Raw genomic sequence first — 115,343 nt, 5'->3', positions numbered from 1 at the left:
GCGTGTTAGAACGATGCGTGATCAATTAGAGGAGAGCGAATATGAAGAAAATTGTTAAATAGGGCGCTACGAAAAGAAGAAATCTTTTTGTAGCGTTTTTTCATTTTTGTAGAAAATGTATGCGTTTCATATTGACAATGATAATCCTTATCAATTAAAGTAGAATAGTAGTTAATGATTATTATTATCAATTAGAGGTGAAAGAATGAACAAATCTATTACGCTGTTCACAGCGATCTTATCTATTTTTTTCTTATTAATAGGTTGCAGTGCAAAAGAAAACGAAAAAGCATCCGCAACAAAAACAGACAAAGGAACAGACAAAATCGAAATTACCGATCTCTCAGACAGAAAGATAACATTCAATAAAGTTCCTGAAAGTTTTGCTACGTTGAGTATGGGAGACATGGATATTATTCATGCTTTAGGTGGAAAAATAGTAGGTCGTCCTGATACAAAATTAACTCTCCCAGAGGAATTAAAGAAAGCACAAGTAATCGGGAATGCACATCAACCGAATTTTGAGCAAATTGCTAGTTTAAAACCGGATGTACTTGTTGCTAACAATGGATTCCAAAAGAACATTCCAACGGTCGAAGGACAAGGAACAAAAGTAATCATTTCTTCAGCAAACTCTGTAAAAGATATTCAAAAGGGTATTGAAATGTATGGAACAGTAATGAAGAAAGAAGATAAAGCAAAAGAGCTTAACCAAAAAATTAATGATCAAATGAAGAAATATGAGAAAAAGAGTGAAGTTAAAGCGTTGCTAGTTTATGGAGCACCAGGCACTTATTTAGCAGCATTACCAACATCTCTATCAGGGGATATTTTAGAAAAAACAGGCGGGAAAAATATCGCAGCTAGTTTTCCAGAAATGAAAGAGTATCCGCAATATGCACAGCTAAGTGTAGAACGTATTATTGAAGCAAATCCAGATGTGATTTATTTAATTACACATGGAGATCCCAATAGTGTGAAAAAAGCATTTGAAGGCGAAATGATGAAAAATGAAGCATGGAAAAATTTAGATGCAGTAAAACAAAATCGTGTAGTTATTTTACCACCAGATTTATTTGGATCAAATCCTGGGACAAAAGTTACAGAAGCGATGGACTTTATGTATAAAAGTATACAAGATGTAAGGAAATGATAAGTATGGAGAGTAGTGAAATAGTAAGAGAAAAGGAACATCCTTTTGCGAGAAAAAGGTGGATAATAACAGTTACTTTAGTCGTATTAACTGTTCTAGGTCTTTTTTATGGCCTTTTTGCAGGGAGCTTATCTTTTTCTTTACGAGACATTATAGAAGGTATACAAGATGAAGGTTCGACAGTTCATCGAATTGTATGGGATCTTCGTATACCGAGAGTGCTCGTTGGTTTTATAGTAGGAACGTGTTTAGCTGCATCAGGAGCATTATTGCAAGGGGTTATGAGAAATCCTCTTGCAGATCCTGGAATTATCGGAGTTTCATCAGGAGCAGGTCTTGTAGCAATTATAATCATGATTTTATTTCCTCAACATATGGCATTCTTACCACTAGGAGCGTTTTTAGGAGCTTTTATTACAGCAATGGTCATTTACGCACTATCATGGCAAAAGGGGGCGCCACCTTCACGAATTGTATTAGTAGGTGTTTCAATAAACGCCTTAATTGGTGCAGCGACTTCAGCGCTAATGTTATTACATAGCGACAAAGTACAATCAGTTTTACCGTGGTTAGCTGGTGGTATTGGTGGTGTTAGTTGGGCACATTTAAATATGATTATTTACTATGCGATATTCGCTATTATATTAGCTTTCTTCGGTATTAAACATATTCGAGTATTAATGCTTGGGGATGAAATGGCAAAATTATTAGGATATAACGTGGAAAGAAGTCGGTTTTATTTAATAGTAGTAAGTACAATGTTAGCTGGAATAGCAGTTAGTGTTTCTGGTCTTATTGGATTTGTCGGTCTTGTTGTACCGCATATGTTACGTTTATTAGTTGGAAATGACTATAAATATTTACTGCCATTATCATGCCTTGGCGGTGGGATATTACTTGTTTTTGCGGATGCGATAGCTCGAAGTTGGTTCGATCCAATCGAATTGCCTGTTGGTATTTTATTGTCCTTCTTAGGTGGTCCGTTCTTCTTATATTTAATCCATAGAGGAGGAAAACAACGTGATTTCCGTTAACAAAGTGTTTTACGCACATTCTGAAAGATTTCAAATGCAAAATATGAATGTACATATTAAAGCTGGAGAAATCGTTAGTTTAATCGGTCCGAATGGATCGGGGAAATCTACTTTGCTTCGTTTAATAGCACGGCTACTTAAACAAAGCGAAGGAGACATCATTTTAGATGGGGAAAATATTTATACGATGAAGAGTGCAGATGTAGCGAAGCAATTAGCGATGTTACCACAAATGCACGATCATCAATTAGATTTAACAGTGAAAGAACTAATAGAGTTCGGAAGAGGTCCTCATAAATCATGGAGTAGTCGCTTAAATAAAGAAGATGAAGAAATTGTTGATTGGGCATTGTCTGTTACAAAGCTTGAAGGGTATGAATATCGTCTTTTACAATCCTTATCAGGAGGAGAAAGGCAACGTGCTTGGATTGCAATGACGCTTGCACAACGCACAAATGTCTTACTATTAGATGAACCAACAACCTTTTTAGATATCGTCCATCAGTTAGAAGTAATGGAACTTGTTAAACGATTAAACGAAGAGTTTGGTATGACGATTGTAATGGTTTTACATGATATTAATCAAGCGGCTCAATATAGCGATCGTTTACTCGTATTAAAACAAGGGAAGATTCAGTATGATGGCGTACCAGAAGAAGTACTATGTCATCAAATGTTTCAGCGTGTATTTGGAATTGAAGTTGATATATTCCAAGGGAGTGACAAGCCATTTTTTACACCGAAACGAATTTGTGAAAAGGGAGAAGAGAGATGCAAACAGACGAGCGTATTACCACTGAGTTAGTAAGGGAATTTGTTATGGCAGCTCACGGAGATCTAGAAAGAGTACAGGAGCTTTTGGCCGAATCACCGAGCTTACTTCATGCTTCTTATAATTGGGGTGGCTCAGATTGGGAAAGTGCCTTAGGAGCAGCGGCCCATGTAGGCCGTAAAGATATTGCTCTTTATTTACTGGAAAAGGGAGCTCGGATGGATATTTTTGCAGCAGCTATGCTGGGTGAACTTGAAGTCGTACAAGCCATTTTAGTAGCACAACCAGAAGCATTACGTGCATCTGGCCCACATGGCATCTCTCTTCTTCAACATGCACGAATGGGTGGAGAAAAAGCTCAGCGTGTATTTGAGTACTTAACAGTGCTTTCTTAATGACCGCAAAGTTCTTATGTGCGGTAAACTTTCCACTCAAAGGATTGGAAGGTTTACCGCCCGTTAGAACGGGATAAGTATCTAGTATATTTGAAAATCCTACACCCCCTCAATTGTAGTTTTCTTTATACTAGTTATGATATAGATGCAGTAGACACTCTTTTGTCTACTGCTTTTTTTTGATATAATACACTTTTGTAAGATTGAATTTTCTTTCTTTTTGGTGAATTTCTTGATATGAATTATTCAACACTTACGTAGTTTGAAATATGTTGTTATGTAATGAGGCTCAAAATGATGGGAGTGAATAAAAGAGTGTTCCATACAGATCGCTTACAATTTCGCAAATATACAATGGATGATTTACCATTTTATGCTTCTTTATGGGGGGATGAGAAGGTAATGCGCTATATTGGAAATGGAACGTTAAAAACATTTATGCAATGTAAAAAAAGTTTGGAGGAGAGGGTACTTCCAAATTATAAAAATGGTCTCGGTTTATTTGTAATGATTGAAAAGGAAACAGGGATAAGAATTGGTCATGCAGGACTTGTCAAGCAGAAGGTAGATGGAAAAGAGGAAATTGAGATTGGCTATTGGCTACTTCCTAAGTATTGGGGGAAAGGGTATGCGAAAGAGGCTGCGGCGGCATTTCGAGACTATGGTTTTCAAGCATTACAAATGAATAAATTAATTTCACTTATTAATCCGAACCACCCAGCTTCAATATTTGTTGCTAGAAAAACAGGGCTTAGTTATGAGAAAACAACTTCATTTCATGAGATGGATGTTCTCGTTTATTCCATTAAGCGGGTTGGATGAAAAAAGGTGAATTGCATTTTTTGGAGAATGGTATATAAAAAATAAAGGGAGGGATTACATGTATATTTATCATAATGGACTAATTATTCGTGAAGGAACGAATGGAGTGCCAGCATATGCGATTAAGACATTATTTGAAGATGCTGGCTGGAGTAATGATAATATCCCTTCTTGGCAAATTGAAAAGTTTACGATTGCATTTGAAAATTCAACATGGGCTTTCACAATTTGGGATGAAGAAGAAATGGTCGCGATGGTTAGAGTGATTTCTGATCAAATCATGGTTGCTAACATAGTAAATTTAGTTGTGAAGTGTGAGTATAGGGGGAAAGGGTTAGGTAAGAAACTTGTAGCTCTTTGTTTACAAAAGCTTCCGCATGGCGATTGGTTTGCGCATACGTCCGCTAACAATTTTGATTTTTATAGAAGTTGTGATTTTGAAGTAAGAGAGTTATCAAGAAATGGAACATGTGCGTACTATGGGTATCAAGTGGCAAAAGAGGAAGGGCATCGATAACTTATAAGGTAATAAAGAAAAAGGATTGCTATTTTAATAATATAAACTGAACTGAGACTCATTTTGTGATAAAATAAAAGAAAATTCAGTTTATTAAACGGGGGATAAAAATGAATGTAAAAGTTGGGGATATATTTAAATACGAAAGAAGATTTACCGAGGAAGAAGTTTTTGAATTTGCAAATATTACAGGCGATAAAGGTAGACATCATATGGAATATGATGAGAATGGACGATTAATGGTCCATGGTTTATTGACTGCTAGCATTGGGACGAAAGTAGGCGAAGAGTTACATTACATAGCGAGGGAATTAGTAAGTGAGTTTATTAGACCAGTTTTTACAGGAGATACGGTTACTTGTGAATTAACTTTAACAAATATTGAGCAAATGGAAGGATATAAAAAAGTTTCAATTGAGTCAGTTTACCGCAATCAACATGAAAAGACCGTACTAGTTGGGACGAGTTATGGAATTATAAGGGAATAAAAAAGAAGCCTGTTACGAAACAGGCTTCTTTTTTATCGTTTAGTAAACACGTTTTCGATTTTCCGCATGACTGGAGATAAGTAATAATGCAGATTCTTCACCTATATTGCGAACAATATGAGGAACGCATGCATTCCAAGAGAAAGAATCACCTTCTTCTACAATCGCAATATCTTCTCCATGTTGAACTTCTAGTTTTCCGCGTAATACAAGATGACACTCTTCACCTTCATGAGCATTTGGTGAGTTTTCTTTCGGGAATCCGGCAGAAATTTCTACTAGAGATAGGCGGAGACCACCTTGCTCCGCAACATGCTCAATTCTTTGTTCATCTTTTCCATACACACTGTATTTACGCTCTTCTTTTTTTACAATTTTTAAACGATCTTTTTGTTCTAACAATAAATATGGAAGGGGAACATTTAAAAAATTAGCGATCATTTCTAAAGTTGAGATAGATGGTGATGTTTTATTGTTTTCAACCTGACTCATAAAGCCTTTAGAAAGACCTGTTCCTTCACAAATTTGGGCAATCGTAATTCCTCTACGTTGACGAATTTCACGAATCGCAGAACCGATATTCATAAAATCATGCTCCTTTTTGTAAACAACTATTTGTATCATAGCAAAAAAAAAATATTTTTTCTCATGAAAAATGAATTGACGAATAAAAATAATTAGTGTATGTTTTGTAATGTAAATAAAAGTTTTGTATAACAAAACTATAAAGGAGAGAAAGAAATGAATCAACATATTGGTAACTTAATTATTCGTATCGTGTTAGGGGTAACGTTCTTTATGCACGGTTTAACAAAATTCCAATCAGGAATTGACAATATTGCAGGGTGGTTTACAAGCATTGGTTTACCAGGAGGACTTGCATACGGTGTAGCAACAGTTGAATTAGTTGGAGGTCTATTGTTAATTCTAGGTTTAGGCGTAAGGTATATTGGCTTATTATTTGCACTTGTTATGGTTGGAGCGATTGTGAAAGTAAAATGGTCAGCTGGTTTGTTAGGAGACGGGAAAAATCCTGGATTTGAGTTAGAACTTGCATTATTAGCGATGGGTGCTTACTTATTTGTTGCGAAAGCTAATGGTTTTGTAGATAATTTCTTAAAAGAGAAAATGTTAAAGAAGAATTAATTAAAATGGGGGTATAACAAAATGGGCTTTCCACTTCATCCCGAAACAACACTTGGGGTTGTTCATTTATATGTATCAAATTTAAAGAAATCGCTAGAGTTTTATACAGAAGTATTGCGTATGAAGGTACTGGAAGAAAAAAGTACAATCGTTACGTTTGGTAATGAGGACAATGAGCCACTTCTCATAATAGAAGAAAAGGAAGACGCTCTTCCGAAGCAAAGAGGTCGAACTGGTTTATATCACTATGCAATTTTATTACCAAACAGACAAGACTTAGCAAATATTCTTCGTCACTTTGTTGAGAGAGTACACCCATTACATGGTGGGGCTGACCATTACTTTAGTGAAGCTCTTTATTTAGCTGATCCAGATGGAAACGGGATTGAAATTTATCATGATCGCCAAAAAGAAGTTTGGCATGATGAAAATGGAGAGTTACCATTTGTTAGTAACCCGTTAGACGGCGAAGGATTATTACAGCAAGGAAATACATGGAATGGGTTCCCGGCTGGTACTGTGATGGGGCACATTCATTTACATGTAGCTGACTTAGAAGAAGCGAAACGTTTCTATGTTGATGGCCTTGGTTTTGATGTAACGATTCCAGCTCGTAATGGAGCGTTGTTCGTATCAGCAGGTGGTTATCATCACCATATCGGTTTAAATACATGGCAGGGTGAAGGTATACCACCACAAATGCCAAATTCCGTTGGTTTGAAATATTTCACAATTGTACTAGCAGATGAAAAACAAAAAGAGCAAGTGTGTGAAAGTTTAAAATATATTGGCGTAGTTGCTACGTATAAAGATGGAATATTACAGGCCAAGGATCCGTTTGGACATTGTATACATTTTAAAGTGAAAGGAGAAGCCTAAAAAGGCTTCTCTTTTTTCACTTTCTTATAATAGCTTTTTCATTTTGTAAAAATAGGTCATCAAATTGCTTTGCAAGGTCAAAATCTAGTTTCGTTAAACCTTTTGCATTCCATGATGACAAAGTAATAATGACTGCTTTATACTGGATAAGGATAAATGGGTGGTGATTATGTTCTTCTGATAGTTTGGCGGCTTCAGAGACAAATTCGACTCCTTTTAAGTAGTCGGAAAACATATATTTTCTTTCAATCCATTTTTCATCTTTCACTGTCCATTTATCCAGCTTTGTTAATTCCTCTTGTACTTCTTCATTAGTTAATCGTAGCATCATTTTTCACATCCTTTACCTGCAGTAACGCAAGACCATTGTTAATAAGACGTGTTACAGATTCTTCAGTTGTGAAAGTAGAAAGTTGTTGTAATAATGCTGCTGATGCTTCGTGACCTTTGTTATGTTCTAAAAGCAATTCTAAAATTTCAAGACGAAGTAACCATTCTTTCGGATAAAATTTATTTAATACTTTTTGAATAGCTATTAATTGATCAGTATGAGTATCGTGTAAAATACTATCGTTACGTATATCTCGAACTGTTTGATACATACGTTCAAGCTTATTCAGTACAAGTGGATCAGGCGTTTCTTGTACTTCTTCATTCATCGGGAAAAATGCAGCCGCATCTGCCGCTCCTGGGAATACAGAAGTGATTTGTGAGCCGACAGCCATATCAAATGCTCCCCATGAAGGATCAAATAATAAGCGATCTTTATGAGTAACTGCACAATTTATAAAGGAGATAAGAGCAATTTTTTTATCATTCTTTACAATGTCTGTTACTGTTCCTTTTACATGAATGCCACTTGCAAAAGTAAACTCTGCACTGCTTCCAATTGTAATGCCTAATGATTGTAATTGTTCTTCTGTACAATTTTCTAATGCAATATCTCCATCTAGTAATCCGATTGGTGTCCCGAATCCATCGCTGTGCACAGATGTAGAATGATTTGCTAGTTGTTTATTATGAATTGCTAATGCAGTTGGTGAGCTTGTTCGTGTGTAAATAACTTCACCAGTATCATTTTTAATTGTCTCTGTAAATGTACCCGTAATTTGTAATCCACTACTTAGCTCAGTTGTAGCATGATTTTCGGAGCGGATTGCTTTTTCTAATCCTTCTGTTCCACCTGTTTTAAATGCCATCGTTGTAGAGAACTGCTCAAGGGCCTCAGTCAATTCTTCAAATGATTCACAAACAAATAGCTGTGGTTGCATTTTTGTTACATCATAAGTTGTCCCGGTGCAAGCTTCAATTGAGAATGGGACTTTCTTTACAGCGTTTGTTAAGCAATGCTTACTTTCACCGACAGAGGAAAGGAGACCAGCACCGTAAATTTTCGGATCATTTATATTGCCGATTAAGCCGTATTCCACTGTCCACCAGAATAAACGTGAAATTTGTTCTGCTTCTGATAAACCAGAAACTAAGTTTTGTTTTTCGATTACAGCATTTTCAGCAACTGTAACTTCTTCAGGTGTAGAAGTAGGGCTTTCTTTTACGATCGTTAATGTACGAACGGCTTCAAAAGCATCATGTTCTTCTTTTGTGGAGAAAGCTTTCGCTCCAATTTGTCCAAAGCGTTTCACATATTTTGCATATGTAGAATCAAGCAAAATCGGTGCGTGGCCTGCAGCTTCATGAACGATATCAGGAGCGGGTGTATACTCGATATTTTCTACTTTACGAATATCTGTTGCGATTGGTAGTAATCCATGCCCCTGAAAATCGAAGAATGCGACGCCGGGAATAAGTCCGTCAATCGTTACGGCACCCCAGCCGCTTGGTGCTAAACAGTCATTCATTTCTTCTACTTTTGGAATTGCATCTATATTAATACCAGATGATTGTAGTCCGTTAACATAGGATGGATGAGCAACATCTTTTAAGAAGCTATGGTTTTGTCTCATAATGTAACGCCAAACAGCGTGATTCACCGGTGTGTATTGATCATAATGCTGTGTGGATACGAATGGTTTTAAATGTGATGGAATTTCTTTTTTCTTTGTCATTTAGACGTCCTCCTTTTTCTCTATAAAAATGAATACCAGTTTTGTATAGCTTGTACCACCTCCTTTCAGAATTGTAAGCGCTTATAAAATTTTATCATAACATTCGAAATTCTTTAACAACTGTTTGCGTGAGAAATAGAAAAATCCCCTATCGGAAAATCCGATAGGGGCGAAAAAATCGCGGTACCACCCTATTTGTAAGTGAAAATATACTTACATCTCAACTAATGATAACGGAAAAATCCCGTCTTTTCCTTCATGCATAAAAGCACTACGAAAAAGAAGCTCCAGAATTGTAATTCGTACTTATATATGTGCTAATTCCCACCGACCATTAGCTCTCTGAAACAGGGATACAAGATACTACTGCGATTCTTTCAACGCGTATATATGAAGTTATTTAAAAGGGAAGGACGCAAAAAAGCCCCTATCGGAAAATCCGATAGGGACGATAAAAATCGCGGTACCACCCTATTTGTAAACAATTAATTGTTTACCACTTACTTTAAGATAACGGAAAGATCCGTCTTTCTCTTCATGCATAAAAAGCATTACGGGAAAGAAGCTCCAGAATTGTAATTCACGCTTGTATATGTACTGATTCGCACCAACCATCAGTTCTCTGAGACAGGGATATAAGTCGCTACTAGTATTCCTTCAAAGCCGATATATAATTCGTTCAACTAAACTATGTTTTGTATTATAAAACTATATTTAAAAGCTTGTCAACAATAATTTTATTATCTCACTTCTAAATCGACGTTTAAATTAGACTTATTTCCAGCTGCATCGGTTGCTACAATATGAATTGTATTCTTTCCTTGTTGTAATTGACTACGATCGAAATAAATTTCATAGTTTTTCTCCCAAGGATTTAGGTATGCACTTTCCCATGCTCCATTTCCGTTAATTTCATACTGTATCGTTACGGGATGTCCTGGAGCAACCCATCCGGATTCTGCCATCCAATCCAAAAGTATATCATCTACTTTACCTCTAATTACGAGGTTTTCTTGATCTACTTCAGACGATAATTTCGGTGCAGTACGATCGACAAACACAGCTCCTGTCTGTTTCGTTTCTCCACCAGAGTTAGAAGCAACAGCTTCGATTTGGTATAAGCCATCAGGTAGAGGAGATCCGTCAGTTTTCGTACCATTCCATTTGAAAGATTTATAACCAGGTGTTTCGTTTTTACCTTGATGTATCATGCCTTGATATGTTACACGGTCTTTCGTAATTAAATTAGCGTGAAATGTTACATCCTCAACTGGTGTAACTAAATAGTAATTGATCAGGTTGTCATCTAGTATTCCATCATTATTTGGACTAAAAGTAGAATTAACGATTTCAAGACCATCAATACGTTTGTATTCTTTCGGATCAATGCTAAACGTAAATGGAATACGCATTTCTTCAGTCTTACCTTGCTCTTTCACATATAGATTTCCTGTATATACACCTTGTGGTAAGGAGCTATCTACAGTAATAGTAAAAGGCTTTTCAATGTTACTATTAGGTTTCACACTAATAGAAGAAGAGAAAGAAGTCTGGACTTTTGTTTTTGTATCTAGTAATTCAATGCGAGTTGAAAAGTTTTTCTTTTTGTTAGAAAGATTTTGTAACGTAATATTTTGTGTTAACTTCACTTTGCCGCTATTAGGTTTAATAAGACCGAAACTTACATTGTTAGGTTTCACTAATGCATCTGTTTGGGCTGCTTTTGGAATGTTAATTAAACCAGATCCTTGTGCCATGACAGGATATGCATTTTCATTGACATCCTTTAATGTTTTTGCAGTGTTGGCAAGAGCTGCTTTCAATTGTTCTGTCGTCCAATCAGGATGCATTTGACGCAGCAGGGCAACGGCTCCCGCTACTTGTGGCGCAGCCATACTTGTTCCGTCGTGAGATTCACAGCCACCTCTCGGCACTGTACTAGTAATTTTCACTCCAGGTGCAACTATATCAGGTTTTATAAGCCAACTACCTTGTGATGGTCCTCTTGAACTAAAGTTACCAATAAGTTCTGTTTGCTTTGGTTGTCCAATTTTTATATTTTTCTTTCGTTTTGTAATTAAAGTTTTTAACTCTTCGCCATTTGTATTTGATAGTTGCATAACTGGAAGAGCTACATCTTCACGTGCAAAATATTCGGGCATAATATTAATTTCTTTTTCGTTAGAAATTAGTAGCACGCCAAGAGCGCCAGCTTGTTTCGCTTGTTCTGCTTTTACTAATGTGCTCGAAGTTCCTTGTAAAACAAGGGCGAACTTACCTTTTACATCTTGTTTAGCGTAATCGCTTGAATTACCGTAGCCAACATAGACAAGCTGAGCATCGTTTCCTACTTGGAAGTCTGCTTTTGATAACGGTAATCCTTGGTAAGATTTATTGGAACCAGCTACTTGGAATGTTGGAAATGGAATAGAAACTGTAGATGCTCCAACAGAGATGACACTACTTGCGTTACCAGGAGCGTCAACAGACCAAGGTTTTGGTCCATCATTTCCATTTGAGACGACCGCAGTAACACCAAGTTTTGCTGCGCGTTCTAACGTCATTGTTACAGGTGATCAGGTACATTCAAATCTTGACCAAGAGATAGATTTAAAACATCGGCACCATCTTGAATAGCGCGCTCAATACCTTGAATAATATCTTCGGTCGTACCAGTACCACCATCATTCATGACACGGTAAGCAAGTATAGAAGCATTCGGAGCAATCCCCTTTATTTTTCCGTTACCAGCAATAATTCCTGCAACATGGGTACCGTGAACGTTTCCATCCATCGGATCATTATCCTCATCGACTGTATCATAGCCACCGATATAATTTGCTTGTAAATCAGGATGGGTATAGTCGACACCTGAATCGATAATAGCGACTTTCATCCCTTTTCCATCAAGGGATTTGCCAGTCGGATCTTTTAAATTCCAAGCTTCAGGTGCACCAACTGTAGGGCCTCCAACGTTTGGTGTTTCTTGATCTGCTAGGCTTTTTGACGTTTCATGTAATTTATATGTTAAGTTCGGATAAATTGCTTTTACTTCAGGTAAAGAAGCTAGAGCGGCAATTTGATCCCCTGGGATAGAAATAGAAAATCCAGAAAATAACGTACTATACGTTTCTTTTATCGTTGCTTTCGGTGCTTTTTCTTTTATTTTCTTTGTTGTATCCTCTTGTGCTTTTTTTAGTTGTGCATGGTATGATTGCACATTGCTATTTTGTAGGTCCGGAGCATGTTGAATGTTACTTTGTGAAGCGAGTGGAGCATGCTGCAATTCTACAATAACTGAAATTTCTTTTGATGTTTTTGTTTCAACATTTTGCGCGATTTTGTTTTCTCCCCATTGTTCAATATTTGCTTTTAACTGTGGGCTAAATTGCTTTTCTTTTTGCAGTGATTCAGCATGGGCGCTTAATGCTCCAAAGCTCGAAAAGACGAGCGCCATACTTAATAGTGTTGATGTAGTTTTCTTCATTGAAACTCCCCCTAATAAAAAGTGTCAATTTTCCGAAAATAAATATTACATTTTTATCGTTAATTATAGGAACGGATGTTGGCTAAACTATACATTCGACATAATTCATACCAAACCTCTTTGAATTGAAAATTTCTTGGGGAATTTTTTGGGATTATGTCGAATGGCTAAAAATTGCATACAGTAAGCGAAATATGAGGAATGCTAAAGGGGAAAATGGGGGTGCTACATGAAAAGGTTTATAGTAAGTGGAATCGTGATTTTGTTCCTTTTTTTCTGTTCAAGTTCTATTACTAGCGCAGAAAACAATGGAGTAAAAGTTGCCTTTATTCGTAATCATAATCTATGGATTAAAGTCGGTGAAAAAGAAAAACAAATTACAAAAGGAGAGTACATAACAGGGCCGAAATGGTCACACAATGGAGAATGGCTTGCATATGCAAAAGGAAAGAAGCGAAATCACTTTGAACTGTATCGGCTGAAAGATGGAAAGAAAGTTACGCCATCTCAATCAGAAGCATCGAATTATCAATGGTCACCAACAGAGAATATAATTGCATTTGTATTTGCACGCACATTAAATACATTTGATGCTGAAAAAAAGAAAGCAGATTTTGAAAACGTAGCTAATGGTGTAGGTGACTATGCATGGTATCCTGATGGTAAGAAGTTTCTTGTATCATCAGAAGCGTACTTGCTTCCAACAGGATGGACAGGTGCTCAGTTATATGAAATACAAAAGGATGCAAATATGAATCCTCATAAGATGAAACATTTATATGCACTACCGAATGAGCATGATGACTTTTTAGCATTAGTTGGAAGTGGATTTAAGTGGTCGCCAGATCAAAAATGGATTTCGTTTTTGGCAGTACCAACAGCTTCTTTGTCAGCTGATGGTAATACCCTTTGCTTAATTCGAGCAGAGGGCAGTCGTTTTGAAACAGTAGATCAAATGTTATTAAACACACAATGGTTCAAATGGGCGCCATCAAAGAATATATTAGCCTATATTGAAGGAAGCGGGAGAGTGGCTTTAGAGAATAAGCATTTAAAAATAAAAGAATTGCCGGCTCTCCAGCAAAATACATTTACTCCAAAAGGCTATGTTGATTGGGATTTCACATGGAAGAATGATAATGTAATTATCGTTTCAAGGGCAAAGGAAGCAGAGCTATCGGTCCCTCTAGAAAAAAGACCACTACCATCTTTATATGAAATAAATAGTACAACAGATGAACAACATCAAATTACAAAGCCATCAAATAGCCAAGGCGATTATAACCCTATTTTTAGTAAGAAAAGCAACCAATTAATGTGGCTCCGTTCAAATCGTAAGAAAGCTGATGTATGGCTTGCTCATAACGATGGAAAACATGAAAAGAAGTGGATTGAAAATATAGATGTGCCAGAGTGGTATTATGAGAAATGGAATTGGGAAGATGTCGTTTCGGTTAAAGACGAGTAAAAAAAACCTGCCTAAAATATAATTTTTAGGCAGGTTTTTCAATGTTATTTATGTGTTTTATTTGGCTTTTTTTTCGCAGGGTTTCCGTTCCCTTGGCGCTTTCTATTTTGTTCATCTTTTGCTTGTTTTTCATGTAATGTATCTAAAAAGTCATTTGAGTTACTCATTTTTATATCTCTCCTTTTTTCATTGCGTCCTAGTTACTATAACCATTTAGGAGGATAATCATGAGATAAAAGTTAAGCGCTTAGTTTTCTTCGGTAGTATACGTAAAATATGCCATATGTAATGAATAACATAAGTAAAACTTGTAACTCTACATTTTTTTTAAAAATAGTTGCGACAGAAGATGGTAAGTAAGGTGATGTATCGCTCGTTCCTAAACTTAACCATTTGTTTAAGAGGTTCATGATACAAAATATGAAAACACCAGACCAGCTTGCGATAATTGCTTTTTGTTTAATTTTTGTTTCACGCTCATCATCTGTAATCCAAGGATTAGCAGTTTTATCACTATTAAAAAAGCCATTTATGTATCCCCATATGATCATTCCCATAAAGACGATAATCCATTTCATATTTGTAATCCTCCTCTTCTTGTAAAAAGTATTTTACATATATGATTGTAATATTTTTCAAACGTTGGTGTCGAACACTTTTTACATTCTGCTTTTTAAAATAGCAGGAGTAAAGAAAAAAATAGGGAAGAAATATGTGAGACCATTTTCTAGTGAGAGGAAGAGGAGAATGAAACTTATTTTTGTTCGGCATGGTGAAGGTGAACATACGAAAGATTTACCATTAAGTTTACAAGCAGTGAATCCGCCATTGACGGGCGTGGGAAATAAGCAGGCTGAATTGCTTCAGTGCGATGTACCATTACAAGAAAAGGATATATTAATCGCTAGTCCTACACTTCGAACTTTACAAACTGCGACAATATGGAGTGCGGAAGTTGCTTGTCAAAAAATTGTTCACCCATATATATCCCCACGTATTTTTCCTTATCGGGAATCCGCCAAAACATTACCGTGCGATCAATTGTTAGATCGAAAGATAATACAAAATTTATTTCCACATTTTTCATTAGAAGAAAGTAGAAATGAATTGTTATGGAATGAGGGAGTCAATATCATCTCGGAGATGGAATTTCAGCAAATAGTAGATGAATTTCTGCACTGGTGCTATCAGTTAAAAGCAGAAAAAATTTGTATCGTTGCACACGATGGAACAATTACAGCGTATAGGCAATATTTACAGAAAGTCGCTTTAACTAGAGCTGATTTTTTGAAAGAAACGGGTATATATGAAATGGACTTATAGGAGAAGAAATTTGTAATGGAAGAGTTAGGAGAAGATGTGTACGACTTAAATGAGCCGAGAGTATACTTTAGCGTAGCGGAAATTAAGTAATATGCAAAATTGCATATTACACATATTGTAAATGGTTGGTATAAGTTTGGGGAGTTGAAACTAGTAGAATCCTTTTTACATAATGGTGTAAAATCATATGTTGGATTGATAGATTATGTAGATGGAAATGTAGCACTTATGTTTACAATACGCCTATTTTACGGGTTTATTAACCATGACAAAACGTTAGAAGAAGTTGTTCGAGAAGCGAGATTAACCGATGAGGAGACATGTACATTTCGAGTATATAAACAATATGAAACGGATTTATTCTATATTCGAATGAATGCGTTTCACATTTAACTCACAGTTTTTTTACATTTTCTTCAATGAAAATGATTATCACCTGTGGTATGATATGTTCAAGTTTTTACAGGTAATAAAAGTTACTATATAAACGTTAGTATGTAATGTTTTTTATGTATGTCACAAATTATTCACGATTAACGTTTTAAAAGTAAGTAACTAATGTTATTATATTATCTGTAACTGACTTAATTACAACTTTAGGAGGAAGATATGATTATTCAATTTTTAAGAGAAAACAAAGCAGTTTCTTTTGTATTAGCGATAATTCGAGTGTATCTTGGTTACACATGGGTAATGGCTGGAATCGGTAAACTACAAGGGAAAGGCTTCGATGCAACTGGTTATTTACAAGGTGCAATTGAAAAATCTAAAGGAGCACAACCAGCTGTTCAATCTTGGTGGGCATCATTCTTACAAGATTTTGCAATTCCAAACGTTGATTTATTTAATACACTTGTGACATGGGGAGAAATTTTAGTCGGAATTGGTTTAATTGTAGGCTGTTTAACAAAAACAGCGGTCTTTTTCGGTCTTGTAATGAACTTTTCCTATATGTTTAGTGGGTCAATTGGTGTAAACCCTGAAATGGTTATCTTATCCATGTTTGTTCTTGTTTCTGGTATGAATGCTGGAAAACTTGGAGTTGATGGCTTAGTTATCCCAAAAGTACTAGGATCAAAAATTCAAAAACGCCAAAAGCAAGCTGCTTAATATATGAAAACGGGTATCTCAAAATGAGATACCCGTTTATTTTTCAGCACTTATAGGATTTTTCTCGAAGAAATCTTTTACATACCCTACAAATTCTTGTGGCTCTTGACGAAATGGAGCATGATAACCTTTTTCAATAATATGGAAAGTGCTATTTTTTAAGAATTGATGATAAGTTTCTCCTTCTTTCCAAGAAACGCTACTATCATTTCTTCCCCATATAATTAAAGTTGGTTGCTTGATTTCAGTTGCATTGATTTGAAGACGCCTAGGCCATAATTTCATTTTATTATAATGCTCTTCATCATTACGCTTGAATTTAACTTTGCTCTCATCATAATCTGCAATAGAAGAAACGGCACTTAAATCAGTCGACAACTTTGGTTTTGGTGAACCTTGTTTATTAACGAACGTATGAGGGCCGCCTGTAGCATCAGTTAAAATAAGGTGGGTAACCGCTTCGGGGTATAAATATGTTAAATTAAGAGAAATTTCTCCGCCCATAGAATGTCCCAGTATTGCGAATGAGTCATACCCTAATTTTTTCATTAACTTATAATACAAATTTGCATGAGTTGGGAAAGAATAATAAAAATCCATCGGTTTAGAGGAACGTCCGAATCCTAAAGCATCAACAGAAATAATCGTATGATCTTTTGCTAAATCTGAGTAAACCTTTTGAAAACCATTGGATGATCCTCCAAATCCATGGATCATAAGTAAAGGTGGTTTTTCATCACCAATCTTTTTAAAGTAAATCGTTTGACCATCTATCTCTACCATTTTTTCCTCGGTAGCTAGTTTCGCTGTAATTGTATTTTTAACTTGTTTTACTTGTTCTACTGGCTTTTCTGCTGCACTACATCCTACTAATAGTGTAAGAGTAAGACAACCTACCATAAAATAGCTAAATCGCTTCAATTAGGTGTCCCCTTTCTAACATAACGCTGCATCTATCATAGCAAATAGTATATTACGATTTCCAGGAAGTTGATTACCGTTCTTTATCATAAGAGGTGAAAGGAGCGTTTCCTGGAAATTTTCTGTTTGAAGAAATTGACGGAAAATGAATTGTGAGTGCGGAACATCAATGCGTATTGTCCCATTCCACGAGTTGCAAATTATTTCTAATAACTGAATAGCGTCTTTTTCTTTTTTTGAAATAAGCGGAGTGATACATAGTACATTTCCTTTTTGTATGCATAAAGCAAAAGCATCTATTTGATTATCCCGCTCTATTTTAAAGGAGTAAGTTGCTCTCGATAGTAGTGATAAATAAAGCTTAGAACGATCTGCACCAGTCGCAGTTTGATCAAGAAAAATGAGAGATTGAAGATCGGCTTGCTGAATTTGTTTTATGGGAAAAGAATTTGTACTTATATGAGCCGCTTGTTTTTCGAAACGATGAATTGTTGTTATTGATTGAAATCCATAAGATTCATATAAGGATTCACCAGCTTTTGTTGCAATGAGCGTAATAGGGAGCGATGGATAAGTTACTTTTAAGCTATTGTTTAACAAAATACGGCCAATTCCTTTTCTTTGAAAATCAGGATGCACGATTAACATACCGATAGAAGAAAATCCAGGGGCAAACGAAAAGACCCCGCCCGCTGCAATAAGTTTATTCTCATGTACATAGCCAAAAATTGTGCCAATGGAAAGGTACATATGGAATTGCTCTTTCATAAAACTCTCATACTGTAACCACCCAACTGATTCGCAAAGAGAGAGTAAATCTGGAATGGAAGATTCGTCTAGTTTTACTGTTTTCATAAAGTTCACCATATTTCTATTTAAATTAGAAAAAATAAGAATAATATTAAGAAATGTAAAATAATAGGTTCGTATTAAAAGAAATCCAACATGTTTATATTTATCTTTGTAAAGGGGAGTATGCTTGATATGAAAAGACAAACTTATACAAATTATAACTTAAATTTACATAAGTTAACAAAAAATTTACATATAACTCATTTTCTCTTAACAGTCTTCTATTAAATTTGATAGTGGGAAATGAATAACCTAATTAGGGGGACAAGACAGTGAAAAAGTTTGTAAAAAAAGCATGGCCATTTGCAGTTGTGGCGTCGTTAGCAGTTACTTCGGTAGCAACATGGAATTTTACGCGTTCTAGTGAGGTTAATGCAGATGAGAACGGAAACAATGCAAAAATTAAAAATGTCATTGTATTAATTGGGGACGGTATGGGGCCTTCATATATGACAGCTCATCGTTATATGAAAGATAATCCAAAAACATTTGAGATGGAATCTACAGAATTTGATAAGCATCTTGTAGGAACACAAAAAACATATCCAGAAGATGAACATGAAAATATTACAGACTCTGCATCGGCAGCTACTGCGATGTCAGCAGGTATAAAAACATATAACGCAGCTATTGCAGTAGATAATGATAAAGCTGAAGTGAAAACAGTATTGGAGCAAGCGAAAGAAAAAGGGAAGTCAACGGGACTCGTTGCAACTTCTGAAATTACGCATGCAACACCAGCTGCATTCGGTGCACATGATATTAGTCGTAAAAATATGGACGCAATTGCAAATGATTACTTTGATGAAAAAATTAAAGGTAAGCATAAAATAGATGTTATGCTTGGCGGGGGCGTAAAGAACTTTGTTAGAAAAGACCGCAATCTTACAGAAGAATTTAAGAAGTCTGGTTATAGTTATGTAACAGATCGTAATCAATTATTAAATGATAAAAGCGATCAAGTTCTTGGCTTATTTGCACCAGGTGGTTTAGACAAAATGATTGACCGTACTGACAAAACACCTTCATTAGAAGAGATGACAAATGCAGCGATTGAGCGCTTGAACAAAAATAAAGATGGTTTCTTCTTAATGGTCGAAGGTAGTCAAATTGATTGGGCTGGACATGATAATGATATTGTCGGTGCAATGAGTGAAATGGAAGACTTCGAAAAAGCGTTTAAAGCAGCAATTGAGTTTGCGAAAAAAGATAAGAACACATTAGTTGTTGCGACTGCAGATCATGCTACTGGCGGATTATCTTTAGGTGCGAATGGTGAGTATAATTTTAAAGTAGATCCGATTAAAGCTGCGAAACGTACGCCAGACTTTATGGCAAGTGAGATTGTAAAAGGTGCAAATGTAGAAGAAACATTGAAAAAGTATATTGATCTACAATTAACACCAGAAGAAATTAAAGCTGTAAATGATATAGCTCCATCAAAAGATGTAACAAAGATTGATAATGCAATTGAAGATATCTTCAATAAGCGTTCGGTTACAGGTTGGACAACGGGTGGACATACAGGTGAAGATGTGAACGTATATGCATTCGGACCAGGTAAATACTTATTCTCTGGCGTTCAAGAGAATACAAATATAGCTAAACGTGTCTTTGACATCGTTGGCGGCGGCGATCCGAATAAAGGAAGACGCTAATTATAAATGAAAGTGAGGCGAAATGCCTCACTTTTCTTTTTAGGAGATGGAAAGATGAGCGTTTTTTTAGGGAAATTAAGATTCCTTCTAGTATTCGTATTATTGCTAGTTGGATGTCAATCTCAAGAGAATAATATAGAACAAAAATCTGCTGGGAAAACTGAGGAAAAGGTACATATAACGAAAGAAGAAGAGAAATCCATTCAAGATGTTATTGAGGCATTTGTACGGACGACGAATGAAAAAAATCTTGCTGAGCATATGGAGTTATTTTCAAAGAAGATGCCTAGTGCTGAAGACTTAAAAACACAAAAGGAAGCGGCATTTCAAAAGGGAAATAAGAAAATAGAATTGGAACAAATGAATATGAAAGCTCTTAAAGGTGGGCTTGTTATTGTTGAAACGGAGGAAAAAGAAGTAGATGGAGGGGTTACTCTTCAAAAGAAAAGGCAGTATGCACTTGGAAAAGAAGACGAAGGGTGGAAGATTGAAGAGGTTCGTACGATAGAGAAGAAATAAAGTGAAACTTTAATCAGTGGGGGTTTTGTCCATCCCCCACTGATTATTAGTTGAACCAATCGGGCTTTTACGGGCAGTTGATCGCCCACCTAACTCCTTCGCATTCGCAGAATTTTGAGGTGGGAGTCTTACTGCCCGTTAATGCGGGGTAAAAAAGGTTCTCATAGGAGAGAACCTTTTTATAGTGGTAATAAAATTTGATTTGAACATGCTTCAATGTCATCAATATCTTGACGGATTGTTGCCATCTTATTATCGAGGTCTTCAGCTTTCATAGCAGCGTCATGTAGTTCATCTTTCAAATAGTCAGGTATATTTCCTTCATATTTGTAGTAAAGCTTATGTTCTAAACTTGCCCAAAAGTCCATGGCAAGTGTACGTAATTGAATTTCTGCAAAGACATCTTTCGTACCAGAATTTAGTGACAATGGATATTTAATAATCATATGCAAACTTTTATAGCCATTTCCTTTTGGATTAGCAATATAATCTTTTACTTCTACAATTTCCATGTCTCCACGATTTTCAATAACTTCTTTTAAATGATAAATATCTTCTACAAAGCAACATGTAATACGGATGCCAATAATATCTTGTAATTGTGTTTGAGCATTTTCAACTGTTGGTGATAAGTTTTTACGCTCAAGCTTCCTAATGATACTTTCGGGTTGTTTAAGTCTTGTTTTTATATGTTCAAACGGGTTGTAGTCTTCTAAAAATTGAGCTTCCCGGTTCATAATTTCAAATTTAGTTTTTAACTCTTCTAAAGCGAATGTATAAGGTAATACAAAAGCTTTCCAGTAGTTAACGTTTGATTGGTTATATTCCATTTCTATACACACCTTTTCTTATTTACAAGTGAAGTTGTTATTATACTAAACACCAAATCATGTAGGCGCAAGCAGCAAATGATGAGATCATAAAGCGATATTTAGTTTTCATCTTTTCAACCCCTTTCAAATGAAATTATATATGAATAAACGTCATTGTTAGTAATTTCACTATGTACAATTCTTATAGTAATAGATTCATGTGAAATTCGTATGAACTAATTGTTTCAGCTTTTTGTCTTTTTGATAATGGCTTTTGGTTTTGTTTGTTATAATTACCTTAAATTGTAATGAAGGAGAGGGTATCATGAATCCAAAAGATAAAAAAAGAAAAGAGCAAGTGGCCCATATTATTGAAATTCCAGATGAATATAGGCTTGTTGTAGATGATCAAGAAGGAGTGGATGATCCGTATCATCTATTATGGTGGGGGCATAAAGAGGATGAGGAGAAAAAGATACAAATTACATTAAATAGGCATACTGGTAATTTATTTGAATTCAGGATAGATGATGAAAATTATTTTTCGAGTGATAAAGAAGTGATAGAGGAGAATAAGGCAAGAGAGATTGCAAATGTATTTATAAAAAAATATGTGGAAGAAGAATTAGAATTTTATGCATATGTGTCAGTTAAGGATGACTGGCGTGGTTGGAAAGAAATAAATTATATGCAGGAAGTGAATGGATATCCATTGCCGAATACAGGATGTGTTGTGCGAATTCATCCTTCAGGTAATGTTGTGCATTTTCAATACAATGGACAAAAAGCTATAGAGAAAAAACCGTTATGGCCAATTGAAATTGTTGCGGAGAACGTCGTTTTAGAAACTTTGAGAGCTAGACAAGATATGAGACTTGTATTTGTGGATTTAACACATTCTTCATGTAAATATGAAAATGGTGAGGAAGTAAAAGGCTATCATCTTGTATATGAACCGGAACCTAGTCATGCGTTTATTGATGCAAGTACAGGTAAAGATTTGTTTGACCCAGATCATTATAAATTGCCTCCAACTGTAGCTGTTGAAAAACCGAAAAAAGGTAGTCAACAAGATGATATATTCGATTTATTTGACTGGGATAAAGAAAGTTTTACAAAAGTGGCTGAGACAGAAAATGAAGATGGAATAAGGATGAAATTTGTTTCGAAAGAGGAATTACAAAAACAGAAAGAAGAAAAGAATCCATATTTAATGAATGAATTCTTTAAAAAGCATTTACCGATGTTAAAATATAATAATTTAGTTGGCATTACGATTGATAAATCAACCAATGAATTAATTGGTTTTATAAAACTGGCAGACGATAAAGAAGTAAAACAAATACTGTCTAGAGAGGAATGTTTACAAAAAGCACTTCAATTTTTAGAACATGTTATTCCAGATGTTACACAATATCTTCGCCTTTGGGATGAACGTGACGAAGATGAAGGGATTGAAAGATTTGTCTTTTCAGTATATGTGAATGAAATTCCGGTAGAGTATAGGGAATTCATGGTCAACATTAATACAGAAAATGGTGCTGTGATGCATTACTCGGGAAAACCTAGCAATATAATAGAAGAGTTACTTGCACATGAAACAGCACCAAAAGTAACAAAAGAAAAAGCGTTAGAAATATATAAAGAGGTCATTCGAGTAAAATTAGAATGGTGTATAGATCATGATGCAGAGGAAATGAAATATAAACTGCTGTATAAACAAACGAGGAGTGAAAATCATAAAGAATCCGTCGATTGTAGTCGGAAAATTCGTTACATAGATGCGCATACTGGAGAGAAAATTTGGAGTGAATATTAGTAAAAGCCAATCGATACGTTTCGATTGGCTTTTACTATGTTTATAGAAAAATTTAATGATTAGCGTTGAGTGGTTTAAGAATGCCATTAAGTTAAGAGTTCCATATTTACATCGTACAGACACAAACAAACTCATGCCCACATACACATAGTAAAGACCACTATTTTGGCGGAGGTGAAAGGTTTGAGTCTATTCGCCGCAATTGGATATATGGTTCGAGAAGTGTTTGTATTTGTTTCTTATGTGAAGAACAATGCGTTCCCGCAGCCGTTATCATCAGATGATGAGAGAAAGTACTTAGAGTTAATGGAGCAAGGTGATGCTCAAGCGAGAAATCTTTTAATTGAACATAATTTACGGCTTGTAGCTCATATTGTTAAGAAATTCGAAAACACTGGTGAAGATGCAGAAGATTTAATTTCAATTGGTACTATTGGGCTTATTAAAGCGATTGAAAGCTATTCAGCAGGGAAAGGAACTAAGCTTGCAACATATGCAGCGCGCTGTATCGAAAATGAAATTTTGATGCATTTACGTGTGCTGAAGAAAACGAAAAAAGACGTTTCACTTCATGATCCGATTGGGCAAGATAAAGAGGGTAATGAAATATCGCTTATTGATATATTAAAATCAGAATCTGAAGATGTAATTGATATGATTCAGCTTAGTATGGAGTTAGAAAAAATTAAAGAGTATATCGATATTTTGGACGAACGAGAGAAAGAAGTAATTGTGAAGCGTTTTGGACTTGGGCTTGATAAAGAGAAAACACAGAGGGAGATTGCGAAGGCACTCGGTATTTCAAGAAGCTACGTATCGCGAATTGAAAAGCGTGCTTTAATGAAAATGTTCCATGAATTTGTGCGGGCTGAGAAAGAGAAAAAAGCAAAAGAATAATGTGTATTGTAAGCAGCTACACTTTAAAAGTGGCTGCTTTTCTTTCGGGAAAACGGAAAGAAAACGAGCTGTTCTAAGAAGAAATACATGTTCACTGTTGAAAATGGCGGGTTCTATCTGTAATATTAGAAGGTGCTAAACAATTTAAGAATAAAAGTTATACTTAGTTTTTCTTCGTGTATAACGAGACGGCTCCATTCTATATGTGGGAATAAGAACCAATTTTACATATGATATAGAGAGAAAAGAAGGGGAAACTAAAGTTATAGGCTGATTAGGAGGTTTCGTAATTTGCGACGGACATTATATCGACTTATGATCGAACTTACAAATGGTCGTTTTACTTCTTATATATTACGTAAATTTGCACAATCTCGTTTGAGCTCTATCATTATTCCATCGTATGTGAAAGTTTTTCAAATTAATCAAGATGAGATGGAAAAGGGTTTGAAGGAATATGGAACATTGCATGATTTATTTACACGTAGGCTAAAAGAAGGAAAGCGTAGTATTGATACTGATGCATCGAGTATCGTTAGTCCTGTTGATGGTGTTTTTGCTGATCAAGGTCCTATTGAGGATACAAAAACATTCGATATAAAAGGAAAGCGTTATTCAATTGTGGATATGCTAGGTAATGAAGAGCGTGCAAAGCGATATGCAGGCGGTACATATATGGTGATTTATTTGAGTCCAAGTCATTATCATCGCATTCATAGCCCGCTTTCTGGCTCTGTGACTGAAAGATTTGTACTCGGTAGAAAATCATATCCGGTAAATGCAGCGGGTATGGAGTATGGGAAAGAACCATTGTCAAAAAATTATCGCTCTGTTACAGAAGTAAATAGTGACGGCGAACATATGGCACTTGTAAAAGTAGGTGCTATGTTTGTTAATAGTATCGAGCTCCTTCATGAAAGAAGTACTGTTCAAAAAGGTGAAGAGATGGCATACTTTACATTTGGCTCAACAGTTGTTTTATTATTTGAAAAAGATATGATTAAAGCAGTGCAGGAATTGACAAGTGGGCAAGAGCTGCGTCTTGGTGAAAAAATTGCAACCCGAGTATCTCATAAGTAAAGAAAAGGTTTTATAATATACTTATGAAGCTCTAATTAAGAAATGTGGACAAAGATGCTTAATGAAGAAATCCCCTAGATGGGAGTACTTGTTTATTCGAGAGCCATCGCAGGATGGCTCTTTTTACAGGTCAATCAGCAATCTATATGTACTCAAGAAGATTTGACGAGCTTGTCCTCTAACGAGCGTCTAATAATTTCTTGTTTTATAAGTAAAATGAAGTCGGGATTTAATTTTAGTTCTTTTGCTTTATAATAAGACTCAGTGAGTAAATCAGTAGATAACTGTTCCATATGTTTTGTTTTCAAGGTGAGTCACCTCCTAATAATATAAGGATTGATTCGTTGTTGCATTTAATGTACCAAAAAAATATGACAGTCACAAACAAGAGGTTATCCACATAACTCAGTGGATAAAATGTGGATAGATTGTTAGTAAATTCCAAATTGACTGAAAAATTAACGTGGAAAGTGTGTACAAGTTTATCCACAGGTTATCTATCGAAAAATGTTGTCGAAAAATTTTATGAAAAATCCTCAAAGAGGTGAAAGAAATTGAAGTTATTTTTACCAAATGAATATGTGAAAAATATATATCATATTCAACCAGAAGATTTGAAAAAACGTGGAATTAAAGGAGTTATTACTGATTTAGATAACACTTTAATTGAATGGGATCGTCCAAACGCAACGCCACAGCTTGAAGAGTGGTTTTTGAAAATGAAAGAAAATGATATTCAAGTAACGGTCGTTTCAAATAACAACGAGCAACGCGTTAAAGACTTCGCTGACCCATTAGGTATTCCGTTTATTCATAGTGCGCGCAAACCGTTTGTTCGCGCATTTAAGCGTGCGATACATGAGATGCACCTGCAGCCAGATGAAGTTGTAGTAATTGGAGATCAGTTACTAACGGATGTGCTCGGCGGGAATCGTGTGGGACTTCATACAATTTTAGTTGTACCGGTAGCGCAAACGGACGGATTGGTGACACGATTTAATCGGAAAATTGAACGAAGAATTATGAGAAACATGAAGAAAAAAGGCTTAATTAACTGGGAGGAATAAAGTTTGACTGAAACAATTAAATGTATTGGTTGCGGTGTAGAAATTCAAACAGAAAATAAAAATGAAGTAGGATACGCTCCTGTATCATCTTTAGAAAAAGAACAAGTAATTTGCCAACGTTGTTTTCGTTTGAAACATTATAACGAAATTCAAGATGTATCTTTAACAGATGATGATTTCCTTCGTATTTTGAACGGAATTGGACAATCAGACGCACTAGTGGTTAAAATCGTAGATATTTTCGATTTCAATGGTAGCTGGTTACCGGGCTTACATCGTTTTGTAGGGAACAATAAAGTATTACTTGTAGGGAATAAGGCTGACTTAATTCCAAAGTCAGTTAAGCATGATAAAGTAAAACATTGGATGCGCTATAGTGCAAAGCAACTTGGTTTAAAACCAGAAGATGTCTTTTTAATTAGTGCAGCTAAAGGACAAGGAATCGCTGAACTTGCTGATGCAATTGAGCATTACCGCGAAGGTAAAGATGTTTATGTTGTTGGATGTACGAATGTTGGTAAATCAACATTTATTAATCGTATGATTAAAGAGTTTAGTGATGAGACTGAGAATGTAATTACAACATCACATTTCCCAGGAACAACGCTTGATTTAATTGATATCCCATTAGACGAAACGTCATCTTTATACGATACACCAGGTATTATTAATCATCATCAAATGGCGCATTATGTTGGGAAACAAAGCTTAAAGCTTATTACACCGACTACAGAAGTTAAGCCAATGGTATTCCAATTAAATGAAGAACAAACATTATTCTTTGGTGGATTAGCACGATTTGATTATGTAAGTGGGGGCCGTCGTGCATTCACTTGTCATTTCTCAAACCGTTTAACAATCCATCGTACAAAGCTTGAAAAGGCTGATGAATTGTACGAAAAACACGCTGGAGAATTATTGAATCCACCGACACCAGAAGAATTAGAAAATATGCCTAAGTTTGTGAAATATGAATTTAATATTCGTGAGCCGAAAACGGATGTTGTATTCTCTGGATTGGGCTGGGTTACTGTAAATGAATCAGGAGCGAAAATTGTTGCTCATGTACCAAAAGGAGTAAGTGTTTCATTACGTAAATCTTTAATTTAATATGGAGAGGGATTTATGAAACAATTATATGGTGTAATCGGAAATCCAATTGGACATTCATTATCACCCGTTATGCATAACGATGCATTTGAACACTTGAATATGGATGCCCATTACCATGCGTTTCTTGTAGAAGAAGAAGCGCTAGGGGAAGCAGTAAAAGGTTTGAAAGCATTAGGTATTTCAGGATTTAATGTAACGACTCCGCACAAAGTTGCAATTATGGAGTACTTGGATGAGATTGCCCCGTTAGCAAGGCAAATCGGTGCGGTAAATACAGTAGTTCATCGAGATGGAAAATTGATTGGGTATAATACAGATGGAATTGGTTTTGTTCGTGCCCTGCAGTCAATTAGTGAAGATCCACTTCAAGAGAAACGTATTTTATTAATCGGTGCAGGTGGTGCTAGCCGAGCTATTTACTTCTCGCTTGCCGATGTAGGTGTGAAAGAAATTGATATTGCTAATCGTACGAGAGATAAGGCGAAAAACCTTATCTCTGGGTGCATGGCAAATGTTAATTCGCATGCTCTATCGTTAGAATGTGCAGCAGAAAATCAAGGGGAATATGATATTATCATCCAAACAACAACGATAGGTATGCATCCACATGTTGAGTATACGCCGCTGGAAATTCGTTCATTGAAACAAGGAACGATTGTTTCTGATATTATTTATAATCCATTTGAGACGAAAATTTTAGGCGATGCGAAAGAACAAGGTGCAATAATTCAAAATGGAATCGATATGTTCGTTTATCAAGGTGCACTTGCGTTTGAAATGTGGACAGGGTGTGTGCCGAATATTGATAGAATGAAACAATTAGTAATGAGAGAGCTTGGAGGCTAATTATATGTTAACAGGAAAACAAAAAAGATTTTTACGTGCAAAGGCACATCATTTAACACCGATTTTTCAAGTTGGAAAAGGTGGCGTGAATGAAAATATGGTGAAACAAATTGGAGAAGCATTAGAAGTTCGTGAACTATTTAAAGTGAGCGTATTACAAAACTGTGAATTTGATCGTAGTGAAGTTGCAGAAGAGCTTGCACAAGGTGCACGAGCTGAAATCGTTCAAGTAATCGGAAGCACAATTGTTTTATACAAAGAATCAAGAGAAAATAAGCAGATTAAGCTTCCTCGATAAAAGATATACGTGAGTTATTTCGTAATGGACGCTTGATATGTAGAAAGCGAAACCAATTGAACTTTTATTAACAGTGGGCTCTCTTCGAATTTGTATGGGGAGAGTTGCTGTATGTAAAAGGAAGGAGCGTTTCTTTTGAGAAAAATTGGCATTATTGGTGGCACGTTTGATCCACCTCATAATGGGCATTTGTTAATTGCAAATGAAGTGTATCATGCTTTAGGGTTGGAAGAGGTATGGTTTTTGCCGAATCAAGTTCCACCGCACAAGCAAGGACGTAACATTACGAGTGTGAAAAGTCGATTAAACATGCTGCAAATAGCGATTGAGGAAGAAGCATACTTTTCAATTTGTTTAGAAGAGCTAGACAGAGAAGGCCCATCTTATACGTACGATACTATGGTACAATTAACGGAGAAGTATCCGGATGTGCAGTTTCACTTTATTATTGGCGGAGACATGGTTGAGTATTTGCCGAAGTGGTATAACATTGAAAAGTTACTTAAGCTTGTGACTTTCGTTGGAGTTGCAAGACCAGGTTATACATTACATACGCCTTATGATATCGTAAAAGTGGAAATTCCGGAGTTTGCAGTTTCTTCTTCTCTGTTACGTGAGAGATATATGACGAAGAAAACGTGCAAATATTTACTCCCCGAAAAAGTACAGGTATATATCGAGAGGAATGGGTTGTATGAATCGTGAGGAAGCACTTAGTATTGTCAAACAACAAATGCATGAAAAACGTTATATACACACGGTTGGTGTAATGGAAACAGCGATTGAACTTGCTAGGTTATATGGTGTAGATGAGAAAAAGGCAGAGACGGCTGCTATATTTCACGATTATGCAAAATGTAGAGCGATTCCAGAAATGGAAGAGATTATTAAGAGAGAAGCTTTGCCAAAGGATCTACTGCACTATAACAAAGAGTTATGGCATGCACCTGTTGGGGCATACTTAGTAGAAAAAGAAGTAGGCATTACTGATCCTGAAATTCTACAAGCTATTACATATCATACAAGTGGTCATGAAAAAATGACAATGTTAGATAAAGTTATTTATGTAGCAGATTACATTGAACCAGGACGTAAGTTTCCTGGTGTGGAAGAAGCGAGGAAACTCGCATATAAAGATATAAATCAAGCTTTACTGTTTGCTTTAAAGCGAACAATTCAATTTTTAATGGAAAAAGATCAAACGATTTATCCATTAACATTCCAAACATACAATGAAGTTATCAAGGAGGAAATTAATAAATGAAAGATAAAGAGTTATTAGTATTAGCGGCAAAAGCAGCTGATGATAAGAGAGCAGAAGATATGGTTGTACTAAATATGCAAGGTATTTCACCGATTGCAGACTATTTTATTATTTGTCACGGAAATTCAGACAAGCAAGTACAAGCAATTGCACGTGAAATTAAAGCGAAGGCACATGAGTTCGAAATTAACGTACAACGTATGGAAGGCTTTGATGAAGCACGTTGGGTTTTAGTAGACCTTGGTGATGTGGTTGCTCATGTATTCCATAAAGATGAGCGTAATCACTATAATTTAGAGCGTCTATGGGGCGATGTGCCGCGTGAAGATATTGCAGATGAGCTAGATCAATGAAATACGAACAATTTGCTTTGCTGTATGACGAACTGATGAATGATGTCCCTTATGATAAATGGGTGGAATTCACAGAGGAAAGTTTACAACAGGCATCTATGAAAGAGGCAAGAATCCTTGACGTAGCATGTGGAACTGGTAACGTAACACTTCCGCTTGTGCGAAAAGGTTATGACTTAATTGGTGTAGATCTTTCGGAAGAAATGTTAACTGTCGCGCAGCAAAAATTGGGGGGAGAAGGATATTTTATTCCTTTTTACCAACAAGACATGAGAGAGCTTGATGTTCCTGGTGAATTTGATTGTGTGACAATCTTTTGTGACTCATTAAATTATGTATTGCAAGAAGATGGAGTGCAAGAAACATTTAGAAGAGTTTTCCACCATTTACGTCAGGATGGCTTGTTTTTATTCGATGTACACTCTTTATATAAAATACATCACGTATTTCAAAATGAAACATATACAGTGAACGGCGAAGAAATATCACTTATTTGGAACTGCTTCCCTGGAGAAGAATCAGATAGTGTGGAACATGATTTGACATTCTTTGTACAAGATTCAGAAGAAGATGTGTATCATCGTTTTGACGAATGTCACGTGCAACGTGCGTATTCGGTTGAAGTGTTAACAAAATGGCTTGAAGAAGCTGGGTTTACAGTGCTTCGCGTCACAGGTGACTTTGAACGAATTGAAGTGACAGAACAAACAGAGCGCATCTTTTTTATGGCGAAGAAGAATGGATAAAAGAAAAGCAACCGATAAGGTTGCTTTTGTTTTATAGAAAAGATGTAGTTTTAGTTCTAGAAAAATAAAAAGATGATATGTGTAAAGTGTAAAAATGCTAGTTTTAGTGAAAATGTAGCATGAAAAAGATAAGTATTAATAAAAAGGGTTTGGGATTACGATGGCGTATTTATTATGTGTGTTTATTGAATTGCTGCTCAACGCATTTTAAATCTTCATCAAATTTCTCATGTGTCCGTTCGATTAATTTATGAAACATATCCCCAACGTGCTCTTCTAAAATACGAATACCTTCTCCTGTAACACCGCCTTTAACGCATACCTTTTCTTGTAAAGTAGGTAATGTGAAAATTTCTTTTTCGAGTAATTTCCCCATTCCAATGACCATTTCACTTACTAAAGTAGTGGCTTCTTCATGTGTAATATTTGTTTTATCTACAGCAGCGTTAATGAAACATTGTAATAAATAACTAAAAAAAGCAGGGCCGCAGCTTGCTATATCAGATGAAACGCGCGTTATATCTTCTTCTATAACAAGGGGAGTAGAAATGTTTTTGAATAGACGAAGTAGTTTTTGTTGCCATTCTAGAGAGCAGTTATTTCCAAATGTAAATAGTGATGCGCCGGATAAGGCGCGGTTTGTGATGCTTGGAATGATACGAGCGACGTGGCAAGGTATAAGTGTTTCTAATTGTGATGGAGATATGGGGCTTGTGATAGAAACTAAGCAATCTTCGTCTGAAAAATGGTCAGCGTATTTTTGTAGAATAGGGTATATGTCTATCGGTTTTACGCAAATGAAAATAAGCTGGGATTGTTCGATTATCTCTTGGATTGTTTTGGCTATATGAACAGAAGGGTATTTTTCTTTTATATGATATGCTTTGGCAGGCGTCCGATTAATAATAGTAAGGCACGAAGGTTTGACAGCACGGGTTTCTAAAAATGCATCGATTAGTATATTCCCCATGTTCCCTGTCCCTATAATTCCTATGTTCAATGTTTCATCCCTCCTTCGTAACAGCTTTCTCCTAAACAATATGAATGATGTTATAAATTTATGATTAGAGGTGTAAAATGATGTGGGATTTTCCGAAAAAATGGTTGGGATTAGTGGTTATTATTGGCACTTTGATTTTTCTTTTTTTCTGGAAAACGAATCAGCAAACAGAGCGATCGCTCGTTACAACGGAAGTTCAAGTGAAAGATGTGGAGAAAAAAAGTAAACCGAAAGTATTGGATACAAAGGAGCAGAAAAAAATAATTATAATTGATGTGAAAGGGGCGGTTTTTAAAGAGGGTGTGTATGAAATGAAGGAAGGGGACCGGGTGAAGGACGCGGTTGAAAAAGCTGGTGGTTTGTTGCCGGATGCAGATGTGAAGAAAGTGAATTTGGCGCAAATGGTCCAAGACCAAATGCTTCTTTATGTTCCTAACAAGAATGAGCCAGTGCAAGAAGGGGCTACTTTTTCAAAAAGCGAGGGTAAAGTGCAAATAAATACAGCTTCTAAAGAGCAACTTGAAAAAATAACAGGCATTGGTTCTCGGAAAGCGGAAAGTATTTTGAAATACCGAGAAGAACATGGTCCGTTTCAGAAAATAGAAGATTTATTAACAATTGATGGGATTGGTGCGAAGTCTTTAGAGAAAATAAAAGATCAAATTATTATTCCATAAAAGATTGACGAAGTTTTTCTTTTTTCGCTACACTACAAGTAGACAAAAAAGAAGGTGAAAAATATGGAACGAATTTCATGGGATCAATATTTTATGACGCAAAGCCATCTACTATCTTTACGTAGTACATGTACAAGGCTGGCGGTAGGAGCGACAATCGTTCGTGATAAACGAATTATTGCTGGTGGATATAACGGTTCAATTAAAGGTGGTGTGCATTGTATAGACGATGGTTGCTATGTCATTGATAATCATTGCGTTCGTACAATTCATGCTGAAATGAATGCTTTATTGCAATGTGCGAAATTTGGTGCAAAAACAGAGGAAGCGGAAATTTATGTCACACATTTTCCTTGTTTGCAGTGCTGTAAGGCGATTATTCAAAGTGGTGTTACAGCGGTTTATTATGCACAGGACTATAAAAATCATCCGTATGCCGTAGAGTTATTTGAACAAGCGAGTGTAACAGTAAAGCACGTTCCGCTAGAATACGATATTACATCGCTAGAGGAACAAGAGCGTCATTTACAGCTAAAGGAATTATTCGCAGCTTTAGAAAAAGATAATTTATCAATGGAAGAATTACAGCGTGTATTCACTAAAGCGAAAATGATGCTATAAGGAGTGAGTATGAGTTGAATGGGCAATGGGGCTATGTTGCAATCTCGTTTATAATTGGGATTGCAATTACCTTTTCCGCATCGCATTTGTTGGCTGCTTGTTGTTTCGTTTGTTATGTTTTATTTTGTTTATATCGTACTTCGCGTAAAACCTTCATATTTTGTATAATAGCGTGTTTTAGTGGCGCTATGTACACCACGTATGTTCAGAGTCTAAATAAGCCGCTAGGGGATTTCTATGAAGTTACACGAGGGGTCGTGCAAAATACACCTCTAATTAATGGGGATCGTCTCTCTTTTCAAATTGAAGATCAGAATAAAAACTTAGTGCAGTTAAATTATAAAATACAATCTGCTTCGGAAAAGAAGCAGTTGCAACAATTACATGCAGGTATATCGTGTACATTTAAAGGGGAGGTGAAAGAACCACAAACTGCCCGGAATTTTCATGTTTTTGATTATCGTAATTATTTATATCAGCAAAAAATACATTTTATATTTGATGTGACATACATTTCTGAATGTCAAAAAACATCGTTGTCACTCGTGCAATGGATTTTCCTTCTCAGGCAACAAACAATCTCGAAAGTTACAGAAATGTTCCCGGAACAATCAGGTGCATTTATGAACGCATTATTATTTGGAGATCGACAACAAATGACGTTTGAAGTAGAAGAGCAATATCAACAATTTGGTCTTATACATTTGTTAGCAATTTCAGGATCGCATATCGTATTATTAATGGTTATAATGTATTTTGTTTTGCTAAGAAGTGGTGTGACGAAAGAGACAGCAACAGTATGCCTTATAGTTTGCATTCCTCTGTATATGATTATAGCGGGGGCGTCGCCATCTGTTGTGAGGGCTTCTATAACAGGAGTTTTATTATTGGTAGCTTTCATGTGCTCTGTTCGCTTATCTAGTCTAGACGCCTTAAGTATAACGGCTATATGTATGCTTATATACGATCCGTATCTTATTTTCAACATTGGATTTCAATTCTCATTTGTAGGTAGTTTTTCTTTACTACTATCTGCGCCGATATTATTAGGGTGTAGTAATGGGATAGTTCGAAATTCTATTTACATTTCTATAATTTCACAGCTCGCTAGTACCCCCATCTTGTTATATCATTTTGGTTATTTTTCTCCTTATAGCATTTTCCTCAATCTTATATATGTTCCTTTTCTATCCATTATTGTATTGCCATGTAGCATCATTATTCTTATATGTATGCCGGTTATTCCATTTTTCGCAAAAGGAATTGCATATGTACTTTCACTATGTTTAACCATTTCTAATGATTTTCTAAGTTACTGTGAAAGTTTCCCTTTCATCCGACTTACTTTTGGTCAAACTCCTTTATTTCTTGTGGCTATATATTGTTTTAGTATCGTTAGTATATTTGTGATTTGGGAAAGGGTAATAACGAAAAAAATTTTGTGCATAGTTGTGGGTGTGTTTCTTTTTATTAGTACTTCTCATTATGTATATCCATATTTTCGCGAAAGTGGGAGTGTTACATTTCTTGATGTTGGACAGGGAGATGCGATATTAATTCGTCTTCCATACGATAAAGAGGTTTATCTTATTGATACAGGAGGAGCCCTTTCTGTCAAGAAGGAAGCGTGGCAACAGAAAAAGCATGAATTTTCTGTTGGGCATGATATTCTTGTTCCTTTTTTACAAAAAGAGGGTATAAAAACGATTGATAAATTAATTGTAACGCACGGAGATGCGGATCATATAGGTGCTGCGCTGGATTTGCTGTCATCTATTATTGTAAAAGAAGTTGTATTTGGGAGAAAGGAACAAGATGCTGTATTGGAAAAAGTGGTGAAGAAAAAGGCGTTAGAAAAGAGCGTGAAGATAAGTGTAGTAGGAGAAGGAGAAGGTTGGAGGGTAAATGAAGCGGAATTTTTCGTATTAGCTCCAAAGGGGAAAGAAAAGGGAGAAAATGACTCTTCGATTGTACTATGGGCCAGACTAGGGGGACTAACATGGCTATTTACGGGTGATCTAGAAGAAGAAGGAGAAAAGTTTATAGTATCAACATATCCTGATTTGCGGGCTAATATTTTAAAAGTTGCCCACCATGGGAGTAAAACATCGTCTACAGACCCATTTTTAAGCCTTGTACAGCCTGCTGTAGCGATTATTTCTGTGGGGGAGCGTAATAGGTATGGGCACCCGCATAAGGAAGTTATAGAGCGTTTTAAGAAGATGGGTATTGATATATGGCGTACGGATAAGCAAGGTGCTATTTCCTATGTTTTTAATGGAGAAAAGGGAACCTTTCAAAGTAAAATCACATATGATGAAACACATAGAAGATGAAAAAAAGAAGACTGCCGTTAAGCAGCAGCCTTTAAGAACCGATGAATTTAATAACAGTTGCAATAATGAAAAGTGTTGCGAAAAAACCAAATGAGACGATAAATCCTACCCCTGAATCAATAGCGTCATTGCGTTTACTTTGAACGTTTTGTTCAAAATCATTCATTTAGAATCCCTCCCCAACATTCCATTTTAGTATAAAATATTGTCAGAAAAAAATCTACAATTTCCATATGAAGTGAAATAGAGTATTTGTATACTTTTTCTAGTTAGTTAAGTAGCGTGAATTTTTCATTTCCAATCATGTTAACAGTTGGCACTTATACTAAGATTATTATTGTAAATAATAAAGGGAAGGTGATTACCGCACACCAATAAGAAATCCGGGGCTTATTGCGTGGCGTTTTATATAAATAAAGGGGCGAGTTATAAAGACCGTCCCTTTGTACTTGTAAAACAAAAGCTAGGGCATTAGTATAAATATATATTGCCAAGTTAGGGAGTAGGAAAAAATATGAGTGATATACATAAGAAGATTAAAAAGAAACAGTTCGCTCCGTTGTATGTACTGTATGGAACGGAAGCCTATTTTATAAATGAAACGATAAAGCTTATTACAACGTACGCGCTTGAAGAGGAAGATCGAGAGTTTAATGTTGTGACATACGATTTGGAAGAAGCGTATTTAGAAGATGTAGTTGAGGATGCGCATACGCTTCCTTTTTTTGGAGAGCGTAAAGTTATATTAATAAAATCACCACTATTTTTAACGGCACAAAAAGAAAAATTAGAACAAAATATAAAAATTTTAGAAGAATATATTGGGGAGCCCTCTCCTTTTTCTATTCTTGTTTTTGTTGCGCCTTATGAAAAATTAGACGAACGAAAAAAAATTACAAAACTATTAAAGAAAACAGCGGATGTAATAGAAGCAAATGCGATGCAAGTGCAGGATGTTCAGAAGTGGATTGTTTCTCGTGCGGATGAGGTGCATGTGCATATTGATAATGCAGCTGTTAGTTTATTGTTAGAGCTTGTGGGAAGTAATGTAACAATGTTGGCGAAGGAAATGGACAAGTTAACGTTATACGTCGGTATGGGCGGAGAAATTACGCCAAAACTTGTCACGGAACTTGTGCCGAAATCTGTTGAGCAAAACGTGTTTGCTTTAACAGAAAAAGTGGTAAAAAAAGATATCGCTGGTGCGATGCAAATTTTAGACGGATTATTTACACAGCAGGAAGAACCGATTAAACTGCTCGCTTTATTAGTAAGTCAGTTCCGCTTGCTACATCAAGTGAAAGAGTTGCAACAGCGTGGTTACGGACAAAATCAAATCGCGTCCCATATTGGTGTACATCCGTACCGGGTAAAGTTGGCGATGAATCAAACGAAGTTTTTCTCTTTTGAAGAATTAAAAAAAGTTATTATAGAATTGGCGGAAGCTGATTATAGTATGAAGACTGGAAAGATGGATAAGAAACTTGTGCTTGAGTTTTTCTTAATGCGGTTAAATCATATGTAGTGACACAAAAAAGTTCACGTACTAAGTACGTGAACTTTTTTGTGTATATAAAAAACGATCCGAATGGATCGTTTTTTAAACGCCTTACGCGTTTACTTGTTTCGCTAAGCGAGATTTTTGACGAGCTGCAGCGTTTTGGTGGATAAGACCTTTACGAGCTGCTTTGTCAAGTTTTTTAGAAGCAGTTTTGAAAGCTTCTTTAGCATTTTCAAGATCGTTATTAGTAACTAAAGTTTCTACAGTTTTAACAGCAGTACGCATGTCAGACTTGATAGAAGCGTTATGTGAACGACGCTCTTCGCTAAGTTTAGCGCGTTTGATAGCAGATTTGATGTTTGCCATACTTTTCACCTCCCTGGTGCAATCGAATGACTCGATTCTTACATAGAACAAGTGATATTTTATCAAACGGTGAAGAGAATTGCAATAGTATATCAATGAAATTTCACGTAAAGGAAAGAATGACCTAATATAACTTGGGGAAATCTAACGATATTTACTATGAATTACGGAGGAGATACGATGAAAGAACCATTAGATTTAAGTAAATATAGTGTTAGAACTGACCTTGCTGTAGAGGCGCACCAAATGCTACAAGAGCGCCAAGAAGAACAAAAAGGGATACAGGGAGTTATTGTAAAAGAGAGGGAAGAAGAGGGAGTTACAATTACAAAAGTAACTATTGATGAAATTGCATCTGAGTCGATGGGGAAAAAACCTGGAAGTTATTTAACTCTTGAGGTGCAAGGTATAAGGCAACAAGATACGGAACTTCAGCAAAAGGTAGAGCGTATTTTTGCAAAAGAATTTTCTTATTTCTTAGAAGAGGTTGGAGTTTCAAAAGAAGCGAGTTGTTTAATCGTAGGTCTTGGGAATTGGAATGTAACGCCGGATGCACTCGGACCGATAGTTGTAGAGAACGTATTGGTGACGAGACATTTGTTTAAATTGCAGCCTGAAAGTGTGGAAGAAGGGTTTAGACCTGTTAGTGCTATTCGTCCAGGGGTAATGGGAATTACAGGGATTGAAACGAGCGATGTCATTTACGGAATTATTGAGAAGACAAAACCAGACTTTGTCATCGCAATTGATGCATTAGCTGCGCGTTCTATTGAACGAGTAAATAGTACGATACAAATTTCTGATACAGGAATTCATCCAGGATCTGGTGTTGGGAATAAGCGTAAGGAACTAAGTAAAGAAACATTAGGTATTCCTGTTATCGCAATTGGTGTGCCAACTGTGGTAGATGCTGTTTCGATTACGAGTGATACAATTGATTTTATTTTGAAACATTTTGGCCGGGAACTGAAAGAAGGAAACAAACCGTCACGCTCTTTATTGCCAGCAGGTTTTACATTTGGAGAAAAGAAAAAATTAACAGAAGAAGATATGCCAGATGAAAAGAGTCGAAATATGTTTTTAGGAGCTATTGGTACGTTAGAAGAAGAAGAAAAGAGAAAGTTAATTTATGAAGTGTTATCTCCTCTTGGTCATAATTTAATGGTAACTCCAAAAGAAGTAGATGCGTTTATTGAGGATATGGCAAATGTAATAGCCAGCGGTTTAAATGCAGCGCTGCATCATCAGATTGATCAGGATAATACAGGGGCATATACACATTGATGGAAAGAGGCAGAAATAGCTTGAGTCAATTTACGCTGTTATGTATATGCGGTACAGTCGTATCTTTGCTTATGATGATAGCTGGAGTGGGACTCGCTAATCATGGTCTAAAAAGTATGAAGGGATATCGTCAGCTGTCATATGAACAAATTGCTCATATGACAGGAACAGAAGGCGATGGGGCTGAACCCGGAATTTCGGGAGAGACGTTTTCGGCTATTGAAAAACAAAAACAGTTAGAAAGCTTAAGAAGTTTTAATGTTGTAGAAGGTATCGGTATGGCGATAGCAAGTGCTGCTCGTGATATGACAAAGTTTGGAACAGATATAGTTGTTGGGGCAATAAAAGGAATTTTTAGTTAAGGGTAGCAGGAAGGATGGTTGTCTTATGTTTGTAAGAGAGCTGTCTTTTAATTTGAAAAAGGTTTGTCTCTTATGGTTTGTTCGCATAAGATATAGATAGAGTGATTTGTATTGTAAGCAGCACGAGTTTTCATTGAATCTTTGCTGCTCTATTGATATAATCAGTGCTAGTGTATATTGGCGAGACTATTAGGAGTTGAGAACATAGATGAATAAAGAAGAAAGAGCAAAAAGACAGTCCAAAATTCGTAACTTCTCCATCATTGCTCACATTGACCACGGGAAATCAACGTTGGCAGACCGTATTTTGGAGAAAACAAACGCGTTGGCACAGCGCGAAATGAAGGCGCAATTGCTTGACTCTATGGAGTTGGAGCGTGAGCGTGGTATTACAATTAAATTAAATGCAGTACAACTAACGTATAAAGCGAAAGACGGTGAAGAGTATATTCTTCACTTAATCGATACTCCAGGACACGTCGACTTTACGTACGAAGTATCTCGTAGTTTAGCGGCTTGTGAAGGTGCAATTCTTGTAGTGGATGCAGCGCAAGGAATTGAGGCGCAAACATTAGCGAACGTATATTTAGCGCTTGATAATAATTTAGAAATCTTACCAGTTATTAATAAAATCGACTTACCAAGTGCAGACCCAGAACGCGTACGTCAAGAGGTAGAAGATGTAATTGGTTTAGATGCATCGGAAGCTGTACTTGCTTCAGCGAAAGCTGGCATTGGTATTGAAGAAATTTTAGAACAAATCGTTGAAAAGGTACCAGCTCCAACAGGTGATTCAGAAGAGCCGTTACAATGTATGATTTTCGATTCTTTATATGATCCGTACCGTGGTGTAATTGCATATATCCGTGTTGTAAATGGAACGGTAAAAGTTGGCGATAAAGTACGTATGATGGCAACTGGAAAAGAATTTGAAGTAACAGAAGTAGGTGTGTTTACACCGAAAACGACGCAACGTGACGAGTTAACGGTAGGTGATGTAGGTTTCTTAGCGGCATCTATTAAAAACGTAGGTGATACACGCGTAGGTGATACGATCACACATGCGAAACGTCCGGCTGCAGAGCCGTTAAAAGGGTATCGAAAATTAAACCCAATGGTATTCTGTGGTTTATATCCAATCGATTCTGCACGTTATAACGACTTACGTGATGCTTTAGAAAAACTAGAATTGAATGATTCTGCTCTTGAATTTGAGCCTGAAACATCTCAAGCTTTAGGTTTTGGTTTCCGTTGTGGTTTCTTAGGGCTTCTTCACATGGAGATTATTCAAGAACGTATTGAACGTGAATTCAAGATTGACTTAATTACAACAGCGCCAAGTGTTATTTATAAAGTGTATTTAACAAACGGTGAAGATTTTATTGTTGATAATCCATCTAATATGCCAGATCCACAGACTATCGATCGTGTAGAAGAGCCGTTTGTGAAGGCTGCAATTATGGTTCCGAATGACTATGTTGGAGCTGTAATGGAAATTTGCCAAGGGAAACGTGGAACGTTTATTGATATGCAATATTTAGATGAAACACGTGTTACATTGACATATGAAATCCCGTTATCAGAAATCGTATATGATTTCTTCGATCAATTGAAATCAAATACGAAAGGATATGCATCATTTGACTACGAGTTAATTGGTTATAAACCATCTAAACTTGTGAAAATGGATATTCTTTTAAATAATGAACAAGTGGATGCTTTATCATTTATTGTACATCGTGATTCAGCGTATGACCGTGGTAAAGTAATTGTAGAGAAATTAAAGAAATTAATTCCAAGACAACAGTTTGAAGTGCCAATTCAGGCGACTATCGGAAATAAAGTTGTATCTCGTTCTACAATTAAGGCGATGCGTAAAAACGTACTTGCAAAATGTTACGGTGGTGACATTTCTCGTAAGCGTAAACTTCTTGATAAGCAAAAAGAAGGTAAAAAACGTATGAAGTCTGTTGGTTCTGTAGAAGTGCCGCAAGAAGCATTCATGGCTGTACTGAAAATGGATGATAACTAATGGAGTGAACTATAATTAGTGGAGATTTTTCTATTCTTCGCTAATTATTAGCCCGCACCAATCGTGATAAAAGTAGAAGCCGTTCGTTCGGCTTCTTTTTTATATGCTACTTTTTAGACATCTTATCATCTCTCATTTACAATAGTGAGAGAGCTTTTTAGTGATTGATATAGAGTTAGGAGACTATTAATGTCCGAAAATATTCGAAAAGATATTCGAGAGAAAATACAAAAAGGTAATTTTAATTGCGAAAAGGAACTGACGCTTTCTATAATTAGTGGGAAGTGGAAAGTTGTGATATTGTGGCACTTAGGTGTGGAAGGTCCGCATCGTTTTAGTGAATTGCAACGTCTGTTCCCGAGCATTTCTCATAAAGTTTTGTCAAATCAATTGAAAGAGTTAATGGAGGACGGGATTGTTGATCGGACGGTATACCCGGAAATTCCTCCGCGTGTTGAGTACTATATGACGGAATTAGGTATGTCGCTTTTACCGATCGTTGAAATGATGTATGATTGGGGAAAAATGCGAATGGAACAAATCCGTAATACAGTAGAGAAGTAAAGAATCCTCCGGAGTGCGGAGGTTTTCTTTTTAGAAAGGTAGGAGTTATATTTGGTACAAGCTGCATATATTCATATTCCATTTTGTCAGCATATTTGTCACTATTGTGATTTTAATAAAGTATTTATTGAACGCCAACCGGTTGATCAATACTTACAATATTTAGAGAAAGAAATAATAAATACGGTTCAAAAAGTACCGTTTGAAAGTATGAAAACGATTTTTGTTGGCGGAGGAACTCCGACAGCTTTAAATATGGAGCAAACAAAAAAACTACTCGACATCATTAACCGCCGTTTACGTCCATTTGCGCCGAATTGTGAATTAACATTTGAAGCGAATCCAGGTGATTTACCGAAAGAGAAGTTGAACGTATTGCTAGAAGGTGGAGTAAACCGAATTAGTTTTGGTGTGCAAACGTTTCGTGATGAGCTACTTGAGAAGATTGGACGCAGGCATACGAGAGAAGATGCATTCGTAGCAATTCGAGAAGCGCAGGAAGTTGGTTTTACAAATATTAATGTAGATTTAATTTATGCTCTGCCAGGACAGACGATAGAAGATGTAAAGGAAACATTAGACATTGCCTTTACGCTTGGTGTACAACATTTCTCGGCATATTCCTTAATTGTGGAACCGAAAACTGTATTTTATAACTTAATGAATAAAGGGAAATTAAGACTTCCAGGTGAAGACCATGAAGCGAAAATGTACGAAATGGTAATGGATGAAATGGATAAACATGGTTATAACCAGTATGAGATTAGTAACTTCTCAAAAGGTAGTAATGAAAGTAGACACAATCTCACATACTGGAATAATGAAGAGTATTATGGATTTGGAGCTGGAGCGCATAGCTATGTGAACGGGGAACGAATTCAAAATGTAGGTCCGCTCAAGCAATATTTCACTAAAATTGATGAGACAGGATTTCCATATTTAGATGTTCACCCAGTGACAGAGAAAGAAAAAATGGAAGAAGAGTTGTTCTTAGGACTTCGAAAAACAAAAGGTGTTTCTAAGTTAGAATTCCAAAAGAAATTTAATGTGGAGATGGACCATGTTTTTGCAAAGCAGTTACAAAGTAATCAAGAACAAGGATTACTTGAAAACAGAGATGGACATGTTTGTTTAACGAGGAAAGGGAAACTATTAGGGAATGAAGTATTCCAGTCATTTTTGATTGATTAATTAAATGTGCCGTAAGCGCGAAAATTTTTTGTTATTTCGTGACGTTTCCGTTGACAATTGAATGTCAATTTTGGTAAGTTATTAATAGATTTAGCACTCGAAGACAAAGAGTGCTAACAGAGGTGATGATGAGATGCTTACGGAACGTCAGCTCTTAATTTTACAAACAATTGTTGATGACTTTATTGGATCAGCGCAACCAGTTGGTTCGAGGACGTTGGCTAAGAAAGATGAAATTACGTTTAGTTCAGCTACTATTCGAAATGAAATGGCTGATTTAGAAGAACTAGGATTTATTGAAAAAACGCATAGTTCTTCTGGGCGTGTTCCTTCTGAAAAAGGATACCGATTTTATGTAGACCATCTTTTAGCGCCGCAAAACTTACCGACCGATGAAATTGTACAAATTAAAGATTTATTTGCTGAAAGAATTTTTGAAGCAGAAAAAATTGCACAACAATCAGCTCAAATTTTATCAGAGCTTACGAATTATACGGCCATTGTTCTTGGTCCCAAATTGAGCACAAATAAACTTAAAAATGTACAAATTGTACCGCTTGATCGTCAAACAGCAGTCGCTATTATTGTAACAGATACAGGGCATGTGCAAAGTAAAACGATTACCGTTCCGGAATCTGTTGATTTATCAGATTTAGAAAAAATGGTTAATATTTTAAATGAAAAGCTATCTGGTATACCTATGGCAGAACTTCATAATAAAATCTTTAAAGAGATTGTTACAGTCTTGCGTGGGTATGTTCATAATTACGATAGTGCAATAAAAATGTTAGATGGTACATTTCAAGTCCCTTTATCGGAAAAGATATACTTTGGAGGAAAAGCAAATATGCTTTCGCAACCAGAGTTCCATGACATTCACAAAGTAAGATCTTTGCTGACGATGATTGATAATGAGGCTGCGTTTTATGACATTTTGCGTCATAAACAAGTCGGAATTCAAGTGAAAATTGGTAGAGAAAATTCTTCTACGGCAATGGAGGATTGCAGTTTGATTTCTGCAACGTATTCGATTGGAGAAGAGCAACTTGGAACAATTGCAATTTTAGGTCCGACGAGAATGCAATACTCTCGTGTAATTAGTTTACTGCAGTTATTTACAAGACAATTTACAGACGGACTTAAAAAGTAAATGAGAGTAATACATTCGCTCAAGTGATGAAATTTTCATTGCTGTGTGTAATATATAATGCTTAGGTAATCATGCTAAGCATGATACCTAATACCTTTTAAGGAGGTGAAAATTGTGGAAGAGCGTAACGAACAAGTGGTAGAAGAAGTGAAAGAAGCGCAAGTTGAAGAAGCTGTCACGCCAGAAAACAGTGAAAAAACTGTAGAAGAAAAAAGTGAGGCTGCTCTTTTACAAGAAAAAGTAGATGAGTTACAAGCGAAACTAACGGAAACGGAAGGTCGCACATTACGTCTACAAGCTGATTTTGAAAATTATAAGCGCCGTGTCCAAATGGATAAACAGGCTGCTGATAAATATAGAGCACAAAGTCTAGTTTCAGATATTTTGCCAGCTCTTGATAATTTTGAAAGAGCGATGCAAGTGGAAGCGACTGACGAGCAAACGCAATCCTTGTTACAAGGTATGGAAATGGTGCATCGTCAATTGCTAGAAGCGTTGACTAAGGAAGGTGTTGAAGCGATTGAAGCTGTTGGTAAACAGTTTGATCCGAATGAACACCAAGCTATTATGCAAGTGGAAGACAGTGAATTTGAATCAAACGCGGTAGTTGAAGAATTCCAAAAAGGTTATAAACTAAAAGACCGTGTGATTCGCCCATCAATGGTAAAAGTAAATCAATAATTTACATAAAAGTAGGAGGATTCGCCATGAGTAAAATTATCGGTATTGACTTAGGTACAACAAACTCTTGTGTAGCTGTTATGGAAGGTGGAGAACCAAAGGTTATCCCAAATCCAGAAGGAAATCGTACAACACCTTCTGTTGTAGCTTTCAAAAATGAAGAGCGTCAAGTTGGGGAAGTTGCGAAGCGTCAAGCAATTACAAACCCAAATACAATCATGTCTGTTAAACGTCATATGGGTACAGACTACAAAGTAGAAGTTGAAGGTAAAGATTTTACACCTCAAGAAATTTCTGCAATCATTTTACAAAACTTAAAAGCTTCTGCTGAAGCATACTTAGGTGAAACAGTAACGAAAGCTGTTATTACAGTACCTGCATACTTCAACGATGCAGAGCGTCAAGCAACGAAAGATGCTGGTCGTATCGCTGGTTTAGAAGTTGAGCGTATTATTAACGAACCAACAGCCGCAGCACTTGCTTACGGTTTAGAAAAACAAGATGAAGAGCAAAAAATCTTAGTATATGACTTAGGTGGCGGTACATTTGACGTATCTATCCTTGAGTTAGCAGACGGCACATTCGAAGTTATTTCAACTGCTGGTGACAACCGTCTTGGTGGAGATGACTTTGACCAAGTTATCATCGATCATTTAGTAGCTGAATTCAAAAAAGAAAATAGCATTGATTTAAGCCAAGATAAAATGGCACTTCAACGTCTGAAAGATGCAGCTGAAAAAGCGAAGAAAGATCTTTCTGGTGTAACACAAACACAAATTTCATTACCATTCATTAGTGCTGGAGCTGCTGGCCCATTACACTTAGAATTAACGTTAACAAGAGCTAAATTCGAAGAAATTTCAGCTGGTCTTGTTGAAAGAACATTAGAGCCAACTCGTCGTGCATTAAAAGACGCTGGTTTTGCTCCAAGCGAATTAGATAAAGTTATCCTTGTTGGTGGATCTACTCGTATCCCAGCTGTACAAGAAGCAATTAAACGTGAAACTGGTAAAGAGCCATACAAAGGTGTAAACCCAGATGAAGTTGTAGCATTAGGTGCTGCAGTTCAAGGTGGCGTACTTACTGGTGATGTAGAGGGCGTTCTATTATTAGACGTAACTCCACTTTCTTTAGGTATCGAAACTATGGGCGGTGTGTTCACGAAACTAATCGAGCGTAACACTACAATTCCGACAAGTAAGTCACAAGTATTCTCAACAGCTGCTGATAACCAACCAGCGGTAGACATTCACGTACTACAAGGTGAGCGTCCAATGTCAGCTGACAACAAAACGTTAGGTCGTTTCCAATTAACAGACCTTCCGCCAGCACCACGTGGAATTCCACAAATCGAAGTAACATTCGATATTGATGCGAACGGTATCGTTAACGTACGTGCAAAAGACTTAGGTACAAGCAAAGAGCAAACTATTACAATCCAATCTTCTTCAGGTCTTTCTGATGAAGAAGTAGATCGTATGGTACAAGAAGCTGAATCAAATGCTGATGCTGACCAAAAACGTAAGGAAGAAGTTGAACTTCGTAACGAAGCTGACCAACTTGTATTCCAAACAGACAAAGTTGTAAAAGATTTAGAAGGTAAAGTAGATGCAGCTGAAGTAGCGAAAGCAACGGAAGCGAAAGAAGCATTACAAGCGGCAATCGAGAAAAACGAACTTGAAGAAATCCGTGTGAAAAAAGATGCTCTTCAAGAAATCGTACAACAATTAACTGTTAAATTATACGAGCAAGCTCAAGCGGCTGCAGGGCAAGCAGAAGGTGCACAAGGAGCACAAGACGCTGGCGCGAAAAAAGATAATGTAGTAGACGCTGAGTTTGAAGAAGTAAAAGAAGACAAGTAATACAGTGAAATAAAATAAGTAAGATGACAAAAAGTCAAAGTCAAGCGTGCCTTGGCTTTGGCTTTTTTCACGAATAAGAAGAAATGTGTGAGGATCTTAAGTTTTTCATTTTGCATACTGTAAGTGAGGAAACTTTGTTGCAAAGCACTTTCTTTCGGTGTTAAAATTACGTTTATGTGAAAGATTCGGGGGTTGCAAATTTATGAATAAACGAGACTATTATGAGGTCCTTGGACTTAGCCAGGGCGCTTCAAAAGATGAAATTAAAAAAGCGTATCGTCGTTTGGCTAAAAAATACCATCCAGACGTAAGTAAAGAAGAAAATGCAATTGAAAAGTTTAAAGAAGTACAGGAGGCATACGAAGTATTGAGCGATGATCAAAAGCGTGCGCAGTATGATCAATTTGGTCACGCTGGTCCGAATCAAGGTTTCGGTGGCGGAGGAGACTTCGGCGGTGGCTTCGGTTTCGAAGATATCTTTAGTTCATTCTTTGGCGGTGGCGGCGGAAGACGTCGTGATCCAAATGCTCCACGTCAAGGTGCTGATTTACAATATCAAGTTACTTTAGAGTTTGAAGAAGCTATTTTTGGTAAAGAATTGAACGTTGAGATTCCAGTGGAGGATCCATGTGATACTTGTAAGGGTAGTGGAGCAAAACCAGGGACTTCAAAAGAAACATGTAAACACTGTTCAGGATCAGGGCAAGTAAGTGTAGAACAAAATACACCATTTGGGCGTATTGTAAACCGTCAAGCTTGTGGACATTGTTCAGGAACAGGTCAAATGATTAAAGAGAAATGTACGACATGCCATGGTTCTGGTAAAGTTCGTAAACGTAAAAAAATCAATGTTAAAATTCCAGCGGGTATCGATAATGGTCAACAAATTCGTGTATCTGGAAAAGGTGAAGCAGGCGTAAATGGCGGACCAGCAGGTGACTTATATGTTGTTGTTCATGTGAGAAATCATGAATTCTTTGAACGCGAAGGGGATCACATTATTTGCGAAATGCCAATAACATTTGCGCAAATGGCACTTGGTGCAGAAGTAGAAGTTCCTACCGTTCATGGCAAAGTGAAGCTGAAAATTCCAGCAGGAACACAAACAGGAACAGAATTCCGCTTAAAAGGAAAAGGTGCTCCGAACGTACGTGGATATGGTCAAGGAGATCAATATGTAGTCGTTCGTGTTGTTGTGCCGACGAAATTAACTTCACATCAAAAAGATTTATTGCGTGAATTTGCAGGGCAAGAAGAGCAGGATGATAGCTTATTCAGAAAGCTTAAACGTGCTTTCAAAGGGGAATAATGGAAATAAAAAATGGAGTTGGTAAATTGTGAAATGGTCAGAAATTAGTATTCATACAACAGAAGAAGCAGTAGAAGCTGTCTCTCATATTTTGCATGAAGCAGGCGCTAGCGGGGTTGCGATTGAGGACCCAGCGGAGTTGACGAAAGAGCGCAAGCAACAATACGGTGAGATTTATGCACTTAACCCAGATGAATATCCAAGTGAGGGTGTTTTGGTAAAAGCATATTTCCCGCAAACGGATTCTTTACACGAAACGGTTGCAGGTGTAAAATCATCTATTGATGCACTACCATCTTTCGACATCGAAATTGGTAAAGGAACTATTACAATTAATGAAGTCGATGAGGAAGATTGGGCTACTGCTTGGAAGAAGTATTATCATCCAGTTCAAATTTCTGATACATTCACAATTGTGCCGACGTGGGAAGAGTATACACCGTCTTCTCCAGATGAAAAAATTATTGAATTAGATCCAGGTATGGCGTTTGGTACAGGGACACATCCAACAACGACGATGTGTATTCGTGCGTTAGAAAAAACGGTTCAGCCAGGTGATACTGTGATTGATGTAGGGACAGGTTCGGGGGTACTTAGTATTGCTGCGGCAAAATTAGGTGCGGCTTCTGTTCAAGCGTATGATTTAGACCCAGTTGCAGTTGAAAGTGCAGAAATGAATGTGCGCTTAAATAAAACAGATGACATTGTCAATGTTGGACAGAATAGTCTATTAGAAGGTATTGAAGGTCCGGTTGATTTAATCGTAGCAAATTTACTAGCGGAAATTATTCTTCTATTCCCTGAAGATGCAGCGAGAGTTGTGAAGCCAGGTGGATTATTTATTACATCTGGTATTATTGGGGCGAAAGAAAAAGTAATTTCTGAAGCGTTAGAAACAGCTGGATTTTCAATTGAAGAAGTACTTCGAATGGAAGATTGGGTAGCAATTATTGCACGAAATGCGTAATATAGATTTTAGTCTATAAAGAACAGGGGAGTCTCTCACCGTATAAGGTGAGGGACTTGCCGTTTGTTATATGAAAATGATAACGTTTCGTTCTTTTCGTAAGTGTTGACTTACGAAAGGAACGAAACTCTACTAAGGTGATTATATGCAACGTTATTTTGTAGAAGAGAAATATGTAAATGAGACAAGTATTCGCATAATGGGTGATGATGTCCATCACATCGCAAGAGTGATGCGTATGTCAGCTGGTGACCACATTTATTGCTGTGTAAATGGTAAAACAGCGGAGTGTTCAATTGCTGAAATTACCAGTGAATTTGTGGATACCACTATTGTAGAATGGGTAGAGGCGTCAAGCGAACTTCCTGTGTTCGTGACGATTGCAAGTGGACTGCCGAAAGGAGACAAGCTAGAGTTAATTTTTCAAAAAGGAACTGAGCTTGGGGCAGCTGCATTTTTACCATTTCAAGCATCTCGATCTATTGTAAAGTGGGATGCGAAAAAAGCAGATAAAAAAGTTGAGCGTTTGAAAAAAATTGTAAAAGAAGCTGCGGAACAATCGCATAGAAGTGAAATTCCAGAAGTACACGTTCCCTCATCATTTAAACAACTGCTGTCGATGAGTAGCGAGTATGATGTTTGTCTTGTTGCGTATGAAGAAGAAGCGAAACAAGGTGAGAAATCTAATTTTGCGAAAGCTTTAGCGACGATTAAACCAGGCCAAAAGCTGCTGATTGTATTTGGACCAGAAGGCGGTTTAGCGGAGGAAGAGATAACCGCACTTCGTGAACATAAATTTGTACCATGTAGTTTAGGACCAAGAATTTTAAGAACAGAAACGGCTCCGCTTTATGCGTTAAGTGCCGCTTCTTATCATTTTGAATTGATGGGGTGATAATCAATGGCAACTGTTGCGTTCCACACGTTAGGTTGTAAAGTAAACCACTATGAAACAGAAGCGATTTGGCAATTGTTTAAACAAGGTGGTTATGAAAGAACTGAATATGAAAAAAAATCTGATGTATACGTTATTAACACATGTACAGTAACGAATACTGGAGATAAAAAAAGCCGTCAAGTAATTAGACGTGCTGTACGTCAAAATCCAGATGCGGTAATTTGTGTAACTGGATGTTATGCACAAACATCTCCAGCGGAAATTATGGCGATTCCAGGTGTAGATATTGTTGTTGGTACGCAAGATCGTGAGAAGATGTTAGGATACATCGAAGAATTCCGTAAAGAGCGTCAACCGATTAATGCTGTCCGCAATATTATGAAAACACGTGTATATGAAGAGCTCGATGTACCATATTTCACGGACCGTACACGTGCATCTTTAAAAATACAAGAAGGTTGTAATAACTTCTGTACATTTTGCATCATTCCTTGGGCGCGCGGTTTAATGCGTTCTCGTGATGGAAAAGAAGTTATTAAACAAGCGCAGCAATTAGTAGATGCGGGCTATAAAGAAATCGTATTAACAGGTATTCATACAGGTGGATACGGTGAAGATATAAAAGAGTATAACTTAGCTGGATTACTGCGCGATATGGAAGCGGAAGTAGGCGGATTGAAACGCCTTCGTATTTCTTCTATTGAGGCGAGTCAAATTTCTGATGAAGTAATTGAAGTGTTAGATAAATCAGAAGTAGTTGTACGTCACTTGCATATTCCATTACAGTCAGGATCTAATACTGTATTGAAACGTATGCGCCGTAAGTATACGATGGAATTTTTCCAAGAGCGTTTAGATCGTTTGAAAGAAGCGTTACCAGGTCTTGCGATTACATCAGACGTAATTGTTGGATTCCCAGGCGAAACAGAAGAGGAATTCATGGAAACGTACAATTTCATTAAAGAGAATCGTTTCTCTGAATTACACGTTTTCCCTTATTCGAAACGTACAGGTACTCCAGCAGCACGTATGGAAGATCAAGTTCCTGAAGACGTGAAGAACGATCGTGTTCACCGTCTAATTGAGCTATCAAATCAATTAGCGAAAGAGTATGCTTCTAAATTTGAAGGTGAAGTACTTGAAATCATTCCGGAAGAGACATTTAAAGATGGTGACCGTGAAGGTTTATATGTAGGTTATACAGATAACTACTTAAAAATTGTGTTTGAAGGATCTGAAGAATTGATTGGTAAGCTAGTAAAAGTGAAAATTACAAAAGCTGGTTATCCATATAACGAAGCGCAGTTTGTTCGTGTTCTTGAAGATGATGTAAAAAAAGAATCAGCAAGCGCATAAAATGAAACTTTAATCAGTGGGGGGGTGTTCATCCCCGCTGATTATCAGCCTGACCCCCGCCTAAGTTCTTTGCTTTCGCTGAATTTTGAGGTGGGGGTCTTACTGTCCTGGCAAATAGCGGGATAAAAAAGCATGCAAACGGAAACGATTTGCATGCTTTCTTTTTTTTGTGTGGAGAAGTTAAGTACTGAAAAGGCAGGTACGTTGAATGAGTAGTTATTTAATGCTTTCTTGTATTAAAAAAGGTGTAATGATAAAAAATATAGTTGTCTTCAGGGGAAAAGGATAATAGCTATCTACATAGCTTTTGAACAGGTAAGGGCATCTATTCTTCTTTTATTCTGCCAAATAGTTGACCTGAAGTGATAAAATGTATTATAATCGTAAAAGACATGCTGAAGAAGGGTTTCTTTTTGCATGCTGAAATTAGTATGTAAGTGTGATGTTTCGGAGGGAGGGAAAGAGAATGTCAAAAACAGTCGTTCGTAAAAACGAGTCTTTGGAGGATGCACTTCGCCGTTTTAAAAGATCGGTTTCTAAAACTGGTACACTTGCTGAAGCAAGAAAGCGCGAGTTTTATGAAAAGCCAAGTGTAAAACGTAAGAAGAAATCTGAAGCGGCAAGAAAGCGTAAGTTCTAAGAGAGGGTGTAAGTTATGAGTCTTCTCGGTCGTTTAAACGATGATATGAAACAAGCGATGAAGAATAAACAAAAAGAAAAATTAACCGTTATTCGTATGGTTAAGGCTGCTTTACAAAATGAAGGTATTAAACTGCAACATACTCTTACTGAAGAAGAGGAATTAACAGTTTTAGCTCGTGAAGTAAAACAGTATAAGGACTCCCTCCTTGAATTTAAAAAAGCTGGTCGTGAAGACCTTGTTGATAAACTGCAAAGTGAAATTCAGATTTTAAGCGCATATTTGCCGGAGCAATTAACAGAAGAAGAACTAGCGGATATAATTAAGCAAGTTATTTCTGAAGTTGGTGCTACATCTAAAGCAGATATGGGTAAAGTGATGACTGCTGTTATGCCGAAAGTAAAAGGTAAAACAGACGGATCACTTGTGAATAAGCTGGTTATCCAGCTATTAGCATAAAAAAGCGTCTCATTTCGTATGAGACGTTTTTTTATGCTTTTTTCAGTTTGGACGTGATATTACAAGCTCTTTTTTCATACATATGGGATGAGAGGGGGTCTTTTGAGATGAAAAAAATAGAACAAATGAAGAATTGGTTAACGAAGCAAATAGACCTGCCAGTGGATGTGTTAATGGATCTACCTCGGATCACGCTTGTTGGGCAAGTACATATCTATATAGAAAATCATCGAGGATTATTAGTGTTTTCAGATAAAGAGGTAAGATTGCTATTGAAACATGGTCAATTATTAATTAAAGGTCAATCCTTTGTTATTAAAACAATCCTTCCAGAAGAACTGTTGCTTGAAGGGATTATTGAACAAGTGACGTTTTTGGAAAATGAAAAGAAAGAGGAGTGAGGAGAAACTTCCGTTTGTGAAGTTTTTCTTCGTTACCTTGTATTAACAGGCGGTAACGTTCTGGCCTCAATATTCGGTTCGTACAAAGAGGATAGGTGGGAATTGAGTTCCACGTAAAAAATTGGCTCGGGAAGGTTAATAATTAGTGAGGATCAAGGAATCTGCTAATTAAAATTTTAGTACGAGCTAGTTTGATAATCGAATTGAAAAGTAGTGTATCTACTTTTAGAAAGGTAGTGGAGATAGTCGATGAAAAATAAATGGTTTATAAAATGGCTTGGGTATGTAAAGGTGCGAATTGAAGGTAGAGGAGCGGAACGCTTTGTTAACGAGTGTGTGCGGAAGAAATTACTCGTTTGGGATGTAAAGAAGATAGCTGATGAAACGTTAGTTTTTTGTATGTTATTACGAGATGTAAAAAAGATAAAACCAATTTATAGAAAAAATGAATGTAAATTATATTTTATTGGACGTTACGGTTTTCCTTTTTGGAATAAGCGTGTAATTAAAAATAGTGGATTTTTAATTGGGTTTTTAATATTTTTTTTCGGAATGATCGCATTGTCAAATATGGTGTGGAAAATTGAAATTACAGGAGCAAAACCTGAAACAGAATATATATTGATGAAAGAATTGGACAAAATGGGTATAAAAAAAGGTAAATTACAATTCCAAATGCCGAGTGTAGAAGATGTTCAACGTCATTTGACAGACAATATTAATGCGATTACTTGGGCGGGATTAGAAATAAGAGGGACAACATATCATTTTAAGATTGTTGAAAAAAATGAGCCGAAAAAAGAAAGTGAACAACAGCCACAAAACTTAGTAGCAAAAAAAGAAGGGATTATTACAAAAACATTTGTGGAAGTTGGGAAGCCGGTTGTCATGAAAAATGACCATGTGGAAAAGGGGCAACTTCTCGTATCCGGGATGTATGGTAATGAGGAGAATCCGACAGTTGTTTCGGCTAAAGGGATTGTATATGGAGAAACGTGGTATAAATCTGAGGTGGATGTTCCGTTAAAGACACAATTTCAAGTGTATACTGGTAATTCATACAATGAACATTTCCTTAAATTTGGGAGTACTAAAATAAAAATATGGGGATTTCTACAGGATAAGTATAAGCGCTCTCGTACTGAAAGTGTAAAACATGATGTGAAATTATTTGGATTTACATTACCAATTGCATACGAGAAAGATATTGTACGAGAAGAGGAAGAAGCGAACCGAGAATATACCGAAAAACAAGCAATGAAAGTAGCGAAAGAAATGGCAGAAAAAGAACTGAAGAAAAAATTGGATGAACATGCTATGATTGTAAGTGATAACATTTTGAGTAAAGAGGTTGAGGCGGATCACCTAAAGGTCACATTACATTATACAGTGATTGAAAATATTGCAGAGCCACAACCAATATCTGAATCCGATATTCAAGGAGACTGAGTAATGGCAGAACAATTAGTAGAAATGAACCAACAATTGGAAAATCCCAACGAAGCAATCGCTCTTTTTGGGGTAAATGATGCTCATTTAAAAGTAATTGAACGAGAACTTAGTGTATCGATTGTGACTAGAGGAGAATCTGTTCGTGTATCTGGGGCAGATGAAACTGTGGTGCTCGTAGAAAAAATCTTACAACAGTTACTTGTTGTTATCCGTAAAGGTGTATCAATTTCGGAAAGAGATGTTGCGTATGCGATTCAGCTTGGGCAACAAGGGAAAATTGCTCAATTCGAAGAATTATATGAAGAGGAAATTTTTAAAACGGCAAAAGGTAAATCCATTCGTGTGAAAACGATGGGGCAAAGACGATATATTCATGCAATGAAAAAGAATGATATTGTATTTGGGATAGGACCTGCTGGGACCGGAAAAACATACTTAGCCGTAGTAATGGCTGTGAGAGCTTTAAAGCAAGGGTATGTAAAGAAAATTATTTTAACAAGACCTGCTGTAGAAGCTGGAGAGAGCTTAGGGTTTTTGCCAGGTGATTTGAAAGAAAAAGTAGATCCGTATTTACGTCCACTATATGATGCGTTACATGATATTCTTGGACAAGAATATACACAACGTATGATGGAACGTGGTGTAATTGAAATTGCACCTCTTGCTTATATGAGAGGGCGTACTCTGGATGATTCATTTGTTATATTAGATGAGGCGCAAAATACAACTGGTGTTCAAATAAAAATGTTTTTAACACGATTAGGTTTTAGTTCTAAAATGGTTATTACGGGGGATCCCTCACAGGTAGACTTGCCAAAAGGGGTAAAGTCAGGTCTTTCTATTGCTGCTAATATTTTATCTGGTGTATCAGGTCTTTCGTTCATAACATTGGAACAAACGGACGTTGTGAGACACCCATTAGTGCAACGTATTATTGAGGCATATGATAAAATGGAATGATCCTATTTGTCAGGATCATTTCTTTTTGTATGATAAGGTTGGCGAATGACATATTTTTTACTATCATTAAAGACGAGGGAAATAAACTATAGGTGATAGTGGATAAAAATGTTGTCCAAAAAGTATCGTTACCTAGAAGAAATGAAAGCTATAAATAGTTTCACTTTATTTCTGGAGAGGAGAAGGTATTGAAATCATGTCAAGATCTCAAGAAATTTCTAAGTGGTTTCGTAATTTACAACATTCGAAAAAACTAAGTTGGATTTCTTACGTTTTATTAGGGGCAGTGCTGTTTTTTGCACTTATGAATAATGTAAAACCAGAGCAATTAGATGTTACAACATATTCTATTGCGAAAAAAACAATCCATTCTCCTATTAAAATTGAAGATAAAGTTACAACGGACAAAAAGAAAAAAGAAGCCGCTACAAAAGTTGAAGATCAATATACATATAAAAGTGAGTATAAACAAAATAAAGTGGATATTGTGAATGACGTCTTTGCTAAAGTAGATGAAGTGATACAAGAGATTAAAGCGGTTGGACCGGATGAGCAAAAAAAGATTACTGATGCTGAAAAAGTGGACAAGTTGAAAAAAAAATTGCCTACTGATTTAACGAAAGAATTATCTGATTCAAACTTACTAAACTTAATTAATGCAGATTCGAACCAATTAGTATTAGCGAAAGATGCAACAGTTACAGCTATTAATAGTATCATGACTGAGCATGTTAAAATGGATGAATTGAAGGATGCGAAGGAACGATATGTAAGTGAGATGAATAGTGTTAATGTTGATAATGGTTTAAAGGAATCTATTAAGGCGTTAGGGAAATATGCGATTTCTGCAAACTATTTTTATGATCCGACCTTAACAAAAGAGAAGAGAAAAGCGGAAGAAGATTTAGTTCCACCTGTTTATATTCTTCAAGGGCAAGTCCTTGTTAGAGAAGGTGAAACGATTTCAAGTGATATGTACAATCAGTTGAAATTAGTTGGCCTGTTAGAAAAAGGGAACAGTTTTCAACCCTATGTTGGGTTAGCGGTACTCATTGGTGTGCTATTGTACTTTATGCATAAGCAGTTTGAAGTGTTTTTACAGCGGAAAAGAGAAGATAGGCCGTATGTCTTAGCGTATATTACAATTTTGTCTATCACGATTGTTTTAATGAAAATCATTAGTTTGTTTCAAAAGCTTGAGTATGCAGGAATCGCGTATGTTGTTCCAGTTGCAATGGGAACAATACTTGTAAAATTAATGATTGGTGATCGATTTGTATTTTTAACGAGTATGATCTTTTCTGTATGCGGAAGTATTATGTTTAATGAAGGTGTAACGAGTACACTGAATTATAGTGTGGGGATTTATGTTTTATTAAGTTCATTATCAGTTAGTATTTTCTTGAGAGAAAAAAATCGTCGTACGATGATTTTACAAGCTGGTATACTCGTTTCTGTATTAAATGTAGTCGTATTAGCGGCTTTGCTATTATTACGTAACGGGAATTTTTCGCCTCTTGAAATTGGGGTGCAATTATTAATGGCTGCTGTTTCGGGTATTATCTCTTCTGTTCTAGCTATGGGGATTTTACCGTATTTAGAAAGTGGTCTTGGGATTGTATCGAGTATGAAATTGATGGAACTTTCAAGTCCGAATCACCCGCTTTTGCGTAAAATTTTATTAGAAGCACCAGGTACATATCACCATAGTGTAATGGTAGCTAATCTCTCAGAAGCTGCTTGTGAAGCAGTTGGAGCAAATGGAGTATTAGCGCGTGTAGGGGCGTATTATCATGATGTAGGGAAAACGGTACAACCACAGTTTTTTATTGAAAACCAAATGGGTATTGAAAACCCGCATGATAGATTAGACCCTGTAACGAGCAAAGATATTATAATTGCTCATGTAACCGATGGGGTGAGAATGTTAGAAGAACACCATATACCTCAAGAAATTATCGATATTGCTGGACAGCATCATGGTACAACGTTACTTAAATATTTTTATTATAATGCGATTAAAGAAGATAAAGAGAAATATACGGAGGAAATGTTCCGCTATCCAGGATCAAAAGCAACTTCTAAAGAGTCGGCGATCGTTGGTATTGCTGATAGTGTGGAAGCGGCGGTACGTTCGATGAACCATCCAACACCAGATCAGATTAATAATTTAGTGCAAAATATTATTAAAGATCGCCTGCAAGATGGTCAATTTAGTGAATGTGATTTGACATTTAAGGAACTACAAATCGTTGGAAAAACGTTATGTGAAACGTTAAATGGTATTTTCCATTCCCGTATTACATATCCGGAACCGCCGGAAGAAAAGGAGAAAGAATGAGTTTATTAATTGATTTTATTGATGAAACAGAAGAAGTGAAAGACGAATATATAAGTTTGATTCGAGGTTTAGTAGAGAAAGCAGCCCAAATGGAGAGCATAGAAGAAGGCGCAGAATTATCGGTTACATTTGTAGATAATGAACGTATTCGTGAAATAAACCGTGATTACCGAGATAAGGATCAGCCTACGGACGTTATTTCTTTTGCTATGGAAGAAATGGGAGAAGGCGAAATGGAAATTGTCGGTGCAGAGATGCCGCGTATGTTAGGAGATCTTATTATTTCTATTCCAAGAGCAAAAGAACAAGCTGAAGAATATGGACATTCTTTTGATCGAGAACTTGGGTTTTTAGCACTACATGGCTTTTTGCATTTGCTTGGTTATGATCATATGACAGAAGAAGATGAGAAAGAAATGTTTGGAAGACAAAAAGAAATTTTAGAGGCCTTTGGATTAGGACGATGAAAACAGGAAAACTTTTAGATAGTTTTGGATATGCTATAGCTGGTATATACTTTTGTCTTCGTCATGAACGAAATATGAAAATTCATTATTTAGCCGCAGTCATCGTTATATGCTGCGGCTTTTATTTCCATATTACAACAATGGAATGGATTGTCGTACTTATTGTGATAGGGATTGTAATGAGTTTAGAGATGGTGAATACGGCTATTGAAAAAACAGTAGACTTAGCAACCGTCGATATTCATCCGGTTGCAAAAATTGCAAAGGATGTTGCAGCAGGGGCAGTTTTATTATTTGCAATTATAGCTGCTGTAATTGGTGCTATTATCTTTTTACCGTATATGGTATAGTTGCATTCCGAAGCTTTTATTAAGCTTTGGGAGCGCCGTGAAGGCCTTTAATGAAAGAGTGTATCTATTCACATCTATGAACGGAAAGGATGCGGGAATATGAATAGCAAACAATTAATTCAAGAAGCAACCGAAGCGCGTAAACGAGCGTACGTACCATATTCTAAATTTCAAGTAGGTGCAGCTTTACTAACTCAGGATGGAAAAATATATCGTGGATGTAATGTTGAAAATGCATCATATGGTTTATGTAACTGTGCAGAACGAACAGCGTTATTTAAGGCAATTTCTGAAGGGGATAACGAGTTTGTAGCTATTGCAGTCGTAGCGGATACAAAGCGTCCAGTACCTCCTTGTGGAGCATGTCGACAAGTTATGATAGAATTATGTAAACAGGATACGAAAGTATACCTATCAAACTTACATGGTGATGTTCAAGAGACAACAGTCGGAGAATTGTTACCAGGAGCATTTTTAGCGGAGGATTTACATGAATAGAAAAGGTTATAAATCAGGTTTTGTCTCTATTATTGGCAGACCGAATGTTGGGAAATCTACATTTTTAAATCGTATTATTGGCCAAAAAATTGCCATTATGAGCGATAAGCCACAAACAACTCGTAATAAAATTCAAGGTGTATATACAGAAAATGATTCACAAGTAGTTTTCATTGATACACCAGGAATACATAAACCTAAACATAAACTAGGCGATTTTATGGTGAAGATGGCTCAAACGACATTAAAAGAAGTTGATATTGTTTTGTTTATGGTCAATGCAACTGAAGGATATGGTCGTGGTGAGGAATTTATTATTGAGAAATTACAAGAAACGAAACAACCGGTATTTTTGGTAATTAATAAAATTGACCAACTTCATCCAGAGCAATTGCTGGAGTTGATTGATCAATATCGTAAATTATATGAGTTCGCGGAGATTGTGCCAATTTCTGCATTGGACGGTAATAACGTTGAAGCGTTAATCGGAGCAATTAAAAAGTATTTACCAGAAGGACCGCAATATTACCCGGATAATCAAGTAACGGATCATCCAGAGCGATTTATTATTTCAGAGCTTATTCGTGAAAAAGTATTACATTTAACACGTGAAGAAGTACCACATTCTGTAGCGGTTGTTATTGATGCAATTCAAAAGCGTGAGGGCGGAGCGGTTTATATAAACGCAACGATTGTTGTTGAACGTGCATCACAAAAAGGAATTATTATAGGTAAGCAAGGGAAGATGTTAAAAGAAGTCGGTAAGAGAGCTCGTTTTGACATTGAAGCACTTCTTGGTTCTAAAGTATTTTTAGAAGTATGGGTGAAAGTGCAAAAAGATTGGCGTAATAAGATGTCACAGCTTCGTGACCTTGGTTTCCGTGAAGACGAGTATTAATATGAAGTAAAGTTGTGATCAGTGGATGTTTTGTTCATCCGCTGATTATTGGTTTTTATGAACCTTGATAAATTAGGAAAAATTTTTCTCACATGAAAATGAACAAAATGGGTCAACTTAATAACAACAAAAGAAATTGGTTTATAGGCTACGCTTATTGAGAAAGGTGGATTCTTATGCTAGATTTTACCTGGAAGTTTTTCTCCAAAACAGGAAGCATTGAAACGTATTTGCTTTTGAAAGAAATGGAAAAAGACGTAAACGATGAGATGGATCAACATGAAGAGGAGTTAGCGCATCTAGACTCTCCAATTTCTTGACCCGTTTTGTTCAAACCTTGGATGGTGACGAACATGTTTCAAAAAGTTGAGGGCATTGTTATCCGTACGACAGATTACGGAGAAACAAATAAGATTGTTACAATATACTCACGGGAATTTGGTAAGGTAAGTGCAATGGCAAGAGGGGCGAAAAAGCCGAAGAGTCGGTTAGCAGCTATTTCGCAACTTATGACACATGGTCATTTTCTTATTCAAATGGGATCTGGACTTGGAACTTTGCAACAAGGCGAGATTATTTCATCTATGAAAGAAATTCGCGAGGATATATTTTTAACTGCTTATGCATCATTTATTATTGAATTAACCGATAAAGCAACAGAAGATAAGAAGCATAATCCATATTTATTTGAAATGTTATATCAAACGTTGCATTATATGTGTGAGGGTGTTGATCCAGAAGTATTATCATTAATTTATCAAACGAAAATGCTTCCGGTATTAGGGATGCGCCCGTACTTTGATACATGTGCTATTTGTCATCAAGAAACAGATTTTGTCGCCTTCTCTGTCCGGGAAGGCGGTTTTCTGTGCTCGCGTCATGCGGAGCAAGATCCGTATCGCATTCCGGTGGGAGAGGCTGTTCATAAATTATTACGTCTCTTTTTTCACTTTGATTTACACCGGCTCGGTAATGTATCGGTGAAGGATAGTACAAAAAAACAAATGCGCACAGTATTGAATACATATTATGACGAATATTGTGGGATTTATTTGAAAACAAGGCGTTTCTTGGAACAACTTGATAAGTTTCAAATATAAAAAGGGCCGTATACGGTCCTTTTTACATACTTTCTTTTTCGAATAGCATATTTAGTATATAATATTTAAGAGATAGTATAACTTTTTTCGTTGTGCATTAAAGGTGGTGATTATCATAGAGCTGAATAAACGGCAAGAGCATATCATTCAGATTGTAAAAGATCACGGTCCTATTACAGGGGAGTCAATTGCTGGGCAATTGGGTTTAACACGTGCAACGCTAAGACCAGACTTAGCAATTTTAACGATGGCTGGTTATTTAGAAGCGCGTCCACGTGTAGGTTATTTTTATACGGGTAAAACCGGGGGACAGCTATTATCTGAAGCTGTTAAGAAAATTAAAGTGCAAGATTATCAATCTAGACCGGCTGTAATTGATAAAAATGTATCAGTATACGATGCAATCTGTACTATGTTTCTAGAGGACGTTGGTACATTATTTGTTGTAGATCAAGCTACTTTATTAGTTGGCGTTGTATCTCGTAAAGATTTATTACGAGCTAGCTTAGGAAAGCAGGATTTAACCTCTCTTCCGGTTAATATTATCATGACAAGGATGCCAAACATTGCGATGTGTCGCAGGGAGGATTCTTTATATGATATTGCGATGGAATTAATAGAAAGACAGATTGATGCGATGCCGGTTGTGAAGGATACGAAACAAGGTTTAGAAGTGATTGGACGAATTACAAAAACAAATATTACACGTGCGTTTGTAAATTTAGTAAATAACGAATAAGTGTAATTTGTTTAAAGTGAGGTAATGTAATGGATAATAAAATCGTATATGTCGTATCTGACTCTGTAGGAGAAACGGCTGATTTGGTTGTTAGAGCGGCAATGGGACAGTTCCCATTCGCTCCTGATATTAGGCGTGTACCGTATGTAGAAGATACAGGGACATTAAAAGAAGTAATCTCGATTGCCAAGAGCAATCAAGCGCTTATTTGTTTTACGTTAGTAAAGCCTGATATGCGTCAATATTTATTGACAGAAGCGGCAAAAGAAGGAGTAGAGGCATACGATATTATCGGACCTCTTATCGATCAAATTGAAGAAATTACAGGGCAAGTACCAAGGTATGAGCCAGGTGTCGTTCGAAGATTAGATGAAGAGTACTTTAAAAAAATTGAAGCGATTGAATTTGCAGTTAAGTATGATGATGGTAGAGATGCACGTGGTATTTTAAAAGCTGATATCGTGTTGATTGGAATTTCACGTACATCAAAAACACCACTTTCACAATATTTAGCGCATAACAAACGTTTGAAAGTTGCTAATGTACCACTTGTACCGGAAGTGGATCCGCCTGAGGAATTATATCAAGTGGCAAAAGAGAAATGTTTCGGTTTGAAAATTATACCAGATAAGTTAAATCATATTCGAAAAGAACGATTGAAATCACTTGGATTAAGTGATGGAGCAACATATGCAAATATTAATCGTATTCAAGAAGAAATTGATCATTTTGAGGAAGTAATTAGTAAAATAAATTGTCAAGTGATTGATGTATCAAATAAGGCAATTGAAGAAACAGCAAATATTATTGTGAATGCAGTGCAAAACCAAAAAATGTTTTAGCACATTTACCAAAGGTGAATGTGCTTTTTTCGCTCGTGAGAAGGCGTTAGAGGAAGATGCGAAGTAGAGCATGAACTTTCGGCTTAGTAATAGAATATAGCGGAATGGTTATACTTATATTCTTCTGTTTTTTAATTATGCTAAAGGAACGATTTCGTTATCTTTAAGTGTAAGATGAAAATTAAAGGGATATGTAGCGTAGTTGAAGAAAATATATTATAATAAAAAATTGTGATAAAAACCTATATTTTACGTTTAGACTTTAATTTTTCAGAATAAACTAGGGATAGGATTTTCGAAAAAGACATGTATTTACGTTAAATCGACAAAATCTAGACAAGAAAACGCACATTATGGAAGGATTCACAGAAGGGATGTAGAATACAGAAATATGCAAAACATCAGATAAGATATTATTTGATGCAGATGCGTATCCCGTGAAGAATGCAATTGTGCAAGTTGGAACAAAATTTTATGTCGAAATTTTGTTTGTCGTATCCTATGCTCATCGTTCAAGAAAACAGCAAGGTAATTGGGTCTATGTAGATTCTGAGCAAGATGAAGTTGATTGTTATATTTATTAACATGCAAAAGCTACAGATCTCATGATCATACAGGCTATAGTGCTTCTTGCTAGTCTTCTTGTGAAAAAGGAGTATATGTATTGTCTCCAGGAGATACATTTGTAACAGATGAGCAAATGTATACAATTTTATATAGTAGTATGTATCTGCGAATTTACGCAGACTGGGGACTTATACGAAAGGTCCAAAATCGTTTACACAATGTGATCTACAGTACTTTCTAATAAATTTAGAAAAATATTGTCGAATTATAAAGGAATCTTTTAATTTATATCGAATACAAAATACGACACGGAGATGGAGTTATGGGGAACAGAATTCCTGAAGAAGTTGTTGAACAGATTCGGACATCATCCGATATTGTAGAAGTGATTGGTGAGTATGTTCAACTTAGAAAGCAGGGGCGTAACTATTTCGGCCTTTGTCCATTTCATGGTGAGAATTCTCCTTCATTCTCTGTTTCATCTGATAAGCAAATTTTTCATTGTTTCGGATGTGGAGAAGGTGGAAATGTCTTTTCTTTTCTTATGAAAATGGAAGGACTTGCTTTCACAGAGGCTGTTCAAAAGCTTGGCGAAAGAAATGGAATTGCAGTTGCAGAATATACATCAGGGCAAGGACAACAACAAAAAGAAGACATATCTGATGACACTGTCATCATGCAACAGGCTCATGAACTTTTGAAAAAGTATTATCATCATTTATTAGTAAATACAGAAGAAGGAAATGAAGCACTTTCATATTTATTAAAACGTGGTATTACAAAAGAGATGATTGAGAAATTTGAAATTGGTTATGCATCACAAGCTTGGGATGCAGCAACGAAAATTTTACAAAAAAGAGGTTTGTCGCTATCTAGTATGGAACAGGCTGGCCTTCTTGTAAGAAGTGAGAAGGATGGCAGTCATTATGACCGCTTCCGCGGAAGAGTTATGTTTCCGATTTATACTTTACAAGGTAAGGTGATAGCGTTTAGTGGAAGGGCATTAGGAGATGACACTCCGAAATATTTGAATAGTCCTGAAACACCGATTTTTTACAAAAGTAAGCTGTTGTATAATTTCCACCAAGCAAGGCCGTTTATTAGAAAACGTGGGCAGGTTGTCCTTTTTGAAGGTTATGCCGATGTACTAGCCGCGGTGAAAAGTGGTGTGGAAGAAGCTGTTGCGACAATGGGAACAGCTTTAACTGAAGAACAAGCGAAACTTCTGCGACGTAACGTTGAAACTGTTGTTCTTTGCTATGATGGTGATAAAGCAGGGCGAGAAGCGACGATGAAAGCAGGGCAATTACTATTGCAAGTTGGTTGCCAAGTGAAAGTTACATCCTTGCCAGATAAGCTTGACCCTGATGAATATGTGCAACAATATGGGACAACCGCTTTTGAAAATCTTGTGAAATCAAGTATAAGTTTTGTTGGTTTCAAAATAAATTATTTGCGTTTAGGGAAAAATTTGCAAGATGAGTCTGGCAAAGAAGAATATGTAAAAAGTGTTTTAAAAGAGTTATCATTGCTACAGGATGCGATGCAGGCGGAATCCTATTTAAAATCATTATCGCAAGAATTTTCGTATTCAATGGAAACACTTTTGAATCAATTGCACCAATATCGCAAAGAACAAAAGGTACAGCAAAAACAAATAAAGCAGGTTTCTAAGCCATCTCAAATTGTTCAAACGAAACCGAAATTAACAGGTTTTGAAAGGGCAGAAAGAGAAATTATTTACCATATGTTGCAAAGTGCAGAAGTGACAGTGCGTATGGAACCTCATATAGAAGATTTTTATACAGAAGAACATAAAGGGATTTTATATGAACTATACGCATATTATGAAAAGGGAAATGAACCTTCAGTCGGAACATTTTTAAGTTGGCTCTCTGATGAAAAGTTGAAAAATATTATTACTGATATTTCGACGGATGAATTTATTAATCCAGAGTACACAGAAGAAGCGTTACAAGGTCATTTGGAGGCGCTAAGACGCCATAAAGAAAAACTTGAAAAGATGGAAATTATCTTTAAAGTAAAACAAATGGAAAAAACAGATCCTGTAGAGGCTGCTAAATATTATGTGGCATATTTACAAAGTCAAAAAGCAAGAAAATAGCTTTTTCGATAAAGTTTTAGTATAATGAATGTTTGTATCTCGCGTAAGGAGGGGAACAGATGGCTGATAAACCAGCTCGTTCTAAACAAATTGAAACTGAAATGACCCTTGAGCAAGTGAAAGAACAACTCACTGAGCTCGGAAAAAAACGTGGCGTTCTTACATATGAAGAGATTGCAGAACGCATGAATGGATTTGAAATTGAATCCGATCAAATGGATGAATACTATGAATATTTAGGTGAACAAGGGATTGACTTAGTTGGTGACAATGACAACGACGAAGGTCCTAATAATCGTCAAATTACAAAAACGGAAGAAGAATTTGACCTTAATGATTTAAGTGTGCCGCCAGGTGTGAAAATCAATGACCCTGTTCGTATGTACTTAAAAGAAATTGGTCGTGTAGACTTACTATCTGCTGAAGAAGAAATTCGACTTGCGACACGTATTGAAGAAGGCGATGAAGAAGCAAAACGCCGTCTTGCGGAAGCAAACTTACGTCTTGTAGTAAGTATTGCAAAGCGCTACGTGGGCCGTGGTATGCTTTTCTTAGACTTAATCCAAGAAGGAAATATGGGTCTAATTAAGGCAGTTGAAAAGTTCGACTACCGTAAAGGTTTTAAATTTAGTACGTATGCAACTTGGTGGATTCGCCAAGCTATTACACGTGCGATTGCAGACCAAGCGCGAACAATTCGTATTCCAGTTCATATGGTTGAAACAATTAATAAGTTAATCCGTGTACAACGTCAATTATTACAAGATTTAGGACGCGAACCATCTCCTGAAGAGATTGGTGAAGAAATGGATCTTGCTCCAGAAAAAGTACGCGAAATCTTAAAGATTGCACAGGAGCCAGTTTCTCTTGAAACACCAATTGGTGAAGAAGACGACTCCCATTTAGGTGACTTTATCGAAGACCAAGAAGCAACATCGCCTGCGGACCATGCAGCGTATGAATTGCTAAAAGAACAATTAGAAGATGTGTTAGATACACTAACAGATCGTGAAGAAAATGTTCTGCGTCTTCGTTTTGGTTTAGATGATGGACGAACTCGTACGCTTGAAGAAGTCGGGAAAGTATTCGGCGTAACGAGAGAACGTATTCGTCAAATTGAAGCGAAAGCACTTCGCAAATTAAGACATCCAAGCCGTAGTAAGCGTCTTAAGGATTTCTTAGAATAGGCTACCTTTAAGTTTACTTCACTTTTGTGAAGTAAACTTTTTTATTTTGTTAATTTTTGTTAAAATTTTTCTATCGGCAATGATTACAATTTCTTGTAATTTATTTTACAGAATTGTCTTTTGATTTGCAAATGCTCATTTTTCGATTTTTCGATTTATTTTGTTTATTATATACAAAATAATATGTAGAAAAGTAAAAAATATGATGAGAAACGTTAGTAATTATCGAAATAATATGCGATATAATATTGAAAATCAATAAAATGAATTTACGGAATATTTTTAACAAGTAGTAGTTTACTCTTTTCTGATAGGGCGTTTTCAAGTACAATATAAATGACTGAATCATCTAACTATTTAGCGGTATAGAGGGGGGAGAAGAGATATGAAACGTAATCCGTTGATTCCGTTCGCTCTTATTGCAGCATTAGGTATTATCGTTATGTTTGTATTTTCATTTCAGGGGCTAAATAAATCTAAAGAGTTAGCTGATGCAAAAAATGGTGGGAAACCAGCACAAACAGCATCAAAGCCAGAGGATATTGTAAAGCAAAGCTGTACGAGCTGTCATGGTGATCAGTTACAAGGAGCGGTAGGCCCTAATTTACAAAAAATTGGTGGGAAACTTTCAAAAGATGAAATTAAAGAAGTTCTGTCAAAAGGAAAAGGAAATATGCCAGCTAATTTAATTCCAGCTGATCAAGCAACGAAAGTAGCTGATTGGTTATCGAAGAAAAAATAAAGTATAGAAAAACAAGTCTTTTGCTTTTTGCAAAAGGCTTGTTTTTCTATACTATCTAAAATACGATTAGTAATAGAGAATTGAAGTATTGTTATGGACTTGCAACAACTACTATAAATTCATTATCATGGAGACAGACTGAGAAGAGAAGGAGTAATGGAAATACATGAATGAAGTAAAGCTTTCGAAACGATTAGAAGAAGTTGTGAGGGAGATTCCGGTAGGCTCTACAGTAGCTGATATTGGATCGGATCATGCGTATTTACCGTGTTATACAATTATAAATAATATTGCTACAAAAGCAGTTGCAGGAGAGGTTGTAGATGGGCCGTTTCGCTCTGCACAAGCAACTGTAGCTGAAAGTGGCTTACAAGATAAAGTAGACGTTCGTAAAGGGAATGGATTAGCTGTTATAGTGCCAGGAGAAGTAGATGTTATTACGATTGCTGGTATGGGTGGAGCGTTAATTCGTGACATTTTAGAAAGTGGTAAAGAAAAATTAGAAGGTGTAACACGTTTAATCTTACAGCCGAATATTGCAGCACACCATATCCGTGAATGGTTTATTGAAAATGGATGGGAGCTTATCCGTGAGAAAATTGTAATAGAAGACGGAAAGATTTACGAGATTTTAGTCGGAGAGCGAGGAGATACAGCAGTACCTTACTCTGAAAATAAACAAGCTGAATTGTTTATGGGTCCATTTTTAATAAAAGAAAAAAGTGAAGCTTTTATTGAAAAGTGGGAAGGGGAATTGAAAAACTTCCAAAATATTTTAAAACAGTTAGAACGTGCAGCAGAGTCTGAAGAGACAAAAGCGAAGCGTGCAGAAGTAGAAGCGAAAATGAAAATGATAGGAGAGGTTTTATCATGAGTAAAATTCCGAATGGTCATGAAATTATTTCTTTGTTTGAAGGTATGTATCCGAAGCATTTAGCGATGGAAGGGGATAAGATTGGCTTACAGATTGGAGCGCTTAATAAACCTGTCCAGCACGTATTAATCGCGTTAGATGTAACTGAGGAAGTTGTGGACGAGGCGATCCAATTAGGAGCGAATATCATTATAGCGCACCATCCTTTAATCTTTAATCCATTAAAAGCGATTCATACAGATAAGGCGTACGGAAGAATTATTGAAATGTGTATTAAAAATGATATTGCGGTTTATGCCGCACATACAAATGTAGATATTGCTAAGGGCGGGGTAAATGATTTACTTGCTGATGCGTTAGGGTTACAAAATACAGAAGTATTAGCTCCTACATATGCAGAAGAAATGAAAAAAATTGTTGTATTTGTTCCAGTAACCCATGCAGAAGAAGTGCGCAAAGCTCTTGGAGATGCGGATGCAGGTCATATCGGTAATTATAGCCACTGTACGTTCGGTAGCGAAGGGGTAGGTACGTTTATCCCTCAAGAAGGTGCAAATCCTTATATCGGAGAAACTGGGCAGTTAGAACGTGTGGAAGAGATACGTGTCGAAACGATTATTCCAGCTTCATTACAAAGAAAAGTTATTAAAGCGATGTTGGCAGCCCATCCATATGAAGAAGTGGCATATGATGTATATCCGCTTGATAATAAAGGTGAAACATTAGGTCTTGGTAAAATAGGGTATTTACAAGAAGAAATGACGCTTGAGCAGTTTGCTTTACATGTGAAACAATCATTACATGTAAAGGGTGCAAGAGTTGTTGGAAAGTTAGATGATAAGGTGCGTAAAGTAGCTGTACTTGGTGGTGACGGTAATAAATATATAAACCAAGCGAAATTTAAAGGAGCAGATGTATATGTAACAGGTGATATGTATTATCATGTTGCTCACGATGCGATGATGATTGGTTTAAATATAGTCGATCCAGGACATAACGTTGAAAAAGTAATGAAGCAAGGTGTACAAAAACAATTGCAAGAAAAAGTAGATGTGAAGAAATTCAATGTACACATTCACGCTTCGCAGTTACATACAGATCCATTCACATTTGTATAAGAAAAATAAAAACCGTTGCTCATGTAGGCAACGGTTTTTATTATTGTTCTTTTTTCACTTTTACACGAGGTAGTATCTTTTGAAGTGGTACTTTTCGAATTCTGTCCCATGTAGCTGGATTCATTGGGTCATATTGATCTAAGAAAGCAATAACTTCTTTTGTAATTGGCGTTGGAGTAGAAGCACCTGCTGTAACAGCTACGTTTTCTACACCTTGTAGCCATTCTAATTGGATTTCACTTACGTCTGCAACGCGGTATGCTGTCGTACCAGCGATTTCTTGTGATACTTGTGCTAAACGGTTTGAGTTGTTACTTTTCGGATCACCGACAACAATTGTTAAATCTGCAACATCAGCTTGTTTAGCGACAGCTTCTTGGCGAACTTGAGTTGCTAAACAAATTTCCTTGTGGAATTCTGCTGTTGGGAATTTTTTCTGAATGTCCTCCATTAAATGTTGAACATCCCATTGACTCATTGTTGTTTGATTCGTAACTAAAATTTTATCCGTTGGAATTTCTAGTGTTTTTAAATCATCAGCTTTTTCGATAAGATGAACGATATCAGGTGCGATACCAACTGCGCCTTCTGGTTCTGGATGATTTTTTTTGCCGATATAAATGACATGGTATCCTTCAGCTTTCTTTGCTTCGATAAGGTCATGTGTTTTTGTAACATCTGGACAAGTTGCATCAATTGTCGTTAAACCTTTTTCTTTTGCACGTTGTTTAACTTCTGGAGAAACACCGTGTGCAGTGAAAATAACAGTACCAGAATCGATTTTATCTAAAATTTCTAATCGACTTGGACCGTCTAATGTAATGATGCCATCCTCTTCGAAAGCATCTGTGACATGCTTATTGTGAACAATCATACCTAAAATATAAATGGGTCTCGGTAATGATTTATCTAATGCGGCGTTACGTGCAATAACCATTGCGTCAACAACACCATAGCAATAACCACGAGGGGAAATTTTAACAATCTTCATGTGAGTAATCCTCTCCTTCTAAACAAGGGATACTTTTGTGCATAGTCCATTACATTATAAAGGAGGAGTGGATAGAAAACAAAGGATTGTTACACATATAGTTTTGGTTTTGTTGCTGATTGTTGAACGGGTTCTTTCGGAACCTCTTTTTCTATTACCGGTTCAAGCACTATTTTTTTTCGTTTCCTTTTTGGAGGTGGAGGAGGTGGAGTTGCTACCTCAACCTGTTCTGTTGCATCTTCAGTTTGATTTTCTTCCGTACTTTTTCCAGAGGTGAGGATTTTAACAATGCTTGGTAGACTACGCATAATGGGACCGTACTGTTCGACAACAGGACCGACAGATTGCACGACTTGAGATACTTTTTCGATATTATTTATCATATTAGTTGGGTTCGAAATTAAATTTGAAAAAAAACTACCGATGCCGCTGCTAGATGCCGCTGCAGTTGTAGCTGACGCAGCACCACGTGTATCGTTTGATTCATACATTTGAGGTGGTATCATCTGCTCTGGATATTGCTGCATGTATGGCTGATATTGTTGTGTATATTGTTGTTGGTAGGGCTGTTGGTATGACTGTTGCTGTTGATATTGGGGCGGCGGTTGTTGGTGCATCATCGGTGGCCCTTCCATTTGTCGATAAGGAGGGACCATTTGCATGAAAGGTTCGGTTGGATCGTGTTTTTTAAAGAGTTTAGCAAGGAAACCTTTCTTTTTTTGAGCCATCGGTGGTAGTTGTGGAATCGGATATGGTGTGTAAGATTGTTGTCCTCGATTCGGATACATTTGTCTTATAGGGGATTTCGGAAACATGTGGGAAATCCTCCTTTCTTCAGTTAGGTATATACACATACAATATGCAATGGAAGGAAAGAAGGTTAGTTTTTGAGATAAAAACCTAAACTAAAGATGGATTTTACTTGTAGATTTCGATATAATGTAGACTTGACTGATTTGTGCGCAGTAGAAATTTTAGAAAGAAGGTGTAACTTATGACACTACAAACTTTTACACAGTATGATTTTAAACCATTTTTAATAGATGCAGTTCGTGAACTACGCTTTACAGAGCCAACAGGAATTCAAAAGAAAATTTTCCCGGTCGTGAAAAAAGGTGTGAGTATAATTGGACAATCCCAAACTGGTTCTGGGAAAACACATGCATACTTACTTCCTACATTAAACAGAATTGATGCAAGTCGTGAAGAGGTACAACTTGTTATTACAGCGCCTACTCGTGAGTTAGCACAACAAATTTACGAAGAAATTGTGAAACTAACAAAGTTCTGTGCAGAAGATCAAATGATTACAGCACGCTGTTTAATTGGTGGAACTGATAAACAACGATCAATTGAAAAGTTGAAAAAACAACCTCATATTGTAGTTGGAACGCCAGGACGTATTAAAGATTTAGTAGAAGAAAAGGCGCTATTTGTTTATAAAGCGGATACTATTATTGTCGATGAAGCGGACTTAATGCTTGATATGGGATTCATTCAAGATGTAGATAAAATTGCGGCACGTATGCCTAAAAATCTGCAAATGTTAGTTTTCTCTGCAACAATTCCTCAAAAATTAAAACCATTTTTGAAGAAATATATGGAGAATCCAGAACATATTCATATTAATCCGAAGCAAGTTGCAGCAGGAAATATTGATCATTACCTTGTGCCTTCAAGACACCGTAATAAAACTGAATTAGTGAAAAATATGCTACTTCAATTTAAACCATATTTAGCAATTGTCTTTACAAACACAAAGAAGAAGGCTGACGAAGTAGCCGATGGATTAGCAGAACGTGGATTAAAAGTAGGGCGTATACACGGTGATTTATCACCACGTGATCGTAGAAAAATGATGAAACAAGTTCGTGATTTAGAGTTCCAATACATTGTCGCAACAGATTTGGCGGCACGCGGTATTGATATTGAAGGAATTAGCCATGTTATTAACTATGAACTTCCACCAGATTTAGATTTCTTCGTTCACCGTGTTGGAAGAACTGCACGTGCGGGTCATTCAGGTATTGCAGTGACGATTTATGATCCAGCAAATGAAGAAGCGTTAGATAGTTTGGAAAAACAACGTCATATCGAGTTTAAACATGTAGATTTACGCGGAGATGAATGGGCGGATTTAGGTGACCGTCGTCGTCGTAAGAGCCGTAAAAAACCAAGTGATGGACTAGATGTTATGGCGACAAAAGTTGTTAAGAAGCCGAAAAAAGTAAAACCAAACTATAAACGAAAACTTGCAACAGAACGTGACAAAGTGAAGAAAAAATATAGCAATAAAAAAAGATAAGGGATTTCCCTTATTTTTTTTTATCTCACTGCTTGAGAGAAAGTCGATTAATGTAGACTAATAATTAGTGAGGGGTAGAAAAAACGTTGACTAAAGTTTCGCTTTATTGGGTTAATTTTAGTATAGAGTTCAGATTGTTTGAATAGTCCGTTTAATTTATGTAGTGCCTTTTGTGTGAACAAACAATTCGCTACATATTTCTACAAATTATGCTATCATTATATCTATTGTATATTGAAGAGGTGATTGTATGTTAAAGATTGGATCTCATGTTTCTATGAGTGGTAAGAAAATGTTATTAGCAGCAAGTGAAGAGGCTGTTTCATACGGTGCAACGACGTTTATGATTTATACAGGTGCACCGCAAAATACACGAAGAAAACCAATTGAAGAATTGAACATAGAAGCAGGAAGAAAACATATGGAACTAAACGGTATTGAAGAAATTATCGTACATGCGCCATACATTATTAATCTTGGGAATACGACGAAGCCAGAAACATTCCAATTAGGTGTAGACTTCCTTCGCATGGAAATTGAAAGAACATCGGCATTAGGTGTAGCGAAACAAATCGTTCTTCACCCAGGTGCGCACGTTGGTGCAGGAGCGGATGCTGGTATTCAACAAATTATTAAAGGGCTTAATGAAGTATTAACGCCAGAGCAGACGGTTAACATTGCGTTAGAAACGATGGCAGGAAAGGGAACGGAATGCGGTCGTAGCTTTGAAGAAATTGCGAAAATTATTGATGGTGTGAAATATAATGAAAAACTATCTGTATGTTTTGATACGTGTCATACGCATGATGCAGGTTATGACCTTGTAAATGATTTTGACGGTGTGTTAAACGAATTTGATAAAATTGTTGGGATAAATCGTTTACAAGTACTTCATATTAACGATAGCAAAAATGTACGCGGAGCTGGAAAAGACCGTCATGAAAATATTGGTTTTGGTCATATTGGCTATAAGGCATTGCATCACATTGTGCATCACCCACAACTTACGCACGTACCAAAAATTCTTGAAACGCCGTATGTAGGTGAAGATAAAAAAGATAAGAAGCCACCATATAAATTAGAAATCGAAATGCTGAAAAATGGTACTTTTGATGAAGGGATTCTTGAAAAAATTAAAGCGCAATAAGGAGGGGATTTTCCCCTCCTTATTTTAATAGCTGCTGAAATAAAATATTTACTTGTTGGGCAGTGGCAGGAGTAGTTACTTTAGCGATTTGTTTTAACAAATCTAGTCGCTCGGTATTATCGTAAATGTTAATGTTTTTCCCTTTCATAAGTAAAACGATTTTATCAGCTTGTGCAGTTGTGATTGGAACTTCGTATTCTTTACTATATTTCAATAGTTCTTTTGTAGAAATATGATTTAATTTTTTGTTCACAATTTGTTTAATGAGGTTCATCGTGTTGTCCTCCTTCACACGTTCTTCTATCGAAATATATGTACGCATAGCTTGTACATATTCGTATCAAGGTGCATTTTTTCAATGGGGAAAAGAAGCTTATGTTATAATATAAGAACAAAACTATAGATAAAGAGTATAAGGAGGACTTATGGAAAAAAAGCAACATCGAAAAGAAAGTGTTATTCATCTTGTATATCGTTTAGTTATGATTGTCTTTGGGGCAGCGTGTGCGGCGGTAGCGATTGAACTGTTTTTAATGCCAAATAAAATTATTGATGGTGGAATTATTGGTATTTCTCTTATATTAGATTATCTTACTCCTAATATTTGGTGGTTAAGCTTTTCTACTTTAGTTGTTATCCTCAACATTCCTTTTATGTACTCCGGGTATAAGCAAATTGGAAAAACATTCATGTTATCTTCAGCATTTGGAATTGTAGCTTTAGCATTTATTGAATCAACGTTGCATGCTATTCCGCCATTTACAACAGAGCCGATTTTAGCAACAGTTTTCGGCGGTCTTATTTTAGGAATTGGTGTAGGACTTGTTATTCGTCATGGTGGATCGTTAGACGGGACCGAGATTATGGGGATTCTATTAACGAAGAAATTACCGTTTTCTGTTGGTGAATTCGTAATGTTTGTGAACTTATTCATTTTTGCATGGGCAGCATTTGTTTTTGGTGTTGAACAAGCGATGTATTCTGTTATGACGTACTATATCGCATTCAAAACAATTGATACGGTAATTCAAGGATTAGACGAAACGAAAGCAGTTTTAATAGTATCGGATCAATATGAGGAAGTATCAAATGCGATTTTACACCGCCTTGGTCGTGGAACAACAAAACTTGTTGCTAAAGGTGGCTATACAGATAAAGAAAAAGAAGTTATTTATGCAGTTGTAACACGTCTGGAAGTGACGAAGTTAAAATCAATTGTGCATGAAATTGATGAAAACGCATTTGTTACGATTATGAATACACAAGAGACAAATGGTGGTAAGTTTAAATCAGCAATTCACTAAAAAATTAATTGTAATATCTTTTGAAAGCAGAGAATTCTTCTCTGCTTTTTGTTATAATAATAAGGTTTCTTGAAATAAAGAATATATTTTAGGCAGATTGGTTTACAACTATAATAAGCTGTACTATAATTCAAATAGAGATAAATCGGAATCATTCTGAATTAAAATAGGTGAGATGCTATGAATAATATATTGGAAATAGAAGGATTAACGTTTCGGTATGAAGATCGCAACGTGTTAGAAGATATTAATTTGCAAGTTCCGAAGGGAGCTTTTTTAGGTTTAGTTGGACCGAATGGTTCAGGGAAATCGACTTTACTTAAATGCTTATTGGGTGTTTTAAAACCAAAGCAAGGAAGTATTAGATTGTTTGGCATTGATAGTAAGAAATTTAAAGAGTGGAATAAAGTTGGTTATGTATCCCAAAAGGCAAGTAGCTTTAACTCAGGTTTCCCGGCAACTGTTTTCGAGGTTGTTTCAATGGGGCTCGTTTCGAAAAAAGGGCTTTTTCGCTTTTTTACGAAAGACGATAATGCGAAAGTAGAAAAAGCGATTGCTGATGTAGGTATGAGCGAGTTTCGAGGTCGCAACATTGGAGAACTTTCTGGTGGACAACAACAGCGTGTATTTATTGCTCGTGCACTTGTAAGTGATCCGGAATTGCTTATTTTGGACGAGCCTACTGTTGGGATTGATGTGAAAAATGTGGCAAGTTTTTATGAGATACTAGAGGATTTAAACAAAAGATTGGGAATTACGTTAATTCTTGTTACGCACGATATGGGTGCTGTAACAGAGAAGGTGACGCATGTTGCATGTTTGAATCAGCATTTACATTTCCATGGGAATGTAGAGAAATTCCGAGAGTTAGAAGATGCAGAAATGTCGATTTTATATGGACATCATGTTCATCGCTTAGAACATGAACATGGGCATCACGGGAGGATATAATGATACAGGATTTTTTACAATATGATTTTTTACGTAATTCCTTATACGCTGGTATTTTAATAGGGCTTGTCGCACCACTTATCGGCGTGTTCGTTGTAATTCGCCGCATGTCGCTTATTGCGGATGCATTAAGTCATGTGACGTTATCAGGAATTGCAGCAAGTTTATTACTTGAAAAGACAATCTTTACCGGTGGGTTTTTAAACCCTTTATATATGGGGATGTTTTTTTCAATCGGTGGAGCATTGCTAATTGAAAAATTACGTACTGTATATAAACATTATCAAGAGTTAGCAATCCCGATTATACTTTCAGCAGGGATGGGGATTGGAGTTATCTTCATCTCACTTGCTAATGGATTCAATACGGATTTATTTAGTTATTTATTTGGTAGTGTAAGTGCTGTAACAAGTGCGGATTTAATTATTATTGGTATAGTAGCAATTGTTGTTATTGCGACGATTGTTTTATTATACAAAGAGTTGTTTTTACTATCATTTGATGAGGAATACGCTGTATCAACCGGTTTAAGTGCAAAGTGGATTCACTTTATCTTCATTATATTAGTTGCTCTTGTAATTGCGGTATCAATGCGTGTTGTAGGTGTTCTTCTCGTATCATCTTTAATGACGTTACCAGTTGCAGCAAGTATTCGTATTGCAAAAGGATTTAAACAAACAATTTTCTTTTCCATTTTATTTGGTGAAATTGCAGTAATTGGTGGAATGTTTGCTTCGTATCAACTTGATTTAGCTCCAGGTGGTACAATTGTTATGATAGCGGTTCTTATTTTAATTGGTGCAATTTTATGGAAAAAGAAAAAAACTGCATAAAGTAGGGATAGGTATGAATCTAACAGAAGCTTTACGCCTAATGAAGGAAAAGGGATACAAACATACGGGGAAAAGGGAAGAGATGCTGAGATTATTCGCAGCTCATAATCGTTATTTAACTGCGAAAGATGTTTTAGAGCATATGAAGGGTGATTATCCAGGACTTAGTTTTGATACGATTTATCGTAATTTAACGGTTTTTGCTGAAGTCGGTGTTTTAGAGCAAACGGAATTAAATGGTGAAAAGCATTTCCGTTTTACATGCTCCATTATGGAACATCATCATCATTTCATTTGTTTAGATTGTGGTGGTACGAAAGAGATTAATTCCTGCCCGATGGATTTTATGAATAAAGATTTTAAAGGTTATGAGGTAACGGGGCATAAGTTTGAAATATATGGTCGTTGCCCAAAATGTGCAAAATGAGAGGGCTCGTCAGTTATATAACTGACGAGTTTTTAATTTGAATGTAAAAAAAGGTTGCTCACAAAAATTGTGGCAACCTTCTTTTTATTGTTCTTGTTTTTCTTTTTCTTTTTCTCGTTCGGCAGCCATTTCAGCAGCGATTACATCAATTTCTTTTTTCAGTTCTTCTACCATTGTTTCTTCTGGTACTTTACGAACGACTTGCCCTTTACGGAATAATAAACCTTCTCCGCGTGCACCGGCAATACCGATGTCAGCTTCACGAGCTTCACCAGGACCGTTTACGGCACAGCCGAGTACTGCAACCTTAATTGGAACTTTAAGTGTGGAGATGTATTCTTCAACTTCATTAGCAATGCTAATTAGGTCGATTTCAATACGACCACAAGTTGGACAAGAAATAAGTGTTGCGGCATTAGATGCAAGACCGAATGATTTTAATAGTTCACGTGCAACTTTTACTTCTTCAACTGGATCAGCGCTTAAAGAGATACGAAGTGTATTTCCGATGCCTTTACTTAAAATTGCTCCAAGACCGGCGGCGCTTTTTACAGTCCCAGCAAACAATGTTCCTGATTCTGTAATACCTAAATGTAATGGATAATCAAAAGCGCGAGCAGCTTTTTCGTATGCTTCAATTGCTAAGTTAACATCAGAGGCTTTCATTGATACGATAATATCGTGGAAATCTAAGTCCTCTAAAATTTTAATATGGTGCAGTGCGCTCTCGACCATACCATCAGCAGTTGGATATCCATACTTTTCTAAAATATGACGTTCTAATGAGCCGGCATTTACACCGATACGGATTGGAATGCCACGCTCTTTCGCTGCATTTACAACAGCTTCTACTTTATGGCGACGTCCAATGTTACCTGGATTGATACGTACTTTATCAATGCCGCCTTCGATTGCTTTTAAAGCAAGGCGGTAATCAAAATGAATATCAGCAACAAGTGGAATGTTGATTTGTTTTTTAATATCAGCAATAGCATTTGCTGCGCGTTCGTCTGGAACAGCAACACGAACAACTTGACAGCCAGCTTCTTCTAAACGTTTAATTTCAGCAACTGTAGCCTCAACATCATGCGTTTTTGTTGTCGTCATACTTTGTATAATTAATTCATTGTTACCGCCAATTGTTAAATTACCGACTTTAACTGGACGTGTTTTTGTGCGTTGAGTCATTTCATTCACGAATTGATCGCTCTCCTTATAAAAGAAGTTTCTTATTTTAGTCCCTTACATCAATGATAGTATGTGTGAGAAAGGGCTATAGAAACCAAAGTACTCGGTTTCACTTTTACTATTGTATCAGCGCCTTTATGTAATTGACAAGGATTAAGTGATTGCTTATTGATATAAGGGGAATTTATAAGACTTTCCAACTTGGATTTTTGTAGCAGATGTATTTTTATTTAATTGCTTAAAATCATCAATTACTTTTTCAATAGAAGGAATTTTTTTCTTATTAATCGCTTCTGTAATAGAAAGAACTGTATCACCAGTTTTTACTTCGATTGCTTTATAAGCTGTATCCGTTTCTTTTTCTTTTTCTGTTTCTTTCTCTTTATTTTGTTTTGTATCTGTATTTTCTTTTTTTATCGTTTGGGCAGCAGATGTTTTTTTGTATGAACTTAACATCGGTAAAGTACCGATTTTTATGTCGTAATAAAATATATAACCGAGGACAAGCACGAATAAGAGTACACCTAATCTCTTCATATCCTTCACTCCTTTGCTAGGAATATATGCTTGTCCAAAAAAAAAATGCCTATTTAGGCATTTTTTTATAGTTCTTGTTTTTCTTTCGGCTTTGGAACTTCTTTAATTGTTAAGTATAGAACGATTAAAACAACTGCAATGTAAATGAATGTTGCGCCAGGTACGTTTATTTTGAATAAATCCATAATCATAAAGAAGATTGTTGGAATTGTGTAGCTGTAAGCAGTTAATGTCCAAACTTGTTTATAAGATAATTTGCGTTGACCGCTCATCGCAGAACCGATGAAGGCAAGCAATGTAACTCCTACAAAGGTAATAAATAATTGGAACAAGTACAGTAAGAACCCAATAACGAATAATAAGATTGGATAAATACTGTCAAATAACGAAATGAAATCTTGTAAATCTTTTTTCTCAAGAGATGCGCCTAATAAGTCATTATAGGAGTATGTTTGTGTTTGACCATTCCCCATGGAGACTACTTTATCTTTTAAAACAAATAAACCTGTTTTATTTTGATATTTTTCTAAGTCTGTTGAATTTGGATCAAATACGAAAAGGGCATTTCCATCTTCTTTTTCGATAGGTTGATCAATATCAGCTGTTAGCTCGCCATTTTCAATTTTAAAATCAGGTAAATCTTTTTCGATTACTTTATTTACCATGTTAACACCATCTTGAATAACGCTACCGTACAAGAAAGTTCTTGGAATAGTAGTGATTAGGCAAAGAAGCATAATATACAAAATGGTTTTACCGATTTTTTGAAAACGGAAAAGCGCCATATCTTTAGGCGAATATACGCTTTTTGCTAGCTGTGTAAAAATGGACATAGATTCACTTCCTTTATATATGTATAAAATCATTGTAACGTACGAATCTAGAGAAGCTCAAGATATATTATATTTACATATAGTAGAGAGGACTAAATTCCTTCTTATTAATTTACTTCTTTTAGTAGAGAAAAATACAATTGACACTTTTCTTTCGTATATGGTAAATTTATCTTACATTTTTCAAACGATATACCTGATTGGAATTTAGTTGTTTTTAATGGTACATACATAATCGTGGACCCTTAGCTCAGTTGGTTAGAGCAGACGGCTCATAACCGTCCGGTCGTAGGTTCGAGTCCTACAGGGTCCATATCCATTTCATATGTTTATTATGTCAGCAGGAAGCTTCCTTGTAGAAGGAAGCTTTTTTTCGGAATATATGAGCATTTTAATTGAAAAGAAGTGGGAATTTTGCTACTTTAATGATAGCAAGACAAAGCGATTTATTTGTTTGCACCCTATGGCAATTAGGGTAGAATGAAGTTGTATGTCACTTAAGTGGCAATACATAAACCGGGAGGAATATAACAATGGCAAAACACGAATTACCAAATTTACCTTATGCGTATGATGCTTTAGAACCTCACTTTGATAAAGAAACAATGAACATCCATCATACAAAACATCACAACACGTATATTACAAACTTAAACGCTGCTTTAGAAGGTCATGCAGAATTAGCTGACAAAAGCGTTGAAGAATTAGTTGCAAACTTAAACGAAGTACCTGAAGCAATCCGTACAGCAGTACGTAACAATGGTGGCGGACATGCTAACCACACATTCTTCTGGACAATCCTATCTCCAAACGGCGGGGGACAACCAGTAGGCGAACTTGCAACTGCGATTGAAGCGAAATTCGGTAGCTTCGATGCATTCAAAGCAGAATTCGCAAAAGCTGGCGCAACTCGCTTCGGTTCTGGTTGGGCTTGGTTAGTAGTAAACAATGGTGAGTTAGAAGTAACAAGCACTCCAAACCAAGATTCTCCTCTAACTGAAGGTAAAACTCCAGTTATCGGTTTAGATGTTTGGGAGCATGCTTACTACTTAAATTACCAAAACCGTCGTCCTGACTACATCGGTGCATTCTGGAACGTTGTAGATTGGAACGTTGCTGAAAAACTTTACCAAGAAGCAAAATAATTAAAGTTAATACAGCTAGAAAAAAGCTAGGGGTTTTCTCCTAGCTTTTTTCTATGTTCTCCTTTTACATAATTGAGCTTGTCTTTGGAAGACTAGAACATGAAGTAAAGGAGAGTTGTGTATGAAGTGGAAACATGTAATCGGTGATGTTGAAGTGAATCGGGATTTAGTATTATTGCTCGTTATAGGAGGTTTATACACGCTCGCAATTTCTTTATCGAATACGTTTGTAAACATTTATTTATGGAAGCAAACACAAAATTATGTGAATCTGGGCTTGTATAATTTGGCCAGCGTTGTATTGCAGCCTCTAACATTTCTTGTGGGCGGGAAATTAGCGAAACGTATTGATCGCTCGATTTTATTGAGAATCGGTGTAGGCACGTTAGCTGTTTTTTTTATCGTCGTTTTAGTAGCGGGAAAAAGTGCATCTCACTATATTTTATTAATGGGAGCCCTTTTAGGAGTTGGTTATGGTTTTTATTGGCTCGCTTTTAACTTGTTGACATTTGAGATTACAGAACCAGAAACAAGAGATTTTTTTAACGGTTTTCTAGGACTTCTTACATCGTTCTCTGGAATGATTGGACCGATAGCAGCAGGATATACAATTTCACGTATGGAAAAATGGAGTGGTTATACTGTCGTTTTCTTCCTCTCGTTAATGCTATTTGCGGTTGCAGTCGTTCTAAGCTTTTTTTTATCGAAGAGGGAATGTGAAGGACGCTATGAAATTGTGCAAGTATTGAAAGAGCGGCAAGTTGATGAAAACTGGGGAAGAATTACGCGTGCTCATTTCTTCCAAGGTTTGAGAGAGGGAACGTTTATTTTCGTTATTTCGGTATACGTCTATTTAGCATCTGGTAGCGAGTTAGCACTAGGGAAGTATAGTTTAGTGAATTCTGCAGTATCATTTGTATGCTATTATTTAGTTACTCGTCTGTTAAAGAAAGAATGGCGAAAAAAAGCAATTTTACTTGGTGGCATTATTTTATATGCGGTCGTATTTTTAGTTATTTTCAATGTTACATATACGAAATTACTTATTTATGCAGCATGTATTGCGGTTGCATATCCCATTTTACTCGTTCCGTACGGATCCATGACATACGATGTAATTGGTAGAGCAAAACAGGCGAGAGAATGGCGTGTAGAATATATAGTGGTCAGGGAATTATGGTTAAATGCCGGAAGAATTTGTTCCATTTTAAGTTTTTTATGTGCTGTCATATTTTTTCCGCCTGAAAAAAGTTTACCTTTCTTACTATGTATTTTAGGAGCTGGACATTTTCTTATTTATTTTGCAGTTAAAAATGTCAAATATGATGAGGGAAATGTGAACAAAACCAGCGCTGTAGCGCAAGGAACCCCACAGAATCAAACTGAACCAGAAGGTTAACTTATCGTTTGTTTTATGCTAGAATAGAAAAAGATGTAAGACAGCAGTGAGGGCACCTGTATGAAGGTGTCCCTTTCACATTACATAGCTGTTGGTAGAGGGGGTTTGTATGAGCAAGAAGCAGAAAAAGAACCAGACAAAGACAAAAACCCACGTTCCCTTTCGGTTAAACGTGTTGTTTTTTTGCGTGTTTTTAATGTTCTCCGCGGTTATTGTAAGGCTTGGATACGTACAAATTGTTCGTGGTGAGGAATATAAAAATGAAGTTGAGAAAAAAGAAAATTCAACGATAAGTAATCCTGTACCACGCGGGAAAATATTTGATCGTAATGGAGAAGCGGTCGTAGATAATGAGCCTATTCGTACAATTACATTTACAAAAATGAAGGGATCAACTGCAGCAGATCGCTTAGAAACGGCGAAAAAGTTAGCAGATTTAATTGAGGTCCCAACAGATAAGTTAACAGATCGCGATAAAAAAGATTATTGGCTTGCTTTACATAAAGAAGAAGCAAAAGCAAAAATCACAAAAAAAGATCGTGAAGAGCTTAAAATGAATAAAATTGACGATAAAGAACTAGATGAACGTCAACGAAATCGTGTAACAGAAGAAGAGATTAATCAACTGTCAGCAAAAGATTTAGAAATATTGGCGATCAAAAGTAAGATGGAAAGCGGATATGCAATGACGCCGCAAATCGTTAAAAAAGGTGCAACAGAAGAAGAATACGCGATTATTAGTGAAAATTTAGCGAAATTACCAGGTGTAGATACAAATGTTGACTGGGAGCGAAAATATAAGTATGATGATATGTTCCGAAGTGTACTTGGTGGTGTAACTTCTTCTGATGAAGGGTTACCGAAAGAGAGATTAGATTACTATCTTGTTCGCGATTATAATCGAAATGATAGAGTAGGAAAAAGTTATCTTGAACAGCAATATGAAGATAGTCTGCACGGTACGAAAGAAGAAGTGAAAAATATTACAGATAAAAACGGTAATATTTTAGAAACGATTAATGTATCGCAAGGACAACGAGGTAACGACCTGAACTTAACAATTGATATGGAATTACAGAAGCGTGTGGAAGATATTATTACCAAAAATTTAATGAAATTTAAAGGGGGAGAACCTCTTTTAGATCGGGCATTCGTTGTAATGATGAATCCGAAAAATGGTGAAGTTTTATCTATGGCTGGGAAACAATTAGTGAATGAAAATGGCGAAACGAAAGTGCAAGATTTCGCATTAGGAACGATGACAAGTGCTTATCCGATGGGATCGACTGTAAAAGGGGCGACAGTACTTACGGGATATCAAACAGGTGCGATTCAACCGGGTTCAGTTCAAGTCGATGAACCAATCGTATTAAAAGGAACGAAGAAAAAATCTTCTTGGAAGACGATGGGACCTATTAATGATTTGACAGCGTTAAAAATGTCTTCTAACGTATATATGTTTAAAACAGCGATGAATATCGCTGATGTTCCATATGTTAGAGGTGGTACGTTAGATATACCACAAAAAGCATTTGATACGATGCGATACTATTACGGTCAGTTTGGACTTGGTGTAAAAACAGGTATTGATTTACCGAATGAATCTGCTGGACAAAGAGGTAGAACAGACAATATCCCAGGTTTCTTATTAGATTTATCAATTGGACAGTATGATACGTATACACCACTTCAATTAGCACAATATGTTTCAACAATTGCCAATGGTGGTTACCGTATGCAGCCGCAAGTTGTAAAGGAAATTCGTCAGCCATCGGCGAAGCCAGAGGAAGTTGGAAAAGTTGTTCAATCTATGGAACCGAAAGTATTAAATCGTATTGATATGCCTGAATCACAAATTAAACGTGTTCAAGAAGGATTTAGACAAGTATTTAACGATTCAGGTGGTACCGCTACGAAATACTTTACAGGTGCACCATATAAGGCAGCTGGGAAAACGGGTACAGCTCAAACTGTATATGGCGGAGATAAAGAGATTGGTAAAAAAGCAGATGGTCAGCGTGTGGAGACTTATAACTTAACATTAGTAGGTTATGCCCCGCTCGAAGATCCAGAAGTAGCATTCTCTGTTGTTGTTCCGTGGGTACATGATGATAAGACTGGTATTAATGGATATATTAGTCGTGAAATTATGGATGCTTACTTTGATTTGAAAAACCAAGAAATAAATGGTGAAGCTCCAAAAGATAATAAAAATCAAAAAGAAGATCAAGATGATGAATAAAAAAGTTGTAAAAAAAGCACACTATCTGAAAAGATAGTGTGCTTTTTTTTATGCCTTACGCATATGGTTTAGTAAATGTGGACAAGCATAAAATATTGAAAAAACATGTAGTTTCAAAAACGATGAACACAACAAGATTAGTGCATACGCTCTAAGTTTGTTGTGTGTGATAGGCGATAGCAGTTTTATCCCGCGTTTGAGGGCGGTAAAACTCCCACCTCAAAATTCAGCTGGAGCAAAGAAGTTAGGTGGGAGCCCTGCTGCCCGTAAACGCCCGATTGGTGAGGGCTAATAATCAGTGGGGGATGAACAAAACCCCCACTGATTAAAGTTTCGCTTTATGGATGATTAGAAAATTTCCTGCATCTAAAGTACAAAAGTGAAAATAAAGTTTGTGTATACAGTTGTTTTTGTGGGACTTTACAAAACTTTTACAAATAATTAAAACCGAATTAATAGTTTAGCAGTATTCTTATATCTGTAATCCTGTTATTTCCGGTTACTTCTAGGAGGAAGAACACGTGAAATGGATGAGCGCATCGATTAAAGTTTTGACATTATCGACATGTTTCCTTTGTTTTAATATGTCTACTGCATTCGCTACAAATGAAATGGGAGAAGTGAGAGTTGATGGATCCTCAACGGTTTTCCCCATTATAGAGGCAGTAGCAGAGGAATATACAAAGGCCCATCCAAACGTGAAAATTTCTATTAGTATTTCTGGGACAGGGGGAGGATTTAATCGTTTCAGTAAAGGAGAAGTAGATATAAACAATGCTTCGAGATTGATGAAACCGGTAGAAGAAAATGCAATGCAGAAAAAATTCATTCAATTTACACCATTTGAGGTTGCTTATGACGGTCTAACGATTGTTGTGAATCGTCAAAATACGTGGGTAAACAATATGACGATAGACGAGTTACGTCTATTATGGAGTGAAAATGGAAGATTGAAACGATGGTCACAAATTCATTCATCATGGCCTCGTGAACAAGTTAAATTTTATGCGCCAGGCGTAGACTCTGGTACTTATGATTATTTCCAAAATGTTGTCTTACAAAATAATCGCCTTGTAAAAACGGTTTCTTTGTCTGAAGACGATCAAGTTATTATGCAAGGGGTAATGAATGATAAAAATGCCATTGCTTTTGTAGGATATGCTTATTATATGGCCAATCGAGATAAGGTAAAAGCAATACAGGTGGATGGTGTATTTCCAACGAAAGAGACCATTCAGTCGGGTACGTATAAGCCATTATCTAGGCCGCTATTTACGTATGTGAATCATGCATCTATCAGAAATAAAATTAATGTAGCAAATTATGTTGAGTTTATGATTAAGCATGTTGGAGGCCTTGCTGAAGAGGTCGGATATGTAAAATTACCAAAAGAAAAATATAATGAACAGCTGCGAATGTTAACAGAAATAAAAAGGTAATGTCAGGGTGGAAAGGGGTTTTCATCTTTGGCTCATAATGACAAAAGTCAAATTACATTTTCTGTACAACATTTGATTGAGAGAAATACAAATAGAAGAAAAAAAACGCAGCGAATCAATCGAATTGTTCCGTTAATACTAAAAGCCATTGCTAGCGTGTCCATTGTAACGACACTTGGAATTATTATTACGTTGGCAAATGAAACAATCATGTTTTTTCAAAAGATATCATTGTATTCTTTTTTGACAGAGAAGGAATGGTTACCTTTTTTTGAAGATCCCAAATTCGGTATATTGCCACTTATATGTGGAACAATCCTTGTAACAGCAATTGCCATGTTCGTAGCAATTCCTATTGGTTTAGGTTGTGCCGTGTTTTTAAGCGAATACGCTTCGAATGGCGCTCGGAAAATATTAAAACCGTTGTTAGAGCTACTAGCAGGCATCCCGACAATTGTATATGGTTTTTTCGCGTTAACAGTTGTCACACCACTTTTACAACGGGTTATACCAGATTTGCAGTTTTTTAATGCTATTAGTCCAGGTATTGTTATAGGGTTTATGATGATACCGACGATTGCGTCCCTCTCTGAAGATGCGATGAGAGCTGTAGCGAAAGGAATTAAAGAAGCCTCATTAGCGCTAGGAGCAACTCGTTTTGAGATGGTAAAACAAGTGGTGTTTCCATCGGCTTTTACGGGCATAATGGCAGCGATTATATTAGCAGCTTCCAGGGCAATTGGTGAAACGATGATTGTTGTTATTGCAGCTGGATCAACACCTAATGTATCGATAGATCCGACTCATTCTATTCAAACATTAACAGCCTATATTGTACAAGTGAGTTTAGGTGATGCTCCGCACGGAACGATTACTTATTACAGCATGTATGCTGTAGGTGCAACGTTATTTATGTTTACTTTTATTATGAATATCATTTCGCAATATATTATGCGCCGTTTTAGGAGGTTGGCATAATATGCGAATGTTAAACCATAAGAACATACAAGAAAATATGGCATCGCGTTTTTTAAAGGATCGGATTTACAAGTGTTTGTTTTATATAGCAATTTTGTTTTCAGTAGTAATACTTTTTATATTGCTTTTTCAAATTTTTGAAAAAGGTATAAGTTATCTTTCAATAGATTTCTTTACAAACTTCGCCTCACGTAATCCGAGAGAAGCTGGGATTGTCGCTGCTTTGTCAGGAACAATACTATTTATGAGCATTGTTATACCAGTCTCTTTTATATTTGGAGTCGGAACAGCTCTTTATTTAGAGCATTATGCGAAGGAGTCCGTTTTTAAAAAGTTAATTGAATTAAATAATCAAACATTAGCAGGGGTACCTTCCGTTGTGTTTGGTTTACTCGGGTTAACTATTTTCGTATACGCTCTCCATTTGGGAGAGAGCATAATGGCAGCGGCACTGACGATGAGCTTACTCGTCTTACCAACTGTTGTTGTAGCTAGTCAAGAAGCGATTAGAACTGTGCCGAGCTCATTACTAGAGGCTTCTTACGGATTAGGTGCTACGAAATGGCAAACGATGTATCAAATTGTATTGCCAGTCGCTTTGCCAGGGATTGTAACGGGATGTACGTTAGCGGTATCGAGAGCAATTGGTGAGGCAGCACCATTATTAGTTATTGGGGCCCTTGCCTTTGCAAATTATGTTCCGTTCAGTATGTTTGATAGATTTACGGTTTTACCAATTCAAATTTTTAATTGGATGAGTAGACCACAAGAAGAATTTCAGTATGTAGCAGCAGCTGGGATGATTGTTTTGCTAGGATTGTTGCTCTTTATAAATATATTTGTCTTATGGTTACGAAATCGAAAATAAGTTGGAAGTGGATGAAAGGGGAATTCAAATGGTAGCAACAGTAGTAAATGTACAGGTGAAAAATGAGAAAAAGATTGAGACAGCACCAAAAAAAATAGTATTTGATACGAAAAATTTAAATTTATGGTACGGAGAAGACCATGCTTTAAAAGATATCAACTTAAGTATTCATGAGAATGAAGTAACAGCGATTATCGGTCCGAGTGGTTGTGGGAAATCAACATACTTAAAAACGCTAAATCGTATGGTAGAGTTAGTGCCTATCGTTCGAACTACGGGCGTTATCGAATATAGAGAACGAAACATATTTGATAAATCATATCCGGTTGAAGAATTACGTACGCATGTGGGTATGGTGTTCCAAAAGCCAAATCCATTCCCAAAATCTATTTATGAAAATGTAGCATATGGTCCGAAAATCCATGGTGTTCGTGACAAAAAAACACTTGATGAAATTGTTGAAAATAGCTTGCGCGGCGCAGCTATTTGGGATGAGTTAAAAGATCGTTTGCATGATAATGCATACGGTTTATCTGGTGGTCAGCAACAACGTCTATGCATTGCACGCTGCTTAGCGATTGAGCCAGACGTAATTTTAATGGATGAGCCAACATCGGCGCTAGATCCAATTTCAACATCAAAAGTAGAAGAATTAATTCAGGAGTTAAAGAAAGATTTTAGTATTGTTATCGTAACGCACAACATGCAACAAGCAGCACGAATTTCAGATAAAACTGCTTTCTTCTTAAGTGGAGAAGTTGTGGAATATACAGATACGAACAAATTATTTACAACACCTGCAGATAAGCGTACAGAAGACTACATTACAGGACGATTTGGTTGATATCGCTAGCAAGGCTAAGAGTAAATGCCCTCTTAACAGAGGGCATTTCTCACTTTCACTTCATTTTAAATAGGGGAGTAATATTTCTCTTTTCTCAAGGCTTAATAAACGTACAAGAGGCTGGGTAGGGGATTTATCCCGCTATTTGCCGGGCAGTAAAACTCCCACCTCAAAATTCGGATGGAGCAAAGAAGTTAGGTGGGAGTCGGGCTGCCCGTAAACGCCCGATTGGTGAAGGCTGATAATCAGTGGGGGATGAAAAACCCCCACACTGATTAAAGTTTCACTTTATATAAAATGGCACATAATATTGAGGGGGAAGAAATGATGGTAAGAGAACAGTTTCAATGTGATTTAAAAACGTTACAGCAAAAGGTGATCGAGCTTGGTGAGTTAGCAAGTGGAGCTTTATTGATTGCTATGGAAGGTCTTCACAACAGGGATGTAGAGAAAGCGTTAGAAGTCATTGATGGGGATTATCGCATGGATAATTTAGAAGAGGAAATAAATGACCTTGCGCTTATGCTTATTACAAAGCAGCAGCCTGTAGCAAGTGATTTAAGAAGAATTTTCATTTCAATTAAAACAGCGACAGATTTAGAACGTATTGCAGACCATGCTGTTAATATTGCGAAATCAACAATTCGTCTTGGTGAAAAAGAAGTGGTTGTTAGTTTACATAATCTTGAGGAAATGTTTGAGATTGCTCATAAGATGTTAAATTTAGCATTAGAAGCATATGAGCAAGAAAATTTAACTTTTGCTAAACAAATTGCTGAAATGGATGATTCAGTTGATGAAATTTATGGGAAGGCGATTCGTGAATTTATTTCATCTATCCCTGGACAACCAGAAGCGATTACACAAATTACACAACTATCCTTTGTTGCAAGATATATTGAGCGTGTAGCAGACCATGTTACAAATATTGCTGAGAATGTATTTTATGTAGTAAAAGGAAAGCATTATTTATTGAATGAGTAGGGGGAAAAGTAGGTGATGAGAAATCACCTGCTTTTTTTAGTCAAAACATGACAAAAAAAGCTCGTTGTTTCCTTTAGTCTATGATGATAAGATGTATCATAATTAATGGAAAAATAAGTACATATATGTTAGTTACGTCTTATTAATTATTTTACCAAGTTAATGGTAAGCGCTTTCTTTTTGGTGGGAGTTAAAAGGTACATTTATTTATAAAGTGAGGCTTTAATTAGTGGGGCTGTCTCTCACTGATTGTTAGATCATACCAAACCGGACTTTTACTGCAGTTAATGTGGGGTAAATGATATACGGAGTTCTTGAACATTATATAAGTGGAGGCTGAAGTATATGAAGGGGGTTATTTTAGCTGGAGGAAAAGGGAGACGCCTTAGACCATTAACATGTAATACTCCAAAACCGATGTTACCATTGTTAGAAAAACCAGTTCTTGAATATAATATTGAATTATTACGTCAGCATGGTATTCGTGAAATTGCAATTACAGTTCAATATATGAGTACCGCTATTAAGCAATACTTTGGTGATGGTAGTAAGTGGGGAGTTAACTTGTATTATTTTGAAGATTCTCCTCCGCTTGGAACAGCAGGGAGTATTAAGCAAGCCGAAAGTTTTTTAGATGAAACATTTGTTGTTATTAGTGGGGATGCACTAACTGACTTTCAATTATCAGAAGGAATTGCATTTCATGAACAGAAGAAGAGAATGGTAACGATGTTTGTGAAAGAAGTAGAAAACCCACTCTCATTTGGCTTAGTTGTAATGAATAAAGAACAAGAAATTATACGATATATAGAAAAGCCGAGTTGGAATGAGGTAGTTTCTAATATTGTGAATACAGGTATTTATATAATGGAGCCAGAAATCTTTTCTTACATACCATCCATGGAATTTTCGGATTTCAGTCATGATGTGTTTCCTTTATTGGCAAATAAAAATGCTTTATTTGCATATTTATCAGAAGACTATTGGCTAGATATTGGTACATTTGATCAATATCGGCAAGCTCAATTCGATTTGTTGACGAAAAAATTGAAGGTGCCTATTCCATATACAGAAGTATTACCGATGGTGTGGATGGGAGAAGGTGTAACGATAGGAAAAGGGACGAAAATTCATGGCCCTTCTTTTATTGGAGAAGGAGCAATGATTGGTGCAGGGGCTGTAATTGAACCGTACTCTATTATCGGGAAAAATAGTATCGTTTCAAGTTATTCTCATCTTCAAAAAAGCATCATTTTTGCAAATTCTCATATAGGAAAAAATTGTGAGTTGTTAGAAACAACAATAGGAGATCATACAATGGTCGAAGATGATGTTACACTTTTTCAAAAAAGTATTGTAGCGGATCATTGTCATATAGGGAAAAGTACAGTAATTAAGCAAAAAGGAAAAATATGGCCATATAAGGAGATAGATAGTCATTCGATAGTAGGTTCTGCCGGTGTTAAAGAGAGTGAAAAGAGTGCAGGATGGTTACAAAAAAGCCGAATTGTAGGAAGGGGTAATGTTGAAATTACTCCTCAATTTATTGTGAAAGTTGCAATGGCTTATGGATCTCTTTTTGCCAAAGGGGAGAGTATATTGATTGGAAGTCAGGAAAATATAGAAACAACTTCCTTTAAAAATTTATTCCTCCATGCCATTCATGGCAGCGGGATTCATACGATGGAATGTAAAGAAATGAATGAGTCGCTTTTTCAGTATGCCATTCATAATTTGCAATGTGCAGGTGGAGTTTTCGTTCAAGTGGAAAGCGAAAGAGGGATTGTTATACAACTGTATGGCAAGGAGGGCTCGTTTTTAACGTATAAGCAGCAAAAAGAGATAGAACAAGTATATATGTCTGAGTCGTTTTATTACGCTTCTGAGAAAGAACTGGGGCGAAATAAGCTAGTTCACGTTTCTGCAAATAATTATGTAGAAGCTGTGTTAGAGCGTATTGATATTGAAACGATACAAAAACAGAAGTTTCATCTTCTTATTAATAAGAGAAATGATATGTTACAACATTTACTTATGATTTTTTTGCAAAGGCTCGGGTGCACAGTTACATGGATTTATGCGGGCGAACAAAAGCATCATGTGAAAGCCTTGATGAAATCAAGTAAAGCAAATATGGCACTTATGTTTTCAGAGCAAGGAAATTATTTCGAGTTATATGATAATTATAGTAATATTTACCAGGGGACAGATTTTGAAGAGGTAGATATTCCAGATTTATTACTTGAATCGGCAGGAAATATTTACCCGATGTCTTTGAAGTTAGGAGAATGTTACCTTCTATTTTATACGCAGGATGAAAAAAAGTCGTTTCAAGCGAGATGGAAGCGAGATATTTTATATCGAATTGGAAAATTATTCGAGCTAATAGCATTGCAGGGAAAAACATTTCTCAGCATAGTAGAGCAATCACCTCCGCTCTATCTACTTTGTGATGAAGTTGTATGTTCATGGAATGAAAAAGGGAAAGTAATGAGGAAATTATTGGCTGATATGGAAAGAAAGGAAGAAGGTATATTTGAAGGAGTACAGTTCAAATATACCGAAAAAGAGTGGTCTTATATCGTTTCTGACACAAAACAACCGAAATTTTTAGTGTATTCGCATGCTAGAAACCCAGTAATAGCAAGGGAAAACATGAAAAATCTTATAGAAAAAATTAGACAATATCAAAAGGTGTAGAATTTTTATTTTAAAAGTGGTATTATAGTATAGTCTGATTTAAGTTATTAGTACTGGAGGGAAATAAGAATGCGTGTGAATATTACTCTAGCATGTACAGAATGCGGAGATCGTAACTATATCTCAAAGAAAAACAAACGTAACAACGCTGAGCGTATCGAGCTTAAAAAGTATTGCAAGCGTGACAAGAAGTCTACGTTACACCGTGAAACAAAGTAAGCAGTAGGAATATTTTCCTACTGTTTCTTTTTTTATTCGGTTCCTCTGTTAAAAGTGATACACTATCATCGTAGAGCAAAGTGTCACTGTGAGGGGGAAAATGTGTGAGAGAAGAGAAACTACGTTTACGTAAACAAATAATAGAACACATGAATTCTTTATCAGAAGAACGGTATACAACTTTATCAGAGCAAATTGCAGCTTCGTTGTATGCGCAAAAAGAGTGGGTTGAAGCTAAAACAATTGGAATCACCCTCTCAATGGAAAATGAAGTGAATACATATCCTATTATCGAAAAAGCTTGGGAAGAAGGAAAGAAAGTTGTTGTTCCGAAGTGTAATAAAGGAACACGAACGATGTCTTTCCGGAAAATTAGTAATTTTGATCAATTAGAAACAGTGTATATGAATTTACGTGAACCAATTCCAGCGCTTACGGAAGAAGTGAATGCAGATGAAATTGATCTTCAAATCGTGCCAGGCGTAGCTTATACAGAGCGAGGAGAACGGATTGGATATGGCGGTGGCTATTATGATCGTTATCTCGTGCATTATAAAGGGAAAGCGCTATCATTAGCTTATAGTTTTCAAATGGTAGAACATATTCCAGTAGAGCCATTTGATAAAAATGTAGAAAAAATTATTACAGAAAAAGGAACAATGGTTAAAAATGGGCTTGTATAGACAAATAAAAATTGACGAGACTTTTTCTTCGTGATTATAATAAAATATGTGAACGTTTTCTTATTATAATTTTTTATAGTAAGTGAGCATAGAGGGTGATGAAATGGTATCTATTTATGATATTCAGCAATTGCTAAAGAAATTTGGTACGATTATTTATACGGGTGATCGAATTGCAGATTTACAATTAATGCAAGATGAATTGCGTGAATTAAATCAATCACAGCTAATCGACCCACAAGACTATCAAACAGCTTTATTTTTATTGAAGCAAGAAATTCAAAAAGAGCTAAATAAGAATTAGATAAAGGTAGGTAAGTAACATGGAAGAGAAATGGTTAGTTGGTGTTGACCTTGGTGGTACAACGATTAAATTAGCATTTATTAATGTGTATGGTGAAATTTTACATAAGTGGGAAATCCCTACGAATACAAATGAACAAGGAAAACATATTACACTTGATGTAGCGAAAGCTATTGATAAAAAGTTAGAAGAATTAGGTGAATTAAAAAGCAAGCTAATTGGTATTGGTATGGGAGCTCCTGGTCCTGTACATGTGGCATCTGGAATGATTTATGAAGCGGTTAATTTAGGATGGAAAAACTATCCGTTAAAAGATTTACTAGAAGTAGAAACGGGATTACCTGTTGTTATTGATAATGATGCAAACTTAGCGGCGCTTGGTGAAATGTGGAAAGGTGCTGGTGAAGGAGCAAAAGATTTAATTTGTATGACACTTGGCACTGGTGTTGGTGGTGGTGTTATCGCCAATGGTGAGATTGTACATGGTATAAGCGGTGCTGCTGGTGAGATTGGACATATTACAGTTGTTACAGAGAACGCTTTTCCATGTAATTGCGGGAAGTCGGGTTGTTTAGAAACGGTAGCCTCTGCAACAGGTATTGTACGTGTTGCTATGCAACAAATACAAGAGACAGATAAAGAAAGTGTTTTACGTTCTATGTTAGCAGAAGAAGGGCTTATTACATCAAAAGATGTATTTGAAGCACTTGGACAAGGTGACGAACTAGCAGGTGAAGTAGTGGAAAAAGTAGCTTCTTATTTAGGATTAGCTGTAGCGAACCTTGCTAGTACGTTGAACCCAGAGAAAATCGTAATTGGTGGTGGCGTATCTAAAGCTGGAGACGCACTATTAGAGCCAATTCAACGTTATTTCGAGCAATATGCTTTCTCTCGTGCTGTAAAGAGCACAAAGTTAGCAATTGCAATACTTGGTAATGATGCAGGTGTAATTGGAGGAGCGTGGCTTGTAAAAAAGCACAAATACGAGGCGAAGATGATATAAGTTGTGAATAATGAAAAGAGGAAGGGGCCCCCTTCCTCTTTTTATGCAAGATCTTGTTGGAGAATAAAAATGTAAATGGATTAAGCTGGTGGGTACCCATTATATAGAACAGTCATGATTGTAAACCATCCGAAAACAAGTACGGTTGCAATAGCGAAGCCGCCCGCGAATAAGTTTTTTTCGCGAAGTGTTCTAAGCGTAGCAAATACAGCTAACAGAGTGACTAGCGTAAAAATAATAACAAGGCCCATACAATATCCTCCTCTGTCTACTCATTCCTTAGAATGAGTTTTTAGAATATTTACTCTTTTATATTGTACATGTTTTAAAAATGATTGTCGAGATAACACGCCTTCTTTTCCTAAGAGAAAGAAATGTTGTATCATTAAAAGTAAATTAAATAACTGGAGGAGATTTTCATATGAAATGGATACAAATGCCTTTAGGCCCATTACAAACAAATGCTTATATTTTAACGAATGATCAAAATGAGTGTATTATTTTTGATCCTGGTCATGAAGGAGAGAAACTTGTTACATATTTACAGGAAGCACAGTTAAAGCCACTTGCGGTTTTATTAACACATGCTCATTTCGATCATATTGGTGCTGTTGATGCCGTGAGAGACGCTTTTCATATTCCGGTATACGTACATAAAGAAGAAGCGAATTGGTTAGGTGATGCAACTGTGAATGGCTCGCAAATTTTTATGATGAACCGCAGTATTACAGCAAAACCAGCAGATCATATTATTGACGAAGAGGGTACATTAACGATCGGTTCTTTTAGTTTTGAAATTTTTGAGACACCAGGACATTCTCCAGGAAGTATCTCTTATTATAGTAAAGAAGCGAATGCTGTATTTTCTGGAGATGTATTGTTCCAAATGAGTATTGGAAGAACGGATTTACCTGGTGGAAGTTTTGCTGAATTAATTGGAAGTATTGAAGAGAAGCTATTTGTATTACCAGATGAAACAGCGGTGCTATGTGGACACGGTCCAGAAACAAGTATTGGATTTGAAAAAGAAAATAATCCATTTTTACAATAAGGAGTCATTATGGGGATGGAGCTCAATTTAAGAGAATGGATGGGAAAAGAAAAGGATCATTCGATTTCATATAGTACGTATATGAACCTCGTATTATATGCAGAGGAACATGGGTATTATATGAGAGAACGTGAAAAAATTGGAAGACAGGGAGATTTTTTTACGAGTAGCAATGTATCTTCTGTATTTGCGAAGACTTTTGCTAAGTTTTTTATTCGGCTTGTTGAAAAGGGAGAAGTTTTTCCAAATATTTGTGAGATTGGTGGGGGAACAGGAAAGTTTGCCTATGATGTTTTACAAGAATGGAAACAATTATCTCCGGAAACCTTTATCAATTTAAACTATTCAATTATTGAAGTGAGCCCTTTTCATAGAAGGCTACAACAGGAGAGGCTTTGCTTATTTGATAATGTGTCGTATTATACATCTTATATTGAAATGGGAGAGTCTTTCGAAGGAATTATTTTTTCGAATGAATTATTTGATGCGTTTCCTGTTGAGATAGTTGAGAAAAGAAATGGAATTTTGTATGAAGTACGTATCACGTATACAGATGAGGGAAACCTTACAGAAGTATTTAGACCGATAGAGAAAAGAGTCGGTCGTTACTTATTGAAATATAACATTCATATTGCTGAGGGACAGCGCTTTGAAGTGCCTATTGCAATGGAAGAGTATATAGAAGAGATTGCGAAATGGTTTCAGAAAGGTATATGTATTACAGTTGATTATGGATATACAAAAGAAGAATGGATGCATCCTGCACATCGTGAAGGAAGTTTAAGAGGATATTATAAGCACAAGCTAATTCGTAATCCTCTTGCATATCCAGGAGAAATGGACCTTACTACGCATGTTCATTGGGATGAGTTGAAGATGAATTTTGAGCTACAAGGAATTAATACGATATGGCATAGGAAGCAATCAGAGTTTTTGTTAGCAGCAGGAATATTAGATCAGCTTGCTAGCCATCAAGATACCAACCCTTTTTCTGAAACTCAAAAACTAAATAGAGCTATTCGCTCTATGATTTTGAACGGAGGATTAGGTAATGCTTTCGATGTTGTTATACACACAAAAGATATGAAGAATTTACTTTTGAATCAATATTTAACAATATAAAAAACAAGACACAGTATTTTCTGTGTCTTGTTTTTTAATACGACTTTTAATTATGTAGCATTATATATTTTCTCTCATGATATATATTTATATTAAAGATATGAGATGAAAAATATAGAATACACTCTTTTTCTCTGTCTATAGGTCCCTAACCTAATAATACGCGAACGAGTTGAATGATTGTTTCGTTTTCTACTTTGTAGTAAATTTCCAATCCTTTTCTTTCACTAGAAACGATTTTAGCACTTTTTAACTTTGCTAAATGCTGTGAAATTGTAGATTGTGGCATGTTTAAGCCTGTGTACATTGTAGAAACGTTGCTTGGGCCACGTTCAATTAATCCCTTTACAATACATAAGCGAACAGGATGAGCAAGCACTTTCAATAATTCTGCATTGCTTTCATATAGTTCTATTTCTTTTTGAAAGGTTTCTAACATGTTCTTTTCCACCTCCGTGTGAGCTGTTATACCATACTATACATACCAAAAAATCAAAGAAAAGAAAACAGTTGTTGCAGAAAAAAAGTCCTAAAGTAAAGAAATTGTAAGAAAAGAGACCCTGATGTAAATAAAATAGATAAATTTGCACAGTTTTGTAAAATGACATTTTTGAGTGAAAATTTTGATGCGTTTCAAAAATTGAAAGATATAGATATATTCGTAACACAATTTTATCATGATTTTCTTATTCTTTCAAATGAATATACAAAATTTTTAAAATAATATGACAAAGGAATTGTAATGTTATATATAGAATATATAACAGGTTAAAAGAAAAGAAGCTGATTATGATCAGCTTCATTATGATGATAATGAAATGTTTGGATGTAACTGATACATCTTAGAATAATCAAGTCATCAGTCATTTATTCTAGAGTTCATCTTTTTAAACAACTATTTTATTTCTTGAAGAGTTTTATTATTCGTACACAGCTTCGTTTCTTCCCTTTATGCATTTACAGGTTCTTCTACATAAGAAAGGGCATTTTCAAAATCGGATATTAAATCGTCAACATTTTCAAGGCCAACGGATAACCGAAGTAATGAATTAGAAATACCTCTTTCATCACGAGCTTCTTGCGACAATGCTGCATGTGACATTTTAGCTGGGTAGGAAAGAATCGATTCGACAGCTCCTAAACTAACTGCGAAGACAGGTAATTTTACTTTTGATAAAAATTGGCGGAGTGCGTCTTCTGATTGTAAAGTGAAAGATAGGACAGCTCCGGCTGATGTAGCTTGAGATTGTTGAATGTCAAATCCAAGATGTGTTTGTAAGCCAGGATAATAGACATTTTGAACTTTAGTGTGCTCTTGTAAAAAATGTGCGATTTTGTTGGCACCTGCAGCTGAATGTTCGAGGCGTACATGCAATGTTTTAATGCCGCGAAGCACGAGAGAACAATCTTGCGGTCCTAAAATAGCACCAAAAGCGTTTTGTAGAAAGCCGAGCTTTTGAGCGAGTTCTTCATCTTTTACGACAGCTAATCCGGCGGTGACATCGCTATGACCAGCAATAAACTTTGTAGCGCTATGAAGAACGACATCAGCGCCAAGATCAAGCGGTTTTTGAAATAGTGGTGTCAAAAATGTATTATCAACAAAAGTAAGAGCACCAATAGATTTTGCAAGATTAGAAACGGCACGAATATCTGTCACTTTTAAAAGTGGGTTAGAAGGTGTTTCTACATAAAAGAGCTTCGTATTTGGTTTAATGTTTTCTTTTACTTCTTCCACATTGGTCATATCAACAAATGTATGTGAAACACCATAACGGGAGAGAACTTCAGTAACAATTCGATAAGTACCTCCATATACATCTTCTGAAATAAGAACATGGTCACCTTGTGAAAGAAGGAGAAATGCAGTAGAAATGGCTGCAATGCCTGATGCAAAGGCAAATCCTTTTGTCCCGCCTTCTAATAAAGCAATGATATCTTCAAGAGCTTCACGTGTTGGATTTCCAGATCTACTATAGTCATACTTTCCGAAAGCATCTACATCAAACTGATGGAATGTTGATGTGTTATAGATGGGAACGTTAACAGCTCCTGTGTGTGAGTCATGCTTGTATTGATTATGCAGTAAAAGCGTATCTATGGAATAACTCATATTCTTACACCTTCTTTTACAAGTTTAATTGCTTGCTTTAAGTCTCGAATTAAGTCGTTGCTATTTTCGATGCCGACTGAAAAACGGAGAAGACGATTACACACACCACGTGCTGTTCGAACATCTTCTGGAATATCGGCATGAGTTTGCGTTGCTGGATAAGTCATTAAACTTTCGACACCGCCAAGACTTTCAGCAAATGTAATTAAGGATAAAGATTGTAAGAAAGGATTAATCCAAGTTTCATCTTGAAGGCGAAATGAAATCATACCACCTCTTCCTGGATAAAATACATCTGTCACACCATCTTCATCATTTAAATAAGCAACAATTGCATGAGCGTTTTCTTCATGCTGTTTCATGCGAAGTGCTAAAGTCTTCATGCCTCGAATTAATAGCCATGAATCAAACGGGCTTAAGACAGCACCAGAGGCATTATGATAATGAGCAAGCTCCTCGCAAAGAGATTTCCCTTTCGCAACGACAAGTCCGCTTAGTACATCGTTATGACCGCCTAAATATTTAGTTGCGCTATGAAGGACGATGTTTGCACCTTCTGTTAATGGTTGCTGTATATAAGGTGTATAGAACGTGTTATCTACAATAAGAAGTAGTCCGTGCCTTTTCGCTACACTTGCTACACTTACGATATCAGTTACTTGCATTAATGGATTAGTCGGTGTTTCTATGAAAATAGCCTTCGTTTGAGATGTGATTGCTTGCTCAATTTGTTTAATAGATTGTGTATCTACGTATCTACATCGAATATTCCACTTGTCTTCATGTTCGGAAAATAGACGATATGTTCCCCCGTATAAGTCTTCAGATACGATAAGCTCATCTCCGGAACGGAATAGTGAAAGGACAAGGAGAACAGCCGCCATTCCTGAACTACAGGCATACCCTTGCTCACCGCTTTCTAAGTCTGCAATCGCCTGTTCTAAAAGGCCGCGAGTCGGATTTCCAGTTCTTGAATAGTCAAATCCAGTAGATTTACCAATTCCTTCGTGACGATAAGCAGTTGAGAAATAAACAGGTGGATTAACCGTTCCTGTTGTAGCTTCGCTACGGTTCCCGATTTGTGCTAGTTTTGTTTCGATTGTTGACATGTAAAAATTCCCCCTTTTTAAAGTGAACGACTAAGTGAAAATAAAAAAAGCCTTCTAAGAAGAAGGCTTTCGGATTGAATAGAGTCTTCTTCTCATCTGTCAAATCTTTCACAATTTGCTGGAATTAGCACCTTATTAACGAATGAATGTTAATGGTTGCTGAGGCGTCAAAGGGCCAGTCCCTCTACCTCTCTAGATAAGAATGTTCGTATGAAATTTTATTATGGTTTTAACTTTACAACAAAAGATAATTGAATTGCAACTTTATTTTAAATAATTTTTATTTTTCCGCAAGTGTCATTGACTTTTATTTTAGTGCGTGCTAAATTTATAAAAAATTAACAAACATTGTTAAAAGGGGAACGTATTTCCTTTTAGCTACATAAATAAAATAATAAAGACAAACTCTTATTGAGAGCGGTGGAGGGAAAGGCCCTGTGAAACCCGGCAACCTTCAAACTAAATGTTTGAAACGGTGCTAAAACCTGCAAAACGTGTGTTTTGCATAATAAGAGGAGGAACAATTATGTCCCCCTCTTCAAAGTGAAGAGGGGGTTTTTATATTGATAGAAATGAGGGAGATTCGTGAAATTACTAGATTTATTATCAAAAGGAATTGTAATAGGTGATGGTGCGGTTGGAACGTTATTACATTCGCATGGTTTACAAAGTAGTTTTGAAGAATTGAATTTGTCTGATCCGGACTTAATTATATCGATCCATAAACAATATGTAGCTGCTGGAGCGGATGTTATTCAAACGAATACGTATGGTGCGAATGAAGCGAAACTCCGCATGTATGGTCTAGAAAATCAAGTTGTCCAAATTAATAAAGCGGCAGTGAATATTGCGAAAGCATCAGTAACAGATCGGAATGCAATTTTAGGGACAATTGGAGGTATGAAACATATTGGTGCTGTTACAACGACTGATATAGAGCGAGAATTTATGTTACTTGAGCAGGCAGGTGCTTTACTAGAAGAACAGGTTGATGGATTACTATTAGAAACTTTTTATGATGAATTTGAATTATTGCATGCGGTTAAAGTATTGCGTAAACAAACGAATATTCCGATTGTTGCTCAGTTAGCGTTACATGAGGCAGGTACGACTCAAAATGGGAATGATGTCAATGAAATATTAAAACAGCTTTTAGATTACGGTGCCAATGTTGTTGGGTTGAACTGTCAACTAGGCCCGCTTCACATGACGGAAGCTTTCAAAATGATATCGATTCCTCAAAATGGCTATTTATCAGCATATCCGAATGCAGGTCTCCCGAATTATGTGGAAGGGCGTTACGTATATGAGGGAAGTCCAGCGTATTTTGAAGAAATGACACCGAAATTTATTGAACAAGGTATTCGTTTATTAGGTGGTTGTTGTGGTACTACCCCGGAACATATTGAAGGAATGAAACGTGCTACTCTAAATGTTGCACCTGTAATAGCAAAGGAGACGATTCAAAGGCCTAAAGTGGTCCATACACATGAGAAGCGTTCGAGAGCTCATGTTACTCTAGCAGAAAAGGCAAAGAAACAAACGACAGTTGTAGTGGAATTAGATCCACCGAAAACGTTAGACACGCAGCGTTTTTTTGAAGGGGCAAGAGCACTGAAAAGGGCTGGAGCGGATGCTATTACTCTAGCAGATAATTCATTAGCATCTCCTCGTGTTTCGAATATGGCTATGGGTGCATTATTAACGAAGCATGATATTCCAGTATTGACGCATTTAACGTGTAGAGACCATAACGTCATTGGACTACAGTCTCACTTACTTGGATTATCAGCATTAGGTATGGAGGAAGTGCTAGCTTTAACTGGTGATCCAGCGCGCGTTGGTGATTTCCCAGGTGCAACTTCTGTATATGATTTGTCATCGATAGAGCTCATTAAAATGATTAAAGAGATGAACGACGGACGCTCTATTTTAGGGAAATCAATTGGTCCGGCAACAAGATTTTCTGTCGGAGGTGCATTCAATCCTCATGTAAGGCATTTAAAAGCAGCGGTCAAGCGAATGGAACGAAAAATTGATGCAGGTGCTGAATATTTCTTAACGCAGCCGATATATGATGTTGCTTTAATAGAAGAAGTATATGAAGCGACAAAGCATTTGGAACAACCTATCTTTATTGGAATTATGCCGTTGGTAAGTAAGCGGAACGCAGATTTTCTTCATTTTGAAGTGCCGGGTATTACTCTCCCTGAAGAGATAAGACAAAGAATGGATGGACATGAAACGAAAGATGCAGCCATAGAGGAAGGGATTCGTATTTCACAAGAGTTGATCGATGCGGCGATGAAATACTTTAACGGTATTTATCTTATTACACCGTTTTTAAAATATGAAATTACAGAACATCTCGTGAAATATGTGAGAGAAAAGCAAGAAGTGAAAGAAGGTATTAATTGATGAAACGAATAGAAGAGAGATTACAACATGAAATTTTAATATTAGATGGTGCAATGGGAACGATGATCCAGCAAGAAGACTTAACAGCGGAAGATTTTGGAGGAGAAGAATACGAAGGTTGTAATGAATATTTAGTAAAAACAAGACCGGATGTTATTTTAAATATTCATAAAGTCTACATTGAAGCTGGAGCAGATATTATTGAAACGAATACGTTTGGTGCAACAAATATTGTATTAAGTGATTATGCATTGTCTCATTTAGATGAAGAGTTAAACGAAAGGGCAGCGCTTTTGGCGAAGCAAGCGGTTAAAGAAAGTGGGAAAGAAGTGTATGTTGCGGGAGCGATGGGACCAACGACGAAAGCGATTAGTGTTACAGGTGGTGTGACTTTTGAAGAGTTAATTGAAGCCTATACAAGGCAAGCGAGAGGACTATTAAGAGGAGAAGTTGATGTATTACTCGTTGAAACGAGTCAAGATATGCGTAATGTGAAAGCTGCGTACATTGGAATTCAATCGGCGTTTGAAGAACTAAACAAAATAGTACCTATTATGATTTCTGGAACAATTGAACCGATGGGAACGACTTTAGCGGGTCAAACGATCGAAGCCTTTTATTTATCGGTAGAGCATATGAAGCCATTATCGGTTGGATTAAACTGTGCTACTGGTCCAGAATTTATGAGGGAACATATACGTTCCCTATCTGATTTATCGGAGTGTTATATTTCGTGTTATCCAAACGCTGGTCTTCCTGATGAAGATGGGCATTATCACGAATCTCCAGCGTCACTTGCTGAAAAAGTAAAACGTTTTGCTGAAGAAGGATGGATTAATATTATTGGTGGTTGTTGTGGCACAACACCAGAACATATACGTGTAATGAAATCGGCGCTTGCCTCGATTAATCCTCGTGAGCATCATGAAAGGGTTGGACATGGAATTAGTGGACTAGAAGCGTTGCAATATGATGATTCTATGAGGCCTTTATTTGTTGGAGAAAGGACGAATGTAATTGGATCGCGTAAGTTTAAAAGATTAGTAGCAGAAGGGAAATTTGAAGAGGCTGCTGAAGTGGCAAGAGCGCAAGTGAAGAAAAATGCTCATATTATTGATATTTGTATGGCAGACCCTGATCGTGATGAAATAGAAGATATGGAAAGATTCTTGGCAGAAGTTACGAAAGTGTTAAAAGTACCGATTATGATTGATTCAACAGATGAAAATGTTATGGCGAAAGCTCTTACTTATATTCAAGGAAAAGGTGTTATCAATTCTATTAATTTAGAGGATGGAGAAGAACGTTTTGAAAAAGTGACACCCCTTCTTCGGAAATACGGTGCTGCGATAGTTGTAGGGACAATTGATGAAGATGGTATGGCAGTTAGTGCAGAAAGAAAGATAGAGATTGCTAAAAGAAGCTATGAATTACTAACGAAAAAGTATGGTATACGCCCATCTGATATTATTTTTGATGCGCTTGTGTTTCCTGTAGGAACAGGTGATGAAGAATATATAGGTTCAGCGGCAGCGACTATAGAAGGAATTCGTCTTATTAAAGAAGCGTTACCAGAATGTTTAACGATTCTAGGTGTGAGTAATATATCTTTTGGTTTACCACCAGCTGGACGTGAAGTATTAAACTCTGTCTTTCTATATCATGCAACGAAAGCAGGATTAGATTATGCGATTGTTAATACGGAAAAATTAGAACGCTATGCGTTAATTCCAGAGGAAGAAAAACGTCTTGCGGATGCATTATTATTTGAAACGACGAAAGAGACGTTAGAAAAATTTACAAACTTTTATCGTGTTGCCAAAAAGAAAGATGTCGTTATACAAGAAACGCTAACACTTGATGAACGACTGGCAAATTATATTGTAGAAGGTACGAAGCAAGGACTACAAGAAGATCTAAGTCTCGCGCTTACAGAAGGACGAAAACCTCTGGATATTATTAACGGGCCGCTTATGACAGGAATGGATGAGGTGGGGCGATTATTTAATGGTAATGAGCTTATCGTTGCTGAAGTATTGCAAAGTGCTGAAAGTATGAAAGCTGCCGTAAGTTATTTAGAGCCACATATGGAATCTAGTGAGAGTGCAAAAAAAGGGAAAGTATTATTAGCGACTGTTAAAGGAGACGTACATGATATTGGGAAAAACCTTGTTGAAATTATTTTATCAAATAACGGATATGAAATTATTAATTTAGGAATTAATGTTCGTTCGGATCGAATTGTTCAAGAAGTACAAGAAAAGAAACCTGATATTATTGGCCTTTCTGGTTTGTTAGTAAAATCAGCGCAACAAATGGTAACGACTGCTGAAGATTTAAAAGCAGCGAATATTGATATTCCAATTGTTGTAGGTGGTGCAGCACTAACGAGGAAATTTACAGATAATCGTATTTCTCCATCTTATAAAGGGCTCGTATGTTATGCAAGTGATGCAATGACAGGTCTTGATATTATTAACAAATTACAAAAAGAAGAAGAACGTGAAAAGATGAAGCGAGATAAAAAGGAACGCCATCTTCATATTGTGAAACAAGAGGAGAAAAAAATAGAAATTCCCGCAGTTATTGAGCCGTTGCCAAAAGCAACTGTTATAGTGCCAGATTCGACGAAACGAGTTGTATTACGGGATATTCCTGCCCTTCATCTTGCACCGTTTTTAAATAGACAAATGTTAATTGGACACCATCTTGGGTTAAAAGGAAACGTAAAAAAACTCTTGCAAGAAGGGGATAAAAGAGCACATGAGCTAAATGATTTAATTGATGAATTATTACAAGAAGGACAATCTTGGTTACGCCCAAAAGCGGTGTATCAATTTTTCCCGGCGCAAAGTGATGGACAAAATATAATTATATACGATCCGGAAGATCACACACGTATTATAGAGCGATTTGAATTTCCGAGACAAGGGAAAGCACCATACCGTACTTTAGGAGATTATATACGCCCGATTGGAGATGAGATGGATTATGTCGCTTTCTTATCTGTTACCGTTGGAGAAGGGGTTCGAGATATTGCAGAGGAGTGGAAGGCGAAGGGAGATTATTTACGCAGTCATGCGATTCAGTCGTTAGCACTTGAATTAGCAGAAGGACTTGCTGAAAAAACACATATGCTCATTCGTGATCGTTGGGGAATTCCAGATTCACCTGAACTGACGATGGAAGAGAGATTCCGTACAAAATATAGAGGAATACGCGTATCATTTGGTTATCCAGCATGCCCAGAACTTGCTGATCAAGAAAAATTATTTCGCTTAATTCATCCAGAAGAAATAGGTATTTCATTAACAGAAGGATTTATGATGGAGCCAGAAGCGTCTGTAACGGCTATGGTATTTTCTCACCCTGAGGCAAGGTATTTTAGTGTACTATAGTGTAGAAGGGGGAGACGTATGAAAAAAATAGTCTTTACAGGTGGCGGTTCGGCCGGGCATGTAACACCTAATTTAGCAATTATTCCACATTTACAAAAGCAGAACTGGGATATCTCTTATATTGGTTCTCATCAAGGGATTGAGAAAACGATTATAGAAAAAGAAGGAATCCCATACCATAGTATTGCAAGCGGGAAGCTACGTCGTTATTTTGATTTGAAAAATATAAAAGATCCTTTTCTCGTGATGAAGGGTGTTATGGATGCGTACGTAACAATTCGTAAACTAAAACCGGATGTTATTTTTTCAAAAGGTGGTTTCGTATCCGTACCAGTCGTAATAGGAGGGTGGCTAAATAGAGTGCCAGTTTTATTACATGAATCTGATATGACACCTGGACTAGCAAATAAAATTGCGCTCCGTTTTGCCTCGAAAATATTTGTTACATTTGAAGAAGCAGCGAAACATTTACCGAAAGAAAAAGTAATATATACAGGATCGCCTGTACGTGAAGACGTACTAAGAGGAAATCTTGAAAAAGGTTTAAAGTTTCTAGGGTTTTCCCGGAAGAAATCAGTTATTACTGTTATGGGAGGAAGTTTAGGCGCAAAGAAAATTAATGAAACGGTTCGATCGGCACTTCCAGATCTTCTGAAAAATTATCAAATTGTGCATCTTTGCGGAAAAGGAAATCTTGATGAATCCTTACAAAATAAAGAAGGATATAGACAATTTGAATATGTACATGAAGAGTTGCCGGATATATTAGCAGCAACAGATTTTGTTATTTCACGTGCGGGATCCAACGCGATTTTTGAATTTTTAACAATGCAAAAGCCGATGGTTTTAATTCCGTTATCGAAATTTGCAAGCCGTGGAGATCAAATTTTAAATGCTGAATCCTTTAAAAGACAAGGGTATGCATCGGTATTATATGAAGAGGATGTAACGGTGAACTCACTTATAAAGCATATAGAAGAGCTATCTCATAATAATGAGACGTATAAAACAGCATTAAAAAAATATAATGGAAAAGAAGCGATTAAAACTCTCATTCAACATATTTCAGAGGCATGATTAAACAATCATGTCTTTTTTAGTAGGATGAAAGATTCCAAGAATTGATATTTTTATGTTACAATAAAGTGAAACTTTAATCAGTGGGGGGTTCATCCCCACTGATTATTAGCCCTCACCAATCGGGCTTTTACGGGCAGTTAATCCCACACCTAACTTCTTTGTTTTCGTTGAATTTTGAGGTGGGGGTCTTACTGCCCTCAAATAGCGGGGTAACAAATGGTTAATAGGGAAATTCCAATTGATTAAGCGTGAAAATACGAATGGATTAGGAGTGACTGTGTTGGAGCTAAGTCTCTATGAAAATACTGCACTTATTATATGCTTTGTGTTGTACGTTGGTAGTGTTATTGTTTATATTTCACGGAAATTTTCACAAGAACGAGAGCTTGAAAAATCAGAAATAACAGCTGAACTAGAAATGTTAGCTGATGAAAGTTATAAAAAACAAAAAATAAAAGAAGATCATGAGGCACCCCATCATTGAAACGCAAATAAGTTCTAAGGATGGGGATTTTTTTTGAAAAAATCCCATTAACGCTAAAAAAGGAGTTTCCCCATACATATTTAAGGAGTGAATATAAATGAAATTTTATATTGCTTCAGGATTTCAAAATAAACATCTTGTTCGTTTCGTATCAAGCCAGTTGAAAGAAGTGGGATGGCAGCATACATATGATTGGACGAAAAATGAAAGAGCAACCAATAGAGAACAATTGCAAAAGATTGGTGAAGAAGAACAAGAAGCGATACGAGAAGCTGATGTTTTCTTACTCATACTAGAGGGTGGGAATGGAAGTCATACAGAATTAGGGATGGCAATTGCTTTAGAAAAGAAAATTTATATATATCACAAGGGCAATGAGTTGCAAACGACATTCTACCATTTACGAGAAGTTGATATTTTCGAAGGAGAAATTGAGGGGCTTGTCTCATATATATTGAATAAAGTGGAATGTTAGACGTGGGAATGCAGTGAGAAATATTTCTTGCAAAAAAAGAGTGAAGGTTACCATTAGGCTATTTTGGGCACAGTTATTATAAGTAAAGCATATAAAGGAGTTATAAATATGAAATTAGAAAATGGATGGGAAACAAGTTTTTTAGAGGTTGTACAAAACAGTGAATTTAAGAAAGATGCAATTCTTAGTCAATTGCTTTTTGCGGATAGTGAAGAAGTAGAAGAGCTTGTTGATGATTACGGTTATGAAGAGATTATTGAACGCGAACATGATGATGAGTTAGCAGGAATTTTAGGAGAAGAACTTTTCAGTGAGCTGGAGCGAAACGTATTCTTATCTCCACAGCCAGAAGAAAAACTTATTTCATTCGTAAATGGATTAGGCTTTCATGTGTTAGATTGGATTGTGCTTCTTGAAACAGAATTTGGCATTGATAGCGCAAACTTCACATCGGATGCAGTGAAAATGTTAGAAAAGCGCTTTAGACAGTTTCCCTATATAGAAGAGAAGACAATTTTTGATATGACGTTTGAAGAAGCGATGGATGTATTAGAATCTGTTACAGGATTACAGCTGAAGGGGAAAATGAACGTATAATGAAAAAGAACGTGATAGCTTCACGTTCTTTTTTTTTTACATAATAATAATTTTATCATCTAGCTTTGTTTGTCCAGTAAGAAGTGCATTTAAATACTCTACTTTTCGTATGCAAGCTTGTATATGTCTTTCAACCTCTTGTAACTCTGCTTGGTGATGCGTTTCAATTGGATGAATTTGTACGTTAAATTTTTCGAATTGACTACTATATGTTATTTCTGCATAGCCGCTCATAATATCGGTTTCGTTATGAAATAAAAATTGCTTCGTTTCTTCACAGAATGATACATCCTGAAAGCCATATACTTTTAATGCTTCAATTACTTTGTTAATCATGTTTATATTCATTTTTTAACCCTCTTTACGAAGTTCTACTTTTATATTATAACATAAAAAATTACGTAGAAAGCGCTTCCAAGTGTATTTTATTATAAACTTTACGTTTCAATCATAAAAATGAAACAAAGAAAAAATAATTGTAAAGAAGGAAGGACTCTTTTATTGTTTCGTCATATATATAGAGAAATAGTGCAATGAAAGGAAATTTTCCGAGGTGGAGATTGTATTTCCAATTTGAGCGCAGTAAAAGAGGTGAGAATCTTGAACTTTGATATTGTAGGACAAAAAGCATATATAAAAGATGGGCCGCATCGGAACCGAATTGGAACTGTAAAGAAAAATGAAAAACAATTAGAATCCCATTTTGCTATTGTAATTGGAGAACAAAGTATTGATGTAGAGCTAAAGGATATCGTGTTAGTTGGAGTAGATGTAGGACAATTTCATACATGGTGCGAGCAAAATGGTTATTTGTGAAAGGGACGGGCTGTGAGATAATGAAATATATTTGAGAAAAGAGAATATGTTATTGTATTCTCTTTTTCTATGTGTGTGGAGACGGAAATGAAGTATAAAGAACAAGAGTTTACATTGGAGTTGAAAGAGAACATTAAATGTATGGAAAAGGAAATAGAGCGAATATCACTTGGATTTTTTAAAGCGTATTCGCATTTATACATAGGGGAAAATATGAAATTAGATATGGGATTTGAAAGAGAAAAAGAGAATCCCTTTGAAATAGGATATTATTCATCAGTTTCTATAGCGGTATTAGATGAAGAAGGGGAGATGATTGAATTTTACATTATTCCAATTTGGAGATGCGAAAATGCTTTTTTAGGGATGCCAACTCAGTCGAGAGTTTGGGGGAGTAAGAAAGTAGGGGAACTTGTTGATGAATCTTGTTATGAGATTGAGGAAGAGTTAAAAGAGCAACTAGAAGAATACTTGGAGTGATAACTTTCAAGAGAAGATGTATAGAGATGGAACATAATAAAAAAGACGCTAACAGTATAAATTGTTAGCGTCTTTTTTTATTATGAAGCAATCTCACCAGTTTTTACATCATCTTGATTGTACGTATCCTGATCTAATTCACCAAGCCATTTACTAGAAATAAGACCAGCTGTCATAGAACCACTTACGTTAAGAGCTGTACGACCCATATCGATTAATGGTTCAACTGAGATAACAAGAGCGACAATGCCGATTGGTAAGTTCATTGTAGATAGTACGATTAACGCTGCGAATGTTGCACCGCCACCAACACCGGCAACACCGAATGAGCTAATAGCAACGACAGCGATTAAAGTTAAAATGAATTGTGGTTGTAATGGATCAATTCCTACAGTTGGAGCGACCATCATAGCAAGCATTGCTGGATAAATACCTGCGCAACCGTTTTGACCGATAGATACCCCAAAGGATGCAGCGAAGTTAGCGATTCCTTCAGAAATACCAAGTTTTTCTTTTTGTGCTTCAATATTTAATGGCATTGCACCAGCACTAGAGCGAGATGTGAATGCAAATGTTAGTACAGGGAATACTTTTTTCAAATATTGAATTGGATTTAAACCAGATAGTGCGATTAATAATAAGTGAATGATAAACATTACGATAAGAGCTACATAAGACGCTAACACGAAGTTACCAAGTTTTAAAATAGCGTTAATATCGCTACCAGCAACTGTCTTTGCCATAAGAGCTAATACGCCGTATGGAGTAAGACGTAAAATTAATGTTACCATACGCATTACAATTGCATATACAGCATCAAGCATCTTCTTAAATAGCTCTGCTTGTTCTGGATATTTTCGTTTTACACCTATAAAGGCGATCCCGATAAAGGCTGCAAATATTACAACAGAAATTGTTGATGTTGGACGAGCACCTGTTAAATCAAGAAACGGATTTGTAGGCAACAATTCTAATAATTTATCTGGAATTGTTGTCTTTTCAATAGAAGTAAATCTTTCTTCTACTAATTTCAGACGAGCAGATTCTGCATCACCTTGTTGTAATCCTGTTGCTGATACATCAAATCCTGCGCTTGCAGCGATACCGACAGCTGCGGCAATTCCTGTAGTAAGAATTAAAATTCCGATAATAAGACCACTGATTTTACCAAGGTTTTTCGTTAATTGTAATTTTGTAAATGCTGAAATAATAGATACTAAAATAAGTGGCATAACGATCATTTGAAGTAATTTCACATAACCGTTACCGATTAAGCCAAACCAAGTATTTGATTCGATAATTACTTTAGAAGTAGGTTCATAAATAAATTGTAATATAAGACCAAAGATAATTCCGACTCCTAAAGCAGTAAATACACGTTTATTAAAAGATACATGCTTACGTTGCATATAATACAATACGCCAACTAAAATGAGCATGACTGTGATGTTAATCCCGACAAGCAGTGTATTCATGTTGATTCCCCCTAATTCCAATGTGTTATATAGAATATAAGGTAATAAAACCTATAAGTCAACTAGGGAATTACGGAATTAAAAAAAAGATGGCAATTTGCCATCTCTTAATGCCCAGCTCCAGGGACAAGTAAAAATGTTGTGTACCATGTAAATCCGATGAAGAAAACGGTTAAATATGCCCCGAATACGTATATATACATACGCTCTGTTAATTTTAAATAACTTAAAAGTACGAAGAATCCTGTTTGTCCTAAAAATAGTAGTGCGGTCGAATGCATATCCCCTACGTAAAACATAACCGAGAAAATTCCAGTCCAAAAGCCGAGAACGCGAAACATGCGCTCCATGCCATCTCCCTCCTTTTCTAAAAAAAGTAAAACCTCTTTTCATTATAGTTCATTTTTCTAACTATTGTAAATATTCATTCGTATAAAAAGAAGCCAATTATAATATTGACTTCTTCTTAGTTGAAAAATTAAATTTGAACTTTATCCCGCTATTTGTGGGCAGTAAAACTCCCACCTCAAAATTCGGCTTGAGCAAAGAAGTTAGGTGGGAGTCGGGCTGCCCGTAAACCCCCACTGATTAAAGTTTCACTTTATAGTTACAAGATTTGCAGCCATCTAGTAGACTATCGTTTCGTGTTAATTCCACGTTCGGGAATAGGATTTCAAAAATCCCCTTCATCATATCTCCGTGCATATTACAAATTTCAGTCGGATGATGCGCAGCAACTTCTTTAAATGGGCAATTGTGTACATCATAGAAAATTTTTGTGCCATCTGTACTTAATTCAAAAGCAGGGGATAAGCCAGCTGTTGAGAATGCTTCTTTTGCGATTAGCATTTTTTGTTCTATCGTCAATGCTTCTGCACTTACATTTAAGCGATGCATATGTTGTTGCATTAATTCTTTGCCGAATTGTTTCCCTGTTTCATATAGCGCTTTTTCACCAGCACTACCTAAGCTTAGCAGTGAATTAAATGCTATCTGCGCTAATAATTGATAATCGCGAAATGGGAATTGTAACTGGATGACATCTTGAGACAAGACGTATAGTCTGCTTGGTCTGCCGCCTTTCCCAGTTTTTTTTGTTTCTGATTTGAGCATATTAACATCTTCTAATTTTGATAAATGTAAACGCGCCACGTTTGGATGAATGTTAAACTCATCTGCAATTTCTTGTACAGTTACGTAATTATGTTTTTGCGAAATATATTTATAAATGTAATAACGAGTAGGGTCAGATAACACACCTGTAATTTTTAAAGCTTGTTCCATGAGGATCTCCACCTTTATCACTTTATCCAAGATATTAACATTATAATACAGATAAACTTCTATATAGGTAATTTCAGACAATAGTTCAGAAATTGTTCATAATTTCACAAACATATTTTTCCTTTTTCTCTTAGTGAAAATACAAAATCTCTAATTTTTCTTGTGCATTTTTTTATGATATATACATAGTGAGGAGGGAAACTTGATGAATAGTGTCGAGCTTTTTGCAAATATGATTATGAAAGAAGCTTGTAGGGTGCAAGCATCGGACTTACATATTGTGCCCAGGCAGAAGGATGTGGCGATTCAATTACGTATTGGAAAAGATTTAATTACGAAACGGTGTATTGAGAAAGAATTTGGAGAAAAGCTTGTTTCACACTTTAAATTTTTAGCATCAATGGATATAGGAGAGAGGAGAAAACCTCAAAATGGTTCGTTGTACTTACAAATTGATGGACAAGAAGTGTATTTACGCCTTTCAACACTTCCAACAGTATATCAAGAAAGTCTCGTTATTCGCATCCATTTACAAGCATCTGTACAGCCACTGTCTCATCTTTCGTTATTTCCAAGTTCAGCGGAAAAATTACTCTCTTTTTTAAAGCATTCTCATGGGTTACTCGTATTTACTGGGCCAACTGGTTCTGGAAAAACAACAACAATGTATGCGTTATTAGAAGTAGCTAGAAAATGGCAAACACGTCGCATCATTACACTGGAAGATCCAGTTGAGCAAAGAAAAGACGGTTTATTACAAATTCAAATAAATGAAAAAGCTGGTATCACATATAAAACGGGATTAAAGGCTATTTTGCGTCATGATCCAGATATTATTTTAGTTGGCGAAATTCGTGATGAAGAAACAGCAAAAGTAGCTGTAAGGGCCAGTTTGACGGGACATTTAGTAATGACAACCTTGCATACAAATGATGCGAAAGGAGCGATACTACGATTTATGGATTATGGTATTACAAGGCAAGAAATTGAACAATCATTATTAGCAGTAGCTGCTCAGCGGCTCGTCGAATTAAAATGTCCATTTTGCAGAGGGAAGTGTGCAACTTTATGTAAATCAATGAGGAAAGTGAGACAGGCAAGCATTTATGAACTGTTATATGGATATGAATTAAAACAAGCGATTAAAGAAGCAAGTGGAGAACATGTTACGTATTACTATAAAACGTTGGAATCGTCGGTTCGAAAAGGGTATGCTTTAGGCTTTTTAGAAGAAGATGTATATGTTTAAGAGAAAATGGAGTTTAAGTGATCAAGCATTATTATGTAAAAGATTAAGTGATTTATTAGAGAAAGGTTACTCACTTTTGCAGGCGTTAGAATTTTTGCAGTTGCAACTACCATTAGGAAAGAAATTACAGTTACAGCGTATGATCGAGGGATTGAAAAATGGACAAAGTTTGCACGCTTCTTTTCACCAATTAATGTTTCACTCTGAGATGTTAAGTTATTTGTTTTATGCAGAGCGACATGGTGACATTTCTTTTGCTTTGCAACAAGGAAGCGTACTTCTTTACAAGAAAGATAAATATAGGAAAGATATGATGAAAGTAATGCGATATCCTATGTTTTTATCATTTTTTTTAATGATTATGCTTTCTGTTTTTAACCTCATTTTATTGCCTCAGTTTGAAATGATGTATAGTTCTTTACGTTCTACAGCACCACCACTTACGGAGCAAATTTTAGTTGCAATTAAATTATTACCCTACTTCATTTATATGATTGTTCTTATCGTTATAACGGGATTTAGTATATATATATTTTATTTCCGAAAACTTCCGCCTACTCAAAAGGTAAAGATTATGATCCGTATTCCCCTTATGAAAACATTTCTTATTTTAAATCATTCGCATTATTTTTCCACTCAATTAAGTGGTTTATTACACGGTGGATTGTCCGTACACGAAGCATTAACAATAATGATGAAGCAAAAGTATCATCCGTTCTTTCAGTATGAAGCAGACCGAATTGAGCGGCAATTAATTGCAGGAGAACCGTTACAATCTATTATTGATAAAAGCGGTTATTACGAGAAAGAACTTTCTTATATCATTACGCATGGACAAGCAAACGGTAATTTAGCAAATGAGCTTGGTGATTACAGTGAGCTCATTATTGAAAAGGTAGAACAAAAAATTAAACGTATGTTATTTGTGATTCAACCCATTTTATTTACATGTCTTGGGGTTATAGTCATTTTGATGTACTTAGCGATGATTATGCCGATGTTTCAAATGATGAATTCTATATAGGGGGCATTTACATGCAGAATGAGGAGGGTTTTACTCTTTTAGAAATGTTATTAGTTATGGTTGTCATAACTGTATTATTACTATTAATTATTCCAAATGTAGTTACACAGCGCTCATCCGTCCAAGGAAAAGGATGTGCAGCCTATGTGAAATCTATAGAAGCACAAATACAAGCATATCACTTGCAACATAATAAGATTCCATCAATAGAGGAACTTGAAACAGGAAAGTATATTACTTCAAAAACTTGTCCGAAAGGTGAACCAATCCATATTTCCGATGATGGTACGGTATCAGCTGGGAAATCGTGAAGCAAAAAGGTTTTACTCTTTTAGAAATGCTACTTGTCTTATTTGCTATTTCTGTACTTAGTGTTGTTACGCATTTTAACGTTACTTCATTACATGAAAAACAAAAAGTTGAGCAGTTTTTGAAACAGTTTTCAAATGATATTTTGTATATGCAGCAGTTAGCGATTAAGCGTCAAAAACATTATACGTTACGCTGGTTTAAAGAGAAACATATGTATTATATTTCGGAATCGGAGACAGACCTATTAATTGTTAAGAGAGAATATGATAAAGATGTCCAAATGGATTTGCATACCTTTCCAAATCCAATGACATATAATCCGAGCGGGAATATTAATAGGGGTGGTACGATTTTACTTTCCTATCGAGGGTATAAATATGAGATTGTATTTCAGCTTGGAAGAGGGAGATTTACGTATCGTGAAGTGTCAAAAAGGATCAGTAATGGTTGAAATGGTTGTAGCGTTAAGTTTAATAATGATGGCGGCATCGTTATTGCTCCCGCAAACATTATTAATTATGCAAGAAAGAAAAAATATAAAAATGAGCTATAAAGCATTAATATTATTAAAAAAAGAAGCGGCCTTATTTAAGTATGAGAATGAGGAAAAGCGAGTAAAAGAGCAAGTCATAAAAGGAATTGTATATTACACATATTGGAGAGGAGATGAAGTTTGTACGATGTGGAAAGATATGAGAGGAAAAGCGATG

General features: G+C 36.2%; 121 protein-coding genes, 1 tRNA gene, 2 pseudogenes, 2 riboswitches and 2 other annotated features (2 of these 128 running past the window's edge). Of the genes and pseudogenes, 97 read left to right on the top strand and 27 right to left on the bottom strand.

The genetic code is table 11. From position 1 onward, the window contains the following. The 8 genes from MR066_RS11690 to MR066_RS11655 all read left to right on the top strand — a co-directional run. Positions 1–58 carry the final stretch of a YrhC family protein gene (locus tag MR066_RS11690; protein ID WP_002034123.1) on the top strand. Its footprint begins 179 nt before the window's first position, so 58 of the gene's 237 nt are visible here — the last part of the coding sequence; the start codon falls outside the window, past its left edge; its stop codon occupies positions 56–58. Between the two features lie 147 nt (positions 59–205). Then, positions 206–1,153 (top strand): ABC transporter substrate-binding protein, encoded by a 948-nt coding sequence (locus tag MR066_RS11685; RefSeq protein ID WP_242247193.1) that lies wholly within the window; start codon positions 206–208, stop codon positions 1,151–1,153. Between the two features lie 5 nt (positions 1,154–1,158). Further along, the gene (locus MR066_RS11680) at positions 1,159–2,187 is read left to right on the top strand and encodes a FecCD family ABC transporter permease (protein ID WP_002015259.1); all 1,029 of its coding nucleotides are present in this window, start codon (positions 1,159–1,161) and stop codon (positions 2,185–2,187) included. Further along, on the top strand, positions 2,174–2,992 hold the full coding sequence (locus MR066_RS11675) for an ABC transporter ATP-binding protein (protein ID WP_002129193.1): 819 nt from the start codon (positions 2,174–2,176) through the stop codon (positions 2,990–2,992). Before MR066_RS11680 ends, MR066_RS11675 begins: the two co-directional genes overlap by 14 nt. Next, a complete protein-coding gene (locus tag MR066_RS11670; RefSeq protein WP_002129192.1) occupies positions 2,959–3,354 on the top strand; it encodes an ankyrin repeat domain-containing protein in 396 nt (131 codons plus the stop codon). Before MR066_RS11675 ends, MR066_RS11670 begins: the two co-directional genes overlap by 34 nt. A gap of 294 nt (positions 3,355–3,648) precedes the next feature. Beyond that, the gene (locus MR066_RS11665) at positions 3,649–4,176 is read left to right on the top strand and encodes a GNAT family N-acetyltransferase (protein ID WP_002015253.1); all 528 of its coding nucleotides are present in this window, start codon (positions 3,649–3,651) and stop codon (positions 4,174–4,176) included. Positions 4,177–4,234: 58 nt separating this feature from the next. After that, on the top strand, positions 4,235–4,693 hold the full coding sequence (locus MR066_RS11660) for a GNAT family N-acetyltransferase (RefSeq protein WP_002129190.1): 459 nt from the start codon (positions 4,235–4,237) through the stop codon (positions 4,691–4,693). Positions 4,694–4,803: 110 nt separating this feature from the next. Next, a complete protein-coding gene (locus tag MR066_RS11655) occupies positions 4,804–5,181 on the top strand; it encodes a hotdog family protein (protein WP_002015250.1) in 378 nt (125 codons plus the stop codon). 39 nt (positions 5,182–5,220) lie between these two features. Here MR066_RS11655 and MR066_RS11650 read toward each other — a convergent pair whose 3' ends face one another. Continuing rightward, positions 5,221–5,766, bottom strand: coding sequence for a helix-turn-helix domain-containing protein (locus tag MR066_RS11650; RefSeq protein ID WP_002015249.1), 546 nt, complete (start codon positions 5,764–5,766; stop codon positions 5,221–5,223). 156 nt (positions 5,767–5,922) lie between these two features. On the opposite strand from MR066_RS11650, the gene MR066_RS11645 reads away from it, so the two are divergent. After that, a complete protein-coding gene (locus tag MR066_RS11645; protein ID WP_002015248.1) occupies positions 5,923–6,327 on the top strand; it encodes a DoxX family protein in 405 nt (134 codons plus the stop codon). 21 nt (positions 6,328–6,348) lie between these two features. Next, a complete protein-coding gene (locus MR066_RS11640; protein WP_002143199.1) occupies positions 6,349–7,206 on the top strand; it encodes a VOC family protein in 858 nt (285 codons plus the stop codon). Between the two features lie 16 nt (positions 7,207–7,222). Here MR066_RS11640 and MR066_RS11635 read toward each other — a convergent pair whose 3' ends face one another. From MR066_RS11635 to MR066_RS11625, 3 genes and pseudogenes are all read right to left on the bottom strand, one after another. Next, positions 7,223–7,537 carry a 4a-hydroxytetrahydrobiopterin dehydratase gene (locus MR066_RS11635; RefSeq protein WP_002143198.1) on the bottom strand — a complete coding sequence of 105 codons (315 nt, stop codon included), beginning with the start codon at positions 7,535–7,537 and terminating at the stop codon, positions 7,223–7,225. After that, positions 7,518–9,272 (bottom strand): aromatic amino acid hydroxylase, encoded by a 1,755-nt coding sequence (locus tag MR066_RS11630; protein ID WP_242247192.1) that lies wholly within the window; start codon positions 9,270–9,272, stop codon positions 7,518–7,520. The genes MR066_RS11635 and MR066_RS11630 overlap by 20 nt, the downstream gene beginning before the upstream one ends. Positions 9,273–9,434: 162 nt before the next feature. Next, positions 9,435–9,662, bottom strand: a binding site (T-box leader). Between the two features lie 51 nt (positions 9,663–9,713). Next, positions 9,714–9,942 (bottom strand) — a binding site (T-box leader). A gap of 70 nt (positions 9,943–10,012) precedes the next feature. Further along, positions 10,013–12,759, bottom strand: a pseudogene (locus MR066_RS11625) (S8 family serine peptidase). A gap of 229 nt (positions 12,760–12,988) precedes the next feature. Between MR066_RS11625 and MR066_RS11620 the strand changes: the two are divergent. Continuing rightward, complete coding sequence (locus MR066_RS11620) at positions 12,989–14,227, top strand: TolB family protein (RefSeq protein WP_242247190.1); 1,239 nt, start codon at positions 12,989–12,991, stop codon at positions 14,225–14,227. A 44-nt stretch (positions 14,228–14,271) separates the two neighbouring features. Here MR066_RS11620 and MR066_RS11615 read toward each other — a convergent pair whose 3' ends face one another. After that, positions 14,272–14,394 carry a DUF4023 domain-containing protein gene (locus MR066_RS11615; protein WP_000071861.1) on the bottom strand — a complete coding sequence of 41 codons (123 nt, stop codon included), beginning with the start codon at positions 14,392–14,394 and terminating at the stop codon, positions 14,272–14,274. 72 nt (positions 14,395–14,466) lie between these two features. Beyond that, positions 14,467–14,805, bottom strand: coding sequence for a phosphoglycerate mutase (locus tag MR066_RS11610; RefSeq protein WP_242247188.1), 339 nt, complete (start codon positions 14,803–14,805; stop codon positions 14,467–14,469). A gap of 169 nt (positions 14,806–14,974) precedes the next feature. Here MR066_RS11610 and MR066_RS11605 point away from each other — a divergent pair, with 169 nt between their 5' ends. The 3 genes and pseudogenes from MR066_RS11605 (at position 14,975) to MR066_RS11595 (ending at position 16,660) form a co-directional block, all read left to right on the top strand. Then, positions 14,975–15,550 (top strand): histidine phosphatase family protein, encoded by a 576-nt coding sequence (locus tag MR066_RS11605; RefSeq protein WP_193662504.1) that lies wholly within the window; start codon positions 14,975–14,977, stop codon positions 15,548–15,550. Further along, positions 15,551–15,943 (top strand): annotated as a pseudogene (locus MR066_RS11600) (hypothetical protein); the annotation flags it as partial. Between the two features lie 216 nt (positions 15,944–16,159). Then, positions 16,160–16,660 carry a DoxX family protein gene (locus MR066_RS11595; protein ID WP_061689597.1) on the top strand — a complete coding sequence of 167 codons (501 nt, stop codon included), beginning with the start codon at positions 16,160–16,162 and terminating at the stop codon, positions 16,658–16,660. A gap of 36 nt (positions 16,661–16,696) precedes the next feature. Here the strand turns inward: MR066_RS11595 and MR066_RS11590 are convergent, their stop codons facing one another. Continuing rightward, positions 16,697–17,581, bottom strand: a complete 885-nt coding sequence (locus tag MR066_RS11590; protein WP_002129173.1) for an alpha/beta fold hydrolase — start codon at positions 17,579–17,581, stop codon at positions 16,697–16,699. Between the two features lie 15 nt (positions 17,582–17,596). Continuing rightward, entirely contained in the window at positions 17,597–18,436 is an 840-nt protein-coding gene (locus tag MR066_RS11585; protein ID WP_201031802.1) for a GNAT family N-acetyltransferase, read from the bottom strand. Positions 18,437–18,705: 269 nt separating this feature from the next. Between MR066_RS11585 and MR066_RS11580 the strand changes: the two genes are divergently transcribed. Further along, positions 18,706–20,091: an alkaline phosphatase gene (locus MR066_RS11580; RefSeq protein WP_002143184.1), complete on the top strand. Its 1,386-nt coding sequence runs from the start codon at positions 18,706–18,708 to the stop codon at positions 20,089–20,091. Positions 20,092–20,145: 54 nt separating this feature from the next. Next, positions 20,146–20,610, top strand: a complete 465-nt coding sequence (locus MR066_RS11575) for a hypothetical protein (RefSeq protein WP_242247186.1) — start codon at positions 20,146–20,148, stop codon at positions 20,608–20,610. 179 nt (positions 20,611–20,789) lie between these two features. Here the strand turns inward: MR066_RS11575 and MR066_RS11570 are convergent, their stop codons facing one another. Beyond that, positions 20,790–21,440, bottom strand: a complete 651-nt coding sequence (locus MR066_RS11570; RefSeq protein WP_002190717.1) for a GTP pyrophosphokinase — start codon at positions 21,438–21,440, stop codon at positions 20,790–20,792. A gap of 307 nt (positions 21,441–21,747) precedes the next feature. Between MR066_RS11570 and MR066_RS11565 the strand changes: the two genes are divergently transcribed. The 3 genes from MR066_RS11565 to MR066_RS11555 all read left to right on the top strand — a co-directional run bounded on the left by MR066_RS11565 (position 21,748) and on the right by MR066_RS11555 (position 25,218). Next, positions 21,748–23,241 (top strand): YcdB/YcdC domain-containing protein, encoded by a 1,494-nt coding sequence (locus tag MR066_RS11565; protein ID WP_242247178.1) that lies wholly within the window; start codon positions 21,748–21,750, stop codon positions 23,239–23,241. Positions 23,242–23,424: 183 nt separating this feature from the next. After that, positions 23,425–24,138, top strand: coding sequence for an RNA polymerase sporulation sigma factor SigK (gene sigK / locus MR066_RS11560; protein WP_000051382.1), 714 nt, complete (start codon positions 23,425–23,427; stop codon positions 24,136–24,138). Positions 24,139–24,429: 291 nt separating this feature from the next. Next, entirely contained in the window at positions 24,430–25,218 is a 789-nt protein-coding gene (locus MR066_RS11555; protein ID WP_002129166.1) for a phosphatidylserine decarboxylase, read from the top strand. A 152-nt stretch (positions 25,219–25,370) separates the two neighbouring features. Here MR066_RS11555 and sda read toward each other — a convergent pair whose 3' ends face one another. Beyond that, complete coding sequence (gene sda, locus MR066_RS11550) at positions 25,371–25,526, bottom strand: sporulation histidine kinase inhibitor Sda (protein ID WP_002015226.1); 156 nt, start codon at positions 25,524–25,526, stop codon at positions 25,371–25,373. A gap of 246 nt (positions 25,527–25,772) precedes the next feature. On the opposite strand from sda, the gene MR066_RS11545 reads away from it, so the two are divergent. From MR066_RS11545 to MR066_RS11510, 8 genes are all read left to right on the top strand, one after another. Beyond that, positions 25,773–26,285, top strand: a complete 513-nt coding sequence (locus tag MR066_RS11545) for a YqeG family HAD IIIA-type phosphatase (protein ID WP_002015225.1) — start codon at positions 25,773–25,775, stop codon at positions 26,283–26,285. A gap of 3 nt (positions 26,286–26,288) precedes the next feature. Beyond that, positions 26,289–27,395 carry a ribosome biogenesis GTPase YqeH gene (yqeH, locus tag MR066_RS11540; protein WP_002015224.1) on the top strand — a complete coding sequence of 369 codons (1,107 nt, stop codon included), beginning with the start codon at positions 26,289–26,291 and terminating at the stop codon, positions 27,393–27,395. A gap of 15 nt (positions 27,396–27,410) precedes the next feature. Beyond that, complete coding sequence (aroE, locus tag MR066_RS11535; protein ID WP_002015222.1) at positions 27,411–28,244, top strand: shikimate dehydrogenase; 834 nt, start codon at positions 27,411–27,413, stop codon at positions 28,242–28,244. A gap of 4 nt (positions 28,245–28,248) precedes the next feature. After that, positions 28,249–28,542 carry a ribosome assembly RNA-binding protein YhbY gene (yhbY, locus tag MR066_RS11530; protein WP_002015220.1) on the top strand — a complete coding sequence of 98 codons (294 nt, stop codon included), beginning with the start codon at positions 28,249–28,251 and terminating at the stop codon, positions 28,540–28,542. A gap of 135 nt (positions 28,543–28,677) precedes the next feature. Next, positions 28,678–29,247: a nicotinate-nucleotide adenylyltransferase gene (locus MR066_RS11525; protein ID WP_002015218.1), complete on the top strand. Its 570-nt coding sequence runs from the start codon at positions 28,678–28,680 to the stop codon at positions 29,245–29,247. Continuing rightward, positions 29,237–29,806 (top strand): bis(5'-nucleosyl)-tetraphosphatase (symmetrical) YqeK, encoded by a 570-nt coding sequence (gene yqeK / locus MR066_RS11520; RefSeq protein ID WP_002143180.1) that lies wholly within the window; start codon positions 29,237–29,239, stop codon positions 29,804–29,806. Before MR066_RS11525 ends, yqeK begins: the two co-directional genes overlap by 11 nt. Then, positions 29,803–30,159, top strand: a complete 357-nt coding sequence (rsfS, locus tag MR066_RS11515) for a ribosome silencing factor (RefSeq protein ID WP_000653209.1) — start codon at positions 29,803–29,805, stop codon at positions 30,157–30,159. The genes yqeK and rsfS overlap by 4 nt, the downstream gene beginning before the upstream one ends. After that, complete coding sequence (locus MR066_RS11510) at positions 30,156–30,905, top strand: class I SAM-dependent DNA methyltransferase (protein WP_002088700.1); 750 nt, start codon at positions 30,156–30,158, stop codon at positions 30,903–30,905. Before rsfS ends, MR066_RS11510 begins: the two co-directional genes overlap by 4 nt. A 172-nt stretch (positions 30,906–31,077) precedes the next feature. Here the strand turns inward: MR066_RS11510 and comER are convergent, their stop codons facing one another. After that, positions 31,078–31,905 carry a late competence protein ComER gene (gene comER, locus MR066_RS11505; RefSeq protein WP_242247170.1) on the bottom strand — a complete coding sequence of 276 codons (828 nt, stop codon included), beginning with the start codon at positions 31,903–31,905 and terminating at the stop codon, positions 31,078–31,080. 77 nt (positions 31,906–31,982) lie between these two features. Here comER and MR066_RS11500 point away from each other — a divergent pair, with 77 nt between their 5' ends. From MR066_RS11500 to MR066_RS11490, 3 genes are all read left to right on the top strand, one after another. Further along, positions 31,983–32,582 carry a helix-hairpin-helix domain-containing protein gene (locus MR066_RS11500; protein ID WP_088040166.1) on the top strand — a complete coding sequence of 200 codons (600 nt, stop codon included), beginning with the start codon at positions 31,983–31,985 and terminating at the stop codon, positions 32,580–32,582. 63 nt (positions 32,583–32,645) lie between these two features. After that, positions 32,646–33,203, top strand: a complete 558-nt coding sequence (locus MR066_RS11495; protein WP_002088698.1) for a ComE operon protein 2 — start codon at positions 32,646–32,648, stop codon at positions 33,201–33,203. Positions 33,204–33,217: 14 nt separating this feature from the next. Beyond that, on the top strand, positions 33,218–35,539 hold the full coding sequence (locus tag MR066_RS11490) for a DNA internalization-related competence protein ComEC/Rec2 (RefSeq protein WP_242247167.1): 2,322 nt from the start codon (positions 33,218–33,220) through the stop codon (positions 35,537–35,539). A 31-nt stretch (positions 35,540–35,570) separates the two neighbouring features. Here MR066_RS11490 and MR066_RS11485 read toward each other — a convergent pair whose 3' ends face one another. After that, the gene (locus MR066_RS11485; protein ID WP_000997609.1) at positions 35,571–35,705 is read right to left on the bottom strand and encodes a YqzM family protein; all 135 of its coding nucleotides are present in this window, start codon (positions 35,703–35,705) and stop codon (positions 35,571–35,573) included. Positions 35,706–36,053: 348 nt separating this feature from the next. Here MR066_RS11485 and holA point away from each other — a divergent pair, with 348 nt between their 5' ends. Continuing rightward, positions 36,054–37,064 (top strand): DNA polymerase III subunit delta, encoded by a 1,011-nt coding sequence (holA, locus tag MR066_RS11480; protein WP_002067332.1) that lies wholly within the window; start codon positions 36,054–36,056, stop codon positions 37,062–37,064. A gap of 84 nt (positions 37,065–37,148) precedes the next feature. Here the strand turns inward: holA and rpsT are convergent, their stop codons facing one another. Next, positions 37,149–37,406: a 30S ribosomal protein S20 gene (gene rpsT, locus MR066_RS11475; protein WP_002088694.1), complete on the bottom strand. Its 258-nt coding sequence runs from the start codon at positions 37,404–37,406 to the stop codon at positions 37,149–37,151. A 180-nt stretch (positions 37,407–37,586) separates the two neighbouring features. Between rpsT and gpr the strand changes: the two genes are divergently transcribed. The 31 genes from gpr to MR066_RS11320 all read left to right on the top strand — a co-directional run bounded on the left by gpr (position 37,587) and on the right by MR066_RS11320 (position 68,822). Beyond that, positions 37,587–38,690: a GPR endopeptidase gene (gene gpr, locus MR066_RS11470; protein WP_002088693.1), complete on the top strand. Its 1,104-nt coding sequence runs from the start codon at positions 37,587–37,589 to the stop codon at positions 38,688–38,690. A gap of 20 nt (positions 38,691–38,710) precedes the next feature. Continuing rightward, a complete protein-coding gene (locus MR066_RS11465) occupies positions 38,711–39,052 on the top strand; it encodes a DUF3679 domain-containing protein (protein ID WP_313954293.1) in 342 nt (113 codons plus the stop codon). 208 nt (positions 39,053–39,260) lie between these two features. After that, complete coding sequence (lepA, locus tag MR066_RS11460) at positions 39,261–41,084, top strand: elongation factor 4 (protein WP_002015204.1); 1,824 nt, start codon at positions 39,261–39,263, stop codon at positions 41,082–41,084. A 189-nt stretch (positions 41,085–41,273) separates the two neighbouring features. Continuing rightward, positions 41,274–41,648: a winged helix-turn-helix transcriptional regulator gene (locus tag MR066_RS11455; RefSeq protein WP_002015203.1), complete on the top strand. Its 375-nt coding sequence runs from the start codon at positions 41,274–41,276 to the stop codon at positions 41,646–41,648. A gap of 51 nt (positions 41,649–41,699) precedes the next feature. Further along, a complete protein-coding gene (hemW, locus tag MR066_RS11450; protein WP_242247156.1) occupies positions 41,700–42,839 on the top strand; it encodes a radical SAM family heme chaperone HemW in 1,140 nt (379 codons plus the stop codon). A 133-nt stretch (positions 42,840–42,972) separates the two neighbouring features. Beyond that, complete coding sequence (hrcA, locus tag MR066_RS11445) at positions 42,973–43,989, top strand: heat-inducible transcriptional repressor HrcA (protein ID WP_002015201.1); 1,017 nt, start codon at positions 42,973–42,975, stop codon at positions 43,987–43,989. 114 nt (positions 43,990–44,103) lie between these two features. Then, positions 44,104–44,670 (top strand): nucleotide exchange factor GrpE, encoded by a 567-nt coding sequence (gene grpE / locus MR066_RS11440; protein ID WP_002165061.1) that lies wholly within the window; start codon positions 44,104–44,106, stop codon positions 44,668–44,670. Positions 44,671–44,696: 26 nt separating this feature from the next. Further along, positions 44,697–46,532, top strand: coding sequence for a chaperone protein DnaK (gene dnaK, locus MR066_RS11435; protein ID WP_002015198.1), 1,836 nt, complete (start codon positions 44,697–44,699; stop codon positions 46,530–46,532). 202 nt (positions 46,533–46,734) lie between these two features. Further along, positions 46,735–47,841 (top strand): chaperone protein DnaJ, encoded by a 1,107-nt coding sequence (gene dnaJ / locus MR066_RS11430; protein ID WP_002015197.1) that lies wholly within the window; start codon positions 46,735–46,737, stop codon positions 47,839–47,841. A 28-nt stretch (positions 47,842–47,869) separates the two neighbouring features. Then, positions 47,870–48,808, top strand: a complete 939-nt coding sequence (prmA, locus tag MR066_RS11425) for a 50S ribosomal protein L11 methyltransferase (protein WP_002067162.1) — start codon at positions 47,870–47,872, stop codon at positions 48,806–48,808. A 145-nt stretch (positions 48,809–48,953) separates the two neighbouring features. Continuing rightward, on the top strand, positions 48,954–49,703 hold the full coding sequence (locus MR066_RS11420) for a 16S rRNA (uracil(1498)-N(3))-methyltransferase (protein ID WP_002015195.1): 750 nt from the start codon (positions 48,954–48,956) through the stop codon (positions 49,701–49,703). A gap of 6 nt (positions 49,704–49,709) precedes the next feature. Continuing rightward, positions 49,710–51,062 (top strand): tRNA (N(6)-L-threonylcarbamoyladenosine(37)-C(2))-methylthiotransferase MtaB, encoded by a 1,353-nt coding sequence (gene mtaB / locus MR066_RS11415; RefSeq protein WP_002067163.1) that lies wholly within the window; start codon positions 49,710–49,712, stop codon positions 51,060–51,062. A gap of 466 nt (positions 51,063–51,528) precedes the next feature. After that, positions 51,529–51,702 carry a 30S ribosomal protein S21 gene (gene rpsU, locus MR066_RS11410; RefSeq protein ID WP_000048061.1) on the top strand — a complete coding sequence of 58 codons (174 nt, stop codon included), beginning with the start codon at positions 51,529–51,531 and terminating at the stop codon, positions 51,700–51,702. A 15-nt stretch (positions 51,703–51,717) separates the two neighbouring features. Continuing rightward, positions 51,718–52,161, top strand: coding sequence for a GatB/YqeY domain-containing protein (locus MR066_RS11405; RefSeq protein ID WP_000054578.1), 444 nt, complete (start codon positions 51,718–51,720; stop codon positions 52,159–52,161). A gap of 107 nt (positions 52,162–52,268) precedes the next feature. Next, positions 52,269–52,562: a sporulation protein YqfC gene (gene yqfC, locus MR066_RS11400; RefSeq protein WP_002067170.1), complete on the top strand. Its 294-nt coding sequence runs from the start codon at positions 52,269–52,271 to the stop codon at positions 52,560–52,562. A 249-nt stretch (positions 52,563–52,811) separates the two neighbouring features. Beyond that, on the top strand, positions 52,812–54,011 hold the full coding sequence (gene yqfD, locus MR066_RS11395) for a sporulation protein YqfD (RefSeq protein ID WP_002143171.1): 1,200 nt from the start codon (positions 52,812–52,814) through the stop codon (positions 54,009–54,011). Positions 54,012–54,014: 3 nt separating this feature from the next. Beyond that, a complete protein-coding gene (locus MR066_RS11390) occupies positions 54,015–54,974 on the top strand; it encodes a PhoH family protein (RefSeq protein ID WP_002015189.1) in 960 nt (319 codons plus the stop codon). A gap of 196 nt (positions 54,975–55,170) precedes the next feature. Then, a complete protein-coding gene (locus tag MR066_RS11385) occupies positions 55,171–57,315 on the top strand; it encodes an HD family phosphohydrolase (RefSeq protein WP_088040160.1) in 2,145 nt (714 codons plus the stop codon). Beyond that, positions 57,312–57,782 (top strand): rRNA maturation RNase YbeY, encoded by a 471-nt coding sequence (ybeY, locus tag MR066_RS11380; protein WP_215586852.1) that lies wholly within the window; start codon positions 57,312–57,314, stop codon positions 57,780–57,782. The genes MR066_RS11385 and ybeY overlap by 4 nt, the downstream gene beginning before the upstream one ends. After that, positions 57,779–58,132, top strand: a complete 354-nt coding sequence (locus tag MR066_RS11375) for a diacylglycerol kinase family protein (RefSeq protein ID WP_002143170.1) — start codon at positions 57,779–57,781, stop codon at positions 58,130–58,132. Before ybeY ends, MR066_RS11375 begins: the two co-directional genes overlap by 4 nt. Before the next feature lie 99 nt (positions 58,133–58,231). Next, the gene (locus tag MR066_RS11370) at positions 58,232–58,630 is read left to right on the top strand and encodes a cytidine deaminase (RefSeq protein ID WP_002015184.1); all 399 of its coding nucleotides are present in this window, start codon (positions 58,232–58,234) and stop codon (positions 58,628–58,630) included. Further along, complete coding sequence (gene era / locus MR066_RS11365; protein ID WP_002088672.1) at positions 58,623–59,528, top strand: GTPase Era; 906 nt, start codon at positions 58,623–58,625, stop codon at positions 59,526–59,528. The genes MR066_RS11370 and era overlap by 8 nt, the downstream gene beginning before the upstream one ends. 176 nt (positions 59,529–59,704) lie before the next feature. Next, positions 59,705–59,848, top strand: a complete 144-nt coding sequence (locus MR066_RS11360) for a YqzL family protein (RefSeq protein ID WP_000883924.1) — start codon at positions 59,705–59,707, stop codon at positions 59,846–59,848. Positions 59,849–59,881: 33 nt separating this feature from the next. Next, a complete protein-coding gene (recO, locus tag MR066_RS11355) occupies positions 59,882–60,628 on the top strand; it encodes a DNA repair protein RecO (RefSeq protein ID WP_002129136.1) in 747 nt (248 codons plus the stop codon). 106 nt (positions 60,629–60,734) lie between these two features. Beyond that, positions 60,735–61,367 (top strand): transcriptional regulator CcpN, encoded by a 633-nt coding sequence (locus tag MR066_RS11350; protein ID WP_002015181.1) that lies wholly within the window; start codon positions 60,735–60,737, stop codon positions 61,365–61,367. A gap of 29 nt (positions 61,368–61,396) precedes the next feature. Then, entirely contained in the window at positions 61,397–62,209 is an 813-nt protein-coding gene (locus MR066_RS11345; RefSeq protein WP_002015180.1) for a pyruvate, water dikinase regulatory protein, read from the top strand. An 889-nt stretch (positions 62,210–63,098) separates the two neighbouring features. Then, positions 63,099–64,901, top strand: coding sequence for a DNA primase (gene dnaG / locus MR066_RS11340; protein ID WP_242247154.1), 1,803 nt, complete (start codon positions 63,099–63,101; stop codon positions 64,899–64,901). Positions 64,902–64,960: 59 nt separating this feature from the next. Continuing rightward, complete coding sequence (gene rpoD, locus MR066_RS11335) at positions 64,961–66,088, top strand: RNA polymerase sigma factor RpoD (RefSeq protein WP_000764062.1); 1,128 nt, start codon at positions 64,961–64,963, stop codon at positions 66,086–66,088. Positions 66,089–66,473: 385 nt separating this feature from the next. Further along, positions 66,474–66,830, top strand: a complete 357-nt coding sequence (cccA, locus tag MR066_RS11330; protein WP_002015178.1) for a cytochrome c550 — start codon at positions 66,474–66,476, stop codon at positions 66,828–66,830. Between the two features lie 166 nt (positions 66,831–66,996). Then, positions 66,997–67,704, top strand: coding sequence for a tRNA (adenine(22)-N(1))-methyltransferase (locus MR066_RS11325; protein ID WP_002190695.1), 708 nt, complete (start codon positions 66,997–66,999; stop codon positions 67,702–67,704). Continuing rightward, on the top strand, positions 67,701–68,822 hold the full coding sequence (locus MR066_RS11320; protein ID WP_242247151.1) for a Nif3-like dinuclear metal center hexameric protein: 1,122 nt from the start codon (positions 67,701–67,703) through the stop codon (positions 68,820–68,822). The genes MR066_RS11325 and MR066_RS11320 overlap by 4 nt, the downstream gene beginning before the upstream one ends. Positions 68,823–68,862: 40 nt before the next feature. Here MR066_RS11320 and MR066_RS11315 read toward each other — a convergent pair whose 3' ends face one another. Both MR066_RS11315 and vrrA read right to left on the bottom strand, forming a co-directional pair. Next, positions 68,863–69,813 (bottom strand): 4-hydroxy-3-methylbut-2-enyl diphosphate reductase, encoded by a 951-nt coding sequence (locus MR066_RS11315; protein ID WP_002015175.1) that lies wholly within the window; start codon positions 69,811–69,813, stop codon positions 68,863–68,865. 89 nt (positions 69,814–69,902) lie between these two features. Continuing rightward, positions 69,903–70,628, bottom strand: a complete 726-nt coding sequence (vrrA, locus tag MR066_RS11310) for a VrrA/YqfQ family protein (protein WP_088040159.1) — start codon at positions 70,626–70,628, stop codon at positions 69,903–69,905. Positions 70,629–70,807: 179 nt separating this feature from the next. On the opposite strand from vrrA, the gene MR066_RS11305 reads away from it, so the two are divergent. Both MR066_RS11305 and MR066_RS11300 read left to right on the top strand, forming a co-directional pair. After that, a complete protein-coding gene (locus tag MR066_RS11305) occupies positions 70,808–72,118 on the top strand; it encodes a DEAD/DEAH box helicase (protein ID WP_002015172.1) in 1,311 nt (436 codons plus the stop codon). 250 nt (positions 72,119–72,368) lie between these two features. Beyond that, complete coding sequence (locus tag MR066_RS11300; RefSeq protein ID WP_002088660.1) at positions 72,369–73,265, top strand: deoxyribonuclease IV; 897 nt, start codon at positions 72,369–72,371, stop codon at positions 73,263–73,265. Between the two features lie 19 nt (positions 73,266–73,284). Here MR066_RS11300 and MR066_RS11295 read toward each other — a convergent pair whose 3' ends face one another. Further along, complete coding sequence (locus MR066_RS11295; protein ID WP_002088657.1) at positions 73,285–73,539, bottom strand: DUF2624 domain-containing protein; 255 nt, start codon at positions 73,537–73,539, stop codon at positions 73,285–73,287. 151 nt (positions 73,540–73,690) lie between these two features. Here MR066_RS11295 and MR066_RS11290 point away from each other — a divergent pair, with 151 nt between their 5' ends. From MR066_RS11290 to MR066_RS11275, 4 genes are all read left to right on the top strand, one after another. Continuing rightward, positions 73,691–74,569, top strand: coding sequence for a YitT family protein (locus tag MR066_RS11290; protein WP_002015168.1), 879 nt, complete (start codon positions 73,691–73,693; stop codon positions 74,567–74,569). A gap of 180 nt (positions 74,570–74,749) precedes the next feature. Beyond that, positions 74,750–75,520: a metal ABC transporter ATP-binding protein gene (locus MR066_RS11285; protein ID WP_002015167.1), complete on the top strand. Its 771-nt coding sequence runs from the start codon at positions 74,750–74,752 to the stop codon at positions 75,518–75,520. Then, positions 75,520–76,353 (top strand): metal ABC transporter permease, encoded by an 834-nt coding sequence (locus MR066_RS11280; protein WP_002015165.1) that lies wholly within the window; start codon positions 75,520–75,522, stop codon positions 76,351–76,353. The genes MR066_RS11285 and MR066_RS11280 overlap by 1 nt, the downstream gene beginning before the upstream one ends. 13 nt (positions 76,354–76,366) lie before the next feature. Continuing rightward, positions 76,367–76,780 (top strand): Fur family transcriptional regulator, encoded by a 414-nt coding sequence (locus MR066_RS11275; protein WP_002015164.1) that lies wholly within the window; start codon positions 76,367–76,369, stop codon positions 76,778–76,780. An 84-nt stretch (positions 76,781–76,864) separates the two neighbouring features. On the opposite strand, the gene ispG is transcribed toward MR066_RS11275, so the two are convergent. From ispG to yqgB, 3 genes are all read right to left on the bottom strand, one after another. Further along, complete coding sequence (gene ispG, locus MR066_RS11270; RefSeq protein ID WP_161793976.1) at positions 76,865–77,968, bottom strand: flavodoxin-dependent (E)-4-hydroxy-3-methylbut-2-enyl-diphosphate synthase; 1,104 nt, start codon at positions 77,966–77,968, stop codon at positions 76,865–76,867. Positions 77,969–78,133: 165 nt separating this feature from the next. After that, positions 78,134–78,505 carry a hypothetical protein gene (locus MR066_RS11265; protein WP_002088653.1) on the bottom strand — a complete coding sequence of 124 codons (372 nt, stop codon included), beginning with the start codon at positions 78,503–78,505 and terminating at the stop codon, positions 78,134–78,136. Between the two features lie 65 nt (positions 78,506–78,570). Beyond that, positions 78,571–79,338 (bottom strand): protein YqgB, encoded by a 768-nt coding sequence (yqgB, locus tag MR066_RS11260; protein ID WP_002034056.1) that lies wholly within the window; start codon positions 79,336–79,338, stop codon positions 78,571–78,573. A 239-nt stretch (positions 79,339–79,577) separates the two neighbouring features. On the opposite strand from yqgB, the gene MR066_RS11255 reads away from it, so the two are divergent. The 14 genes from MR066_RS11255 (at position 79,578) to glcK (ending at position 94,146) form a co-directional block, all read left to right on the top strand. After that, positions 79,578–79,651 (top strand) — tRNA-Ile (locus MR066_RS11255). Positions 79,652–79,871: 220 nt separating this feature from the next. After that, positions 79,872–80,483: a superoxide dismutase [Mn] gene (gene sodA, locus MR066_RS11250; RefSeq protein WP_001052029.1), complete on the top strand. Its 612-nt coding sequence runs from the start codon at positions 79,872–79,874 to the stop codon at positions 80,481–80,483. Between the two features lie 121 nt (positions 80,484–80,604). After that, positions 80,605–81,882: an MFS transporter gene (locus tag MR066_RS11245; RefSeq protein WP_242247142.1), complete on the top strand. Its 1,278-nt coding sequence runs from the start codon at positions 80,605–80,607 to the stop codon at positions 81,880–81,882. 109 nt (positions 81,883–81,991) lie between these two features. After that, positions 81,992–84,124: a peptidoglycan D,D-transpeptidase FtsI family protein gene (locus tag MR066_RS11240; protein WP_242247141.1), complete on the top strand. Its 2,133-nt coding sequence runs from the start codon at positions 81,992–81,994 to the stop codon at positions 84,122–84,124. A 521-nt stretch (positions 84,125–84,645) separates the two neighbouring features. Then, positions 84,646–85,563: a PstS family phosphate ABC transporter substrate-binding protein gene (locus MR066_RS11235; RefSeq protein WP_242247140.1), complete on the top strand. Its 918-nt coding sequence runs from the start codon at positions 84,646–84,648 to the stop codon at positions 85,561–85,563. Positions 85,564–85,590: 27 nt separating this feature from the next. Next, the gene (pstC, locus tag MR066_RS11230) at positions 85,591–86,541 is read left to right on the top strand and encodes a phosphate ABC transporter permease subunit PstC (protein WP_078184437.1); all 951 of its coding nucleotides are present in this window, start codon (positions 85,591–85,593) and stop codon (positions 86,539–86,541) included. A 1-nt stretch (position 86,542) separates the two neighbouring features. Continuing rightward, positions 86,543–87,409, top strand: coding sequence for a phosphate ABC transporter permease PstA (pstA, locus tag MR066_RS11225; protein WP_002088645.1), 867 nt, complete (start codon positions 86,543–86,545; stop codon positions 87,407–87,409). A 28-nt stretch (positions 87,410–87,437) separates the two neighbouring features. After that, entirely contained in the window at positions 87,438–88,253 is an 816-nt protein-coding gene (gene pstB, locus MR066_RS11220; RefSeq protein ID WP_002088644.1) for a phosphate ABC transporter ATP-binding protein, read from the top strand. 327 nt (positions 88,254–88,580) lie between these two features. Continuing rightward, entirely contained in the window at positions 88,581–89,237 is a 657-nt protein-coding gene (phoU, locus tag MR066_RS11215) for a phosphate signaling complex protein PhoU (protein WP_002015145.1), read from the top strand. 345 nt (positions 89,238–89,582) lie between these two features. After that, positions 89,583–91,937 (top strand): sugar phosphate nucleotidyltransferase, encoded by a 2,355-nt coding sequence (locus MR066_RS11210; protein ID WP_002143147.1) that lies wholly within the window; start codon positions 89,583–89,585, stop codon positions 91,935–91,937. 69 nt (positions 91,938–92,006) lie between these two features. After that, the gene (gene rpmG, locus MR066_RS11205; protein WP_001265616.1) at positions 92,007–92,156 is read left to right on the top strand and encodes a 50S ribosomal protein L33; all 150 of its coding nucleotides are present in this window, start codon (positions 92,007–92,009) and stop codon (positions 92,154–92,156) included. Positions 92,157–92,260: 104 nt separating this feature from the next. Further along, a complete protein-coding gene (locus MR066_RS11200; RefSeq protein WP_002034038.1) occupies positions 92,261–92,839 on the top strand; it encodes a 5-formyltetrahydrofolate cyclo-ligase in 579 nt (192 codons plus the stop codon). Positions 92,840–92,942: 103 nt separating this feature from the next. Continuing rightward, the gene (locus MR066_RS11195) at positions 92,943–93,143 is read left to right on the top strand and encodes a YqgQ family protein (protein ID WP_000253699.1); all 201 of its coding nucleotides are present in this window, start codon (positions 92,943–92,945) and stop codon (positions 93,141–93,143) included. A 19-nt stretch (positions 93,144–93,162) separates the two neighbouring features. Continuing rightward, positions 93,163–94,146, top strand: coding sequence for a glucokinase (gene glcK / locus MR066_RS11190; RefSeq protein WP_002034037.1), 984 nt, complete (start codon positions 93,163–93,165; stop codon positions 94,144–94,146). 80 nt (positions 94,147–94,226) lie between these two features. On the opposite strand, the gene MR066_RS11185 is transcribed toward glcK, so the two are convergent. Continuing rightward, positions 94,227–94,397, bottom strand: a complete 171-nt coding sequence (locus MR066_RS11185; protein WP_002034036.1) for a DUF2759 domain-containing protein — start codon at positions 94,395–94,397, stop codon at positions 94,227–94,229. A gap of 170 nt (positions 94,398–94,567) precedes the next feature. On the opposite strand from MR066_RS11185, the gene MR066_RS11180 reads away from it, so the two are divergent. After that, positions 94,568–95,197, top strand: coding sequence for an MBL fold metallo-hydrolase (locus tag MR066_RS11180; RefSeq protein WP_002143145.1), 630 nt, complete (start codon positions 94,568–94,570; stop codon positions 95,195–95,197). 9 nt (positions 95,198–95,206) lie between these two features. Further along, positions 95,207–96,319, top strand: coding sequence for a class I SAM-dependent methyltransferase (locus MR066_RS11175; RefSeq protein ID WP_012261713.1), 1,113 nt, complete (start codon positions 95,207–95,209; stop codon positions 96,317–96,319). Between the two features lie 148 nt (positions 96,320–96,467). Here the strand turns inward: MR066_RS11175 and MR066_RS11170 are convergent, their stop codons facing one another. From MR066_RS11170 to MR066_RS11160, 3 genes are all read right to left on the bottom strand, one after another. Then, on the bottom strand, positions 96,468–96,758 hold the full coding sequence (locus MR066_RS11170; RefSeq protein ID WP_000894375.1) for an ArsR/SmtB family transcription factor: 291 nt from the start codon (positions 96,756–96,758) through the stop codon (positions 96,468–96,470). A 510-nt stretch (positions 96,759–97,268) separates the two neighbouring features. Next, a complete protein-coding gene (gene metC, locus MR066_RS11165) occupies positions 97,269–98,432 on the bottom strand; it encodes a cystathionine beta-lyase (protein ID WP_002088638.1) in 1,164 nt (387 codons plus the stop codon). After that, positions 98,429–99,541, bottom strand: coding sequence for a methionine biosynthesis PLP-dependent protein (locus tag MR066_RS11160; protein WP_002015129.1), 1,113 nt, complete (start codon positions 99,539–99,541; stop codon positions 98,429–98,431). The genes metC and MR066_RS11160 overlap by 4 nt, the downstream gene beginning before the upstream one ends. An 89-nt stretch (positions 99,542–99,630) precedes the next feature. Further along, positions 99,631–99,744, bottom strand: a riboswitch (SAM riboswitch). A 202-nt stretch (positions 99,745–99,946) separates the two neighbouring features. After that, positions 99,947–100,056, top strand: a riboswitch (SAM riboswitch). 70 nt (positions 100,057–100,126) lie between these two features. Here MR066_RS11160 and MR066_RS11155 point away from each other — a divergent pair. The 6 genes from MR066_RS11155 (at position 100,127) to MR066_RS11130 (ending at position 107,993) form a co-directional block, all read left to right on the top strand. After that, entirely contained in the window at positions 100,127–101,959 is a 1,833-nt protein-coding gene (locus tag MR066_RS11155) for a bifunctional homocysteine S-methyltransferase/methylenetetrahydrofolate reductase (RefSeq protein WP_061674786.1), read from the top strand. Continuing rightward, a complete protein-coding gene (metH, locus tag MR066_RS11150) occupies positions 101,959–105,357 on the top strand; it encodes a methionine synthase (RefSeq protein WP_016100612.1) in 3,399 nt (1,132 codons plus the stop codon). Before MR066_RS11155 ends, metH begins: the two co-directional genes overlap by 1 nt. A gap of 18 nt (positions 105,358–105,375) precedes the next feature. Then, a complete protein-coding gene (locus tag MR066_RS11145; RefSeq protein ID WP_242247139.1) occupies positions 105,376–106,434 on the top strand; it encodes an undecaprenyldiphospho-muramoylpentapeptide beta-N-acetylglucosaminyltransferase in 1,059 nt (352 codons plus the stop codon). A 244-nt stretch (positions 106,435–106,678) separates the two neighbouring features. After that, complete coding sequence (locus tag MR066_RS11140) at positions 106,679–106,921, top strand: DUF3966 domain-containing protein (protein ID WP_085960924.1); 243 nt, start codon at positions 106,679–106,681, stop codon at positions 106,919–106,921. A gap of 97 nt (positions 106,922–107,018) precedes the next feature. Then, complete coding sequence (locus MR066_RS11135; protein ID WP_002034029.1) at positions 107,019–107,396, top strand: nucleoside 2-deoxyribosyltransferase; 378 nt, start codon at positions 107,019–107,021, stop codon at positions 107,394–107,396. Positions 107,397–107,504: 108 nt separating this feature from the next. Continuing rightward, a complete protein-coding gene (locus MR066_RS11130; RefSeq protein WP_002015119.1) occupies positions 107,505–107,993 on the top strand; it encodes a hypothetical protein in 489 nt (162 codons plus the stop codon). 36 nt (positions 107,994–108,029) lie between these two features. Here MR066_RS11130 and MR066_RS11125 read toward each other — a convergent pair whose 3' ends face one another. Further along, on the bottom strand, positions 108,030–108,341 hold the full coding sequence (locus MR066_RS11125) for a hypothetical protein (protein WP_002165070.1): 312 nt from the start codon (positions 108,339–108,341) through the stop codon (positions 108,030–108,032). Between the two features lie 252 nt (positions 108,342–108,593). Between MR066_RS11125 and MR066_RS11120 the strand changes: the two genes are divergently transcribed. Further along, positions 108,594–108,809, top strand: a complete 216-nt coding sequence (locus MR066_RS11120) for a DUF3912 family protein (RefSeq protein ID WP_002015115.1) — start codon at positions 108,594–108,596, stop codon at positions 108,807–108,809. Between the two features lie 87 nt (positions 108,810–108,896). Beyond that, on the top strand, positions 108,897–109,289 hold the full coding sequence (locus MR066_RS11115) for a hypothetical protein (RefSeq protein WP_098635942.1): 393 nt from the start codon (positions 108,897–108,899) through the stop codon (positions 109,287–109,289). 80 nt (positions 109,290–109,369) lie between these two features. Here the strand turns inward: MR066_RS11115 and MR066_RS11110 are convergent, their stop codons facing one another. The 3 genes from MR066_RS11110 to MR066_RS11100 all read right to left on the bottom strand — a co-directional run bounded on the left by MR066_RS11110 (position 109,370) and on the right by MR066_RS11100 (position 112,048). Beyond that, on the bottom strand, positions 109,370–110,764 hold the full coding sequence (locus tag MR066_RS11110; RefSeq protein ID WP_242247138.1) for an L-cystine transporter: 1,395 nt from the start codon (positions 110,762–110,764) through the stop codon (positions 109,370–109,372). Positions 110,765–110,871: 107 nt separating this feature from the next. Then, positions 110,872–111,114, bottom strand: coding sequence for a DUF2626 domain-containing protein (locus MR066_RS11105; protein ID WP_002015110.1), 243 nt, complete (start codon positions 111,112–111,114; stop codon positions 110,872–110,874). A gap of 238 nt (positions 111,115–111,352) precedes the next feature. Next, entirely contained in the window at positions 111,353–112,048 is a 696-nt protein-coding gene (locus tag MR066_RS11100) for a helix-turn-helix transcriptional regulator (RefSeq protein ID WP_002014995.1), read from the bottom strand. Positions 112,049–112,253: 205 nt separating this feature from the next. Between MR066_RS11100 and comGA the strand changes: the two genes are divergently transcribed. The 5 genes in view from comGA to MR066_RS11075 are tightly spaced (at most 11 nt apart) and all read left to right on the top strand, a layout consistent with a single transcriptional unit that may run on beyond the window. Next, positions 112,254–113,297, top strand: a complete 1,044-nt coding sequence (gene comGA, locus MR066_RS11095; protein WP_242247137.1) for a competence type IV pilus ATPase ComGA — start codon at positions 112,254–112,256, stop codon at positions 113,295–113,297. Next, complete coding sequence (comGB, locus tag MR066_RS11090; RefSeq protein ID WP_002138336.1) at positions 113,284–114,321, top strand: competence type IV pilus assembly protein ComGB; 1,038 nt, start codon at positions 113,284–113,286, stop codon at positions 114,319–114,321. Before comGA ends, comGB begins: the two co-directional genes overlap by 14 nt. A gap of 11 nt (positions 114,322–114,332) precedes the next feature. Then, positions 114,333–114,632: a competence type IV pilus major pilin ComGC gene (gene comGC, locus MR066_RS11085; RefSeq protein ID WP_002088623.1), complete on the top strand. Its 300-nt coding sequence runs from the start codon at positions 114,333–114,335 to the stop codon at positions 114,630–114,632. After that, entirely contained in the window at positions 114,629–115,084 is a 456-nt protein-coding gene (comGD, locus tag MR066_RS11080) for a competence type IV pilus minor pilin ComGD (protein WP_002088622.1), read from the top strand. Before comGC ends, comGD begins: the two co-directional genes overlap by 4 nt. Continuing rightward, positions 115,077–115,343 carry the 5' portion of a hypothetical protein gene (locus MR066_RS11075; RefSeq protein ID WP_002088621.1) on the top strand. Its footprint extends 30 nt past the window's final position, so the window shows 267 of its 297 coding nt (coding positions 1–267); it begins with the start codon at positions 115,077–115,079; its stop codon lies off the right edge, out of view. Before comGD ends, MR066_RS11075 begins: the two co-directional genes overlap by 8 nt.

It is taken from the genome of Bacillus cereus group sp. BfR-BA-01523, assembly GCF_022662615.1.
Taxonomy (GTDB): Bacteria; Bacillota; Bacilli; order Bacillales; family Bacillaceae_G; genus Bacillus_A; species Bacillus_A mycoides.
Note: the sequence above shows the minus strand (reverse complement) of the source record. Positions and strands in the feature narration are given on the sequence as shown.

Excerpts from the sequence above, each read along its gene's own strand:
- MR066_RS11685 (WP_242247193.1), top strand. The coding sequence starts at position 206 with ATGAACAAATCTATTACGCTGTTCACAGCGATCTTATCTATTTTTTTC.
- MR066_RS11680 (WP_002015259.1), top strand. The coding sequence starts at position 1,159 with ATGGAGAGTAGTGAAATAGTAAGAGAAAAGGAACATCCTTTTGCGAGA.
- MR066_RS11670 (WP_002129192.1), top strand. The coding sequence starts at position 2,959 with ATGCAAACAGACGAGCGTATTACCACTGAGTTAGTAAGGGAATTTGTT.
- MR066_RS11665 (WP_002015253.1), top strand. The coding sequence starts at position 3,649 with ATGATGGGAGTGAATAAAAGAGTGTTCCATACAGATCGCTTACAATTT.
- MR066_RS11660 (WP_002129190.1), top strand. The coding sequence starts at position 4,235 with ATGTATATTTATCATAATGGACTAATTATTCGTGAAGGAACGAATGGA.
- MR066_RS11655 (WP_002015250.1), top strand. The coding sequence starts at position 4,804 with ATGAATGTAAAAGTTGGGGATATATTTAAATACGAAAGAAGATTTACC.
- MR066_RS11650 (WP_002015249.1), bottom strand. The coding sequence starts at position 5,766 with ATGAATATCGGTTCTGCGATTCGTGAAATTCGTCAACGTAGAGGAATT.
- MR066_RS11645 (WP_002015248.1), top strand. The coding sequence starts at position 5,923 with ATGAATCAACATATTGGTAACTTAATTATTCGTATCGTGTTAGGGGTA.
- MR066_RS11640 (WP_002143199.1), top strand. The coding sequence starts at position 6,349 with ATGGGCTTTCCACTTCATCCCGAAACAACACTTGGGGTTGTTCATTTA.
- MR066_RS11635 (WP_002143198.1), bottom strand. The coding sequence starts at position 7,537 with ATGATGCTACGATTAACTAATGAAGAAGTACAAGAGGAATTAACAAAG.
- MR066_RS11630 (WP_242247192.1), bottom strand. The coding sequence starts at position 9,272 with ATGACAAAGAAAAAAGAAATTCCATCACATTTAAAACCATTCGTATCC.
- MR066_RS11620 (WP_242247190.1), top strand. The coding sequence starts at position 12,989 with ATGAAAAGGTTTATAGTAAGTGGAATCGTGATTTTGTTCCTTTTTTTC.
- MR066_RS11615 (WP_000071861.1), bottom strand. The coding sequence starts at position 14,394 with ATGAGTAACTCAAATGACTTTTTAGATACATTACATGAAAAACAAGCA.
- MR066_RS11610 (WP_242247188.1), bottom strand. The coding sequence starts at position 14,805 with ATGAAATGGATTATCGTCTTTATGGGAATGATCATATGGGGATACATA.
- MR066_RS11605 (WP_193662504.1), top strand. The coding sequence starts at position 14,975 with ATGAAACTTATTTTTGTTCGGCATGGTGAAGGTGAACATACGAAAGAT.
- MR066_RS11595 (WP_061689597.1), top strand. The coding sequence starts at position 16,160 with ATGATTATTCAATTTTTAAGAGAAAACAAAGCAGTTTCTTTTGTATTA.
- MR066_RS11585 (WP_201031802.1), bottom strand. The coding sequence starts at position 18,436 with ATGAAAACAGTAAAACTAGACGAATCTTCCATTCCAGATTTACTCTCT.
- MR066_RS11575 (WP_242247186.1), top strand. The coding sequence starts at position 20,146 with ATGAGCGTTTTTTTAGGGAAATTAAGATTCCTTCTAGTATTCGTATTA.
- MR066_RS11570 (WP_002190717.1), bottom strand. The coding sequence starts at position 21,440 with ATGGAATATAACCAATCAAACGTTAACTACTGGAAAGCTTTTGTATTA.
- MR066_RS11565 (WP_242247178.1), top strand. The coding sequence starts at position 21,748 with ATGAATCCAAAAGATAAAAAAAGAAAAGAGCAAGTGGCCCATATTATT.
- aroE (WP_002015222.1), top strand. The coding sequence starts at position 27,411 with ATGAAACAATTATATGGTGTAATCGGAAATCCAATTGGACATTCATTA.
- yhbY (WP_002015220.1), top strand. The coding sequence starts at position 28,249 with ATGTTAACAGGAAAACAAAAAAGATTTTTACGTGCAAAGGCACATCAT.
- yqeK (WP_002143180.1), top strand. The coding sequence starts at position 29,237 with ATGAATCGTGAGGAAGCACTTAGTATTGTCAAACAACAAATGCATGAA.
- rsfS (WP_000653209.1), top strand. The coding sequence starts at position 29,803 with ATGAAAGATAAAGAGTTATTAGTATTAGCGGCAAAAGCAGCTGATGAT.
- MR066_RS11510 (WP_002088700.1), top strand. The coding sequence starts at position 30,156 with ATGAAATACGAACAATTTGCTTTGCTGTATGACGAACTGATGAATGAT.
- MR066_RS11500 (WP_088040166.1), top strand. The coding sequence starts at position 31,983 with ATGATGTGGGATTTTCCGAAAAAATGGTTGGGATTAGTGGTTATTATT.
- MR066_RS11495 (WP_002088698.1), top strand. The coding sequence starts at position 32,646 with ATGGAACGAATTTCATGGGATCAATATTTTATGACGCAAAGCCATCTA.
- MR066_RS11485 (WP_000997609.1), bottom strand. The coding sequence starts at position 35,705 with ATGAATGATTTTGAACAAAACGTTCAAAGTAAACGCAATGACGCTATT.
- holA (WP_002067332.1), top strand. The coding sequence starts at position 36,054 with ATGAGTGATATACATAAGAAGATTAAAAAGAAACAGTTCGCTCCGTTG.
- rpsT (WP_002088694.1), bottom strand. The coding sequence starts at position 37,406 with ATGGCAAACATCAAATCTGCTATCAAACGCGCTAAACTTAGCGAAGAG.
- gpr (WP_002088693.1), top strand. The coding sequence starts at position 37,587 with ATGAAAGAACCATTAGATTTAAGTAAATATAGTGTTAGAACTGACCTT.
- lepA (WP_002015204.1), top strand. The coding sequence starts at position 39,261 with ATGAATAAAGAAGAAAGAGCAAAAAGACAGTCCAAAATTCGTAACTTC.
- MR066_RS11455 (WP_002015203.1), top strand. The coding sequence starts at position 41,274 with ATGTCCGAAAATATTCGAAAAGATATTCGAGAGAAAATACAAAAAGGT.
- hrcA (WP_002015201.1), top strand. The coding sequence starts at position 42,973 with ATGCTTACGGAACGTCAGCTCTTAATTTTACAAACAATTGTTGATGAC.
- dnaK (WP_002015198.1), top strand. The coding sequence starts at position 44,697 with ATGAGTAAAATTATCGGTATTGACTTAGGTACAACAAACTCTTGTGTA.
- dnaJ (WP_002015197.1), top strand. The coding sequence starts at position 46,735 with ATGAATAAACGAGACTATTATGAGGTCCTTGGACTTAGCCAGGGCGCT.
- MR066_RS11420 (WP_002015195.1), top strand. The coding sequence starts at position 48,954 with ATGCAACGTTATTTTGTAGAAGAGAAATATGTAAATGAGACAAGTATT.
- mtaB (WP_002067163.1), top strand. The coding sequence starts at position 49,710 with ATGGCAACTGTTGCGTTCCACACGTTAGGTTGTAAAGTAAACCACTAT.
- rpsU (WP_000048061.1), top strand. The coding sequence starts at position 51,529 with ATGTCAAAAACAGTCGTTCGTAAAAACGAGTCTTTGGAGGATGCACTT.
- MR066_RS11405 (WP_000054578.1), top strand. The coding sequence starts at position 51,718 with ATGAGTCTTCTCGGTCGTTTAAACGATGATATGAAACAAGCGATGAAG.
- yqfC (WP_002067170.1), top strand. The coding sequence starts at position 52,269 with ATGAAAAAAATAGAACAAATGAAGAATTGGTTAACGAAGCAAATAGAC.
- yqfD (WP_002143171.1), top strand. The coding sequence starts at position 52,812 with ATGAAAAATAAATGGTTTATAAAATGGCTTGGGTATGTAAAGGTGCGA.
- MR066_RS11390 (WP_002015189.1), top strand. The coding sequence starts at position 54,015 with ATGGCAGAACAATTAGTAGAAATGAACCAACAATTGGAAAATCCCAAC.
- MR066_RS11385 (WP_088040160.1), top strand. The coding sequence starts at position 55,171 with ATGTCAAGATCTCAAGAAATTTCTAAGTGGTTTCGTAATTTACAACAT.
- ybeY (WP_215586852.1), top strand. The coding sequence starts at position 57,312 with ATGAGTTTATTAATTGATTTTATTGATGAAACAGAAGAAGTGAAAGAC.
- MR066_RS11375 (WP_002143170.1), top strand. The coding sequence starts at position 57,779 with ATGAAAACAGGAAAACTTTTAGATAGTTTTGGATATGCTATAGCTGGT.
- MR066_RS11370 (WP_002015184.1), top strand. The coding sequence starts at position 58,232 with ATGAATAGCAAACAATTAATTCAAGAAGCAACCGAAGCGCGTAAACGA.
- era (WP_002088672.1), top strand. The coding sequence starts at position 58,623 with ATGAATAGAAAAGGTTATAAATCAGGTTTTGTCTCTATTATTGGCAGA.
- MR066_RS11360 (WP_000883924.1), top strand. The coding sequence starts at position 59,705 with ATGCTAGATTTTACCTGGAAGTTTTTCTCCAAAACAGGAAGCATTGAA.
- recO (WP_002129136.1), top strand. The coding sequence starts at position 59,882 with ATGTTTCAAAAAGTTGAGGGCATTGTTATCCGTACGACAGATTACGGA.
- MR066_RS11345 (WP_002015180.1), top strand. The coding sequence starts at position 61,397 with ATGGATAATAAAATCGTATATGTCGTATCTGACTCTGTAGGAGAAACG.
- dnaG (WP_242247154.1), top strand. The coding sequence starts at position 63,099 with ATGGGGAACAGAATTCCTGAAGAAGTTGTTGAACAGATTCGGACATCA.
- rpoD (WP_000764062.1), top strand. The coding sequence starts at position 64,961 with ATGGCTGATAAACCAGCTCGTTCTAAACAAATTGAAACTGAAATGACC.
- cccA (WP_002015178.1), top strand. The coding sequence starts at position 66,474 with ATGAAACGTAATCCGTTGATTCCGTTCGCTCTTATTGCAGCATTAGGT.
- MR066_RS11325 (WP_002190695.1), top strand. The coding sequence starts at position 66,997 with ATGAATGAAGTAAAGCTTTCGAAACGATTAGAAGAAGTTGTGAGGGAG.
- MR066_RS11320 (WP_242247151.1), top strand. The coding sequence starts at position 67,701 with ATGAGTAAAATTCCGAATGGTCATGAAATTATTTCTTTGTTTGAAGGT.
- MR066_RS11315 (WP_002015175.1), bottom strand. The coding sequence starts at position 69,813 with ATGAAGATTGTTAAAATTTCCCCTCGTGGTTATTGCTATGGTGTTGTT.
- vrrA (WP_088040159.1), bottom strand. The coding sequence starts at position 70,628 with ATGTTTCCGAAATCCCCTATAAGACAAATGTATCCGAATCGAGGACAA.
- MR066_RS11305 (WP_002015172.1), top strand. The coding sequence starts at position 70,808 with ATGACACTACAAACTTTTACACAGTATGATTTTAAACCATTTTTAATA.
- MR066_RS11300 (WP_002088660.1), top strand. The coding sequence starts at position 72,369 with ATGTTAAAGATTGGATCTCATGTTTCTATGAGTGGTAAGAAAATGTTA.
- MR066_RS11295 (WP_002088657.1), bottom strand. The coding sequence starts at position 73,539 with ATGAACCTCATTAAACAAATTGTGAACAAAAAATTAAATCATATTTCT.
- MR066_RS11290 (WP_002015168.1), top strand. The coding sequence starts at position 73,691 with ATGGAAAAAAAGCAACATCGAAAAGAAAGTGTTATTCATCTTGTATAT.
- MR066_RS11285 (WP_002015167.1), top strand. The coding sequence starts at position 74,750 with ATGAATAATATATTGGAAATAGAAGGATTAACGTTTCGGTATGAAGAT.
- MR066_RS11280 (WP_002015165.1), top strand. The coding sequence starts at position 75,520 with ATGATACAGGATTTTTTACAATATGATTTTTTACGTAATTCCTTATAC.
- MR066_RS11275 (WP_002015164.1), top strand. The coding sequence starts at position 76,367 with ATGAATCTAACAGAAGCTTTACGCCTAATGAAGGAAAAGGGATACAAA.
- ispG (WP_161793976.1), bottom strand. The coding sequence starts at position 77,968 with ATGACTCAACGCACAAAAACACGTCCAGTTAAAGTCGGTAATTTAACA.
- MR066_RS11265 (WP_002088653.1), bottom strand. The coding sequence starts at position 78,505 with ATGAAGAGATTAGGTGTACTCTTATTCGTGCTTGTCCTCGGTTATATA.
- yqgB (WP_002034056.1), bottom strand. The coding sequence starts at position 79,338 with ATGTCCATTTTTACACAGCTAGCAAAAAGCGTATATTCGCCTAAAGAT.
- sodA (WP_001052029.1), top strand. The coding sequence starts at position 79,872 with ATGGCAAAACACGAATTACCAAATTTACCTTATGCGTATGATGCTTTA.
- MR066_RS11245 (WP_242247142.1), top strand. The coding sequence starts at position 80,605 with ATGAAGTGGAAACATGTAATCGGTGATGTTGAAGTGAATCGGGATTTA.
- MR066_RS11240 (WP_242247141.1), top strand. The coding sequence starts at position 81,992 with ATGAGCAAGAAGCAGAAAAAGAACCAGACAAAGACAAAAACCCACGTT.
- pstA (WP_002088645.1), top strand. The coding sequence starts at position 86,543 with ATGCGAATGTTAAACCATAAGAACATACAAGAAAATATGGCATCGCGT.
- pstB (WP_002088644.1), top strand. The coding sequence starts at position 87,438 with ATGGTAGCAACAGTAGTAAATGTACAGGTGAAAAATGAGAAAAAGATT.
- phoU (WP_002015145.1), top strand. The coding sequence starts at position 88,581 with ATGGTAAGAGAACAGTTTCAATGTGATTTAAAAACGTTACAGCAAAAG.
- MR066_RS11210 (WP_002143147.1), top strand. The coding sequence starts at position 89,583 with ATGAAGGGGGTTATTTTAGCTGGAGGAAAAGGGAGACGCCTTAGACCA.
- rpmG (WP_001265616.1), top strand. The coding sequence starts at position 92,007 with ATGCGTGTGAATATTACTCTAGCATGTACAGAATGCGGAGATCGTAAC.
- MR066_RS11195 (WP_000253699.1), top strand. The coding sequence starts at position 92,943 with ATGGTATCTATTTATGATATTCAGCAATTGCTAAAGAAATTTGGTACG.
- glcK (WP_002034037.1), top strand. The coding sequence starts at position 93,163 with ATGGAAGAGAAATGGTTAGTTGGTGTTGACCTTGGTGGTACAACGATT.
- MR066_RS11185 (WP_002034036.1), bottom strand. The coding sequence starts at position 94,397 with ATGGGCCTTGTTATTATTTTTACGCTAGTCACTCTGTTAGCTGTATTT.
- MR066_RS11180 (WP_002143145.1), top strand. The coding sequence starts at position 94,568 with ATGAAATGGATACAAATGCCTTTAGGCCCATTACAAACAAATGCTTAT.
- MR066_RS11175 (WP_012261713.1), top strand. The coding sequence starts at position 95,207 with ATGGGGATGGAGCTCAATTTAAGAGAATGGATGGGAAAAGAAAAGGAT.
- MR066_RS11170 (WP_000894375.1), bottom strand. The coding sequence starts at position 96,758 with ATGTTAGAAACCTTTCAAAAAGAAATAGAACTATATGAAAGCAATGCA.
- metC (WP_002088638.1), bottom strand. The coding sequence starts at position 98,432 with ATGAGTTATTCCATAGATACGCTTTTACTGCATAATCAATACAAGCAT.
- MR066_RS11160 (WP_002015129.1), bottom strand. The coding sequence starts at position 99,541 with ATGTCAACAATCGAAACAAAACTAGCACAAATCGGGAACCGTAGCGAA.
- metH (WP_016100612.1), top strand. The coding sequence starts at position 101,959 with ATGAAACGAATAGAAGAGAGATTACAACATGAAATTTTAATATTAGAT.
- MR066_RS11145 (WP_242247139.1), top strand. The coding sequence starts at position 105,376 with ATGAAAAAAATAGTCTTTACAGGTGGCGGTTCGGCCGGGCATGTAACA.
- MR066_RS11135 (WP_002034029.1), top strand. The coding sequence starts at position 107,019 with ATGAAATTTTATATTGCTTCAGGATTTCAAAATAAACATCTTGTTCGT.
- MR066_RS11130 (WP_002015119.1), top strand. The coding sequence starts at position 107,505 with ATGAAATTAGAAAATGGATGGGAAACAAGTTTTTTAGAGGTTGTACAA.
- MR066_RS11125 (WP_002165070.1), bottom strand. The coding sequence starts at position 108,341 with ATGAATATAAACATGATTAACAAAGTAATTGAAGCATTAAAAGTATAT.
- MR066_RS11115 (WP_098635942.1), top strand. The coding sequence starts at position 108,897 with ATGAAGTATAAAGAACAAGAGTTTACATTGGAGTTGAAAGAGAACATT.
- MR066_RS11110 (WP_242247138.1), bottom strand. The coding sequence starts at position 110,764 with ATGAATACACTGCTTGTCGGGATTAACATCACAGTCATGCTCATTTTA.
- MR066_RS11105 (WP_002015110.1), bottom strand. The coding sequence starts at position 111,114 with ATGGAGCGCATGTTTCGCGTTCTCGGCTTTTGGACTGGAATTTTCTCG.
- MR066_RS11100 (WP_002014995.1), bottom strand. The coding sequence starts at position 112,048 with ATGGAACAAGCTTTAAAAATTACAGGTGTGTTATCTGACCCTACTCGT.
- comGA (WP_242247137.1), top strand. The coding sequence starts at position 112,254 with ATGAATAGTGTCGAGCTTTTTGCAAATATGATTATGAAAGAAGCTTGT.
- comGB (WP_002138336.1), top strand. The coding sequence starts at position 113,284 with ATGTATATGTTTAAGAGAAAATGGAGTTTAAGTGATCAAGCATTATTA.
- comGC (WP_002088623.1), top strand. The coding sequence starts at position 114,333 with ATGCAGAATGAGGAGGGTTTTACTCTTTTAGAAATGTTATTAGTTATG.